The organism is Eubacterium callanderi, assembly GCF_900142645.1.
Lineage (GTDB): Bacteria > Bacillota > Clostridia > Eubacteriales > Eubacteriaceae > Eubacterium > Eubacterium callanderi.
In genome coordinates this window covers 230,687-327,006 of the sequence record NZ_FRBP01000005.1, presented here as the reverse complement: position 1 = coordinate 327,006, position 96,320 = coordinate 230,687, and the positions used below count along the sequence as shown (strand labels likewise).

Annotated in this window: 85 protein-coding genes (1 of these 85 cut by a window edge); 23 read left to right on the top strand and 62 right to left on the bottom strand. The window is 47.6% G+C overall.

Annotated features, from left to right (window positions below; translation table 11 throughout):
- Window positions 1–113: 113 nt before the first annotated feature.
- The 6 genes from BUC22_RS08600 to BUC22_RS08585 all read right to left on the bottom strand — a co-directional run bounded on the left by BUC22_RS08600 (window position 114) and on the right by BUC22_RS08585 (window position 2,446).
- The gene (locus BUC22_RS08600) at window positions 114–785 is read right to left on the bottom strand and encodes a phosphoadenosine phosphosulfate reductase (protein ID WP_073382714.1); all 672 of its coding nucleotides are present in this window, start codon (window positions 783–785) and stop codon (window positions 114–116) included.
- Window positions 782–931 (bottom strand): hypothetical protein, encoded by a 150-nt coding sequence (locus BUC22_RS22205; RefSeq protein ID WP_187367902.1) that lies wholly within the window; start codon window positions 929–931, stop codon window positions 782–784. The genes BUC22_RS08600 and BUC22_RS22205 overlap by 4 nt, the downstream gene beginning before the upstream one ends.
- A gap of 93 nt (window positions 932–1,024) precedes the next feature.
- Window positions 1,025–1,246 (bottom strand): hypothetical protein, encoded by a 222-nt coding sequence (locus tag BUC22_RS08595; protein WP_073382711.1) that lies wholly within the window; start codon window positions 1,244–1,246, stop codon window positions 1,025–1,027.
- Window positions 1,243–1,410, bottom strand: coding sequence for a hypothetical protein (locus BUC22_RS21800; protein WP_158577871.1), 168 nt, complete (start codon window positions 1,408–1,410; stop codon window positions 1,243–1,245). Before BUC22_RS21800 ends, BUC22_RS08595 begins: the two co-directional genes overlap by 4 nt.
- A 12-nt stretch (window positions 1,411–1,422) precedes the next feature.
- A complete protein-coding gene (locus BUC22_RS08590) occupies window positions 1,423–2,229 on the bottom strand; it encodes an antA/AntB antirepressor family protein (protein WP_073382708.1) in 807 nt (268 codons plus the stop codon).
- Window positions 2,207–2,446, bottom strand: coding sequence for a hypothetical protein (locus BUC22_RS08585; RefSeq protein ID WP_073382706.1), 240 nt, complete (start codon window positions 2,444–2,446; stop codon window positions 2,207–2,209). Before BUC22_RS08585 ends, BUC22_RS08590 begins: the two co-directional genes overlap by 23 nt.
- Window positions 2,447–2,545: 99 nt before the next feature.
- On the opposite strand from BUC22_RS08585, the gene BUC22_RS22620 reads away from it, so the two are divergent.
- Window positions 2,546–2,821 (top strand): helix-turn-helix domain-containing protein, encoded by a 276-nt coding sequence (locus BUC22_RS22620; protein WP_073382704.1) that lies wholly within the window; start codon window positions 2,546–2,548, stop codon window positions 2,819–2,821.
- Here BUC22_RS22620 and BUC22_RS08575 read toward each other — a convergent pair.
- The 4 genes from BUC22_RS08575 to BUC22_RS08565 all read right to left on the bottom strand — a co-directional run bounded on the left by BUC22_RS08575 (window position 2,712) and on the right by BUC22_RS08565 (window position 3,820).
- Window positions 2,712–2,936, bottom strand: a complete 225-nt coding sequence (locus tag BUC22_RS08575; protein WP_073382702.1) for a helix-turn-helix domain-containing protein — start codon at window positions 2,934–2,936, stop codon at window positions 2,712–2,714. The two genes, BUC22_RS22620 and BUC22_RS08575, sit on opposite strands and share 110 nt — an antisense overlap.
- A gap of 89 nt (window positions 2,937–3,025) precedes the next feature.
- Window positions 3,026–3,169: a hypothetical protein gene (locus BUC22_RS22070; RefSeq protein WP_187367892.1), complete on the bottom strand. Its 144-nt coding sequence runs from the start codon at window positions 3,167–3,169 to the stop codon at window positions 3,026–3,028.
- 85 nt (window positions 3,170–3,254) lie between these two features.
- Window positions 3,255–3,473, bottom strand: coding sequence for a hypothetical protein (locus tag BUC22_RS08570; RefSeq protein ID WP_073382699.1), 219 nt, complete (start codon window positions 3,471–3,473; stop codon window positions 3,255–3,257).
- A gap of 158 nt (window positions 3,474–3,631) precedes the next feature.
- The gene (locus tag BUC22_RS08565) at window positions 3,632–3,820 is read right to left on the bottom strand and encodes a helix-turn-helix domain-containing protein (RefSeq protein WP_038350805.1); all 189 of its coding nucleotides are present in this window, start codon (window positions 3,818–3,820) and stop codon (window positions 3,632–3,634) included.
- Between the two features lie 231 nt (window positions 3,821–4,051).
- On the opposite strand from BUC22_RS08565, the gene BUC22_RS22530 reads away from it, so the two are divergent.
- From BUC22_RS22530 to BUC22_RS08535, 5 genes are all read left to right on the top strand, one after another.
- Complete coding sequence (locus BUC22_RS22530; protein WP_317985600.1) at window positions 4,052–4,663, top strand: helix-turn-helix transcriptional regulator; 612 nt, start codon at window positions 4,052–4,054, stop codon at window positions 4,661–4,663.
- Complete coding sequence (locus tag BUC22_RS08550) at window positions 4,656–5,366, top strand: ImmA/IrrE family metallo-endopeptidase (protein ID WP_073382697.1); 711 nt, start codon at window positions 4,656–4,658, stop codon at window positions 5,364–5,366. Before BUC22_RS22530 ends, BUC22_RS08550 begins: the two co-directional genes overlap by 8 nt.
- Window positions 5,367–5,506: 140 nt before the next feature.
- Window positions 5,507–6,130, top strand: a complete 624-nt coding sequence (locus BUC22_RS22290) for an Ltp family lipoprotein (RefSeq protein WP_073382694.1) — start codon at window positions 5,507–5,509, stop codon at window positions 6,128–6,130.
- A gap of 86 nt (window positions 6,131–6,216) precedes the next feature.
- Window positions 6,217–6,708 carry a PH domain-containing protein gene (locus BUC22_RS08540; protein WP_227929786.1) on the top strand — a complete coding sequence of 164 codons (492 nt, stop codon included), beginning with the start codon at window positions 6,217–6,219 and terminating at the stop codon, window positions 6,706–6,708.
- A 167-nt stretch (window positions 6,709–6,875) separates the two neighbouring features.
- A complete protein-coding gene (locus BUC22_RS08535; protein WP_073382692.1) occupies window positions 6,876–7,922 on the top strand; it encodes a tyrosine-type recombinase/integrase in 1,047 nt (348 codons plus the stop codon).
- 152 nt (window positions 7,923–8,074) lie between these two features.
- On the opposite strand, the gene BUC22_RS08530 is transcribed toward BUC22_RS08535, so the two are convergent.
- Together BUC22_RS08530 and trhA are read right to left on the bottom strand one after the other, a co-directional pair.
- Complete coding sequence (locus BUC22_RS08530; RefSeq protein ID WP_013379080.1) at window positions 8,075–8,674, bottom strand: zinc dependent phospholipase C family protein; 600 nt, start codon at window positions 8,672–8,674, stop codon at window positions 8,075–8,077.
- Between the two features lie 485 nt (window positions 8,675–9,159).
- A complete protein-coding gene (gene trhA, locus BUC22_RS08525) occupies window positions 9,160–9,816 on the bottom strand; it encodes a PAQR family membrane homeostasis protein TrhA (RefSeq protein ID WP_013379078.1) in 657 nt (218 codons plus the stop codon).
- A 147-nt stretch (window positions 9,817–9,963) separates the two neighbouring features.
- Here trhA and BUC22_RS08520 point away from each other — a divergent pair, with 147 nt between their 5' ends.
- Window positions 9,964–10,536 carry a DUF1836 domain-containing protein gene (locus BUC22_RS08520; protein ID WP_013379077.1) on the top strand — a complete coding sequence of 191 codons (573 nt, stop codon included), beginning with the start codon at window positions 9,964–9,966 and terminating at the stop codon, window positions 10,534–10,536.
- Here BUC22_RS08520 and BUC22_RS08515 read toward each other — a convergent pair whose 3' ends face one another.
- The 3 genes from BUC22_RS08515 to BUC22_RS08505 all read right to left on the bottom strand — a co-directional run bounded on the left by BUC22_RS08515 (window position 10,537) and on the right by BUC22_RS08505 (window position 13,516).
- On the bottom strand, window positions 10,537–11,670 hold the full coding sequence (locus tag BUC22_RS08515; protein WP_013379076.1) for a murein hydrolase activator EnvC family protein: 1,134 nt from the start codon (window positions 11,668–11,670) through the stop codon (window positions 10,537–10,539).
- 49 nt (window positions 11,671–11,719) lie between these two features.
- Complete coding sequence (gene ftsX / locus BUC22_RS08510; RefSeq protein ID WP_123876033.1) at window positions 11,720–12,649, bottom strand: permease-like cell division protein FtsX; 930 nt, start codon at window positions 12,647–12,649, stop codon at window positions 11,720–11,722.
- 186 nt (window positions 12,650–12,835) lie between these two features.
- Window positions 12,836–13,516: a DUF1638 domain-containing protein gene (locus BUC22_RS08505; protein ID WP_013379074.1), complete on the bottom strand. Its 681-nt coding sequence runs from the start codon at window positions 13,514–13,516 to the stop codon at window positions 12,836–12,838.
- 164 nt (window positions 13,517–13,680) lie between these two features.
- Here BUC22_RS08505 and BUC22_RS08500 point away from each other — a divergent pair, with 164 nt between their 5' ends.
- Both BUC22_RS08500 and BUC22_RS08495 read left to right on the top strand, forming a co-directional pair.
- Complete coding sequence (locus BUC22_RS08500; protein WP_013379073.1) at window positions 13,681–14,244, top strand: 5-formyltetrahydrofolate cyclo-ligase; 564 nt, start codon at window positions 13,681–13,683, stop codon at window positions 14,242–14,244.
- A 21-nt stretch (window positions 14,245–14,265) separates the two neighbouring features.
- Entirely contained in the window at window positions 14,266–15,582 is a 1,317-nt protein-coding gene (locus BUC22_RS08495) for a bifunctional folylpolyglutamate synthase/dihydrofolate synthase (protein WP_013379072.1), read from the top strand.
- A gap of 46 nt (window positions 15,583–15,628) precedes the next feature.
- On the opposite strand, the gene BUC22_RS08490 is transcribed toward BUC22_RS08495, so the two are convergent.
- From BUC22_RS08490 to cdaA, 9 genes are all read right to left on the bottom strand, one after another.
- Complete coding sequence (locus tag BUC22_RS08490; protein ID WP_013379071.1) at window positions 15,629–17,317, bottom strand: putative ABC transporter permease subunit; 1,689 nt, start codon at window positions 17,315–17,317, stop codon at window positions 15,629–15,631.
- Window positions 17,314–18,039, bottom strand: coding sequence for an ABC transporter ATP-binding protein (locus BUC22_RS08485; protein ID WP_013379070.1), 726 nt, complete (start codon window positions 18,037–18,039; stop codon window positions 17,314–17,316). Before BUC22_RS08485 ends, BUC22_RS08490 begins: the two co-directional genes overlap by 4 nt.
- A 133-nt stretch (window positions 18,040–18,172) precedes the next feature.
- Complete coding sequence (locus BUC22_RS08480) at window positions 18,173–19,546, bottom strand: uracil-xanthine permease family protein (protein ID WP_013379069.1); 1,374 nt, start codon at window positions 19,544–19,546, stop codon at window positions 18,173–18,175.
- Between the two features lie 143 nt (window positions 19,547–19,689).
- Window positions 19,690–20,895 carry a dicarboxylate/amino acid:cation symporter gene (locus BUC22_RS08475; protein ID WP_013379068.1) on the bottom strand — a complete coding sequence of 402 codons (1,206 nt, stop codon included), beginning with the start codon at window positions 20,893–20,895 and terminating at the stop codon, window positions 19,690–19,692.
- 30 nt (window positions 20,896–20,925) lie between these two features.
- Window positions 20,926–22,167: a DUF1015 domain-containing protein gene (locus BUC22_RS08470; protein WP_013379067.1), complete on the bottom strand. Its 1,242-nt coding sequence runs from the start codon at window positions 22,165–22,167 to the stop codon at window positions 20,926–20,928.
- An 18-nt stretch (window positions 22,168–22,185) separates the two neighbouring features.
- Complete coding sequence (locus tag BUC22_RS08465; RefSeq protein WP_013379066.1) at window positions 22,186–23,355, bottom strand: phosphoglycerate dehydrogenase; 1,170 nt, start codon at window positions 23,353–23,355, stop codon at window positions 22,186–22,188.
- 136 nt (window positions 23,356–23,491) lie between these two features.
- Entirely contained in the window at window positions 23,492–24,580 is a 1,089-nt protein-coding gene (gene serC, locus BUC22_RS08460) for a 3-phosphoserine/phosphohydroxythreonine transaminase (RefSeq protein WP_013379065.1), read from the bottom strand.
- 204 nt (window positions 24,581–24,784) lie between these two features.
- A complete protein-coding gene (locus tag BUC22_RS08455) occupies window positions 24,785–26,008 on the bottom strand; it encodes a CdaR family protein (RefSeq protein ID WP_227929787.1) in 1,224 nt (407 codons plus the stop codon).
- Window positions 25,968–26,849, bottom strand: a complete 882-nt coding sequence (cdaA, locus tag BUC22_RS08450) for a diadenylate cyclase CdaA (RefSeq protein ID WP_013379062.1) — start codon at window positions 26,847–26,849, stop codon at window positions 25,968–25,970. The genes BUC22_RS08455 and cdaA overlap by 41 nt, the downstream gene beginning before the upstream one ends.
- 441 nt (window positions 26,850–27,290) lie before the next feature.
- Here cdaA and BUC22_RS08445 point away from each other — a divergent pair, with 441 nt between their 5' ends.
- Complete coding sequence (locus BUC22_RS08445; protein WP_013379060.1) at window positions 27,291–27,719, top strand: CBS domain-containing protein; 429 nt, start codon at window positions 27,291–27,293, stop codon at window positions 27,717–27,719.
- A 47-nt stretch (window positions 27,720–27,766) separates the two neighbouring features.
- Here BUC22_RS08445 and BUC22_RS08440 read toward each other — a convergent pair whose 3' ends face one another.
- The 5 genes from BUC22_RS08440 to aroB all read right to left on the bottom strand — a co-directional run bounded on the left by BUC22_RS08440 (window position 27,767) and on the right by aroB (window position 35,104).
- Window positions 27,767–31,195: a pyruvate carboxylase gene (locus tag BUC22_RS08440; protein WP_013379059.1), complete on the bottom strand. Its 3,429-nt coding sequence runs from the start codon at window positions 31,193–31,195 to the stop codon at window positions 27,767–27,769.
- A gap of 173 nt (window positions 31,196–31,368) precedes the next feature.
- Complete coding sequence (locus BUC22_RS08435; RefSeq protein WP_013379057.1) at window positions 31,369–31,662, bottom strand: chorismate mutase; 294 nt, start codon at window positions 31,660–31,662, stop codon at window positions 31,369–31,371.
- Between the two features lie 10 nt (window positions 31,663–31,672).
- The gene (gene aroC, locus BUC22_RS08430; RefSeq protein ID WP_013379056.1) at window positions 31,673–32,746 is read right to left on the bottom strand and encodes a chorismate synthase; all 1,074 of its coding nucleotides are present in this window, start codon (window positions 32,744–32,746) and stop codon (window positions 31,673–31,675) included.
- A complete protein-coding gene (aroA, locus tag BUC22_RS08425; RefSeq protein ID WP_070081130.1) occupies window positions 32,724–34,025 on the bottom strand; it encodes a 3-phosphoshikimate 1-carboxyvinyltransferase in 1,302 nt (433 codons plus the stop codon). The genes aroC and aroA overlap by 23 nt, the downstream gene beginning before the upstream one ends.
- An 11-nt stretch (window positions 34,026–34,036) precedes the next feature.
- A complete protein-coding gene (aroB, locus tag BUC22_RS08420; protein WP_013379054.1) occupies window positions 34,037–35,104 on the bottom strand; it encodes a 3-dehydroquinate synthase in 1,068 nt (355 codons plus the stop codon).
- A 313-nt stretch (window positions 35,105–35,417) separates the two neighbouring features.
- Between aroB and BUC22_RS08415 the strand changes: the two genes are divergently transcribed.
- The 4 genes from BUC22_RS08415 (at window position 35,418) to BUC22_RS08400 (ending at window position 37,979) form a co-directional block, all read left to right on the top strand.
- Complete coding sequence (locus BUC22_RS08415) at window positions 35,418–36,011, top strand: HdeD family acid-resistance protein (protein WP_013379053.1); 594 nt, start codon at window positions 35,418–35,420, stop codon at window positions 36,009–36,011.
- 72 nt (window positions 36,012–36,083) lie between these two features.
- On the top strand, window positions 36,084–36,683 hold the full coding sequence (locus BUC22_RS08410) for a MarR family winged helix-turn-helix transcriptional regulator (protein ID WP_013379052.1): 600 nt from the start codon (window positions 36,084–36,086) through the stop codon (window positions 36,681–36,683).
- Window positions 36,684–36,867: 184 nt separating this feature from the next.
- On the top strand, window positions 36,868–37,401 hold the full coding sequence (locus BUC22_RS08405) for a hypothetical protein (protein WP_013379051.1): 534 nt from the start codon (window positions 36,868–36,870) through the stop codon (window positions 37,399–37,401).
- A 101-nt stretch (window positions 37,402–37,502) separates the two neighbouring features.
- The gene (locus BUC22_RS08400; protein WP_013379050.1) at window positions 37,503–37,979 is read left to right on the top strand and encodes a hypothetical protein; all 477 of its coding nucleotides are present in this window, start codon (window positions 37,503–37,505) and stop codon (window positions 37,977–37,979) included.
- Between the two features lie 40 nt (window positions 37,980–38,019).
- Here BUC22_RS08400 and BUC22_RS08395 read toward each other — a convergent pair whose 3' ends face one another.
- The 3 genes from BUC22_RS08395 to BUC22_RS08385 are packed head-to-tail and all read right to left on the bottom strand — an operon-like array spanning window position 38,020 to window position 42,101.
- On the bottom strand, window positions 38,020–39,345 hold the full coding sequence (locus tag BUC22_RS08395; RefSeq protein WP_013379049.1) for a uroporphyrinogen decarboxylase family protein: 1,326 nt from the start codon (window positions 39,343–39,345) through the stop codon (window positions 38,020–38,022).
- Window positions 39,346–39,364: 19 nt separating this feature from the next.
- A complete protein-coding gene (locus BUC22_RS08390) occupies window positions 39,365–40,741 on the bottom strand; it encodes an SLC13 family permease (protein WP_073382686.1) in 1,377 nt (458 codons plus the stop codon).
- Between the two features lie 22 nt (window positions 40,742–40,763).
- Complete coding sequence (locus BUC22_RS08385) at window positions 40,764–42,101, bottom strand: uroporphyrinogen decarboxylase/cobalamine-independent methonine synthase family protein (protein ID WP_013379047.1); 1,338 nt, start codon at window positions 42,099–42,101, stop codon at window positions 40,764–40,766.
- A gap of 259 nt (window positions 42,102–42,360) precedes the next feature.
- Here BUC22_RS08385 and BUC22_RS08380 point away from each other — a divergent pair, with 259 nt between their 5' ends.
- Together BUC22_RS08380 and BUC22_RS08375 are read left to right on the top strand one after the other, a co-directional pair.
- Complete coding sequence (locus tag BUC22_RS08380; protein ID WP_013379045.1) at window positions 42,361–43,797, top strand: hypothetical protein; 1,437 nt, start codon at window positions 42,361–42,363, stop codon at window positions 43,795–43,797.
- Between the two features lie 102 nt (window positions 43,798–43,899).
- A complete protein-coding gene (locus BUC22_RS08375) occupies window positions 43,900–44,352 on the top strand; it encodes a hypothetical protein (protein ID WP_013379044.1) in 453 nt (150 codons plus the stop codon).
- A gap of 54 nt (window positions 44,353–44,406) precedes the next feature.
- On the opposite strand, the gene BUC22_RS08370 is transcribed toward BUC22_RS08375, so the two are convergent.
- From BUC22_RS08370 to BUC22_RS08355, 4 genes are all read right to left on the bottom strand, one after another.
- Window positions 44,407–45,759 (bottom strand): HdeD family acid-resistance protein, encoded by a 1,353-nt coding sequence (locus BUC22_RS08370; RefSeq protein WP_013379043.1) that lies wholly within the window; start codon window positions 45,757–45,759, stop codon window positions 44,407–44,409.
- Window positions 45,760–45,870: 111 nt separating this feature from the next.
- On the bottom strand, window positions 45,871–46,464 hold the full coding sequence (gene rbr / locus BUC22_RS08365; RefSeq protein ID WP_013379042.1) for a rubrerythrin: 594 nt from the start codon (window positions 46,462–46,464) through the stop codon (window positions 45,871–45,873).
- Between the two features lie 104 nt (window positions 46,465–46,568).
- Complete coding sequence (locus BUC22_RS08360) at window positions 46,569–48,338, bottom strand: hypothetical protein (RefSeq protein WP_013379041.1); 1,770 nt, start codon at window positions 48,336–48,338, stop codon at window positions 46,569–46,571.
- Window positions 48,339–48,355: 17 nt separating this feature from the next.
- Window positions 48,356–49,018, bottom strand: a complete 663-nt coding sequence (locus tag BUC22_RS08355; protein ID WP_013379040.1) for an HAD family hydrolase — start codon at window positions 49,016–49,018, stop codon at window positions 48,356–48,358.
- A 256-nt stretch (window positions 49,019–49,274) separates the two neighbouring features.
- Between BUC22_RS08355 and BUC22_RS08350 the strand changes: the two genes are divergently transcribed.
- The 4 genes from BUC22_RS08350 to BUC22_RS08335 all read left to right on the top strand — a co-directional run bounded on the left by BUC22_RS08350 (window position 49,275) and on the right by BUC22_RS08335 (window position 54,899).
- The gene (locus tag BUC22_RS08350) at window positions 49,275–50,177 is read left to right on the top strand and encodes a PLP-dependent cysteine synthase family protein (RefSeq protein WP_013379038.1); all 903 of its coding nucleotides are present in this window, start codon (window positions 49,275–49,277) and stop codon (window positions 50,175–50,177) included.
- Between the two features lie 72 nt (window positions 50,178–50,249).
- Window positions 50,250–50,804, top strand: coding sequence for a LemA family protein (locus tag BUC22_RS08345; RefSeq protein ID WP_013379037.1), 555 nt, complete (start codon window positions 50,250–50,252; stop codon window positions 50,802–50,804).
- Window positions 50,805–50,900: 96 nt separating this feature from the next.
- A complete protein-coding gene (locus BUC22_RS08340; protein WP_013379036.1) occupies window positions 50,901–52,805 on the top strand; it encodes a DUF2207 domain-containing protein in 1,905 nt (634 codons plus the stop codon).
- Between the two features lie 183 nt (window positions 52,806–52,988).
- A complete protein-coding gene (locus BUC22_RS08335) occupies window positions 52,989–54,899 on the top strand; it encodes a bifunctional metallophosphatase/5'-nucleotidase (protein ID WP_013379035.1) in 1,911 nt (636 codons plus the stop codon).
- A 55-nt stretch (window positions 54,900–54,954) separates the two neighbouring features.
- Here BUC22_RS08335 and BUC22_RS08330 read toward each other — a convergent pair whose 3' ends face one another.
- From BUC22_RS08330 to BUC22_RS21795, 5 genes are all read right to left on the bottom strand, one after another.
- The gene (locus tag BUC22_RS08330) at window positions 54,955–55,995 is read right to left on the bottom strand and encodes a DUF2804 domain-containing protein (protein WP_013379034.1); all 1,041 of its coding nucleotides are present in this window, start codon (window positions 55,993–55,995) and stop codon (window positions 54,955–54,957) included.
- Between the two features lie 135 nt (window positions 55,996–56,130).
- Window positions 56,131–58,152: a hypothetical protein gene (locus tag BUC22_RS08325; RefSeq protein ID WP_013379033.1), complete on the bottom strand. Its 2,022-nt coding sequence runs from the start codon at window positions 58,150–58,152 to the stop codon at window positions 56,131–56,133.
- Window positions 58,153–58,267: 115 nt separating this feature from the next.
- Entirely contained in the window at window positions 58,268–60,370 is a 2,103-nt protein-coding gene (locus tag BUC22_RS08320) for a hypothetical protein (protein WP_013379032.1), read from the bottom strand.
- Between the two features lie 526 nt (window positions 60,371–60,896).
- Window positions 60,897–66,626, bottom strand: a complete 5,730-nt coding sequence (locus BUC22_RS08315) for an InlB B-repeat-containing protein (protein WP_013379030.1) — start codon at window positions 66,624–66,626, stop codon at window positions 60,897–60,899.
- Window positions 66,627–66,754: 128 nt separating this feature from the next.
- The gene (locus BUC22_RS21795; protein WP_013379029.1) at window positions 66,755–66,904 is read right to left on the bottom strand and encodes a hypothetical protein; all 150 of its coding nucleotides are present in this window, start codon (window positions 66,902–66,904) and stop codon (window positions 66,755–66,757) included.
- Window positions 66,905–67,206: 302 nt separating this feature from the next.
- Here BUC22_RS21795 and BUC22_RS08310 point away from each other — a divergent pair, with 302 nt between their 5' ends.
- Complete coding sequence (locus BUC22_RS08310; RefSeq protein ID WP_013379028.1) at window positions 67,207–68,031, top strand: response regulator; 825 nt, start codon at window positions 67,207–67,209, stop codon at window positions 68,029–68,031.
- A 47-nt stretch (window positions 68,032–68,078) separates the two neighbouring features.
- Here the strand turns inward: BUC22_RS08310 and BUC22_RS08305 are convergent, their stop codons facing one another.
- Both BUC22_RS08305 and BUC22_RS08300 read right to left on the bottom strand, forming a co-directional pair.
- Window positions 68,079–68,453 carry a PepSY domain-containing protein gene (locus BUC22_RS08305; RefSeq protein ID WP_073382684.1) on the bottom strand — a complete coding sequence of 125 codons (375 nt, stop codon included), beginning with the start codon at window positions 68,451–68,453 and terminating at the stop codon, window positions 68,079–68,081.
- 95 nt (window positions 68,454–68,548) lie between these two features.
- Entirely contained in the window at window positions 68,549–68,731 is a 183-nt protein-coding gene (locus tag BUC22_RS08300; protein ID WP_013379026.1) for a hypothetical protein, read from the bottom strand.
- A 348-nt stretch (window positions 68,732–69,079) separates the two neighbouring features.
- On the opposite strand from BUC22_RS08300, the gene BUC22_RS08295 reads away from it, so the two are divergent.
- A complete protein-coding gene (locus BUC22_RS08295; protein ID WP_013379024.1) occupies window positions 69,080–69,922 on the top strand; it encodes a response regulator in 843 nt (280 codons plus the stop codon).
- Window positions 69,923–70,151: 229 nt separating this feature from the next.
- Here BUC22_RS08295 and BUC22_RS08290 read toward each other — a convergent pair whose 3' ends face one another.
- Window positions 70,152–70,790, bottom strand: a complete 639-nt coding sequence (locus tag BUC22_RS08290; RefSeq protein WP_013379021.1) for a hypothetical protein — start codon at window positions 70,788–70,790, stop codon at window positions 70,152–70,154.
- Between the two features lie 1,001 nt (window positions 70,791–71,791).
- Here BUC22_RS08290 and BUC22_RS08280 point away from each other — a divergent pair.
- Window positions 71,792–72,628 carry a response regulator gene (locus tag BUC22_RS08280; RefSeq protein ID WP_013379017.1) on the top strand — a complete coding sequence of 279 codons (837 nt, stop codon included), beginning with the start codon at window positions 71,792–71,794 and terminating at the stop codon, window positions 72,626–72,628.
- A gap of 42 nt (window positions 72,629–72,670) precedes the next feature.
- On the opposite strand, the gene BUC22_RS08275 is transcribed toward BUC22_RS08280, so the two are convergent.
- From BUC22_RS08275 to gap, 18 genes are all read right to left on the bottom strand, one after another.
- A complete protein-coding gene (locus tag BUC22_RS08275; RefSeq protein WP_013379016.1) occupies window positions 72,671–73,246 on the bottom strand; it encodes a hypothetical protein in 576 nt (191 codons plus the stop codon).
- 29 nt (window positions 73,247–73,275) lie between these two features.
- Window positions 73,276–75,150 (bottom strand): glycerophosphodiester phosphodiesterase, encoded by a 1,875-nt coding sequence (locus BUC22_RS08270; protein ID WP_013379015.1) that lies wholly within the window; start codon window positions 75,148–75,150, stop codon window positions 73,276–73,278.
- Between the two features lie 18 nt (window positions 75,151–75,168).
- Window positions 75,169–76,098 (bottom strand): polysaccharide deacetylase family protein, encoded by a 930-nt coding sequence (locus BUC22_RS08265; RefSeq protein ID WP_013379014.1) that lies wholly within the window; start codon window positions 76,096–76,098, stop codon window positions 75,169–75,171.
- A 41-nt stretch (window positions 76,099–76,139) separates the two neighbouring features.
- Window positions 76,140–76,637, bottom strand: coding sequence for a hypothetical protein (locus tag BUC22_RS08260; RefSeq protein ID WP_013379013.1), 498 nt, complete (start codon window positions 76,635–76,637; stop codon window positions 76,140–76,142).
- Between the two features lie 13 nt (window positions 76,638–76,650).
- Window positions 76,651–77,934 carry a hypothetical protein gene (locus BUC22_RS08255; protein WP_013379012.1) on the bottom strand — a complete coding sequence of 428 codons (1,284 nt, stop codon included), beginning with the start codon at window positions 77,932–77,934 and terminating at the stop codon, window positions 76,651–76,653.
- 195 nt (window positions 77,935–78,129) lie between these two features.
- The gene (locus tag BUC22_RS22285; RefSeq protein WP_013379010.1) at window positions 78,130–81,282 is read right to left on the bottom strand and encodes an Ig-like domain-containing protein; all 3,153 of its coding nucleotides are present in this window, start codon (window positions 81,280–81,282) and stop codon (window positions 78,130–78,132) included.
- Between the two features lie 159 nt (window positions 81,283–81,441).
- Window positions 81,442–82,248, bottom strand: a complete 807-nt coding sequence (locus BUC22_RS08245; RefSeq protein ID WP_013379009.1) for an alpha/beta hydrolase — start codon at window positions 82,246–82,248, stop codon at window positions 81,442–81,444.
- A 176-nt stretch (window positions 82,249–82,424) separates the two neighbouring features.
- On the bottom strand, window positions 82,425–82,577 hold the full coding sequence (locus tag BUC22_RS21285) for a sodium:alanine symporter family protein (RefSeq protein WP_013379008.1): 153 nt from the start codon (window positions 82,575–82,577) through the stop codon (window positions 82,425–82,427).
- 185 nt (window positions 82,578–82,762) lie between these two features.
- Window positions 82,763–84,085 carry a D-serine ammonia-lyase gene (locus BUC22_RS08240; protein WP_013379007.1) on the bottom strand — a complete coding sequence of 441 codons (1,323 nt, stop codon included), beginning with the start codon at window positions 84,083–84,085 and terminating at the stop codon, window positions 82,763–82,765.
- Between the two features lie 148 nt (window positions 84,086–84,233).
- Window positions 84,234–86,528, bottom strand: a complete 2,295-nt coding sequence (locus BUC22_RS08235) for a sensor histidine kinase (RefSeq protein ID WP_013379006.1) — start codon at window positions 86,526–86,528, stop codon at window positions 84,234–84,236.
- A complete protein-coding gene (locus BUC22_RS08230; protein WP_013379005.1) occupies window positions 86,494–87,189 on the bottom strand; it encodes a response regulator transcription factor in 696 nt (231 codons plus the stop codon). Before BUC22_RS08230 ends, BUC22_RS08235 begins: the two co-directional genes overlap by 35 nt.
- Window positions 87,190–87,558: 369 nt before the next feature.
- Entirely contained in the window at window positions 87,559–88,953 is a 1,395-nt protein-coding gene (locus BUC22_RS08225) for a serine hydrolase domain-containing protein (protein ID WP_013379003.1), read from the bottom strand.
- 126 nt (window positions 88,954–89,079) lie between these two features.
- Window positions 89,080–91,050 carry a sodium-translocating pyrophosphatase gene (locus tag BUC22_RS08220; protein ID WP_013379002.1) on the bottom strand — a complete coding sequence of 657 codons (1,971 nt, stop codon included), beginning with the start codon at window positions 91,048–91,050 and terminating at the stop codon, window positions 89,080–89,082.
- Between the two features lie 40 nt (window positions 91,051–91,090).
- Window positions 91,091–91,321 (bottom strand): preprotein translocase subunit SecG, encoded by a 231-nt coding sequence (gene secG, locus BUC22_RS08215; protein ID WP_013379001.1) that lies wholly within the window; start codon window positions 91,319–91,321, stop codon window positions 91,091–91,093.
- A 132-nt stretch (window positions 91,322–91,453) separates the two neighbouring features.
- Window positions 91,454–92,986, bottom strand: coding sequence for a 2,3-bisphosphoglycerate-independent phosphoglycerate mutase (gpmI, locus tag BUC22_RS08210; RefSeq protein WP_013379000.1), 1,533 nt, complete (start codon window positions 92,984–92,986; stop codon window positions 91,454–91,456).
- A 142-nt stretch (window positions 92,987–93,128) separates the two neighbouring features.
- Complete coding sequence (tpiA, locus tag BUC22_RS08205) at window positions 93,129–93,869, bottom strand: triose-phosphate isomerase (protein WP_013378999.1); 741 nt, start codon at window positions 93,867–93,869, stop codon at window positions 93,129–93,131.
- 213 nt (window positions 93,870–94,082) lie between these two features.
- Window positions 94,083–95,270, bottom strand: coding sequence for a phosphoglycerate kinase (locus BUC22_RS08200; RefSeq protein WP_013378998.1), 1,188 nt, complete (start codon window positions 95,268–95,270; stop codon window positions 94,083–94,085).
- Window positions 95,271–95,395: 125 nt separating this feature from the next.
- On the bottom strand, window positions 95,396–96,320 hold the 3' portion of the coding sequence (gene gap, locus BUC22_RS08195) for a type I glyceraldehyde-3-phosphate dehydrogenase (protein WP_013378997.1). The gene runs 89 nt beyond the window's last position; the window shows 925 of its 1,014 coding nt (coding positions 90–1,014); its start codon lies off the right edge, out of view — the gene reads right to left on this strand; its stop codon occupies window positions 95,396–95,398.

The following is a 96,320-nucleotide window of genomic DNA, read 5'->3' as shown; positions in this document are numbered from 1 at the left end:
TTATGGCGGAACGCCCCTGTATTGGATCATTGTTTTTTCTCCATTCCTGTGGTACAATAACCACGTAACATATTGTCTGGTCCCTAATGCGTGGCTTCGCTTTGGGACCTTTTTTATTGTTCTAAAATTGGTTTAGGTTTTCTGCCCCGGTTCGGGGAAAGTTCGTCTAAAAAACAATTCTTTATGCAACTGTGCCCGATCTCCCGTTCTAATTTTGCCATCCGTTCAAACGCTTCCGGAAAATCCTTGCGGATCATGTTCCAGTAACCCATGCCGCCCTTTACACAGCCGATACAATTATTGTTCGGATAGCCCATGTCGTACATCTTCGGCCGCTTTAAACCGAGTTTTTTCGAAAGCTTGTGGCAGTCTTCTTTGGTCATGTTGGCATCGATGAGCGGGAATTCGTGAGTTATATCTGGTTCGGATTCTTGTAAACGATCTGCCCGGTGTTTTTCGGTGCAGTCATAGCCCCAAACATAGGTAAGCGGTTCATCCTGTTTCTTCTCCCACTCTTTCCGCACCTGTTTTTTAAGCATATTCGTACATTTTGCCCCATACGGAGAGTTTAAGAACCGGTACTTTTCCACAACCTTCTCGACGCTTTGGTGTTCGGATTGGAGAATTTCGATCTTCTTTCTAAAAAATCCCTCGCAGTCCGATAGAAAACGCAGACTATCGGGATGCTGATTCTCGATGTGGCAGTAAATCAGCCGATCCACATCTTTCGCGAGATGCGCCGCAATAAAACTACTCACGCCGCAGCTATACCATGCCACTTTCATTTCCTACTCACTTCCTCCTTTGCGACTAATATCGCCAATCCAACAACCGTGCCAATTCCAATCCCGATTAACCCAAGTGCAAAACCGTAAATCTGTGCTCCTGTCTGGCATAGTGAGATCAGAATTTCTAACATTAATCCTTCCATAGCCACCCCTTCCGAACTGCAAGGCAGATGCCGCCGTAGACAGCGATGCCGAGGAGGACGAAGGGGAGGCCGGCAATACTTAAATTCATTCTTCTACCTCGCCTGATTCAATACATGCATCAGCATTTCCGCTTGTTCCTCGGTCCGGACATCTTCAATCTCCGCGCATCTGCCAACTTCAAACAGCCCATCAAGTGGACATTGTTCGCAGTGAAATCCGGGCAAACAGTCTAATTTTGCAAGCCTCTCCACCTCGGTTTGAATGCGCATCGCGGCCCATAAGTCTTTCCCTGTAATTTTCACACCGTCGTTCATGAGGCGGCCTCCTGGTCGGGAACTGCAAACGGACTTTTCCCCGTTTCTTGTTCGTAATCTTTGATCCAGTCCTCATTTTCATTCATCAGTCGAAGCGCCATATTGACAAACATTTCGATGAATTCTTGTGGAAATGGATCGTCTATTGCTTTGATTTTTGACATTGTCTTTCCTCCTCAACATGCTTCCGGCAAATATTTATACTTTACCGTGCAGGCCTTACCATTGCTGCGTTCAATTCGTTCTGGGTAACCGTGCGAGACAATCCAATCTTTAATGGTTTCAACAACACGCTGACTGTACTTCCAACTTGTTCCGGAGTGTCCATTGTTCGTAAAAGGGGCAATCACTTTATCTATCTCCGGAACTTCAAGCTTTTCAATGATTGCTCCAATGGCATTGGCATGCGGATTGCCCGTTTTCGAATAAATCCCTAGCTCCTTTGCGATCTCGCCTTGATCATAAAAACGCGTCCCCATCTCAAGCGGCGGTTCGAGATCCATTCCGGCTTTTTCTTTATAAACCTTGCTCACAGCCAAAGCCGTAAAGTTCGGATCAACCCCGGCCTGTCCATAGACCTCTTTGATGATTTTAGCCATCATATTCACAGAACCGAGCGGCGGCTGTTTCGGCGATGGAATCTTTCCGGCGGCCACTTCCTTTTCCAGGTCAATGAGTTTTTGACGGATTGCCTTCCCGATTTCAGAGCGCTGGATCATGGCGATGTGTTTGGCCATGTCGAATTTGAGATAATGATTGATCTGCGGTCTACCTTTACCGCATGACATTTTATCCGAAAAATCTGATAAAATGTAATCTTCTATTTCTTTAAAACCAAAGCTGCACATACGCTTAAACCAATCGGCATAGGCTTCTTTGATTCCTAATTTTTCATGCAATTCCCGACCGATCACAATCTTCTCTCCGGTATCAGTCGTGTATACCGGAATGACATCTTGGTTAAAAATTTTTAATGCATTCATCTTTTTTTCCTTCCAAAGTTTTCTCTATTGGGTAATACACACTCACGTTCGCCGCTTCCCGATAATGCTTACATCGGTTCCCCGGCCTCGTCGTACACTGGCGCATTCCGCAGAATCCGCAGTCAATTGGGTCAAATCCCCCGTTCCATGTGTGGGTGTAATACTGGGTGTATTTATTGCAGTTGATGCAACGGCTTCCGGTAATTTCGATTTTCATGAGTTCCTCCTGATATATTACGCCAATAATTGGCGTATACTCTTTCTTTATATTACGCCATAATTGGACGTAAGTCAAGAATTTTTTAGGAGGTTTTTTATGTTTAACGATAGACTGCGAGCCACTCGCATGTTCAGAGGTATCACGCAGCAGAAAACTGCTGATGCAATGGGCGTTTCTCTCAGGCATTATCAAAAATACGAAAGCGGAGAAGTTGAACCCGACTTTATGGGACTATCCGAAGTTGCAGATTTTCTTGATGTACCTACAGATTTTCTATTGGGACGGGATGACTATCTGAAATCTCTCGGAGTTTCCGTTGATGTATCCCTAGAATGTCCTCCAAGGCGTCCCAAATCTCGAAAGAACCAGTAATTTCTCCATATTCTATTTTTTGATAGTGTCTCAGATTCAAGTCCAACTTATCCGCCATCTTTTGTTGCGTCATGCCCGCATCCTTGCGGGCTTTTTTCAGTGTTTCTCGGCTCATTGACTTTTACTCCTCTCCGTGCTATACTTTACATATTAGTTTCTCTTAGCCCCACACATATCACTCCTCTCTGTTCTTGTGGGGCCTTTTTATTGTCCAAATTCTTTGATCATCCATGCCAGAAGAGCGATAAACGCAAGGGTATAAACACCGATGGTGGCTAATGCCATTCCATAAATATGGGCGCCTGTCTGGCATAACGAGATCAGAATCTCTAACATCAATCCTTCCATAGCCACCCCTTCCGAACTGCCAGGCAGATACCGCTGTAAACAGCGATGCCGAGGAGGACGAAGGGCAGGCCGGCGATACTAAGGTTCATGAGGCGGCCTCCTGATTAAAAGTTCCATGATGCCCGATATATTCCTCCAACAGCTTTGGTGAAATATGGTACGTGTATTTTCCTCCTGGGTTCTGCACAAAAGAGCCAATATTCAAGGTTCCCTGCCGCATTGCTCGTCTTACATAGTCTTCAGTAGCACATAAGCGTTCAGCCGCCTCTTTCACCGAAAGGCGTTTTTCCGGATCATATCTCATTCTGTTTTCCTTTCCCCCACCGGTACGATTAACAGGGCCGCGTTATGGTAAAAGTCTGTTAGCGTGTGTTTAACCAAGGCAAGCTTGATACGTTCTATATTTTGAGGAGGATTTAACGAGGGTTGCGACCCTGTTAATGCTACCGGCGGGTTTTTGATTTAATCTTCTAAAAAATACTCAATCGGAACACCAAAGTAATCGGCGAGAATTTTTAGTTTGTCGATCTTTGGAACACTTCTCCCCGTTTTCCAATCTGAAAGTGTTGCTGTGGAAATTCCCGTTTCTTTTGCTACCTTATATGATGTAATCTTATACTTTTCTAGCAACATTTCGTATTTTCTATACACTCCTTTCCCCCCTTTCTACAAAATAGCTTGCAAGTATTACGGAAATGTGATATATTTTAGTTGCGAAACAAAAACAAATATCACATTTATCCGTGACACTCGACTATCTTTTATATACCTCGGTTTTCCTTGGTATGCTGTAACTATATCACGCATTTCTTAGATAGTCAAGATGTTTTATCACGCATTTCTTTGATATTGTTAATTTAATATGATACGGAGAGATAAATTATGTATGAACGCTTTGCGCTTTTATTAGCTGAAAATAACGTTACCCCATACAGAGTGTCAAAGGATACGGGTATAGCCACTGCAACCTTATCCGATTGGAAAAACGGCAGAAGCACTCCTAAGAATGACAAGCTTCAAAAAATTGCCGACTATTTCAATGTCTCATTAGATTGGCTTACTGGAAATTCAGATTACAGAAATGTGCAAGATTTAATTAAATCTGAGTCAAATGACAACGGATACCTTGCTTTTTCGAAACTTTTAAATGAGAGGGGCGTAACAGCCTATAAAGTATCAAAAGAAACGGGGGTTACCCAATCTACTTTAAGTGACTGGAAGAGAGGGCGCAGTACCCCAAAAACAGATAATATGAAAAAAATCGCTGACTATTTTGGTGTCTCAATCGATTATCTTATGACCGGAAAAGAATCCAACGACGAGAATACCTCTACCGAAAAAGACTACGCCAAAAATGAAACCGAAAGAAAATTGCTGGTTCTTTGCAGAAAAGCAAACGACGTTTCAGAGGAAGAACGCGAAGATATCATTAATCTCTTTGAGAATACAATTGATTTATACTTAAAAGCCAAAGGAATCAAAGGTGATGAATAACGGTTATGCGAAAAAGCCGGACTTTGACAAGTGTATCGAGGCCGCCACAGACCTGCTCTACCGACAGGATGACCTTTTCACATTTCATCTTGACATAAGAAAATTAAAGTATGACCGAACCATATATTTTGATTCTGTTCAAGGTTATTGTGTACGGGTTGGTGTTCCGATCCGGCGGGTAATGTTTGGGAAAAACAGACTTCTTAAAGAAGGATGTACCGTTAAAGGCGATGATTTTTATCTTGTACTCTATAATGAAGACCGTCGTTCCTTTGAGCGGCAGCAATGGACCATGGCGCACGAAATTGGCCACATTTATTTAGAGCACGAAAAAGACGAAGATAAAGAAGAAGCAGAGGCGCATTGCTTCACCGGACAGTTGTTTATGCCCGACTACAGCCTATACCGGATCGTCAAGGATTTTAATGGCGCCTGTGCTGATATAGCCGAGATATTCCGAGTCTCAAATGCCGCCGCCCAAAGAAGATGGAACACCTTTTTCAGAAAAAGAACCGTCCATGCCGGAAAAAAAGATCAGGCCATCTGGGAAATGCAGAGAGAAAAAGTAGAACTGTATTTTTACTGTAAACAAAACGGGCTTGCCTTTAATCGCGAATTTTTTAAATATGGAAAGAAACGGGACCTTCTAAAAACAGCAGATGTGATCAGCTCATTTTCAGAACTTTCAAATCTTTTTGTTTAACAAAAAACTCTTCCATTCTGCCGACATTGAGATAGTGATATGATACTAGGACAAAACTTTAGTAAAATGCTAGAAAACATTTTCATCTATCCTCTATTAGTGTATAATGATAATATCTATATTTTTAGGAGGAAAAAGAAATGAATGAAGAAATGAACAACGGCGGTAGTGTTGAAAAAACACCTTTTTACAAGAAGAATTGGTTTGTAATTTTACTGATCATCTTTATACCACCCGCTGGGCTCATTATGATGTGGGTTAATAAGCAATTTGGAAAAACAGCAAGAATTGTATTAACAATAGTTCTTGCTATTTATTCGATCATTTGGTTGACCACATTGTTCACTCCCAAGCCAACACAAACAACACAGCCAGAACCAACCACACAAAGTCAAGCGCAGCCAAGTGCTAACGTGTCCGCAACCGCAGCACCGACACCTGAACCAACACCTGATGTTCCAACAGAGTATAAATCGGCTCTAAAAAAAGCTAAATCTTACAGTGACACCATGTACATGTCAAAACAGGGTCTTTATGATCAACTCACATCGGAGTACGGAGAAAAATTTTCAGCTGAAGCTGCACAATATGCGGTTGACAATTTAGATGCGGACTATAATTACAATGCCCTGCAAAAAGCTAAATCATACCAAGAAACCATGGCCATGTCCCCAGAAGCAATCAGGGATCAATTAACGTCTGAATACGGTGAAAAGTTCACCCAAGAAGAAGCGGATTACGCAATTGCTAATCTTCCGCAATAAGTAAAATCGTCCCTGTGTTTTGATGAACAGGGACGATCACTCAATTTCTACAAAAGCTACTAAAAAAGAATAATCAGGAGGAAATGATGGCTTTAAAAGATTTAATGGACAAAACCAGCAATCTGATGGAAAAAACATCAAAATCAGCAGGCGGCGGAATCGCTCAAGGTTTAATGGGAAACGCCCAGGAAATGAACAAGGAAAAGGTACAGTCTGAATACGGTATGTATTTAATGTCTGGTGAAACGGTAAAAATCGGGTATCAACTACTGAGAGACGTTTTTGTTGTTACTGATCGCCGGATCATTGATTTTGACAAGCAAGGCGCTACAGGTAAAAAAATGAGCATCAAGTCGATTTATCTTGATTCAATCGTAGGCGTTGAAGCTGAGACCGCTGGCGCTGGTATTGATGATAGTGAAATCACTATTCGCTATATTACGACCCCGTACCATAAAGCGCACTCATTAAGCATGGACTCTCGCAAATTCGAATTTCCAAAAAAATATGATATAACCAATCTGTATAATCATTTACAGCAGATTGCTTATGATAATTACGTTCGTATAAACCAGTAAATAAAAATAACGCCCCCTACCCTGCAAGGTAAGAGGCGATAACATAGATTCCCGGGATAGGACCGGTACAATCTACCCTAAGCAAGTTAATTGTACCACATTATCCCGGTATTTTCCAATATACCGGGCATTTTTATGCCCAAAAAAAGAAAAAGGAGTGATATTTTATGCGATTACCAAACGGCTATGGGGGCGTTTCAAAGCTTCCTGGCAACCGGCGAAATCCTTGGCGGGCAAGGGTTACGATCGGCTGCGAGTTACTTCCAACCGGAAAAACAAAGCAACTTTACAAATCAATTGGGTACTATCCCACCAGAAAGGCAGCACTAGAAGCCCTCGCTGATTACAACAAAAATCCTTATGATCTTGCACAAGATCAATTAACATTTAAAGAAGTATATGAAAAGTGGTCTGAGGAACATTTTGAGGCCATTGTCCCGAGCGCGGTTCGTACCTGGAAAAGCGCGTATCGTTATTGCGAACCGCTTTATAACATGAAAATGAAAGCGATCCGCGTAAATCATCTCGAGCAAACAATTAAAAATGCAAAGGTAGGCGATTCCACAAAGGGACGCATAAAGTCCCTCTTTAATCTCATGTACAAATATGCTATGAAACATGAAATAATCGATAAGAATTACGCTGAGCTTTGTGATAGCGTCAAGGCGCCAAAGCCTAAAATTAAAAGGACCGTTTTCACGGATAAAGAGCTTCAAGTCTTATGGGATAATCTCGAATTTCCATTCGTTAAAATGGTACTTATAGGAATCTATTCAGGGTGGCGCCCTCAAGAGTTGGCATCTTTAAAAACTGAAGATATCAATCTGGAGGAACGCACAATGTTCGGAGGGCTCAAAACAGATGCTGGAAAAAACCGTTGCGTCCCCATTCATTCGAAGATATTTCCTCTTATTTCATCGATATATGATAAAAGGAATAAATACCTTTTTAATGATGAAAATGGACAGCAAGGGACGTACATGACATATGAAAAATATCGTGGTCGCTTTAAAAAGATTAATGCCAAATTTGGCTTTGATCACAAACCACATGACACAAGACACTCTTTTGTAACTTTCGCCAAAGAGGCAAATATGGATGAATATATTCTCAAATTAATCGTAGGGCATGCGATCGAAGATGTTACCGAGAAAGTCTATACACACCGTACAATGGAACAGCTAAAAAGCGAAATTGAAAAGATCAATAAGTAACAATAAACTTAAATAAAAAAAGGTCTATAATACTCACTTAAGACACAAAATATCACTTGAACCCGCATAAAACTGTCATTCCTGCTTCCATCGAGGAAGCCATGAAATAATCCCAATAAACAAAAAACCTGCGATTCATCTCGCAGGTTTTTTTAATGGACTAAAAAGCCCGGTTCCACATTAAAAGCGGCGTAGTAGCGCGTGGTCATGATGGTGCCAACGGTCTGGAGGCAGGCGGACAGGGCGCCTTCTGCCTGGGCTCTGCAGGAGGGTTTTCCGGCAAGATAGGCGTCATTCATTTCCTCAATCTTCCGGAAGATGTCACCGGTTCCGGAAACGGAAAAGCTTCTGGGCTGCGGCATGGTCTCGCCCAGTGCCTTCTCGTTGTGCGCGCAGTAGCGGTACAGGCTTTTCTCAAACATAATATGTTCCTTCAGGTTTCCTTCATAGCGCTCGGTGTGGGCCTCGCAGAAAAAATCGGCGCAATAGTGACAGATGCTGCCAAGGCGTTCTGCCAGAAAGAACCCGGCGTCGAAGTCCATAATATCGCCAGCCTTTATGGCTGCGTCGATGGCAGCTCTCAGATGCTCAGAGGCATATTTCCTTTCATGGGGATGAAGGACAAAGCTAAAAGTGAGGTCCGGCGCGATATTTCCCAGCAGAAAGCCGGCACGGTTCAATGTAATTCCATAGTTTTCGTCAAGGTATTTCCAGATAATTTCTCCAAATATCAGGTGTGTCGGTTTGTTCATTAAGTGTTCAGCTCCCCTGTATTAAACTTGATTTACCTTTATAATACACCATAAAAGTTAAGAAAATACAATCCAAATTATGAAGATTTTCCTAAGATTTTACATGGCATTTATTATTTTAACACAAACCCGATAAGTTATTTACCCTTAACAAGTAAATTTATTCCAGAAAACCTTTTCTAAAATATGAAAACCACAATGCCTTCAAACAAGACATTGCGGTTTCATCAACAGCAGCAAAAATCATTTCCATAAACCAGTCCATAACAACGCATAACGACTAACATCTGAGGGTAATACTTCAAAACCGGCATACTCTTTAACCTCTGGTAGGCATTTTTGAATAAATATTTATTTTTATTCAACTATGTTTATATAAAATATTCTTTACCGCTAAAGAATTCCTTTATCTCTGCGAAGTTAGTGGTTATGCGTTGTTATGGAAATTTCTGGCGTCCAAAATTCTATATGAACAATGCCACAATTCAGGCCGGCATCAAAATATAGCGGAAAACAGCGTAATAGTGGCACAGGCTCCCAAGCATGACAAAGACATGGAACACCTCATGAAAACCGAACTCTGGCCATATATTGGGCTTTTTAAGGCCATACATAACCCCACCCACCGTATACATAATGCCGCCGAGCAGTAAAAACACAAAGCCGCCGGTGGGCAGCGCGTCGTAGAGGGGCTTGAGGGCAAAAAGGGCAAACCAGCCCATGAAAATATAGAGGCCTGTGTTCAACCACCGGGGCATATTAATCCAGAAAACCATCATCAGCACGCCAATCACCGCAACCGCCCAGATTGCACTCATCAGCGCCACCCGGGTCACACCTGTCAGGCACAGGAGGCAGAAGGGTGTATAAGAGCCGGCGATCAGCAGGAAAATCATGGAATGGTCGGTTTTTTTCATGCGCATGATTTTTTCAGGTGAACCGTGGACGGCATGGTAGGTAAAGCTGGTCGTATACAGAGCGATCAGGCCAAGTCCAAAAGCCAGCACCGAGGTCAGTGTCAGGGCATTGACTTCTTTTTCCACAGTGATAAGGACCAGCATGGCGATGGTGCCGATTACGGATAAGACGGCTCCGATCAAGTGGGTCAGCGCACTCATCGGGTCTCTGAATTTTTCAATCATTTTGTGTCACTCCTTATGTAGTTTTTAAAACTATGTATTGCGTTCTTTAAAATATATCACAATCTGTATACAATGTCAAATGCGTTTTTGATATTGTCTTTTTTGTGGCGTTAGCGTAAAATAAATAGAAATAACAAGGAGGTCTCCATGACAGAAGAACAAATTTTTGACTTGATTGACAGCCTGCAGCTTGACAGCCAGATCACCATACAGGACATCCCGGATCTGGACCTTTACATGGACCAGCTCATCACACTTTTTGAAAAGCATCTGGCGCCCACAAAGCGCAGGCCTGAGGACAAGCTGCTGACTAAGACCATGATTAACAACTATACTAAAAACAAGCTTTTAATCCCGGCCCAGAAGAAAAAGTACACAGTGGACCATGTGCTCCTCATGCTTCTGATCTACCAGCTGAAGCAGGTAACCTCCATGGAGGATATCAAAACACTTTTTGGCTTTCTCAGGGATGGAGAGTCGGTGGATCACGAAAAGCTTCAGTTTGTATACCAAAAATTCCTGGACAGCCAGGCCGGACAGCTCGGCGCACTGAAGGACGACGCGCGCCGCGTCGTCAAAAATGCCAAAGAAAAAACCGCCGAGTCCAATATGGAATCGACGGATTCAATGCTGATGTGTCTGCTGCTGTTTCAGCAGAGCCTTAATTACAAACGCCTCGCTGAAAAGCTTCTGGATGAAATGGCCCCGGATGCGGAATAACTATTCTACGTAGTTCCAGTTTTGTCCCGGATAATAAGCCAATGGATCGACAAAATTATCATTGACCATCCAGCCAAAGTGAAGATGGGGGCCGGTGGAATTACCAGTGCTGCCCACATAGCCGATGATGTCGCCTTTGGAGACAGTCGCACCCACTGAGGTAGCGATTGAAGACATATGGCCGTACAGCGTGGCCAGCTTATTACCGCTGCCATCTGTCCCCATGTTGATGACCACGCAGTTGCCATAACCGCCGTTATCCCCGGCGATGGAAACCGTACCGTCGCCAGCTGCCAGAATAGGGGTGCCGTAGCTCACAGCTACGTCAACGCCCTGATGGTTGGACCATTCGCCCGTAATCGGGTGGATACGTCCGGCAAAGGGACTGCTGATATTAAAGGCCTGAGAGTTATCCGGTGAGATGGGCCAGTAATACTCACCTGTCTGGATAAAATCACTCGCCTTTTCTCCGCCCATCTGCTTGGCAATGCTGTCCGCCGCTGCCTGTTCAGCCGCGATACCGGCCTTGTATTCCTCAATCAGTGCCTGGTTTTTTGCCAGCAGCTGATTCTGCTGTTCTTTCGCTTCATTTTGAACCGCTTTAGCCTGTTCTGCCGCTGCTTTATCCGCTTCCAGTCCAGCATTTTTTTCTTCCAGCTCTTTTTTCGTGTTTTCAAGGGCGGTTACCGCGTCCTTATCGGCCTGCATGACATTTTTCATCATATCGGCCCGGGCGATAAAATCCGTGAAATTATTAGAGGAGAACAGCACCTGGAGGTAACCGTCATTCCCGTACATGTACATGACACGGAGACGCTCTTCCAGTTCCTTTTCCTGTTTGTCCTGCTGTTCCTGCAGCACGGCGATCTGAGCCTTACGGTCTGCCATACGGGCATCCAGATCCGCAATTTGGCTGTTGATGGCGTCGATGGCCGCATTTGACTCGTTGACCTGTTTTTCAATTTCAGCCATACTGGTTTTAGTCGCCTCCATCTGAGACGACATATCTTTAATTCTCTGCGCACTCTCTTTCAGCTTTGCCATCAAATCGTCATTCCCCTCCGCAAAAACAGGGGTGCAGATCATCAGAAAACATAATAATCCTGCCAGAAAACCACACATTTTTTTCTTCATAGACCTTACTTATCTCTCCTTCTTTGTACTAACAATTACACATTTATCTCTAAGCATTTAAAAATTTCCTGATTGAGAACAAACTGCCAAAGGCGCCGATAATAATACCGTACACCAGACAGAACACAAAAATCGGCCCCATAATCAGCGCCGGAGATACCAGGTCGCTGTTCATAGGCATATTGACCGCGTTGGTGACATAGGCAATGGCATAGTAGTAACCTGTGCGTATAATCAGCATAGCCACCAGCGCCCCGAGACATCCGAGAAAGGTCCCTTCCAGTATAAAGGGCAGCCGGATATACCAGTCCGTTGCGCCAACATACTTCATGACCCCTATTTCCCTTCTTCTGGCAAAGCAGGTCAGCTTGATGGTGTTATAAATAATGAAGACCGAAATGACGGAAAGCACTGCCAGTATGACAATACACAGCGTATTGCTGAACTTACTGAAGCTTACCAGCGCATTGACGTATTCCTCACCATATTTGACATAATCGACCCCCTGGGACGCCAGCCCTTCGGCAAAGCTTTTGACGCTCCCCAGGTCCTCCGGATTCTGCACCTGGACAATAAACGATGCGGCCATCGGGTTATTGCTGCTGTCGTATCCTTTTAAAAGGCCTGAATAATCATCAAGGCTTGAAGAGAATTTTTCCAGGGCTTCGTCCTTGCTCTCAAAGGAGATGCCTGTCACCTGGCTGTTACCGCGAAGCGCTGTCTCAACCGAGGTTTTCTGATCCTCTGTGTATTCTGTTTTCATAAAAACACGCAGCTCCATGGCTGATTCCACATTTTCTGTAATGTGCTGGAGATTCACGGTGAAGATCACAAAAATCCCCAGAATGATCAGAGCCGCGACAACAGAAAGAATGGAGGCAATACTCATCAGATTATTCCGCTCAATGCTTTGAGCCGTATCCCTGAAAATACTTTTCAGCATCGAAAAAAAATGATGCTCCTTTTTTCTTTTTCCCATTAACATTCTCCCTCTCATCTGCACCCGCCTGGATGCAAATTATTACACAGCCCTCATAAAAATTTACAAATTATTTATTTCTGCTGTCTTATTATAGGTCATTTTACTTATAAAAAACTTTAAAAAACGTCGAAATCTGAAAGCATTGTAACAGATATATTTAAATTGTAACAAAAAAAACAAGTTTTAGCAAGGTAAACGTAAGCTCGCGCCGTCAAAATCATGATAGGTAGTCTCACGCCCCGGTGGGATCACGCAGAAGTGTTCCTCATCCCAGTTACCCATCAGCAGTTTTTCGATGGGGCTGATGTCCCCCTGCTTAACAACCGGTTCCAGCTTAATGGTCTCAGCGATCTTATCCACCCTTGGCTTCGCCTGGTTAAGATCATAGGCGCCGGTGTCAATGAGCATCAGATATTTGTAGTGCCGGTAGATCATGTCCATGATTTTCCGGGCCCGCTTTTCGCCAAAGCGTTTGTAATTGTAGTCGATCTCCCACTCCAGGCTCTGCTTGCCGTCCAGCCAGCCCCTTGTCAGAAAATAGGTGGTGGTCCGCACCCGTTCCAGATTTTCAAGGTTCGACAAAAACATGTCAATACAGTCCCCATATTTGGGAATGATCATGGTTGCGCTGCTGCTTTTTAACCCCACCAGGCCATTGCCGCAGTTGCCGTAAGCAAACAACAGCTCCTCGGCCTCCGGCTCTGCCTTGTCAATCTCTGCCTGAAGAGCGTCCCTCAGGTTTTCAGGGTAAGCGTGCAGTGTGTTATCCATCCAGACAGTTTCAATGTCGACGCCGCATTTTTCCTTAATGAGCTCGACTTCATCCTTAATCGTCTCACAGGCCAATAATTTTCTTCTTTTCATTTTGCAATCCCCTCATTACTTTTTCAAGTCCCGTTTTTCATTTTCCTCATTCATAGATAAGTATAGCGCATTTAACCCCGCGATGCAAAAATTTTTCTCTATCAACCGTGTAAAAGAGATGATATAATGGGAGAAAATGCAGGTATAATCACAAAGGAGAAATTATGGATAAAAAAGCTTTTCGTCAGGAAACCTTAAAGAAACGTTCTGACATTTACTCAAAGGAAATCGACGCACAGATCATTGACAATTTCATTCACTCCGACGCATACAAAGACGCGGACTGGATGATGCTCTACGTGAGCTTCGGCACCGAAATCCACACCCACGCCCTGATTGAGAGGGCACTGGCCGAGGGCAAGCATGTGGTCGTGCCGATCTGCAACACCGCGGACCATACCATCATCCTGTCTGAGATTCTAAACTTCCCGGGTGATCTGGAGGAAGGGCATTATGGCATCCTGGAGGTTAAAAACGACTGCCGCCGCGTGGTCGCGCCCGAAAAGCTGGATCTGGTGCTGGTACCCGGTATGGCTTTTACCGAAGCGGGCAACCGCATGGGCTTTGGCGGAGGCTATTACGACCGTTTTCTTGAAACCATCCGGCCCGACTGCAAAACCGTCGCGCTGATCCGTGAAGATTTTATTTATGATGAAATCCCCATGGAACCCCATGACAAGAGTGTGGACATCATCATTACCGAAGACCGGGTCAAGGCCTGCCGGTAACCAAGGAGAAAAAACAGAAAAATGAATGTACAGGAAACCATTGACTTTATCGAATCCAACGGGAAGTTTGGTATCCGGCTGGGCCTTGAAAGCATCGGCCTGCTGCTCAGTGAACTGGGCAACCCGCAGGACAAGCTGAAATGTATCCACGTGGCTGGTACCAACGGCAAAGGCTCGGTGAGCACCATGCTCTCCACCATTCTCAAAACCGCCGGGTACACCACAGGTCTCTACACCTCCCCGGCCCTCGAAACCTTTAACGAGCGGGTTCAGCTGAACAATGTCCCCATTCCGGATGACGACCTGATGCAGGTAACCAAAAAAGTTCAGGCCGCCTGCGACACGCTGGTGGCAAAGGGTGAGCCGCACCCCACTGGCTTCGAGATCGAAACCGCCCTGGCCTTTGAATATTTTTATGAAAAAGGAGCCGATCTCTGCGTGGTTGAGGTTGGCATGGGTGGCCGGCTGGACGCCACCAACATCATTCCCTCTCCCGAGGCCGTTGTCATTATGAGCATCAGCCTGGACCACACCGATTACCTTGGCGACACCATCGGAAAAATTGCCGGTGAGAAAGCCGCGATTATTAAGGAAGGGACGAGCGTCGTCATCTACCCTCAGGAAAAGGAAGCTGAGGACGTCATCGTAAGCTATGCTCAATCCATGAAAGCGCCCTTCACAATCGTCAACCCTGACAATATCTGCCGGGTTTCCGAAAGCCTTGACGGGCAGGTCCTGAAATATAAAAAGCCCGGCGGTATTGCCGGACTGGATACGTTCAGGCTGAAGCTTCTGGGTGAGCACCAGATTTTAAATTGTCTGACCGTGCTCAACACCCTGGAAATCCTGTTGAAAAAGGGTTATGCCATTCCCACATCGGCCATTACCGCCGGTCTTTCAGACGTCACCTTTCACGGACGCTTTGAGATCCTTCACCACGACCCCATTATTCTGATTGACGGCGCCCACAACCCGAACGGCATCGAGTATTTTGTCAAAAACATCAAGACCTATTTCCCGGGAAATAAGATTAACCTTTATTTTGGCATGCTGGCCGACAAGGACATCGACCTGGCCCTTAAATACCTCATGCCTGTGACCGGCGACGTTCATGCCCTGACACCCGAAAACGACCGCGCCCTTCCAGCCGATAAGATGGCTGAGCTGATTCACCGTGAGTACGGCAAAAATGTCAATTTCTACGACACCATCGAAGCCGCAGTGGACAGCATCGACCTGAGCGCAGAAGACCGGATCAACGTGTTTGTCGGCTCCCTTTATATGATCGGAGTCGCCCGCACTGCCATTGTAAAAAGATTAAAAACCAAAGAAGCATAAGCAAAAAGCGCCTGACAGCCGTCAGGCGCTTTTTTAATGCCGGTTGTTATTCCACATCCATCATCTGCATCCGTTCTTCCAGATGCTTTTTAACCACCATCAGCAGCAAAACGCTGATGACAATGGAGACAACAGCGAAAAAGCTGTACCCGAAGACCGGCGCGATGAAAAATCCTGTGGCAGCGGAAATCCCCACTACCAGAAGCATGTAGACCCAGCCCACCATCATGGCAATCATGACATTCATGTTGTTCTTGACCGCTTTCTGCGGATTATCCCAGTTGAGCAGCGGGCGCATCATATCCACAATCAGGCCAAAGGCCAGCAGCGGGAAGGAGCCGATGGTACCAAGCACCAGCGAAACAACCACTGTCCCAAGGGTCAGCGGCGTAATGAACGCCAGCAGAATGAGCGTAAAAACAATGCCCAGCAACTGAATACACAAAGCGCTCAGGCCACGCCCGATCATCTGGTCCAGCGGACGCACTGGCACGATGCAGGTCAGCCAGATGTTTTTGCCTTCCCGGGAGAAGGTGGTAGCTGTGGTACAGGCTATACTTCCGAAAAACATGAATACAACGATCAGAATCAGGTTCATGGCATCGGGCGCCGCCTTATAAAAATCTGACACAAGGGTCATAATGTCCATTCCGCCGGATTTTCCGAAGAACATAGACATCAAAAATACTAAGGGCACTACCACCACAATCGATACATTGTTAAAAAAGTAAATCGGCGTCCTCAGCAGGAGGCGCATATCCATTTTAAACACTGCCAGCGCCGGAGCGGACCGGTGCGACAGGGCTTTTTGCAGCTTCGTAACGGACAGGGCCTTTTTGCCCCTGCCACTTTCCTTGCCAGAGATCAGCCCTTTTACATAGACCCTTTCTCCCACAAAAACCATCAGGGCAAAGGCCGCCGCGGTGAGAATAAACAGCCCCAGCAGGCTGAGCATCCCTGTCAAAGTAATGCTGTTGAGACTCTGGGCCACCAGCAGGCTGACCGGATACATCCGGGTAATCGTCTTAAGCAGATAGCCGTTGTCGGCAAGCATGCTGTTGACCATTGTCATAGGGTCATCGCTGCCGCCGGCCATGCTCGACAGGTACATCTGCAGGCCCAGGAAAAACGCCAGCACCGCAAACAGGGCAACAATCTGGAAAACATCCTTCTTTCCCTTAAAGCTGTTGCTGCGCATCAGCAGCATAATCAGCAGCGTTTCAAGCGCCAGAGGCAGCACTGGCAATATGACAATGACGATCAGCGCCATCATGTAATAGAGGATTCCCATTCCCTGCCCCATGCCGTAAATAACAGCCGGAGGCAGCATAAGCGCCGCGGACAGCAGTACCTCCATAAAAATAATGCTGCCAAATTTACCGATGATAATATTCCTCGGCTTAATGGGCAGAGGCAAAAGCATTTCGACGCTGCCCGAAAAGTAAAACTCTGCCATAATATAGGCAAGGCCAAAGAAAATGATCACCACTGAAATCACAGTATAGGCCATAGGCAGAAGCACAGACACCTGACCGATGGCTGCCATGCCTGTGTACATCATAGCCATATATGCCACATACAGGCCATAGAGCGGCAGCATCGCCACCAGCACCAGGACAGGCAGCCCAACCTGCTTTAAAAAGGCCTTTTTATTGTTTTTACGGTTATACTGGATCAGAGACAATCCCAGGTTAGTATTGATAAAAAGCTTGGTCAAGCTGATAATTTCTTTCATTTTTCCGTCAACTCCAGGAAGATATTTTCTAAGGATTCCTTACTGCCTACCTTTGCCCGGATTTCATCCATGGTGCCAATCTCGATAATCTGTCCTTTGTTGATAATGGCGATCCGGTCGCAGAGCTTTTCGGCGACATCCAGCACATGGGTGGAAAAAAACACTGATTTTCCACGGTCGCACATTTCCCGCATAATTTTCTTCAGCTCAAAGGAGGCTTTAGGGTCCAGGCCCACCATAGGCTCATCGAGCACAAAAAGATTCGGGTCGTGGATTAAAGCGCCGATCAGGGCAATTTTCTGCTTCATCCCATGAGAATAAGAGCTGATGGGATCCCCCACTGCCTTGTCAAGCTCAAAGATTTTCAGATACTTTTCCGCACGCGCTGCCCGGTCCGCCTCCGGCACCTCATAAACGTCGGCCATAAAGTTCAAGTACTCGATCCCCTTGATCTTTTCAAAAAGCTCAGGATTATCCGGCACATAGCTGAACTGCTGCTTGGCGCCCATGATATTCTGGCTGTTGTCCACACCGCCAATAAATATCTGTCCGCTGTCTGGCTTAAGCAGGGTAACAATCATTTTAATGGTCGTGGTCTTGCCCGCGCCGTTTGGTCCCACAAATCCGAAAATCTCACCTGGCCGCACCTCAAAGTGAATATCGTCAACGGCCTTTACTTTTTTGTCGCCGTAGGTTTTTGAAACATTTTTTATCTTTAACATTCAGGTCACTCCCTTTGATTTGTTAGCCCTATTATAACCGCTACCCTTTTGGTTAGCTTTTATAAAGTTTAAAGAAATGATAAAGATTAAAAAAACCTCTGCCTGATCTCAGACAGAGGGGTTCTCAGTTTTTCTATTCCGCAACCGCTTCGGGATTTTCTTCGCTTTTTTCCGCTGCTGGCGCTTTGACCTCCATATCCTTTGGCAGCACCAGATTCAGGATAATGGCTACTACAAAGACAATGGCCACACAATTATTCGCAAAAACCTGCTGAACCATCTGAGGGAAGATCGTGAAAATCTCTGGGACCTCGGTAAAACCGATCCCCACGCTCAGTGAAAGGGCCACAATGATGGTGTTGCGCTGGTTGAAGCCACAGCGGGTGATCATCTGGATACCGCTGACAACAATGGTGCCAAACATCATGATGGTGCAGCCTCCCAGCACCGCTTCAGGCAGCGTTGCGAAAAGCTTTCCGACCACTGGCACAAGCCCGGCCAGAATCATGACACAGGCGCCGGTCATAATGGTAAAACGGTTGACCACCCTTGTCATGGCAATAAGGCCGACATTCTGGCTGAAAGAAGTAATGGGCATACAGCCAAACAGAGAGGAGATAGAACTCATATAACCATCGCAGGCCAGCGAGCCTGAGATTTCCCGGTCCGTCACATCTCTGCCCAGGCCTGTCACAGTCATGGCAGAAGTATCCCCGATCGTCTCAGTGGCTGAGACCAGAAAGATCAGGGTCACAGCGATGATGGCGCCCAGATTAAACTCTGGAACAAAGGGCATGAACTGCGGCAGGGCGATCACCCCCACACTGTTCATATCTGAAAAATCCACAGCTCCCATAAAAATCGCGAGAATATACCCGACCACCAGACCAAACAGCACAGAGAGCTGCTTCCAGTAGGATTTCGCAAAAATATTGAACAGCAGGCAGCACACCAGTGTCACGCTTCCCAGAATCAGATTCTGGGCTGAGCCAAAGGTTTCACTGCCGCTGCCGCCCCCAAAGGAGGTTGCGCCCACAATCAACAGTGAAAATCCGATAGAGGTGACCACACAGGCTGCCACAATGGGCGAGATAATCCTCCGCCAGTATTTGGCGAAAAGTCCCAGCGTCCCCTCGATGAGCCCGCCGACAAGCACCGCGCCCATGGCGGCCGCGTAGCCGTAGGTGGCAGAGACATAGCTCAAAATCGTGACAAAGGTAAAGCTGATCCCCATGACAATGGGCAGTCGGGCTCCCAGCTTCCACAGGGGATAAAGCTGTACCAGCGTCCCAATCCCGGCGATAAACATGGCGTTCTGCACCAGCATGGCCTTCTGATCCTCACTGAGTCCGGCGACATTGGCCACGATAAGGATCGGGGCAATATTAGCCACAAACATGGCCAGCACATGCTGCACACCAAAAGGAATGGCCTTTGAGACCGGTACACGGCCGTCAAGCTTGAAAATATTGCTGACGCTGGCCGTTATGTTTTCTTTTTCCTTCATTTCATTTCTCCTTGTAATTTCTCGGTAACTTAGTAAGTATATCCGATATGGCTGTCTGTTTCAAGAAAATATTAACGCGGCTTTTCCAAATATTTTTAAAACCCCGCGGGATCGCAAACAGCGAACCCACGGGGTTTTGCTTATCAGGCTTCTGTCTGCCTTTCACTGTGCTTCTGGTCCACAGCGTCCACCACAAAGGCAATAGTCTGGTCACCCATAATATTCGTTGCCGTCCCAAAGCTGTCCTGGGAAAAGTGCAGCGAAATAATGAGAGACTGCATGCTTTCGGTAAAGCCAAGCATGGAGCCGATAATACCAAGAGCTGCCATAACACCGCCGCCCGGAACTCCCGGGGCTGCGACCATCGTGACGCCCAGCATCAGGATAAACGGCAGGTAAAGGCCGAAATCCGGCGACATCCCGCTTGCCAGCATAATGCCCATGGTTCCAAGCACCAGACAGACCGTATCGCCGGCCAGATGAATGGTCGCACACAGAGGGATGCAGAAATCTGCCACGTCCTTCGTGATCTTATTCTTATAGGCACATTCCAGATTAACCGGAATGGTTGCCGCTGACGACTGAGTCCCCAGCGCGGTAAAATAAGCCGGAATAATATTTTTGATCTTCCTGAACTGATTTTCTCTTGTTAAAAGCGATGCGACGCCAAACTGAACAAGGAGATAAACCCACTGAAAAACAAGGATCATGACAAAGAGCATGATGAACATCTTAATGGTTGAAAAAAGCTCTCCCGACGCGGCAATACCGGCAAACTGCGTAGCGATATAAACCGGGATCAGCGGGATAATGATCTTTTTCAGCGTGAGTGTAATAATCTGCTGTAAATCCTTCAGACAGCCCAGCAGACGCTCTCCCTTAATATTTGCAAGGCCGATCCCCAGCACAAAGGCCAGGATCAAAGCCGTCATAACGCCAAATACCGGATCGACGCTGATGGTAAACAGCGGTGAAAACTCTGTTCCGCTGGTATTCATACTGCTGATGGGGCTGATCCACTGCGGGAGTACAGCGTATCCAAAAAAATACGCCAGAAGGCCTGCAAGCACCGTAGAGCAATAAGCCAAAAGCAGCGTAACAAGAAAAAGTTTATTGGCCTTCTGGCCAAGATCTGCCAAACCGACTGCCACAAAGGAGACGATTAAAAGCGGGATCAAAAATTGTAAAAAAGTGCTGAACAGCGAGGTGAACGTCGCTGAGATTTCGATGACCAGGCGAAAAGCCGGGGCATCGCTTACGTTAAAAAGATTGCCGAGGGACCCGACCAGTATCCCGATCAAAATCCCCAGCAAGAGCTTCGGCAATATGCCTAAATTGATTTTCCCCATAATGGCCTTGAACCTCCTCAAGCGCTTCGCTTAATCCAGGTTATGGATAAAAAGCCCGCTTCGGAGTTTGGGTTCAAACCAGGTGGATTTCGGCGGCATGAGCAGATCAGCGTCTGCGATGGCCATCAGCTCGGAAATCGCGGTGGGATACATTGAAAAAGCCACCTTCATGTCCTCGCCGACACGGCGTTCAAGCTCACCAAGGCCCCGGATACCGCCGACAAAGTCAATGCGCTTATCGGTGCGGATATCCTCAATGCCTAAAATAGGTATCAGAATATTATTCTGCAGGATCGCCACATCCAGGCTGCCCACCGGATCGTCGGCAGCATAGGTGCCTTCCTTGGCCGTCAGCAGATACCATTTGCCCTCCAGGAACATCCCAAAGGTGCCCTTTGCAGGCGGATGGACAGGCTCTGTACCTTTTTCTTCCACGTCAAACTGTTTTTCCAGCGCTTCGATGAACGCATCTGCAGTCAAGCCGTTCAGATCCTTTACCACACGGTTATAGTCCATGATGGCAAGCTGTTCATCCGGGAACAGTACAGACAGGAAGTAATTGAATTCTTCATCTCCGGTATAATCCGGGCGCTCCTCGCGGCGCATGAGACCTACCTTAACGGCAGACGCGCAGCGGTGATGTCCGTCGGCAATATAGAAATTACCGACTTTTTTGAAATCCTCGACCAGACGGCCGATGGTTTCTTCATTGTCGATGACCCAGACACGGTGGATAACACCATCGTCGGCTGTAAAGTCAACTACCGGTTTGTTTTTCATGGTTTCGGCAATAATGCCGTTGATATCCTCCTGTCCGCGGTAGGTCAGAAAGATCGGGCCCGTGTTGGCGTTGCAGGCATCCACATGCTTAATACGGTCCTGCTCTTTATCCTCACGGGTAAGCTCGTGTTTTTTAATGGTGTTGTCCAGATATTCGTCAATGGCCGTACAGGCAACCAGGCCTACCTGGCTTCTGCCGTCCATAACAAGCTCATAAAGATAAAGGCTCGGCGTTTCATCCTGAGCGATGACCCTGCGGTCATACAGCTTCTGAAGGTTCTTGGCTGCCTGCTCATACACAAAGGGATCGTACATATTCATGCGGTGATCCAGGGTGCTTTCCGGACGGTCAACTCTCAGAAAAGAGTCATACTTGCCGTAAACGGCAGCAGCCGCTTCCTCACGATTATAGACATCGTAAGGAAGTGCTGCCACATCAGCGGCTTTTTCCGGAACAGGACGAACGGCTTTAAAGGGTCTGATTGTTGCCATATCGCGTTCTCCTTATCCTTATTTTAAAACACGGACGCGGGTGACGCCTTCAATGGTCTTTAACGCTTCTTTCACATTATCGCCCACTTCGCTGTCGACGTCGATCATGGTATACGCCCATTCACCTCGGTTTTTGTTGGTCATGTCAGAGATATTGATGTTGTGTCCCGCGAGCACAGCAGTGATCTGACCGATCATGTTCGGAATGTTTCGGTGATTGACGGTGATGCGGTGTACGCTGTTGCATACACCCATGCTGCAGTTTGGATAGTTTACAGAGTTTACAATGTTACCATTTTCGAGGTATTCGCGCAGTTCTTCTACAGCCATAACCGCGCAGTTTTCTTCGCTCTCCGGTGTGGAGGCGCCGAGATGGGGAATGTTGATCACATTCGGCATCTTTAAGGTTTCTTCATTAGGGAAATCCAGAACATATGCGGCAACGGTTCCGTCTTCAAGAGCCGTCTTGATGGCTGCATCGTCGACCAGACCGCCGCGGGCAAAGTTCATGAGACGCAGGCCCTTTTTCGTTTCCTTTAAAATGTCTGCATCCACAAAGTTTTTGGTTTCTTCCATGAAGGGTATATGTAAGGAGATATAGTCGCAATTTTTAAAGATTGCTTCCTTGCTTGTGGACCGTTTTACTTTTCTGCTTAATCCCCAAGCATGTTCAATGGATAAATAGGGGTCGAAGCCGTAGACCTTCATACCAAAATCTACTGCCATGTTCGCTACCAGTACCCCGATAGCCCCAAGGCCGACAACGCCCATTTTTTTACCGTACAATTCCGGCCCGACAAAGGCCTTCTTTCCCTTTTCTACAGCTGCTCCGACATCGCCGGTTTCAGAAAGCAGTGTTTTCGTCCATTCGACGCCGTCCACTACCTTACGGGAGGACATCAGCATCCCCAGCGCCACGAGCTCTTTAACAGCGTTGGCGTTGGCTCCCGGAGAGTTACAGACCACAATCCCCAGTTCAGAGCATTTATCGATTGGAATATTGTTTACGCCCGCGCCTGCGCGGCCAATAAACTTAACGCTCTCGGGAATATCCATATCGTGCATTTTTGCACTTCTCACGAGAATGGCATCCGGTGCTTCTACAGCATCTGCAACAGTGTAGTTTTCATCTAATAACTTAAGACCTCTTTTAGAGATATTATTGAGGGTTTGTACTTCAAAATTCATTTGTAATTACCTTTCAATTCAGCTGCAGCAAATCCTGGCCTACTTCGACACTACCCAGGCTTTACTACACGCAGTATTTGGTGCGCCTGCAATACGGGCGCCGGTGCTTAACGTGCTGTCAATGAATGTTTTTTATTTATTTGTTTTCTGTTTCAAACTTCTTCATGAAGTCGATGAGTGCATCTACGCCTGCCATTGGCATTGCGTTGTAAATGCTGGCGCGCATACCGCCGACAGTGCGGTGGCCCTTCAGGTTTTCAAGGCCTGCTGATTTGGCTTCCTTAACAAATTTCGCATCCAGCTCTTCGTTTCCGGTTACAAAAGGCACGTTCATTAAAGAGCGGTCTTCTGGAACAACGGTTCCCTTGAACATGGCGCTGTTGTCCAGGAAATCATACAATTTCGCAGATTTTTCTTTGTTAAAGGCTTCCATGGCTGCAACACCACCCTGTGCTTTTACCCAGTCGTAAACAAGTTTGCAGATATAAATGCCATAGCACGGCGGGGTATTGTAGCAGGAGTCTGCATCCACATGTGTCTGATAATTCAGCATGGTCGGTGTCATGTCCATAGCATGTCCAACGAGGTCTTTACGGATAATGACCGCAACCACGCCGGCCGGTCCCATGTTTTTCTGAGCGCCAGCGAAGATCAGTCCGAACTTGGACACATCATATACTTCAGACAAAATATTGGAAGACATGTCTGCGATCAGCGGCACATCGCCTGTTTCCGGCAGATTGTCTGGTCTGAAGCGTGTTCCGTAAATGGTGTTATTGACACAGATATAGAAGTAATCCGCATCTTTTCTGAAGGTTGCAGCATCCAGCCTGGGGATGTAAGAAAATGTCTTATCCGCAGAGGATGCAACGGCCTGAGCGTCACCATAACGTCCGGCTTCCTGGAAAGCTTTTTTAGCCCAGTTACCAGTGATCACAAAGTCAGCCTTACCGGTGTTTGTCATCAGGTTTAACGGGATCATGGCGAACTGTGTAGAACCGCCGCCCTGTAAGAACAGGATGTCGTAATTGTCCGGCACGCCCATCAATTCCTTATACAACGCCTTAGCGTCAGCCAAAATTTCAGCAAATGCAGCAGAACGGTGGCTCATTTCCATGACAGACATTCCGGTTCCACCATAGTTGAGCATTTCTGCTGCGGCTTTTTCAAGCACTTCTACCGGCAAAGCAGATGGACCGGCAGAAAAATTGTAAACTCTTTCCACTATAAATTCCTCCTAAAAAATTGGTATGATTTCTGCATCATTTTAGGTGCATTGTATAATTATAAATTAACCGCTCTCCTTTTTCAAGATAAAGTAAGCAATATTCCTGTTAAATCAGCATTAAAACCTTTGCAGTTTTTCCGGATTAATCCTCTGTTAAACACAAAAGCCCGGCGCAGTTCTGCGCTGGGCTTTTTACTTTCTTTATTCAATGGTCACCGTTGTCCTGGCGGGTGTGATACTCTTAATCTGGTCAGATGGAAGGGATATCTGGATCGCGACCTCCTGGTCACCCTTTCCGAGACCATTCAGGTCAACGAAAGCCTTGATGTTATCCGCTGTCAGCTTGTTAAGCTCGGTGGCTGTACCGCTCAGCTTCACAACTACCGAAGAATCCTTTACCTTGGCGGCGGTGAGCCCCTGACCCACATTTCGGGTCTCGATACTGCTGATCGTAAAGCTCTTTTCAATAATCGGTTCAATATTGACAGTGACAGTGGCTTTATTCCCATTATCCAGGAAAGAAGCCCCATCCGGCAGCTTCAGGGTAACCTCCTTTGTCACCGCTTTATTGGCCCCTGAAACATCCACCGGATCAATCTGAATGTTCTGAATAGTGTCCAGAACCTCCTGCTTGGCGCCGACCATTTTCTGGGTCGGGTCAACGGTCACGCTGGTCACCTTGTAGCCAGACTGGGGGTCACCCGTCGTTGCCGGCGGGGTGATGTTAACCGTTTTGGTCTTACCCACCTCAATATTAACGCGGACAACATCCGGCTCGCACTCAACGCCGCTGACAATATTTCCATCTTTATCGTAGGGTGTCACTTCCAGCATTCTGGAGGTATCCTCGGTCAGGCCATTTACATTGGCTGTGACCGCAATTTTATCAATGGCCGCAATGCGGTCTTCCGCGCCGGTTACCTGAACCTTTTCTGTGCTGGTGGCTGAGATCACAGCATTATCATTGCCAGGCTTACCCTGCGTAATGACCTCTACATTCTTTTCGGACTCAATAACGTTGTCCACTACCAGATGCAGTGTGCTTGGATTAACCTCTTTCAGAATAACGGAGTTGGACAGCCCCTTGATGACAATCTCAGGGTTATACTCGCCCTTTTTATCGATATCTTTCATATCCACTTCTGCGGTGATCTCATTGGTATTGATCTCCTGGAGACTCCGGTCTGTCCCCTGCACACGCAGGTTAACATAATAATTACGGTTATCCTCAAGCACCAAATGCTTTTCCTGCAGGGTTTCCATATTTGTAAAGGTGACTGGAATGGCGTTGATATCCTGGGGAACAATATCATTGCTGTTCCCATTGATGAACAGCCAAAGGATAATGGCCAGGACCGCTGAACTCAGCAGCCTTATGGTTTTTTCATTGATTGATATCTGTTTCTTTTTCTTCTTCGTTGCCATCTTTTTTTCCTCGGAATTTAAAGAATCCTTTTTCACTGTCATTTTCGTCATCCTTTGCCATAAAACGGTCTGTTAAGAGCTGCTCAACCATCGCCGGCGTCATGTTCCGGGTCAGTGTGCCCTTTTCCGTATATGAAATGGTACCCGTTTCCTCTGAAACGATGATGGTAATGGCGTCAGATTTTTCCGAGATTCCCAGGCCTGCCCGGTGTCTGGTTCCCAGCTCACTGCCCAGATAACGGTTGTCGGATAAAGGCAGCAGGCAGCCCGCCGCCCGGATCTGGTTTGTCCAGAGCTTCACCACCATTGCGCCGTCATGGAGCGGCCTGTTTGGTGTGAAAATATTTTCAATCAGCTCCTGACTGATGTCTGAGTCCAGCTCAATACCCGTATCCACAATGTTGTTTAGCCCGGTGTTCATCTCGCAGACAATCAGCGCGCCGATATGCTCCTTTGAAAGGTTCCCCACAGCCCGGCTGATCTCCCCGATATCGTTCAGCATCCTCGCCCTGTCACGGTTGCTTTTCCTAAAAACCTGTTTAAAGGCTCTGTTATTTCCCAGCTGCTCAAGGGCAGAGCGCAGTTCGGGCTGGAACACCACCACAAAAATGATGAACGCGAAGGTAAACATGCTGTTGATTAAGTAGTTCAACGTTGTAAAACCCAACCAGTTGCTGAGTGGCGATAGAATCAGTAAAATAATGATCCCTTTTGCCACCTGCTCTGCTTGGGTACCGCGTATCCACATCAAAACCTTGTATATTAAAAAAGTAATAATGATAACTTCGATGACGCTGCTGACTGTTATTCTTGATTGTATATATAAACGTAGTTCTTCCATACCGTTGTTATCCCCATATGTAGTATGCATTTATTATACACTATTTTTTCTTAAGTTATAACCAGATTTGAACAAGTTTTTTTCATTTTACAATTTTGATACACTTCTTTACAAAAATAACGTTTACAAATCCAGAAAAGGTGGTATAATAATATCATAATCAATTACAAAGAAGATTACTTTAAGTGTTTCTACAGCATTGTAGCAAACGTCAAATAAAAGAATTAGAAGCCACAATCTCGCAGCCGAGGTATACTGGTAAGTTCATCATATTTTATTTGAAAAAGAATCTATCCGAGTGAATTGATAAAATTTACAGGAAAGGGGTGAGACCACCAAAAATGCAAACTGAACCAAAGAATTAAAACCGGTTCCATCGTACAAAGGTACAGAAATATGGAGCCGGTTTTAATTTTTTGATTGATGCAAAGGAGCACTTCTATGAAAAATCATCTTTTTTACCTGATCCCCAAAAGTGACGTCATTTTCTTATATAACCATCAATCCTTCGAGGAGGCCTATGACCTGTTCCTGAAAAGCGGCTACACAGCCATGCCGGTTATTAATAAACGCGGGCAGTATGTTGGCACGATTTCAGAGGGCGACCTCCTGCGCACGCTGGCCCTGAGCATGGAGCATCCCGAGATCGCCTTAAAGGACTTTGCTGTCAAGGATATTGATTTTAAAACAAAGGCCGAGGCTGGCCGTGTCGACGATTCCTTCGAGACCATCCTGGAGATGGCCACCCACCAGAACTTCGTCCCACTGGTCGATGACCAGAATGTATTCATCGGCATCCTGCGCAGACAGGAGCTGATTAAAGAGCTGCTGAATTACCTCAAAGAAATCGACGCGCCCATCGAGGGGTAAGTAAAAACCCGCATTGTCATTTTTACGGCAACGCGGGTTTTTTATTCTTATTCCATTGTGAGAATCAGTTCGCCGGACTGGACGCTCTGTCCTTCGGACACATAAATTTCTTTAATTTTTCCTGCGGCGTGGGCCACAATTTCTGTTTCCATCTTCATGGCTTCAACGATGATCAGCGGCTGGTTTTCAGCCACTTCGTCACCCTCATTCACCAATACCTTCAAGACAGTACCAGGGATGCCAGACCCAATTTCTTTTGGATTGTTTTTGTCTGCCTTGAGCATGGTGCTTTTCTCTTTGGAGAACAGGCTTCGCTTATCTTCGATATAAATTTCACGGCGGAAACCATCGACCTCAAAGAGGACAGGACGGTAGCCTTCTTCGTTGGGCTGCCCCATCTTAACCATACGGATAATAAAGCGTTTCCCCTTATCCACCTCAACCTCAGCGGTTTCACCTTCCTTGAGTCCATAGAAGAAAGCGTGCGTATCCATACGCATGAAATCGCCGTAATCCTGATAAAATTTCACATAATTTTTAAAGACCTTGGGGTACAGCGCCGCACTCGTGACCTCGCGTTCTGCCAGCTCAATGCCAAACTCATCGCGGTATTCTGCACGGATCGCCTCAAAATCTTCCGGCGGGAGCAGGGTGCCCGGACGGACGGTGATGGGTTCAATGCCTTTCAAAACAATTTCCTGAAGCTTCGGATCAAAACCGCCCTCAGGCTGGCCAATCATCCCCCTGAAATAATCCACAACTGAATTTGGGTAAGCGAGATCCTTTCCCTTGTCGTAGATATTATCCTTGTCCAGACCATTTTGTACCATAAAGATCGCCATATCCCCAACCACCTTGGAGGATGGGGTAACCTTGACAATATCACCTAAAAGGACGTTGGCTTCCATATATTTCTGCTTAACTTCTTTGAACTTATGGCCGAGACCAAAGCTTTCGACCTGGCTTTTCAGATTAGAATACTGACCGCCTGGAATTTCCAGCTTGTAAATTTCCGCACTTCCGGATTTCAAGCCAGATTCAAACTTACCGTAAACCTGACGGGTTGTCTCCCAGTAATCGGAAATCAGCTGGAGATCGTCCTCGCTCATGCCCGTATCACGCGGGGTATTGGCCAGAGCCGCAACCACAGAGTTTAAGGACGGCTGGCTGGTCAGGCCGCTCATGCTGCTGAAAGCCGCATCGGCGATATCTACACCTGCCATGGTGGCCATAAGAATGGCCGCGACGCCGTTGCCCGCAGTATCGTGCGTGTGCAGGCGAACCGGGATCTTCACTTCTTCCTTCAGGGTTTTGATCAGCTTGAATGCTGCTGCCGGTTTTAACAGGGCAGACATATCTTTAATGGCCAGGATGTGCGCACCGGTTGCCTCAATTTCATGAGCCATGCGCACATAGTAGTCCAGATCGTATTTTATTTTTTTAGGGTCCAGAATATCGCCAGTGTAGCACATAGCGACTTCGCAGACCTTGTCGGTTTTCAGGACTTCCTCGATGGAGACCTTCATCCCCTCCATCCAGTTGAGGGAGTCAAAAATACGGAAGACGTCAATCCCGCCCTCGGCGGATTCTTTGATAAACTTACGCAATACATTGTCCGGATAGTTTTTATAACCGACCGCGTTGGCCCCGCGCAGCAGCATCTGGAACAGGATGTTTGGAATACGCTTGCGCAACTCGTCCAGTCTTCTCCATGGAGATTCCTTCAGGAAATTATAAGCTACGTCAAAGGTAGCGCCGCCCCACATTTCCAGTGCAAAAATATCCTGTCCAAGATAGGCGGTTTCCTTGGCGATCTTGATCATATCGCGGCTGCGGACACGGGTGGCAAACAGAGACTGGTGCGCGTCGCGCAGTGTGGTGTCGCCCAGAAGCAGCTTGTCCTGGCTCTGAATCCATTTAACCAGGCCATCCGGACCCTGTTCATTCAAAATCTGCTTGGTACCGCGAAGCTCGATGCCTCTCGGAATTTCTGGGATTTCCGGTTCATCAAAATCCGGTTTGTTACCAAAGGTTTCATTGACAGCCATTTCGCCAAAGTAACGGATCACGTCGTAGGCCTGGCTCTTTTCTGCCTGAATATTGAACAGCTCAGGGTGATCGTCAATGAATTTGGTATCACAGTTGCCGCTCTTAAACATATCGTGTTCCAGAACGTTGATCAGGAAGTCCTTGTTGGTCTGAACACCCTCGATCTGCATTTCCTTAAGGGCACGAAGCGCCTTGCGGCGAGTATCCTCAAAGGTTCTGGAATAAGAGGTGGATTTCATTAAGAGGCTGTCATAGTAAGGGGTGATCTCGCCGCCGGTAAAGCCGTTGCCGGTATCGAGACGGATACCCGCACCACTGGCGGTACGGTAAACGTCCAGACGGCCCGTATCCGGCATAAAATGGTTTTTGGGGTCCTCGGTGGTAACACGGCACTGGATAGCATAGCCGCGGCTTCTGACGCCTTCCTGGCTCTTGATGTTAATCTCATCCGAATCCAGTGGATAGCCCTCAGCGATCATGATCTGGGACTGAACCAGGTCGATACCTGTGACCAGTTCGGTAACAGTGTGCTCTACCTGGATTCTCGGGTTCATTTCAATAAAGTAATGATCGCCTTTTTTATCCACCAAAAACTCAATGGTACCGGCGTTGCGGTAATTGACCGCCTTAGCCAGCTTCAAAGCATCGGCGCAGATGGCCTGACGCTGTTCCTCGCTGATGCTGAGCGACGGCGTAAACTCGATAATTTTCTGATGGCGTCTCTGGATCGAGCAGTCACGTTCAAAAAGATGGACTACATTGCCATAAGCGTCGCCCAGAATCTGGACTTCAATATGCTTTGGCTCTTCCAGATATTTTTCAACAAAGATGGTGCCGTCGCCAAAGGCCTTGGTAGCCTCACTCATAGCCGAATGGTATTCCTTTAACAGGTCCTTTTCATCGCGAACGATACGCATACCGCGTCCGCCGCCGCCGGCTGCAGCCTTAAGCATGATCGGATAACCCGCCACCTTTGCAAATTCCGCCGCCTCTCTGTCTGAGGTAATGGGCTTTTCGACACCCGGAATGGTGGGCACATTAACGGATTTAGCCACAATTTTAGACTGGATTTTATCGCCCATCTGTTCCATCATGGTGTGGGTCGGTCCGATAAAGGCAATCCCTTCCTCTTCACAGCGTCTGGCAAACTCAGGATTTTCGGACAGGAAGCCATAACCTGGATGGATGGCGTCCACTTCCTTTTTCTTGGCCAGGGAGATGATCTTGTCCATATTCAGGTAGGCTTCGACCGGACCGGTAGTACCGGTAATCAGGTAAGCCTCATCCGCCTTGGAACGGAACAGAGACATCTTGTCCTCCTGGGCATAGATGGCAACTGTCTGGATACCAAGCTCCTGGCAGGCACGAATAATACGAATGGCGATTTCGCCGCGGTTAGCAATCAATACCTTGTTAAATTTTTTCATTTGCAACTCTCACTTCACTATAAAATTACAGCCTGCCGCGCTTGGTTAAGCGTGACAGACCAGTGCATAAATATTTATTGTTACTCTATTATATATAAACCTTCAGCCAATGAAAAGAAAAATTTTTGTTATTTAAGATAAAAACAAGTGTTTTTATTTGAAAAACACCATTTTTAAACCATCTTCGTATCCTGTTCATCAATATATGCCTGCTGAACCCTCTTGCTCTGGTCCATAACGGCATGGATAAACTCCGTATAATATTTTTTATAATCCGCGTTTTCTAATTTTTCTGTGTGCTTTTTTACGACCTCTGCCTCCCGTTTGGGATCGAATATTTCTCCATGATTTGTGAATTTATATTCAGCTACCTGGTAAACAAGATCGAGCCGTTCCTCAAAAAGAGCGCGCATTTCCGCGTCTACTTCATCAATACGCACCCGGATTTCTTCAATTGATTTCGCCATATTTACTCCTCTATACTAAAAAATCCAGCATACAAAGCGCTGTGACCGCCTCCACTACCGGACAGGCCCTCAGGACAATGCAGGGGTCATGCCTGCCCTGTATCTCAATTTCAGCGTCCTTTTTAGCGGCCATGTCAATGGTCTTCTGGGGTTTTGCGATGGAAGCCGTAGGCTTAAAGGCTGCCCGATACACGATGGGCATGCCGTTTGTAATTCCGCCGTTAATTCCGCCGTTGTTGTTTGTTGTTGTCTTAACTCTTTCACCATCCATATAAAAAGGATCATTGGCCGCAGAGCCACGAAGACTGGTGATATCAAAGCCCAGTCCAAATTCAACACCTTTTACCGCAGGCACCGAAAACAGCAGTGCGGACAACCGGCTTTCAACGGAATCAAACAGCGGGTCACCCACTCCGGCCGGCATACCTGTTATGTAGCCCTCGATCACACCGCCCACAGAGTCCTGATCCTTAATGGCCTCAAGGATTTCATCCTTCATCGTCTCCTCCAGTGTCTTTGTATACAGTGGAAACAGCGGGTTTTCATAACAGAGCGACGCGTATTCCTCAGGCTTCAGATCTCTTTTATCCTGAACGCTGCCGATGGATAAAATCCGGCTGCCGATTTTAACCCCGGGAGCGATCTGAGAAAGCGCCTCCCTGGCGACAGCACCGGCAAAAACGATGGGCGCCGTAAGACGTCCTGAAAAATGGCCGCCTCCCCTGTAATCCTGAAAACCGCCGTAGCGCATCCAACCGCTGTAATCGGCGTGCCCCGGGCGCATGAGATCCTTTGTCCGGGCATAGTCCTTTGAACGGGTATTGCCGTTTCGGATAATCCCGGTAAGCGGAGTGCCTGTGGTTTTTCCTTCAAAAAAGCCACTGACAATTTCCACCTCATCCGCCTCCTTACGCGGGGTAGCCAGGCGGCTGCTTGCGGCGGCTCGGCGTTTCATTTCCGCTGCAACTTTCTCCAGGTCCACTTTCACGCCAGAAGGAAGACCATCAATGGTTGCTCCAATGGCAGTTCCGTGGGATTCCCCAAATACTGAAACTTTGATCTTATTCCCCCAGATCGAACTCATGGATAACACCTCCCATTTTCTTAAAATCTTCCCAGAAATCCGGATAAGATTTTCGTACACTCTCGGCGCCTGTTATCGTGAGCTTATCCTCACAGGCGAAGCTGGCAATGGCGGCCGCCATTGCAATACGGTGGTCGTTGTGACTGTCCACCACACCCCCTGTAAAATGTTCAACGCCTTCAATAGTCATCCCCTCAGGATGTTCCGTAAGTTTTGCCCCCAGAGTGGTCAGCACTTCATTCATGGCAGCCAGCCGGTCCGACTCCTTAAAACGCAGGCGGGCCGCGCCGACGATCTCTGTCGTCCCCTGGCTCAGGGCTGCCAGCACAGTGAGCACCGGTACCAGATCCGGACATTGTGAAACATTCACCACAGCACCGTGAGTGCTCCCCGGTTTGGTCACATAGCCTTTTTCAGTCTGGGCTACATTCCCCCCCATAGCCTGAATGATCTCAATAATGGCCTTATCGCCCTGGGATGAAGCGGACTGCAAATCCTCACAATCCGTTTTTTTGCCCAGGATACCGCCTACCAGCCAGAAAGCGCCCTGGGAAAAATCACCCTCTACCCGGTAATCCCGGGCCATATACCGCTGGTTGCCAGCAATGCGGAACAAGTGGTAATCCTCATTGACCACGGCAATACCGAACTTTTCCATAACATCTAGTGTAATGTCAATATAAGGCCTGGATTCCAGCGGCGTAGTGATTTCGATGACCGAGTCTCCGTCAAGCAGCGGCAGCGCAAACAGCAGGCCTGTAATAAACTGCGAAGAAATGCTGCCGTTCAGGCGGTAAGCGCCCGGCTTTAAAGTGCCCGTAAAGCATAGAGGCAGTTCCTGGCCTTCGGTCTCTTTCTGATAGGTAATGTCCTGTTCCTCAAAAATATCGTAATAAGGCTGCATAGGCCGCTCCACCAGTCGTCCGCGGCCAATAACCCTGGAATTTCTGGCTTTTAATGCCAGCAGCGGAATGATAAAACGCAGAGTGGAGCCAGACTCAATACAGTCAATGGTCTTGCCCTCTGTGTCCGGATGGCTCACACCGGTGATCGTCAGGGTAAAGCGCTTCTCCTCATTCTCTTCATATTTGATCTCTGCTCCCAGGATTTCCATAGCCTTACAGGTCGCGGTGATATCATCGGACAAAAGAATGTTGGTGATCACGCTGGTCCCCTGTGACAGAGCCGCGCACATAACCGCCCGGTGGCTGACGCTTTTGGACGGAGGAATACAGATCGTACCGCCCAGCTTTTTAGGTGTAATTTCGACTTTTTTCATGCTGTCCCTTTCTACTGAAATAACTGAATGGCCTGATCCTTATGGATTTTTACGATCTCTGCCTTGCCAATTTTAGTGATGATGCACATATTTAAAACGTCATTCTCAAATTTTTTATCCGAATACAAAATTTCCTTAACACGGTTCATATCCATTTCCGGCATTTCGTAGGGAAGACCGTAGGTTTCCAGAATCAGCTGAAGGTTTCCAAGGGTCTCTGGCGTGGTAATCCCCTCCCGCACGCTCATTTTAGTGATCTGGTACATGCCGATGGCTACCGCCTCACCGTGTGAATATTCCTTGAACTCAAAGTAGGATTCAATGACATGGCCGATGGTATGGCCGAAATTGAGAACACGGCGCAGGCCTTTTTCCTTTTCATCACTTTCGACCACATTGCGTTTGATTTGGACACACTTGGCAATAATTTCTTCCATATCCTCCAGCAGGTCCTCCTGGTACTCAAAACCCATAAGTCGGACAAAAAGCTTCGCAGAGCTGATGCAGCCGTATTTGATCACCTCGCCCATACCGTCCGTCAGGTAATGGTCCTCAAGCGTATCCAGAAACTGCGGATCAATGATTACTGCTTTGGGCTGATGGAACGCGCCCACCAGGTTCTTGCCAAAGCCCAGGTCTACCCCTACCTTTCCGCCCACACTGCTGTCCACCTGGGCCAGCAGGGAAGTTGGAATCTGGACGAAATCAATGCCGCGCATAAAGGTAGCCGCGCAGAAGCCTGCCAGGTCTCCGACCACGCCGCCGCCCAGGGCTACGATGGCATCGGAACGCGTTATGCCCATATCCATGAGCTGATAGTAAATGTCCTCCACCTGAGCCAGACTTTTAGATTCCTCTCCTGCCGGAATCACAATGGTATATACAGACACACCCAGGCTTTTGATCTGCTTTTTCACATTGCTCAGATACAGCTTGGCGACATTTTTATCGCTGATAATGACAATGCTACGGTAGCCGCCAAAAATTTCATCCATCTCAAACAGATGCTCCTTCAGGCCATTGCCGATCATAATTTTGTACTGATGCTTGTTTTCAGTCGTACAGGTTAATTCCTTCATGATTTCGCTCCTTTATCTATAAAATACTGTATGCAATTTCGCTGATTTGAATAATTATTATATCATACTTTTACTAAAGTGCGTGGAGAACCTTACCGTAAAGCATTTCAAACTTCTGTTTATTGCCTGAAATTTTTATTACAATTATCAAGAAAGCTTCAAATTAAGAAAACTTCGTTGCATTTTACGGCATAATCCGGTATGATAAACATATAAGCAACCAGGTTGACTATAATGTTATTTACCATTTACCGCGGGTATATAAAATAAAACAATGATAACAAGTAATTTACCATAGAAAGGAGTCTTTACTATGTATGAAGAACCTAAAGGACCAATCGAAACTCTGGAAGAGGATCTGGAAAAAACCATCAAACACTGGTGGATGTTTTTAATTCTCGGTATTCTTGCCATCGGCGTGGGCATCTGGCTGTTTTTCACTCCCATGCAGGGGTATGCGGCACTGACGGTATTCTTTGCCTTAACCTTTTTAATCTCAGGTCTTGCCTCTATTTTTGTCACCATCTTTAACCGTAAGGCCATTCCGGCCTGGGGCTGGAATCTGGTATCCGGTATTCTCATGCTGGTGCTTGGGATTATTCTGGTGGCAAACCTGAATCTTTCCGCTGATGTGCTGGCATTTTACGTTGCCTTTGCGGTAATGTTCGGCGGCTTTAATACCATCGGCTATGCCTTTACCACAAAATCCCTAGGCGACAGCGGCTGGGGCTGGAACCTGGCATTGGGTATTCTGGTTGTCATCCTGTCCATCGTCCTCCTGCTGCACCCAGTATTCACAGCACTGACCATCACCATCTGGACTGGTATTGCCTTTGTGAGCCTGGGCGTTTCATTCTGCATGCTCGCATACCGGTTATCCAAAACCAACAGCCTGCTGAAAAAATAAACGGTTATAAAACCCCGGAACGAATGTCCCATTGGTTCCGGTCTTTATCATCGTTTAAGTAAGAGAGGTGTTATGATGAAAAAGGAAAAAAAGAGTAAGAAACCGGCTAAAAAGAAGAATTCAAAGAAAAAGAACGGCAAGAAAAAAGAAATTCTGAAAACAGGGAATTCGCATAAGGTTAAGCCTGCTGCTGATTCCAAGTCCAGGAAAGATCTGAAGCAGGCTCTGGCTGAAATCACAGCCCAGTACCAGCTCATCGAAGATCTTCCTCGTTTCTACGGTGGGGAGATCCCCCTTTATATTTCCGAAACCAGCGCGCTCCGTGTCATCGGCGGCACGCCCGGCCTTAATCTGACCGCCATCGCCACAGCACTGGGCGTCTCTAAAAGCGCAGTCTCCAAAAGCACCGGCAAACTTATGGAAAAAGGGCTGATCACCAAAGAACGCGCCCTTCGCGAGGTCATCTTTAATCTGAGTGGTGAAGGGCAAATACTTTACGACCGGATGAATCATGATGAAAAGCTGCTTTTTAAAGGCCTTGATACCTATCTGAAAACTTTGAGCCCGGATGACGAAAAGGCTGTATCTGACTTCTTAGACCACATCCACCTGGAGCTTAAAAAAGCAGTCAACAAGCTCAGGGAACCTCTTGAGGATATCGACGAAAAATAAAACCATGTTTTGTTGGGATCGGTGCAGATTTGCGCCGGTCTTTTTTTGTTTTTAAGAATTCACATCATTTTTTCTTAATTTTATTTCATTTGTGGCACTTTTGTGGTTCCCCATCATTTATACTGTAATCAAAAAAAAGAATCAGCCGCTGCTGGTTCGAAAACACAGAAAAAGGAGAAAGAATATGCGTATTAAAAAATTATTGGTTACCATGAGTTTAGGACTCGTGCTGCTGACTTCCGCCGGAGTGCCGGCATTAGCGAAAGATCTTGATGAGAACACTCAGGAGGGCTCCTCTGAAATCTTCGGAAGCATTGCGTCAAGGTATACCGTAGAAATACCTGCCGAGATTGAGATGGGGACAATGCAGAGAAACAGGGATTCCCAGGCTCCCTTTTCTATTACTGCCAGAAATGTTGCCCTGCCAAGTGATGTAAAGCTGCAGGTCCGCGTTAATGGCGACGGTATAAATGACGAATTTATACTTAAAAGCTCAGACAGCAAAATTTCTTACAGGCTTTTTAAAAGTGCTGAACCAAATGATATAGAAATTGCAACACATGATATTTTTGCCGAATTCTCAGGTACTATTGGTCAGGATGGCGACACCCAAAGCGGATTGGTTCAGGTAACACCTCAAGATACAGTAAACTCTGGAATCTATGCTGGAAATCTGAACTTTACCTGTGCCATCAACTTTCCCACAGTAACACCTTAACAGCGCCCATCCTGTCACTCTAATCAGCATTAAAAATAAAAGTCTGAAAATTTCACGGCTCACTGCAGCATACATTTTTAAACTCAAAAGGAATCCTCACAATGGAAAACAAGAAAACAAACATGACCCATATCTGGCCCATCCTGCTCATGCTGGTCATACTCCTCGCAGGAGGTGTCATCTTTTACCTTTTAAGCCAAAAGGCACAGCCTGTAGAAATGGAACAGACCGTAGTCGCCCTGACACCTACATCCCAAAAGCCCGCCCCCTCTAACATCGCCATCCCGGGCTATCCTGAACTCACCCTCATCAGCGACACAGGCGTCATTCCCGCAGTTTTTGAAAATCCTGAGGGTAATCCCTGCTATTTCAAGCTGGATCTAATACTCTCCGATACCGGACAAACCATATGGTCCTCAGAAAACTTCAAACCCGGCACCGGTATACAAAGTCCTACAGCTGCTTTTATTCCCGAATCTGGCGTTTACAATGCCGAGCTCCGTTATACGACCACCAGTCTCGACGACCTAAGACCCCTGAACACTGCTGTTACAAAGGCGCGGTTAACTGTTCAGTAATAAAAGGCCTGTGATTCATTTTGATCACAGGCCTTTTAAATCATAACAGTTTAGTCATAAATGCCCATATATTATCTTGATATTTCGTCAAAATCGGAGCTATCACATTTTCCAGTCCTTCCGGTACCGAGCAACCGATATTCCGGTATTTTGTCTCAGCCAAGGCAAGCACTCTCCTTGTTTCACTATGCGTCTCTGCAGGTCTTGATCTTTCTCCGGCATTCGCATAATTTGAGTTTTGAGCAACATACTCTAATACTGCTTTATAATTGTCCAAATTAACATCCGACATAACAAAAGGATTCTTGTCAAAGTTAAAGATGTAATTCCCCCCCGGAGCCATAATATCAATGAGTTCCTTTGCTTTATCAACACATTCCTGTTTTGTTGCCGTTTTGAGATAAGTAACCGGATACAGGCCTGAGAGTATATGTTTTTTTCCGAGTTTATCCTTAATTGTATGCGGATCGCCGTATTCAAAGCAAAAACGTGTTCCCTCAGGCAATTCCCAGAGATAATCCAGATAACGTGTCCAGTCTGCTTCGCAAAAGATATAGCAGGGCTGTCCAGCATCATGAAGCGCTTCAACAAGTCTGTGAAAGGATGGCCAGTAAAACTTATCAAATTCTTTGTTCCTCAGATATGTCGCCATGTGAAGCGGCATAAAGGTTTGACCGTATTTATGTGGATTGGCCGGAAGGCCTTTTTCAAACAGAAACGGCAGTACTGCATCACAGGCTTCAGCGATCTTTTCGGGACAGCGTTTAATATCTTTTGTGATTCCTGTAAAGCCGCGTAAAAAATCAGCAAGATAATCAAAAGGCGCTGTAACACCCCCAAGCGAGCCAATCGGCGGTGTATAAAAAGTATATTTTTCTCTCAGTTTTTTTACAATTGCAGCATGTTTGTTCTGGTAATCATTATGAGCCAGCAATGCCCCGGCAAAGGAGAGAGCCCTGCTTACACTGTCCTTTTCCCAGTTTGTAAAAAGCTTTGGAAAAATAGTTTCAATAATAAAATCCCTCGGACTTTTTATAAAATCATCATAATCCTCTGGTTCCATGCCCATCACCTCGGGATGCTGCATAAAGCCACTGTCACCCATAACATAAGTTTTAGCGCCCAAAAGCGTAAGATAAGCAGGGTAGCGTGGCGTTCCCAACGGAGCAGACTCTAATGGCAGTTCACCGCAAAGCCTGTCTGTGGCTTCATAAACACCATCAAGTGTCCACTGCGTTTTTCCAAGATCCAGACCACCGTATTGAATACAAAATTCCAAAGGCAAAACCGCGCCTATCGGAACGCGTTTTGGAATAACACCATCATAAACATCCGTAAAATTTTTTTGGATTGCATCTGTTTTCATTTTTTACCTCTCTTATCTTTTAAACCAGGCCGATTAACAGCCAGTATGGTACAACGACCACCATCATAAACACCATTGACATTGCCATTTTAATGCCGCATATTTTCATGAAATCTTTTGTGGCAATTAAGCCAAAGGACACGTAGAAGAGTGGAAGCGCCCATTCATAGGGGAAAATGACTTCCGCACCTGCCGCCTGAATGGTATAAAACACCGCAAACGGGTTAATCCCAAGCGTCATACCAATTTGAGTAAAGGCAAGGGTAAAAGTGGCATATATGGCCATTGGTGTTAGTGCAAAATTAGAAATAACACAGATAATCCAGATAACTGCTATCATGACAAAAATGTTAGTACCAGATATCATCGGTAAAACCAAATCCGCGATGATCTTGCCAAATCCCATGGCGTTAGCAACCGCACCAATACTCAGACAGGTGGCTGTAAAGAAAATCATGGAAAAATCAATTTTTTGAATATCTTCTTTAGTGCCTACGTTAAATCCTGGAAGATACATAATACAGCCCGCCAGTAAAAATCCCCACGAAATGTCCAGATTATGTAAGCCTGAGGTCAGCATATAAACCAGTAAGCAGAGACTGATAACAACGCCCTTCTTTTCATCTCTGGTCATTTTCCCCATTGCTTTCAGCTCTTCAGATACAAACTCCATCTGGTAAACCGTATCCTTTGGCTTACAAAACCGTCCAATCGTAAACACAACAATCGGAATCCAGAGGACAAATGGAATATTGTGAACAAAATAATCTAGGAAGGAAATGGATGGATTGGTAATAGAAGCCGCCATATTCGGAATAACCGCGAAAGATGGATTGTAAATAAACTGTAATGGAATATAGGCTGAGAAAAAGCCTGCCATCATAATACCGGCTGATTCTTTTGATTTCCCTAGGTTAAGAGCTTTACAAATACCAAACGTTAAACCTGCAAGGGGTAAAATCGCTTTACCTGGCGCCAATAAGTTTATTGCTAAACCGGAAAGCATAATACCAATCAGCAAACCGTAATAGGATTTACCGGTTTTTTCAATGATCCAGTAAGCAACACGCTTTAACAGCCCAATACGAATCAAAATATTCGCAAACAGAAATCCACCGATAAACATCCAGGGAATAGTACCAAACCACGGTGAAAAAACCACATTAGCCGGCGCTAAATTGGCCAGAATATAAAATACTGGAAGTATCATGGCCGGAATCAAATTTGGAAGTACTTCAAAAGCAAACATCAAAATTGTACAAAATGTTGCCGCACTAAAAAGCCTTATCTGCCATGTGAAAACATCGTTAACTGGTATTAACAGGATAATAACAGGTATCAAAATAATGATAGCCCATTTGACCACTTTTGCATTTACCTGTAATTTACTTTTCATTATATTCTCCTTATTTTTGAGATTACAAGCTCCTTAAGAGCATATTCATCAGGACTGTATCATATTTTCTCAACTGCCGGCTCATCACCTCATCTATGTCGGTGGTGTCCCTTTCGGAAAAATCATTTTCCAGATATTTGGTTTTTAACTCAGGAATTTCCGGGCAGGCTACAGTTCCATATCTTTTCCTGTCAATGGCAAGCTCTCCTGCATTTGTATACCATGTGTTTTCGGCTACATAGTCAATTACGGCAATATAGTTTTCAAGGTTAATACTGTTCAGGCTCAAAGGATTTTTATCGAAACTGAATATGTAGTTTCCCCCTGGAGCCAGAATATCAATATACTCCTTGGCTTTATCAATGCACTTCTGCTTTGTTGCGGTTTTCAGATATGTCAGGGGATATAAACCGCTGATAATATGTTTTTTCCCCAATGTATCTTTAATTTTCTGCGCATCCCCATATTCAAATATAAACCGCGTTCCTGGAGGCAGCTCATAAAGATAATCCAAATAACGCATCCAGTCATTCTCGCAGAACAACTGGCAAACCTGCCCATGACAGTACAAATATTCAATAAACTTCTTAAGAGATGGCCAATAAATATTCTCAAAATCTTTTGGACGGATATACCCTGCAAAATGCAATGGAATGAAGGTAGACCCCAGAACCGATACATTTTGCGGCAGCCCCCTGAAAATCTGAAATGGCAGCAGTGCGTCACATGCCATTCCGATTTTTTCAGGTATCCTCCTTAAATCTGATGAGATGCCTTTAAAACCTCTTAAAAAATCACCGAGTAAATCAAAAGGGGCCCGAACCACTGCTGAAGAACCTGCAGGCGGTGTGAAAAAGCCATACTTCTTTCCCAGTTTCTGAGTCAGCTGTCCAACCTGTACGGCTCTCTCATTAAAGGCAGTCGAAGCCTTCGCCAAAATAAATGAACGCTGAGCCGCATCACAGTCGAGCCCTTTAAACATGCGCGGCAAAACCTTTTCCATAAAAAAATCCATTGGATTTTCAATAAAGCGATCATATTCTTCTGAAAACAGCGTGACACAATCCGAATGCTGAATACTTCCAGAGGACGTCACCTGGTATCCCTGTGAATCCAATATTTTAAAAACAGCTGGATTCTTTTCCTCCCCGCCAACGGGCATGGCGTCCGTATGAATCTTTCTGCAGAGAATATCATAAGCATCCTCTGCCCCTTCGAATGTCCATTGTGCTTTTACCGTTGACAAGCCCGCGTAATCAATGCAGGCCTCAAAGGGCAGTTTGGCAGAAATTGGGACCCTTTCTGGAATGCGCCCCTCATAAATACTTTTAAAAAGTTCTGTTTTGGAATTTATCATCATTTTTTACCACTCCTTTTGATTTTATGAATAAAACAATTAATTACGATATGCCGTGCATTACAATCTTTTTATCCCGGGTTTTCTATGAAATTTCATTCTTTTTCTGAATTATACTTGGCCCAGAGGGCAAAAGCAATGGTTTACACACACTTGTCAATCGAGGAATTTGACAAAAAAATTGACAGCAGATATAATAAAAAGCAAATAATTAATCTGAAAGGCCACTTATAATTAACCTCCGAAGTGGTATGGTCTTTATATGAATAACTATCCGCCTTCGCATTTGTTTTTATTGATGGAATGCTTCCGTACGCGTATAAAAGATCTCGCGGAGGTCCTTCATGTTAACGATTCTCTTGTCAGTAAATGGCGCAATCACAAACGTCTTATTAACCCCAAATCAGCTTATGCAGACTTAATATGCCAGTACTATCTTAGTCTTGACCGGAAGAATAATTTCCATATTATAAAAACACTTTTATCGGACGATTATGAACAGATCGATAAAGCTGAAGAAAATGTCCTTCCACATCTCTTAAAAAACTGGCTTACAGAAGTTCCAGACCAGCTTGACGATTCAAAGATCACTCTGGACTCTAACAGCTATACCACCCAAATTTCTGTTTACCACTACGATAGCGGCCGTGAAAAAGCTGTCTTAAGAATGCTGGAAACCCTGAAAAATCTACCCCCAAATCAGGAGTTTCTGATTTTTGACTGCGAAGAAAACTCATGGCGGCAGGAGGATTCCAGCTTTTTAAAGAAAAGAAAAAAATTATTATACGAAGTCATCAATCGGCATCACCTTCAAATTATTCATACTTTTAATGCAAAGTATACGGCTTTAAAAAATCTTTTCTTGCGGGATATCAGCTTAAACTTAAACCATAAGGTTGACACCTGTTATATTCCCTTGCAGTTAGTCCCTAATTTTTTATCAGACATGCTCATTATAAAAGATAAGGCTGCATTAATTTGCCAGTTCAATGAGAGGTTTACCATACAGCGTTATGCCGAATATCATTCAGATATTCGAACGATCCGTTATTATCAACAATTCTATAATGATCTTAAATCGAAAAGCATCCCCATTTACACACAATACCACCTTGATCACTATGAAGACATCATTAACTTTTTAAAAAGCAAGGTCTGTATCGAGGGCTGTTTATACTATATTTCTCCCCTGCCATTTCCATTTAATACCGATGTTAAAAGTCTTTTGAGGTATACGTTTAATGCTCAGGATACCCTCCACCTCTGGGAAACTGCATTAAAGCAAGGGCCGGTCAGGCATATTTACTGTATAAAAGATATTGAAAATTTTGTAAAAATCATACAAAAAAGCCCCGAACCAGAGGCTCAGGACTTACTCAAAATTTTTCTTAAACAAATTAGCGATCTTATGCATCTTGTTGGCAAATCTTCTGAATTTGAAATTGCTCTTCTTCAGGAATTACCCAAAACAGAAGGAGCCAGCCCCATATTTCTGATTAAAGATAACCGCTATGCCCTCGGCTATAAATATGAAGCACTTTCAGGTCGTTTCCACGCCCTTATCTCAGAGGATTCTACCGCTGTGTTTATATTGTTCCAATACTACGATGAATTCTGGACAAACATCCCCTCAATTCAAAAAAACAAGGATTGGATTATCAATAAATTAAAAGCTGTTTTCGAGCTTTCAAAGGAATAAAAATCCGCGGAAATACAATAACAAATTTATTTTATTTTTGTCACAATTTTGCCATAATCACATTCTATAATAAAGACAAGAAAAAAATAAGGAGTGTTCCAAATGAAAATGAACAAAAAAGTAATCGCTGGCTTTGTGGTTGGGGCGGTGCTGCTCACAGGCACTACAGCGCTGGCAGCCGGAAACGGCGGACGTTTTATGCAGGAGTATGGCACACTGCACACCGCAGCTGTATGTGATACAGATGGCGACGGCCTTTGTGATGTAACAGGCAATCCAATAGGTTCTGGCAACTGCTCTGGCATTGGCAATTGTACTGCTGCTCCGGCAGCGGAGACGACCCAGGTTCCTGCTGAAAGCGCTGGAATGCCGGATACATCTGTACTATCTACAGCAGGCCATCATGCCTACGGTGACAGCGACGGCGATGGAATCTGTGATGTCACTGGCAATCCTGTCGGCACAGGCTGTCAGAATGGCAGCGGTAACGGCCCCCGTGACAGCAGCGGCCATCATGGCGGGAACGGACGCGGCGGCGGACGTTATTGCCAGTAAACCGGCCAACGTATTAAAAAAGCATGGCGCCCCATTGTACGGCGCCATGCTTTTTTATTTTCCAGTTTCAAGTTCTTTATTGTAAGTCAGCGTTTCCTTTGAATAAACGTGCCGCTCATAGACTTTAGTGCCGGGCTTTTCAAGCTCACGCATCAAAAACTGATAATAGGCCCCTGGGGTTACGATTCCAGGGATGGCCGGCTTGTCAAAATTGGTGTTCTCAAACAGAGAATCCGCTACCTTGACACAGTTGGTATCCACAGCAAAATAGGTTTTCAAGGTTCCCTTTTTGAATTTATAAAAGGTCGCATCGTTTCCCTTATAGATCTGGTCGGCGATGTCGCTATAGTCCTTTTCAGGCAGAAGTCCCTGCTCCATGAGCTGGGTATCACAGTACCATTCCTCCATATTTTCCCGCATGGTGTCAAAATTCTTTTTTATCTGGAGAAGCTCCTCCTTCTCAAAGGCCACCTTAAAGGCAATGAGCACCTTATCATCATGATAGACGGACTGCCTAAGATAGCGTTCCCGGTTGCATTTAAACAGCACCCCGTCACTGATCACCCCAAACAGACGGTAGCTGTGGCTGTCAAAATTACCGTAGGCCACGGCTTCATCCCCCAAGATCAGATCCACATGGCCAAAGGACTCCATGAATTTTTTGGACAGATGCACCAGTATTTCCACATTGAAGGGCGCAAGACCCGCTGCCTTTTCGGGGATGGACACGTTTTGTTTATGGAGATAGGCGTTGGCGTCTTCGGAGGCCACTTTCGCGTCATATTCCTTGAGCAGCTTGCGGGGCAGAAGGCCACCGATAACTGGCGGAATGGCAAAGCGCAGCTTTCTCTGCATCTTTTTAGCCGTGGCCGACATTTTCTGCTGGGTTGATTCTTCATTAAAGGTGTCGAAAATCATGGTAAAACCGTACCAAAGCACATATATGCCTGCCACCAGCCCAAAACCAATGGCGTTGAGACGGTTATTAACCAGCATGAGAACCCCTGCCACCAGTGTGATCACTCCGTTCACAAAATAGGCACCGTAGTTTGGCGCGCCGTCTTTAAAATAAGTAACCGCAGATACAAAACGAATGACAGAGTTCAGAATGATCCACCCGGCAAAAATATCAGGAATCCAGCGTACCACCTTAAACCGAAAGATAAAAAAGGCAATGGCAAAGCCAAGGTTGACCACAGCTTCCAGCACCTCACCCTGTCCTTTTATCTTCTTCTTATAGAGTACTGCCACTAAATTCATGAACGCAATGATCAGAAGAACCGCAGCGATGAGCACCACCAGATCAGTGAGCGAGGTCTTTGGCCTCAGAATTAAAAATATCCCGGCCCCTATTACAAACAGACCCGCCAGAAGGCCGATAAGCTTTTGAACAACCGTTTTTTCCATCACATTTCCCCTTTTTTCGTATTACCTCTATTTTACCGCCTTTTGAAAGTTCCCGCAACTAAAAAACCCGCAGCGCCGTATTTTACGGCACCACGGGTTTTGTTATTAATTTTAGTAGGTTTCAACAAACAGCTGGAAGTAAGAGCGGTCATGCTTGCAGGCAGGACATACCTGAGGCGCGTCGTTGCCTTCATAGATATAGCCGCAGTTGCCGCATTTCCATCTGACATCACCAAAGCGTTTGAATACTTTGCCCTGTTCAATGTTGGCAGCTAATTTCTTATAGCGGGTTTCATGCGCTTTTTCAGCCACACAGATCTGGGTAAAGGATTCTGCAATATCATCAAAGCCTTCTTTTTTAGCGGTTGCTGCGAAAGCTGGGTATAAGTCTGCCCATTCTTCCTTTTCGCCGGCTGCTGCGTTTAACAGATTGCTTTTAGTATCGCCTAATGCCACCGGATAGTCTGCGTTAACATTCAGCATCATGGCTTCGCCGCCTTCTAATTCGGCCGCCATATATTTATAGAAAACTTCAGCGTGTTCTTTTTCGTTTGCTGCAGTTTCCAGGAAAATTTCCTGAATCTGTACATACCCTTCTTTTTTAGCCTTTGAGGCAAAAAATGTATAGCGGTTACGCGCCTGGCTTTCACCTGCAAATGCCTTCATCAAATTTGACAGGGTTTCCGTACCTTTTAATCTTCCCATTGGTAAATTCCTCCTTGATTTTGATATTGTTCGTTTCTTTATTATAACGCGATCTCAAAAAAATTTCAAATTATTTCACCGGCTAATTTAGAATAATTTTATTTTTACTTAATATGCTTAATAAAATCTACCAGGGATTCGGCGGCGACAAAAGGACCATCCTGTTCAAAGCCCGGGATTCCCAATTGTGTACGGATAACGCCAATCTTAATGCCTTTTTCCTTCATGCGTTTGAAGTAGTTTTCCGCGATCTTTTCGTGTTCGCTTTTTAATTGTACCGCGCCGAAGGGGTTCGCGAAATAGGTGGTCGTGATGCCCACCTCACCGGTGGTTCCCTTCGCCATACGCTTGCCCTCTGAGAATACCGCCAGAGCGGTATCCAGGTCATCAAACATTTCGATGGGTGCGTGTGCATCGTCAATTTTTTCATAATTATTAATGTAGAAAATATAATCGACCGGAGTGGAAGCCGAAATTTCTTCATAGGTCATCTGCGGTACGATCACCCGGGCGTTGACGATGTTAGGGTTCATGAAAATCGAGCGGTCCATGGTGCTGTAGGCGTAGCCTGGCTGGAGGTCATCCAGACGGACAAATGCCCCGATTTCTGTTCCCACAGCCATGAGCTCGTCTTCCTTGTTAAAATGCAGGGAGCCCATATCGTCGATAAGAATATCCACGTCGCAGCCCAGCTCTTTGGGCAGCTTGTGAATGGCCTCCAGGGTTTCGGACTTGCCGGCGCCGCTGTCCCCAACCAGCATGATGTTTACTGGTTTTTCACCGGCCAGGCGTATTTTGGCGAAAGCGCCGTGGATGGGCAGCCAGAAGTTTTTGATCTGGATAATGTTGTGCAGGGTCAGAATCATTTTCTTCATGTATCCAAAGTAGTCAATTTCCGGATCGTTTGGCAGCATGCCGTAGTAGACGCCGTCCTCCTTAACCACAAAGCCGCGCATCTCGTCTTCTTCAAAAAGGCTCTTGTCCAGGCCGAAGAAAACCGCGCCGTCTGGCTTTTTGTGCAGGAATTCCTCTGGTGTGGCCAGCTCGAAAAGATTGAACAGGCCAGCGCCCAGCTCCAGAAAATCTTTATGGCAGTACGCGATGATCAGCAGACGTCCCGCCTTCACCGGGATGGCGTACCAGGATTCAGAATCCATATAAAAGCGTTCCAGAATCTTTTTGTCCTTCTTGATGGGGAACACGCCGTTTCGCTTGCTGGACTGGGTATAGAAAATGACCGGCGGCTCGAAAATAGCTTCCCATACATAGGGCACGCGGTACAGCGAATCGTTTTTACTCTTGATGTCATTTGGGAAGTCAAAGTGGTCGACCAGAAAAGACACCTGGGCGCCCGAGGGCAGCTGACGGTAAATGCTCAGGCTCTTGCCGGTGACGTTGTACAGGATGTTGCGGTATAAATCCAGCACCAGCTTTTTCAATGAATCATTGTTGGAGGCCAGCGAGTGAGCCTTGGAGCGTTTTGCGCCGTCGTCCGGATTATAGGTTTCGTTCTTGACCATAAAGCGCTGGATATTGCGCCAGTAGTTGTAAAAGCCTTCTAGAAAATCCAGCATGATGGCAGTGTACTCATCCACACCGTACTGAATATCAAAATAGCCGCTGCGCATCACGTCTTTTAAAGACTTCATATTGAGCAGGGTCACAAAATCCCGGAATTTTTCCAAATCAAAGGATTTGTTTTCATCACGAAAAGGGATGACCGCCTTCAATTTTCTTGAATGTCGGATTTCCAGCTCATTTACAAAAGTGGTAATCATTTTTCCAAAGGTTTTAGACTGTAAAACCCGGCTGACATTCGTAAACTTCAAATCGCCATTGATCACAATACTGCGATGTACATTCATATTTTCCATAAATAACTTCCTTTCTCCTATCCTTTTACGATCTCAACCAGCTCCATCATGTGGTCCACCACAGCGATGGCGCCAGCATTCAGCAGCTCTTCACGGGTGCCGTTGCCAAAGGCCACGCCTGCCGCGTCAATTCCGCAGGCCTGGGCGCCTTCAATATCATAATAGCGGTCCCCCACCATAAGCACACCGGCTTTTTTCTCAGGCGTATGATAACCGTAATCCTCTAAAAAGGCGTTGATGATCTCAATCTTATTGGTCCGCGTGCCGGCCGTATCGGGGCCGTATACATGATCCTCATCAATATTGACCCCAGATTTTCCCACGATCTTCCGGGCTGTGGGCTCGCCCTTATTGGTGCAGATGCCGACGGTGCAGCCCAAGCTCCGCAGCGCTTCTACGGTTTCGGCGGCTCCGTCAAAGAAAGGGTCCTTATACATACGTCCATGGGTCACGTATTCCTCCTGGTAAAAATCGTGTCCCCGCCAGCCATCTTCCTTGCTGTAGCCGTAATATTTCGTAAAGACCTGCTCGATTGGCGGCCCGATAAGGGGCTCAATGTCCTCAATTTTAGGCTCGGGATACCCCAGCTTTTCCAACGCATACTCAAAGGAACGCCAGACCCCCTCCTTGGAATTCAGCAATGTGCCGTCCAGGTCAAACAATACGCAATGATATTTCATGAACACCCTCCTTCAACTATCCCATTGGGATGGAAATAATCCCATCCGGGTTCTACTTCTCAATTATGATTGTCTTTCATTATAATACAAATGTCTCTCAAATAAAAGCTTTTCTTGGCTGCAAAAGGTTTTCAGCTTTGTTTTTTCTCAAATTACCCGTGCAGTCCATTGCTTTTTGTACTATAATGTTATGCAGGAATGAATCCATTTTCACCATTTATGCCATAAAGCCAAGGATACAGAAAGGAAGCACAACATGCAGCAGATTTACGACAATATTTTAGAGACCATCGGACGCACCCCCATGGTGCGCCTCAACCATTTAAGCCCAAACCCAGGAGTAGAAATCGTCGCCAAGGTAGAGGGGTTCAACCCCACAGGCAGCATCAAGGACCGCATTGCCCTCAAGATGATTGAGCAGGCCGAGGAGGAAGGAACGCTGACAAAGGATAAAACCATCATCGAACCCACCTCTGGCAACACCGGTATCGGCCTGGCCATGATCGGGGCTGTCAAGGGCTATGATGTGGAAATCGTGATGAGCGAGGCCGTTTCCATCGAGCGGCGCAAGATGATTCAGGCTTTTGGAGCCAAGGTCACCCTGACCGCCCCGGACAAAGGTACTGACGGCGCGATCTGCCGGGTAAGGGAGCTGCTCGCGGAAAATCCAGACAAATATTTTAACCCGAACCAGTTCAGCAACGAATACAACAAGCTGGCACACTACACTACCACCGCCGAAGAAATTTGGGAACAGACCGACGGAAAGGTCACCCACATGGTTTCATCGCTGGGAACCTCAGGTACCATCATGGGCATCGGCATGGGCCTTAAAAGCCATAACCCGGATGTTCAGATCGTGGAGGCCCACCCCGTAAAGGGCCATTACATCCAAGGGCTTAAAAACATGGAAGAAGCCATTGTTCCCGCCATTTATGACCCGGATAAAATCGACACCCACATCATGGTTGAGTCTGAGATCGCCTTTGATTACGCCAGACAAATTGTGATGAAGGAAGGCATCTTCGTGGGCATGAGCAGCGGCGCGGCCCTGTACGCGGCCTGCGAAGTCGCAAAGACGCTCGATTCAGGGCTGATTGTCGTCATCTTCCCGGACCGGGGAGAAAAATACTTAAGTACGGATTTATTTAAGCTGTAAGCCGTCTGATTTTCTTTTAGGCTCAGCCGAAATGTGGTATAATAATAAGAAACTAAACGCAGGAGGTTTACAATGATCGCAATCATTATAGTCATTGCCATTATCGTCATTCTTGCCCTTGTTGTAATGGGCAGCTACAATGGCCTTGTCAAAACAAAAAACCAGGCGGAGGAAGCATTTTCCACCATGGACGTGTATATGAAAAAACGGTACGACCTGATCCCCAATCTGGTGGAAACCGTCAAAGGTTACGCAAGCCATGAATCCCAGACACTGGAAAAGGTAACTGCGGCCCGCAACGCAGCCATGACCGCTTCATCCATTGATGAAAAGCTGAAAAACGAAAACGCACTGACCGGCACCTTGAAAAGTCTGTTCGCCGTTGCTGAATCCTATCCGGATCTCAAGGCCAACACCAACTTCATGGACCTGCAGCGTCAGCTTCAGACCATTGAAGAAGACATTGCCAATTCACGGAAATATTACAACGCTTCCGTGAAAAACCTGAACAACAAAATTGAAATGTTCCCGAGCAGCATCATTGCAGGCATGTTCCATTTTGAAAAGAAACCTTATTTTGAAGTGTCTTCTCAGGAAGAGCGCGAAAACGTGAAAGTACAATTTTAAATCTACGGACAATTAAGCTTGGAGAATTGAGAATTAAAAGAACAAAAGCTTTAATTCTCCATTCTCCTTTTTACATTCTTTTAAGGAGGTGCACCTATGAAAAAGAAACTGCCTGTACTGGCGGCGCTTCTTCTGCTGCTGGCGCTTGTGTTCCCAGGAGCTAGTCTGGCCAGAGAATACTTTACCATAGACAGCTATGATGTGACCATGAACGTACAGGAAAACCACGCCTACGATGTCAACGAGAAAATCAACGTTACCTTCAGCCAGCCACGGCACGGGCTCTACCGCTATATTCCCTACAGCGGAAGCTATTACCGTGATATCGACGGCAAACCGACTGAGACATCTTACAACGCCCGAGTCTCTGATATCAAGGTTCCAGGCTACAACTTTGACATCGATTCCGAAAACGGCAGCAAAGTTATTAAAATCGGCGATGAAGATGAATATGTGGATGGCAGCCAGACCTATGATATTTCTTATACCTGGGACCCTGGGGATGACCATATTAGCCAGTTTGACGATGTTTACTTCAATATCATTCCTGCAAAATGGGATACCATCATTGACAGCGCAAGCTTTACTGTTAATATGCCCAAGGAATTCGACCCCTCAAACCTTGAGTTCATTGTGGGTGGCTATGGCAGCACTGATACTAACGCGGTAACCTACACCGTTGATGGCAATACCATTCACGGCACCCTTAATCGTCCACTGCAGGCCAATGAGGGCGTTACTCTCAATATCCGCCTGCCTCAGGGGTATTTTGTAGGTGCGCGTACTGGTAACGAATGGAATCCCATTGTCTATATTGTCTCCGGCTTGTGCCTGGCGCTCGCAGTTGTCCTATGGTTCCGTTTTGGCCGTGACCAGAAGCCACTGGAGCCCGTCATGTTCTACGCACCGGATAAGCTCACACCAGCCCAGGTTGGAACCATCATTGACGGCAAAACCGGCAATGAGGAAATCCTTTCCATGATCATGTATCTGGCGGATAAGGGCTATCTGACCATTGAGCAGACCAGCAAAAAGAACTTTAAATTTGAGAAGGTTCAGGAACTCCCGGCTGACGCTCTGAATTTTGAACGCACGGTTATGCGCGCCCTTTTTCCGAGCGGGCGTACTGTCTCCAGCATGAAGGATCTGGAGGATACCTTTTACGAGGATATGCAGGTGGCCAAAGCGGAGGTCGGCGGCTTTTTCGCGGAGCCCCAGAATAAGCTGTTCACTCCTGGCTCCAAGACAGCCCAGGCCTTTATTCACCTGGCCTGTTTCCTTCCTCTGTTCATTTTTGGCTGTATTACCGGCTATCGGACCGAGGGCTACTTTGATGTGTTCATGGTGCTGATCATGGGCTGTCTGTTCGGGATTCTTCCCTTTGCGGGACTCAGCTTCCTGGCCCACACCATCGAAACCCGGCAGGGCATGACCACAGGCTCCTTTACCGGACGTGTGATCGCGGGCACCCTGATCTCCGCCGCCCTCCTGGTCATTGTGCTGGCCACAGGCACGGTCACCTTTGGCACGATTCTGATGCCGCTGGTGCCAGTGGCGGTATCTGTTATCACGGCGTTTCTGGGCGCCTTTGCCACCAAGCGGACACCACAGGGCAATAAATGGCTTGGCGAAACCCTTGGCTTTAAAAACTTTATCCAGACCGCAGAGCTGGACCGCATCAAAACCCTGGTGGATGAAAACCCCAACTATTTCTTTGATGTGCTCCCCTATGCCTATGTGCTGGGCGTCACGGACAAATGGGCCAAACGGTTTGAAAGCCTGGCCATCGAACCGCCGCATTGGTACAGAACCTATGATTCCTACAGTATGTTCAACACAATTTATTTCACCAACGCCCTCATGCACAGCATGAACGCTATCTCAACCAACATTACCGTTCCCCCGAACTCCGGTTCTGGCGGCTTCGGCGGCGGCGGTTTCACTGGCGGCGGCGGCTTCTCCGGCGGCGGCGGCGGTGGTGGTGGCGGCGGAAGCTGGTAAGAACCTTCTCCGCTCTCCAAAGGTTAAAAAACCCCCTGTGTCATTGTGTTTGCGCAGCGTCACGGGGGTTTTCTTAATTTGAGAAAATTTCCATCTTCCTGCTGCTCTTTTGATGTCAATAAAGGTGTATAATAAAGACACCAACACAAGGGGGAAGCAATCCATAATAAGGGGGATTTTACGATGAAAATCAAACGGATAGCCACAGTTTTTCTGCTTTTTACTTTCTGCCTGTTTTGGCTGGCAACCGCCGCGCTGGCGGCAGGAACAGAAAATGGAGAGGAGCAGGAGCTCCGGGTGCTCTTTACTCATGACCTCCACTCTTATATCCTGCCTTACGACGTGGCGGATGGAGCTGACGGCCGCACCACCATGGGCGGATACGCCCGGCTGGCAACCCTGATTAAGGAAAACCGGACCGATAACACTGTTGTGCTGGACGCGGGTGATTTTTCCATGGGCACTCTGTTCAACAGTATTTTTAAAACCCACGCGCCGGATTTATACCTGATGGGCGAGATGGGCTTTGACGCTACTACTATCGGGAACCATGAATTTGACTACGGTGCCGAGGGGCTGGCCGCCGCACTCCGCTCAGCCTCTAAAGCGCAGAAACGGCCAGCCATGCTCAATTCAAACATGGTCTTTGGCAATGATCCCGAATCAAAGGAGATCAAGAACGCCTTTGATGCCTATGGCAGCAGCGCCACAAAAATCATCGAGCGCGGCGGCCTGAAAATCGGGGTCTTTGGCATGCTCAGCCAGGTCGCCCAGGATTACACGGTCAATTACGCCCCTCTGAGCTTTGCCGATACTGCCGAAACCGCCCGGGACTGTGTGGACAGCCTGAAAGCACAGAACGCGGATGTCATTATCTGCCTGTCCCACGGCGGCACCAATCCGGATATTGAAAAGTCTGAAGACCAGCAGCTCGCAAAAGCCGTGCCCGATATTGATGTCATTGTCAGCGGACACACGCACACCACGCTGGATACGCCAATTACCGAGGGCAGCACCACCATTGTGGGCTGTGGCTGGCGCGGCGAGCACCTGGGGCTTCTGGACCTGAAACTTGAAGCTGACAACACCGTGAAGGTGGACAGCTACCAGCTGATTGAAAACAGCCGGGACGTGACCATGGATCCGGACATCGCAGCGTCCATCAACACCTGCAAGGATGTTGTTCAGCAGGAATTTTTAACACCGCTCGGCAAGAGCTTTGACGCCACCGCGGCCGTCTCCGACCATAATTTCGCCACTGTGGATGATCTGCTCGGGCACTTTGACAACTCCGACCTCGGCGATATTATCACCGACGCCTACCGCTACGGCGCTGCCCAGAACGGTGTGGACGCAGATATTTCCCTTGTCAACGCCGGCCTTGTCCGAGACACCATCTATAAAGGAAACCTGAGCGAATCAGGCGTTTATAATATCCTTTCGCTGGGCTCAGGCTCTGACGGGAGCGTCGGCTATTCACTGGTGGATTTTTATCTCTACGGCTCAGAGCTTAAGACATTGTGCCAGATTGACGTCTCCATGTATCCCATGATGCAGGAGGTTCAGTTCTCTTTTTCCGGTCTGCGCTACACCTACAATGACAGCCGTCTCCCGCTGGATAAGGTGACAGGGGTAGAAACCCAAAACGCTGACGGCGCCTGGACCCCCTTGGATGAGGACCGGCTGTACCGCGTGACCACCAGTCAGTATCTTGCCAACATGACCGGGCTCATTACTAAGATGTCCCACGGCATCATCACGCTGGCGCCCAGGGATAAGGATGGCAATCCGGTCTCAGACACCAATACACTGATTATCCATACACCAACCGGCACAGAAGCCAAGGAGTGGATCGCCCTGTCCGATTACATCCACTCCTTCCCGGTGGGCGAGAGCGGACTGCGGACCATTCCTGCCAGCTACAATATTGCCCGGGAAGTCAAAACGCCAGTGGATAACACCCTCGTCACCTTCTTCGCAAACCCATCCTCCATCGCCCTGGCGGTTTACGGTATCATCGCCAGCCTTATTCTGTTGCTGATTGTCATTATTCTCCTTATACGCCGCCATCATATTAGAAAACACAGAGTCTGAGATTAAAAACGGAGAATTTTCAACCCGTATCGCGGCGATACGGGTTCTTTTTTCATCAGTACATATTGTGGATCACCTCGACAGCGCAGAGGAAATCTCTGATGTCGAGGACGGTGCCGTCGTCCAGAGTCACCTTTCCGCTGAAGCAGCCAAACACCTGGTGCTGCACACTTCTGACGGCCAACAGGTTGATGTTGGCCTGACGGTCCATTCTGGGAGTAAAGCTTCCCACGAAACGGCCATCATTTGAGGTCAGATACCAAGGCTCCATAAAAGCATAGCCGCCCTCATCGTTCCTGGGAATCATAAAGGTGACCTCGTCCAGCTTGTGGGCACGGTTGCGGTAAAAGACCATATTCTCGCTGGCACTGCTGCGGTCCGAAAAGCCATAGCCCAGGTTAAAGCCAAAGGGCTCGCCATCATGCCACCCGCTGCCCGTTCCCCAGTACCAGGTATTGTCATAGGTCCAGACGCCTCTTCCCCAGTCCAGCACACCCATGGCGCTGTCCGGCGTAAAACGGTGTTTTTCTTCTCCAAGCTTTACCCAGCCGCAGGCGGGCATACAGTTGATCTTCTGATTATAATAAAAGGCCGTTGGCTTTTCAGCCCAGGGCGTCGCAATGCACATGGTATCCATATCCGGCTCGTAGAGCACAATATCCGCCTCCAATGCTTTTCCCTCCAAAAATTCAGGGAAACGGCAGTATATACGGCGTTTATTCTTCTCTGCCGTGTAGGACAACCGGATTTTGGGGTGCGTAACACCGCAGCTCCCTCTTCCCGAGCAGCAGCCTAACCCGTACTTTCCTCTTGGCAGCGGTTCCACAATGGTTTCGGTATGCTCTGTCCAATCCATATAATTCAGGAACGATACGCTGGCCATGCCCGCGTAGCCCAGATCCGACAGAGTAAAGGCCACGCCGGTCTGACCGTCACCGACCAGATAGTAATCCCATTCCTTGCGCCTGTACCAGGGCGCCGCAATACAATCACGGTTATAGTCCCACACCAGCTGCTTTGCCCAGCCCGGCTCTCCTATCCGCCCATTTGCGTTTAGCAAGGGCTGCTTCCTTGTCACTTCATGCTGTGTCCCCATGCCTGTCACCTCTTTTCTTGTAATCGACTTAATGATACACCACAAAACTTAAAGCCAGGTTTTATCGCCCTGGCCGGCGTCGCTTAATCAAACTAAAAGATCGGCGCAAAGTTGCGCCGATCTTTTGATCTGTTTTTAATCTTTTTTTCGCTTTATCCCATAAATGACAGCGATGGCGGCCACTGCCAGACACAATCCTGACGCCATCATGACTGCGCGGTCCGGGCCGTTTTTCAAAAGCCCTGTCGACGGGCCATTTTTAACAGACGGTTGTGGTGTCGGGCCAGGTGTCGGGCCAGGCTTCGGGGTCGGGGTCGGGGACGGCGTTTCCACACCGATAACGACCGTCTTGGCCGGAGCGCTTGTATCCGCTTTGCTGTAAGGGGTTTCAAAAACCTGGTGCAGCTCCTTATTTACCTCGTCCGCTGCTCTTACCAGCAAACTGCCAGTGCTTAAGACCGTGTCCGCCGGCGTCCGGAATACAGCCTTGCCCGTAAGGCTGATCCGGTTTGCCTGATAAGTCTTATCAAAACCAACAGCCACTTCAGAATCTCTCAGATACTGGCCCAATGCCAGCCCCTGGGTGGTGGTGGCGTTCACCTTGTTATCCGGGCCTGTCAGGTTAACCTTGAGGTGCTGAGCTCCAAGAGCAAAAGAGAAACTGTCCTTCTTCAACGAGTCGATGCTCGTATTGATGCTGGCGTCATCAACCGTCATAGTGTCATAGGCTATAACCCCCATGACGCTGCCATCCGCCCGCACATTCGCAGTCATATCTGAGCCATTTTTTAATGCCAGATTAGATGCTGTGTTGTAAGCCAGAGCGTCAAGGCCATCCGGCATATTTATCTGAATATCCAACGCCGTATTGTCAAAAATATCAATTCCTTTTTTGTTGGTGCTGTTAATGCCCGAAATACTTCCCAGAGCCGTGCGGTCCGGGTTATCCCCCTTAGATGTCAGATTAATTTTAAGGCTGCTCCCAGCCGCGTACAGATGTTCCTGGCTTTCCTCACAGTTACCGGCTATTTCCAGCGCTGTGAGCGGCGCTAACCGCGTAGAGTCTTTCCCTACGTTGACTGTAATCTCCATGGCAGCTTGATTCATGAATAAGCCTCCCTGTATCCTCACCGCGGTAACCGAAGCAAAGCCAGATCCCTCATCCTTTGGCGTAAGCTGCGCGATCAGGCTGCTGCCAGGCTCTAAAGACACGCTTCCCCCTACGTTTAGGGCGCTGTTGGTTCGATTGATATTCAGGGTTTTACCTGTTTTTAAGGTGAAATCATGGCACCGGATGCCCGTGCTCCACTCATCCGACGCTGTTCCCAATTCCATATTTGCGTCCATAATCAGATTACAGTTGGTTCCTCCGGTGCGGCCGCCCACATTAAAGCCAATTTCACCGCCCTTCAGGATCAGAGTATCACCCGTTACAGTGACGTCCGGCATATTATCCGAGGCAAAGTAAAGCATCATGTTGACGCCATTGCCAACATCATCACTGTAATTAGTGGTCAGCGTATTTTTTCCAATGACTTTAATCGTCAAAGGTTTTGGCGTTTCTTCAAGATTGGTATAATTGAGACATCCCTGAAGATCTCCTACCAAAACAGGAACCTCCCGCTCTGCCAGATCGACATTATCCAGCGTAATAATAGTGCCATCCTCAGATAAGGACATGGCTCCACCGCCAAAATTCCTTGTCTGTCCCGGCGCTATGCCCTGCCCCGCTGCAATGACATAGTTTTTAATTTCCTCTACGTTATCTAAAGTCAGTGTTGCTTTATCGGATTCGTATATCTTTTCAGGATCGCTTTTATCCTTTACTAAACAGCGCACCTCCTGAGTGTTCATTGTAATGTTTGTGGCTGAGAATTTTAACACAGGTACTTTAGCGCCTTCACCCATATAATCACGCCAAAAACCTTCTCCATCCTGAAAATACTGCCATTGGTAGGTGTAATTTTCCGGATGGTCAACCCCTACTTCAAAAACGGCCTCATTTGGGATAGAAACCGAGATATCTGCCGGTTGCTTAATAATTGGCGAAGCAGCAGCGCTTTCCTCCGCGAAAACACCGGACGGCAGGGCCAGCAGCACGGCAAATATCAGGCCGAGAACCAAAAGCAATGGATTTTTAAAAATCAGCTTTTTCATTTTTTACTCCCTTCTGCTACAATATATTTACATATCATTATAACGAACCCGTATCCCAAAAAAGGACAACAAACAAACCGCAAAATCTAAAATTAAGTTTTTATTCCCCAGTCCCCTACTGGCGCCTTTTTCTTACATAAACCACCACACCGATGATGATAGCCGCCGCGACGATCAGTCCTGCCGTCCAGTACAGTCCATTTCCGGCGCTCTGCAGGCCGGTGTTGGTGTTGTTATTGTGCGGGGTAGGTGTGGGGCCTGGGGTTGGGGCAGGCTTCACGGTAGGCGTTGGTGTTGGCTCTGGAGTTTCTGCTTTTTCGACGACAACTTCTGCCGCGGCTATGGTCTGTCCCTTGGGCAGAATGGTGCTGCCAGCCCAGGGTTCGGTAATACGTCCGACAACGCCACCGGCCGGGGTGGTGACTGCGTTTCCCTTTCCAATATTCAGAGTACTGTTTTCAAAGGCCAGCACAGCAATGCCGTCTTCTCCGGTGGTTGCAGCATGAACACGGCTGTCTCTGCTCAACGGGCTTATGTTGATATCATAGTAGCTGTAAATACCCAGGTCATTGGCTGTGGCGTTGACAGTGGCATCGCCGATGTTCAGGGTTCCGTTGGCGTATATGCTGCCCGCGTAAGCCTTTGGTGCTCGGGATTTATCCACACTGACGGCTTTGGCATTGACAATGCAGCTGTCCCCAATGGTGACCGCACCAAATTCGGGCCGCCCCTCTTGGCCGGCGCTAAACAGTCCGTCTGCGTTAAGTCTGGCTTTCGGGTCAATGCTGAAACCGCTTCCCACCTGGACGTGGCTGTTTAGATCAAGTTGGTTGGCGCCGGAAAAGGCGGCGCTGCCTGTTGTAAACAAAGCGGTGCTGGCCTGCGGGGTATCATTTTCATCTGGCTCAGGAATATCCGCGTTGATCAATGCTCCAGCCCCGATGTCCAGCTGGCTCTTATTTTCAACGGTGAGGCCTGTCACCAGCTCATTATAAAACGGATTTTGCAATACCGCCATTCCAATAGCATCCGCATACGGTTGGAGGCACTCTGCCTGAGCGTCAATACTCACGTCCGCTGCCCCTGTCTTCCCAATACTGGCATAAAAGGTATTGATCCCCTGGGCCAGCAGGCCTGTTTTTACCTTAATATCAAGACTGGCGCCTTTGTCGATATAACAGTCTGCCTGAGGCTTTTGCGCCATATAGCCTGAAGCCATAAGACCCACACCCAGCCGGCATCCGCTGATGTCCAGCTTCAGGCTGGCGTCGCTCAGATTTAAAGCCGGCGACTGAAGGCCCACCAGGTAGCATAAAGCATCCTCATTATCTTTTTCTACCGGGTTAGAGGCTCTAACCGTAACATCCGCGTTATTGACAATGCTGATCACGCCGTCGGCATGGGTGCTGTTAACCTGGGGGACCCCCTGGAGACTTTTATCGAGATGGGCGCCGCCGCGCGTTCCATTGATCTGCTCGATGAGCGCCGCATCACCGCCGGTCTCTGGCGGACTGTGGGGATTTGCCCGGTCAAGGTAAACGGCAGCGTTGTCAATAGTCAGATCGCCGCCGACAGTGACGCACTGGTTGTTTCCATACACACTCAAGCTGCCTCCGTCCACAGTGCAGCTGCCGTATATGACGGCCAGGCCGACGCCGGCCCGTTTTTCATCACTTCCGATGGTAACCTGTCCGCTGTGCTGTGTGTAGCCATTGTGGCATTGCATTGCATAGGATTCATTGGGAGATTTTGCAGATGCGCTGGGCACAAGGGTCAGCGCGCCGGTCCCGTTCATGACCAGGGAGTCTGTGTCGATGATCTGCGCGTTCTCCTTGGTGGTATCTGCCTGAGCCATGAGGCTTCCCTCTCCGGTGAGGGTCAGCGCGCCGCCGCAGTAGATGGCTTTTTTATCGTCTCTGTCAGGAACCAGTCTGTTTTCCCCAGTCAGTTTAACGGTAAGCGCCTTATCGGACAGAATGACGGCTACGATGCTGTCATCCCCGGTTACTGTAAGGTTAGCACCGCTCAAGGTAAGAACATTGGCAGCCTTGTCATAGCTCCAGCCCTCTCCCGAGGGCGTCTCATTGGCATTGACCCCTCCCACATACAATCGGCTTTCCTCGGCCCGGGCGCTGTGGGGCGCCCACATTCCCATAAAAAGCAATAGGGACAGAACCATCATAAATGTGATTCCCATCTGAATTTTCTGTGTTTTCATATACACTCCTTTCAACCGCTTTTACCGCGGTTCACTCACTGTTTCACGAGGTCACCGAGCTTCCGACGAAGCTCCGGGTGTTTTCTTTCATAAGAAACCTCCTGTTAGAATGATTATACCGGACAAAGAACAACAAAAGGACAACAAGCACGTCCTATAGGTAAAAAATAATGACATTCTGGTTTAAAACGTAATTCTCGCAAAAATACATTTCTGAAAATTTAAGGCTTTTAAAAAATGCTTCACTCTATTGCCCATGGCTTTCTCTGGTACCTGCCATCAAACCAGTCCCCGGATTTGTAGCTTATTTGGACGGCTTTACGGGTTTTACCGGCTCAGCCTTGGCCATAATTTTATAAGGGATCTGCACAGACTGTACTGATCCTTTTTTAAATCTTTTTCTTAATCGTCAATATCAGTATTCTGTTATTAATAAGACTATGTCTTAAAGAAAAAACTGGCTCTAATCAGACGACTTTTTAATTGTCTGAGACCGGCACAATATTGTGCCGGTCTCTTTGTTTCATTAAATTTTGCGTTTTTTCTTCAGATAGACCGCCAGTCCAAAGGCTGCCATAAGCACCAAAAGAATGCTTGTAAGCACAGCCCAGTTCTGGGTGGTAAGACCTGTTCCCGGCCCGTCTGGTTTTTGAGGATCTGGTTTTTGAGGGTCTGTCTTTTTCTGAAACTGCACTTCCACGGTGTGGTTTCTGTCCACCTTATTAAAGGTGTAGCTGTCTGCCGTACTGCCCGTGTCCTGCCCGTCTACTTTCCAGTTTTTGACCACATACCCCTCTTTGGGAACCGCCTTAAAGGCCATATCGCTGCCTGGAGTTACATTTATTTTTCCTGCCGGTTCGATACTGCCGCCGTTCCCCGCGCTGGCCTCAATGGTAAACTGCGTATCCGGCAAGGCCGTATACCTGGCGTAAAGAGTATAATCCGTCTGGAATACCGTTTCGGGCGTTACCTGGCTGCCTTCTTCGATATTATCAAACCAGCCGTCAAAACGGTAGCCTGTCTTTTCGGCTGTTGGCAGCTCGCCGGTTATTTTTCCGCCCTCATCCGTCTGGAGGGTGGCCGTACCACAGTCTCCGCCTCTGGCGTCAAGCCACAGAGTATGACCCACATCCGGTACAAAGACTGCCATGAGCCGGATTTCCCGATCCACCGCAAAGGTATAGGAAGCCTCTCCGCTCAGAGCGGCTCCGGTCGTGCCTTCTGTGTCCAGCTCGACCCACTCCTTAAAGCGATAACCCGGATAAGCCGTGGCCTCAACGGTGATTTCCTGTCCATGACGGGCCGTATAGCTTTTCTTTAAGAGCGCATCGATATCGTTGGCGCCCGAGGAGTCCACCAGCCCTTTATCGGCTCCGTCGGCTTCTCGATCTGGAATCAGCACAACCTTATGAATACTGCCGATCTCCTCAAAGACCGCCGTCAGGCTCACACCCTCATCGCCAACCTTAAAGCTGTAGGAAGCCGCATCGCTCACGGTATTACCCGCTTCATCGGTCCATTTAACAAAGCGATAGCCCTCCCTGGCCTCTGCCTTCACCGTTGCGGTTTCTCCCGCAATGTAATAGCCGTCGCCTTCAAGGCTACCATAGGTCTCGTCATTGGCTCTGGTGGCAACCATCATGGGCACCGGAAAGCTAGGATTTTCTATCTTGATTTCTGTCACAAAGGGGCCGATGTCTTCCATATTGGCTGCAGTGATCTCAATAAGAATCTCCTGGGTTTCATCCATTTTCCAGCACTCATCCAGCGGTATCTGGAAGTTATAACTACATTCTGTATAATCCTCACCATAAGCCTCGCTGAGCTCACCGATATTATAAGTGTAATCCGGCTTTTTCTCCTGTTTCTGGCCGCTTTTCAGTTTATAAACATTAACTTTGGCGTCCTCAACGGGCACCATGGACTCATTGCTGATATTGATGGCCCCATAGTACCTGCCATCGATTATGACCGGCGCGGCCTCAATGAGAACAGCAGGCTTGTCATATGGCCCGGTCGAGGCAATATCACCCTCAGCCACTGGGTTGTCCAGTATCGTACCGCTTTCCAGTTCCGTTATCTCACCGTTTTCTGCCACCGCGGACATAGGGTGAACACTGATCTTCGTTACCTTGGCAAACAGGGTCTCACTGCCTGGCTGCCAGCTTTGGTGCGGCTTAAAAGTCATCTTTACACTGTTGCCTTCGCCAGGATAAAGTCTCTTCTCAACCTTTTGTTCACAAAGAACATTATTCTGTTTGTCTGTAATCTGTACCGTCACATCATCCAAAACGCGCACGCCGTTGTTTTCATACTTCACCGTTGCCGTCAGACTGCCCTGGGATTTCTTGATATAAGGCTCATCCGTACCGATGGCCGTGGCCTTGGCCGATGCGCTGAGTCCTTCATTCCAGCGGTACAGCGTGCAGGCCTCTATCACTTCGCCCGGCTCGTAAGAACCATCATTTCTCATAGTTCCTTCTTTAATCACCTTGCTCTCAGTATCCGCCGTGTATAAAAGCCGCAGTCCGGAATTGGGAGCGTCTGGATGATCTTTGTGATAGTAGTACATCCCGGTCACGTTGGCAATGTTCCGATTTGCTAGACGGGTGGTTCTGGGGCCATGGATTTTGACATGATGACCAATGCTGTCATCCGGCGCCAGATCATACACATGAATGAGACTGTCCGTAACATCTTTGCCGTTTTCGGTTCGGATTTCCTTGGTGACTGTGACCAGCTTAGCCACATCTAGGCTGTTATTCAAATAAATATCATAAACCTGCGTATTCTTAGGCAGTTGGAAAGGATTATTCCCGGTATCCTCTACCGGATACACCTGGCCATACTGGTTAATCACTTTAAGCATCCCGTCTACATTTACATAGGTTCCGCCTTTCACCACATTGCCCAGTGAAGGCCCCACAAATATATTGGTGATACTCTGACCCGAGAAATATTGCTTTTCAGGCTTTTGTGATCTATGATTGGCCATAGAGTACACATCGTATGGCGCGCCATTCCCATCGGTTTTACGCTCCACAAAGCTCATGTTCAAAGAAACCTCATTATACCAGTCTTGCAGGCTTTTATTCTCGGTCCCAAGCTGGAGACTGATATAGTTTCGTCTGCCCGGATAAGGCGTCACCGTAAGCTTGCCGTTACCCGCCATATAATTGTCTGCTGTATACAGCGCGATATTCTTGTGCTGCTGGGCGTCCTCCATGCTGTCGGCCTCTAGCCAGCCTGCTATCAGCCTGTTTTCATAGCTGTAGACCGTAGGGCTGTGCTTGTAAGTGCCGTTTTTATCGTCACGCACAACTTCGTTCATGAGTATCTTATTATTGGTCAGATCCAGCTGAACAACTCGGCTGATCGTATGCTTTGCACAGTCCTTATCGCTGTAACCATAACCCCGGTAGCCGCTGATAATGTTAAGGGCCGTCAAGTGCTTGCCACTGCCTTCCTGCTGATGCGTGTAGGCCGCGAAGTCATAGTCATAATAGTAATTGCCAAAATAAGGGATCTGATAAAACTGATTCTCAAACCCATTGCCGTCTTCTTTTTCTTTCTGGTAAACCAACGCCGGATACGTGTAGCCCAAAAAGCTGTACTTAACCAGCACAATACGGAAAGCATAGGTTTTTCCATCCTGGTCAATATACGCCAGGCGGGAGTTTCCGCTGGTGGCATCGGCGGCTTTAAAGCCCGTGCCGTCCGCGCCATCGCTAAGGCCGTTAATGTTTTCCGGTGTAGCGTCTTCTTCAGACACCTGCTTATCGGCCTTGATCTCCGTTGGTGACAAGGTGCCGTCGGCCGATGCCGCGGGCAGGTTGTCGGCAACAGCTTCCTCCTGGCCTTCAAATTTAATCTGGTAAACCCGGGTCGTCTCCTCCATGGCTTTTTCGAGGGCGGTTTCCTTATCCTTGAGGTGCCAGCTGTCATAAACCGTCCAGGTTTTTCCCAGAAAGTCCTTATGGTACTTAAAGAACAGCGCCACCGCCGTCACCCCTACATTATAGCCCAGATCCACCGTTGCCCTGGGGTACATCTTATTCTTGGGGCGGTCGGTTTCATTTAACCTGAAATCCAGTGTTCCTTTGGCTAGTATGCCACCATCGGCCTCAATACAGAACAGACCATGGAGGCCAACGCCGGCGTATACCCCCAGCCCCAGCGCCAGATCAATGGTATCGAGGAGACCAGCGTTACTCATAGTCGCCGTATTGATAAAATCCTTAGGCTTAAAGCGGATGCCCACACCGCCGCTGGCCGACAGACTGGCCGAGGCGTTAAAGCCCGCATAAACCGATGGCGGGATAATGGCATAGAAGGTCATGCCGTATTTTCCTTCCAGTGCCACCATCATGGAAGTACTCAGAGTAATATAACCCGTTTTCCAGTCATAGCTTCCGCTGCCCATGGCCATAAAGTTGACCTTGACGCTGTGGGATCCGTCGATGGGGAACCTCGATTCGCTGTCCCCGGTCATTAACCCCTTGCCCTCGCTGAAAGCTTTCATCTTGGCATTAAAGGCGTTCTGAACCTTATCCCGGATCGTTTTCGCCTTTTCCTGTTTACGCGGGATAAAATCACTGGTAAGAAATTCTTTTTGATCAATAATCGTCTCAATATCTGCTTTATAGCTGAAAATGGCCGTTCCGTCAAGACCGATGATCAGCGTTATAGGCAGTTTTAAAAAGTCGACGTCCAGTTTAGAATTCCCAATAGCAGGGACACTTTTAGGAATGGTAAAGCTTCCTCCAGCGCCCACAATACTAAATTTAATATTATTCCAGGTAGCCTTCTCAACAACCGCATCCTTGACCTTCATATTAATTTCCACTGGTTTGATTGTTGCATGCGTTTCCTCAATTGTCAATACGTCCTTAGCCTTAAGCACCGTATCAGGATCTAAAAGTTTTTCCGCCCAACGTTTGGTGTAAGTAAACTGAATGGTTTTTTCACCTAGCTCCGTCTTGCTGCTTTCCTTAAACTCCCGATCACCGCTGGACGGGTTTTTGGCTTTAATGCGTAAATCTTGCATCCGAAGATGATTCATACTGCCGCCGGATAAAAGCACTGTCAGGTTTAAATCTCTGGTTGTGTTAGGCGTCAGCGAAATGGTGTTGGGTTTGTTTATCAGATCGGAGCCTTCCAGATCCGCGCAGCGGACATACACATCCTTTGCATTGGTGGGCGTAAGCTTATGTATGAGGATACTGCCTCCGTCCAGATCTGCGTCCAGCTGTGTCAGTACCCGATAGCCGTCCTTTTCAATATTTAAAAAGCCCGACCGGGTACCCGCCATATCCGTAATAATGGCAAAGCCATCCTTTCCGTTAGATGTTCCCGTCACTGCGTTTTTGGTAACATCCCGGTTATCCTTATCCTTAAATTTAAGGGTGACGGCCGCGCCGTTAATGCCCTTGCCATTCTGGTCCGTTACACGTATTACCACTGTGCGGTCATCGACGATGATAATATCCTGGGAGGGATCTCCCGTTGGCGATTCCGACACCATTTTAAACAGCCCGGTAGGCGTGTCCACCCCCAGCTTCGCAAGCTCTTCGGGGTTTTTCAGCTTCTCGGCCACCGTCCGGCTGAACCCATCGGCTTCATTCACAGCAGCTGTGAGAGCATCGCCGGCAATAACGTCGGTTTCATAGTAACGCTTAAGCGACTCTGTTTTGTCCTCTTCCATAATGGAGGTAAAAGGAGTCGCGTCGCTTCGGGGCGTGATCTTGTAAGCGGAGAGATCTGTGCCGTCAAAGGTACCCTTGTACTCCATATTTTCGTTGCCCTCAGCGGCTGCTGCCGCTTCGGCGTCATAACGAATGTTCGGCTCCGGAAGGTCGGGCGTAACCGTGATGTCGTTTCCATTTTCAGTTACTTCCACATCCATAGTCTCGCCGCCCATAAGATCCACCGGCTGGTTTTTATCCTCCTCCGCCTTATCCTGATCCGGGCCCACTTCCTGATTCGGGCTTTCCCCATTGTTTAAGATTGTCGCCTGACCGTTTTGCCCTATTGTAATGGTATCCCCCTGAGTAATGTCTGCCAGCCCATTCTTAGTATCCAACTGAATGGACTGGGGCAAAATCGTTCCGGGGCTGCCCAGAGCTGATTGGCTGGCTTTCAATGGTGGACCACTGTCCATCGCCTGAGCAAAAACTTGCGCGCAGGTACCAAATGGCATCAAAAAAGCCAGGAACATACACAACAGTCTTCCTAAAATCTTATTTTTATTTTTCATCTTTCCTCTCCTTACAATTTTCCTTAGTCTATATGATAACATTCGCAGTTCCTCAAAAGAACCACAAATCAAGACTCTGATTCCATGTTTTACTAATTTTTTTAATACATAAAAACAGCGCCCCTGGTTCAAATATGAACCAGGGGCTTCGCTTCGACGGACTGGTTTTTATATTCCAAGCGCAGGGTATAGCTTCCGACATTCAGTCTATCCAGATAACTTACCTTTAATTTCAGTAAGGCACTCCCGGATTTCAGGCTGTAGTTGAACGGATCCACAAGCTTGCCATCTATAACAATGACAGAGCAAACCGATATTGGGATGTCTTTAAACCTGGCCCGACGATAATGTCACGATCTGGCATTTCAAAAGTAGTTACTGCTTTGGCGACGTCGGCAAAGGTCGTATCGATTCCATCGCGCAATCGCCTGTAAATTTTTTTGGTGTAATCTGACTATTATAACAGGACGACCTCAAAGCATGGATATTTTGACATTTTTTTGAATGAAATTTTTTATTCGGTTTTGAGTGAAAAACATGGTATAATCAATGTAAATAAATTACGAGGAGGTTCTTTGCCATGCACATACTGGCCACAGACGATGAAGCTTTATCGCTGGACAGCCTGACCGTTACTTTACAGAAAGCTTTCCCCCACGCCGAGGTGCACAGCTTTCAGCAACCTCGAAAGGCCCTTGATTTTGTACGATTCCTTTGCCAGCGCCAAAACACCTCCCTTGATTTCGCCTTTCTGGATGTGGAAATGCCTGGGATGACGGGCATTGAGCTGGCCGCCGAGCTCAAAAAGCTCTGTCCTGATGTGGGGATCTTTTTTGTGACTGGTTTTGCCGATTACGCCTACGAGGCTTACCGCGTCCATGCCAGGGGTTATATCCTGAAACCGGTCACAGGGGAGCTTATCGAGGAGGAAATGGCTCATCTTGCCACCACGCCGCCCCCTGATCCGTTCCATACCCGCCGGGTCCGTCTTCGGACCTTTGGCACCTTCGACGCCTTCATGGGGGCGAAGCCCATCGCCTTTTCCCGCACTCGGGCCAAAGAGCTCCTGGCCTATCTGGCAGACCGCCAGGGCAGTGGCGTTACCCTGGCCGATATCTGCTCGGCGCTCTTTGAAGATGAGAGCGGCAGCAAGACCAGTAAAAAATACGTTCAGAACCTCATCTCAAGCCTGAAGCAGGGGCTGGAAGCCGTGGGCGCCGGGGATATCCTTATTAAAAAATGGAACTACCTGGCCCTGGATACCCAAAAGGTGGACTGCGACTATTACCGGTTTCTGGAAGGCGACATTGACGCCATCAACGCTTTTCACGGTGAGTATATGTCGAATTACAGCTGGGCAGAATTTACCGTCGGCTACCTGAACCGGGCGAAAAGCAAAAAATAAAAGACCGGCACAAAACCATGCCGGTCTTTTTTGTTCTAAATCATCTTTTAATCGTCAATATCAATGTCCTGTTTTACAATTTCTCCGGTGGCGGCGTCAATGTCGTAATCATATTCTTTTCCGCCATATTTAAAATTGACTTCGTAGACATGCCGGCCGTTCTCGGTTCCCTGCTCTACCTTTAACGCCCAGGCATCGGCTTCGGCAATGCCTGCCTGCTGTAAAGCGATGGCCTTGGCCTGTTCGGGTGAAATGGCCGCCGCGTTATTATTGGGGGCTGGCGTCTGAGTGGTTGCGGTTGGGGTGGCAGTCGGGGCGGCGGTCGGGGTAGCGGTTGGGGCGGGAGAAGCGGTTCCTCCGCAGCCTGCCAGGAACATTACGGTCATTCCCAGCATCAGTGTGAATACAATTGTTTTTTTCATTGGTTGCTCCCTTCTTTCTTTACTTGTTATGTGTATTATATCACCTCATGTTCCACAAATCATCCTCAAACCTCCATCAAAAATTAAGGTTTTCATCAGACTTCCACATGCGCTTTCAGCACTTTGCCGTTTTTCACGATTACCCCAGTGATAGCCGCGGTCCCATCGGTGGTGACGCCGCCGATGGTCTTTAATTTTTTCTTGATCTTGCCGCCGACTTCGCCGTAGTTCAGGTTCATCTTAAGCTCGTTTTTAATCGCGGTTCGTTCATAAGCCATCTGTATCTCTCCTTTCGTTTTGATGTTCTCAGTATAGTATCATAAAACCGTCCTTTATAAGGACAGTACAAAATGCCTGGTTTGACCGGTGCGTTTCGGGCCCAAGCCGTCCATGCAGGCAGTGATCCGCTCCCGGGTATAGGGGCTCGCGTCTTTCCGTGGAAGCACTCGGATAGGCTTCAGGCCTGGCACAAAGAGGGTGAGGGCATCTCGCTATAAACTGCCTTAAAGGCCCAACGTTTACCGGGGTTTTGGGAGAATTTTTATCTTATGTCTGCATTTGTTGGTCTTTTGTGGATCTCCGTCCTGTAAAATAGTATTATACTAAGTAAACAAAGGATAAAGCATATGTATGTACTAGCAACAGATGATGAGCAGCAGTCGCTGGAACGGCTGATACACATCTTAAAGGAGTTTCTCCCAACGGCAGATATCCATGGGTTTAAAAGTTCTAAAGAAGCTTTGAGCTTTGCGGAAAAATGGATCTGGGAATCGGGCAAACGGCTGGACCTGGCTTTTATGGCGATTAAAATGTCGGCCATCTCTGGCCTTGAGCTGGCCTCAAAACTAAAAAAACTCTGTCCCGAGGTGCGTATTGTCTTCGTAACCCATTACCGGGATTACGCTTATGATGCTTTCCAGATCCATGCCCAGGGTTATCTCTTAAAGCCTGTAACCCGACAGGCCATCGAAAATGAGCTTTTACATCTCCATGTTCTTCCTTTAAGCCAGAAGTCTGATCCTTTTAAAAAACGTGTCACCCTTCACACTTTTGGTACCTTTGACGCTTTTGTGGATCAGAAGCCCCTTGTTTTTTCGCGTACCCGGGCTAAAGAGCTGCTCGCCTATCTGGCGGACCGCCAGGGAAATGGGGTGACCATTTCGGATATATGCGCTGTTCTCTTTGAGGACCGGTCAGGTACCAAGTCCAATAAAAAGCATGTCCAGAACATTATCGCGAGCCTGAGAGCTGCCCTTGAGAAGGCCGGCGTCGATGATATTCTCATCAAACGCTGGAACTATCTTGCTCTGGATACCCAAAAGGTGGACTGTGACTATTACCGTTTTCTGGAGGGAGACCTTGACGCCATCAAGTCCTTCCAGGGGGAGTATATGAGCAATTTTAGCTGGGCTGAGTTTACTTCTGCCTTTTTAAACCAACAGAGTGGCATAAAAAAGAAAGGTTCCTGAAATTATAAAAGCCCATGACGTCATCACACATCATGGACTTTTTTATTATTTATTTCTGGGAGTGGTATCTCAAAAATAATGCCTTTTTCGGGATACTGCCAGCGCGCCAGTTCCTCGGCGCCAATGGCGTTCAGCCGATTCAAATCAATGGCTTTAACCAACTAAGTAAATAAAAACAGTAAAAATATGTTCCTGATATCTGATTTCTTGTTCTTTATTCAGAAAAGCACTATTCCTCTTCTCCATTTTCTTGCTCCTTATTCTGCCGTTTTAAAATATAGCTTTTCAACTCGACTTGCTTCAGCCGAATATTCTGAAAGTAATCCCCCATCAAAATTCCTGCAACCAGAAATACGCCACAAGTCACCATATCCCCAATCAAAAGCGCGCTGGACTTCACCAAAATATCAAACACCATATTAATGAGATAACAGGCAGCTGTAAAAATCAAAATCCTCCAGGACTCATCCATAATGGTCAGAGGGATGAGCAGGAAAACACCAATAATGGCTGTAGCGGGCAGCAGCGGTGATTTTACAATATTGAGATAAATACAACCAATTACCATTACACTCCAGAACAGGTACATACCGAGCAATACATTCCGCCTTTTTCCGAAGATAAAATAAATCATGCCTCCCGTCAGATACCAGACCACATAAACAGGTAAAAGCTTTCGAAATTCATCGGAAACCAGGCATATTACCAAAAGGAGACCAAAAACTGCCTGGGCTATGATTACGAGTCTTGTAAACATATTCCGGTTCACAAGGGTTATTGCCTTTTTATTCCCAGACAGCGTTTTATTCCGCCACCTCTGCTCATTCTGCCATCTGCCCATTTTTTCTTTTGCTATTTTGTTAATCATTTCTCATCCTTTCCAGACGGGTTTATTTATCTTTTGCTTATTGCAGGCAAAAATGACCTGATCTAATGTATTTTGAAGAAAAGACTCCCGGGATGTTTTTGGTCAGCCACGGCCAGAAACATCAGGGCTGTCGCCTTGTTTTGGTTGTAGTTATCGCTGCCTTTATAAGTCACAATAACCTTTTAGCTGCCCGGGATTCGATTGTAGCTGAGAACAGTATCGGCTGCTGTCCGTTAAAAGGCAGCAAATTATTTCTTGTAAAACGATTATACACCTCAAGTACCACAAAATTCTCACAAGCTTAAACATTTTATTTGAAATTTTATTACTTAGCCTATACGGCTTAAAAATAGCCACAGGTGCATCTGGGCCAGATAATGAGCTCTGTCATCCGGAATCGCTCAGTACACATACCACAATGGTGGGTTCACATATCCAAAGCTCATTTTCATTTACTGGAGGAAAGCTGTCTGAATTATGATATAAAAACCCCTCTTTTCTATTTTTCACAAAAAGAGGGGAATAGGACTTTCTCAGTATGGTTGATTCATATGGATGCTGGGACCATTATTTCATTTTTATCAGATGGCTGCTGCTGCCCTTATTTCTTTTTACTTTGAGGATAGAAGAAATGACGGGCAGGATGATGCCCAGCCTCCTGGCCCATATTTCCCGGAGGCAGTTTATGCGTAAAGCCTTTGTATGGATGAGGTTGTTTAGAAGGCCTTATCTGACTGACAGCAGCAGCCGTGAAACAGATATTGCAAAGGCAGCCTTTATGTTCTCATACCTTTGCTGAATCAGCTTCTTCTGATCACTTTAATTATAACAAGGCAAGCTCCACAAAAGCGCCACAAATATCTAATTTTCTTAAAAAATTTTTAAATATTGCAGTGAGACAAACATGCCGAACTTTTCTCTCTTCTACTATACTTTTGGTGTCCTTTTGTTGTTGTTCATCCTGTAAAATAATACTATCATATTGATAGAAGGTGAAATTTATGCATGTATTAGCAATTGACGATGAAAGACTAGCGCTTGAAAACCTTATTTTTTCGTTAAAAGAGGCCCTGCCCGATGCCACAATTCATAGTTTTATAACGCCCGAAAGCGCTCTTGAATTTACTCAAAATTTATATAAGGAATCAAACCAGTCGTTGGATTTCGCCTTTCTGGATGTTGTCATGTCCACCATGTCTGGTCTGGAGGTTGCTGTCAGTATCAAAAAGCTTTTTCCAGAGGTGCGCATTATCTTTGTGACTGGATACTCCGACTACGCTTATGATGCTTACCGACTACATGCCAAGGGCTATATCCTTAAGCCTGTAAGCAAAGCGCTAATTCAGGAGGAGCTCGACCACCTGGACATTCCCCAAAAGGTCAAAGGGCCTCAGAAACGGGTACAGATCCATACCTTTGGCACCTTTGACGTTTTTGTAGATCAACAGCCACTACGCTTTTCCCGCAGCCGTGCCAAGGAGCTTCTGGCCTATCTGGTGGACCGCCAGGGCAACGGTGTTACACTTTCCAATATCTGTGCGGTTCTGTTCGAGGACTCCTCTGGCTCCACCGGAAATAAAAAACACGCTCAAAATGTTATCTCAAGCCTGAGACGCGCCCTCGAAAGTGCTGGAGTGGAGGACATCCTTATTAAAAAATGGAACTACCTGGCATTAGATACCAAAAAGGTGGACTGCGATTACTACCGTTTTTTAAAGGGAGACATTGACGCCATTAATACCTTTCATGGGGAGTATATGAGCAACTACAGCTGGGCAGAACTTACCACCGCTTTTCTACACCAGCAAAGCAACTATGAAAAAATCAAACAAAATTGAAAAATCCCGCAGGAGTCGCAAAAACGACGCCACGGGATTTTTTTAGCGGGCACCGAGCTTATCCTGGCGTATAAACCAGTGCCATAGGATTATCAAAAGCACCAGCACTAAAAGCATGCCCGCAGCCAGCAGGACCGATCCCTCATCCGCCAGGGCAGCGCCAGTAATCAACCCTGCCGGCCCGGCACTGGAATCGGTCATGCTCAGGACGATCCTTGTCTCAGAGCCTGAGTAACCGTCCTCTGCAGCCCGGTATCGGGCGATAAGGGTATAAGTCCCTGCCCTGGCAGGATAAAAGCTGCTTCCCGGTTTTAAACTCGATTTTGCCACACTCTCCTGTACTGCGGCTACCCCCACAAGCCTTTCGGTGTCGCTGTCATCGTCGATCAGGTAAAAGTCTACACGGCCGCTCTCTACCACTGCCAGGGACTGGGCGCGTATTTCCGCGTTCAAAAAAAGGGCCTGTCCAAGTTCTGCTGTTCCGGGGCAAACGCTGACACGGACGGATGTCTCTACCGGGTTATCCATATCCGCCGCCCATACCGCGGGCATGCCCCATAAAAACATTAATGCTGTCAGCAATACTGGTATTTTTTCCATAAAGTAATGTCTTTTCATTGGCCTACCTCTCGCAGCCATTTTTTATTTTACAGCCCGAAAATGACCTGCTGTATGGTATTGTTCAGCATTTCCTCCCGGGTAGGGTGATTTTCATCCGTCACTCTCATGGCAGTGCGTACATCATCAGTAATGATGTTGTCTACACCGCAGTCGATCATTCTCTGCATGCTGTCCGCATCGTTGACGGTCCAGGCATGCACATCCTTGTTTTTTTGATGGACGCGCTCCACCAGCGCTTTATTGATAAAAGTTTCCTCAATACTAAAGGCATCCACGTTTAAATTTTCGATGTCTCCATAGGCAATGGGCGTAATATACAGGGTCTTGATTTCTGTTGTCAAACCCTTTACTTCCTCAAGGATTCCGTAGTTTAAGGACGCCAGATAGCACTGGCTCTCAAACTCGTGCCGGCTGATGCTGTCCACAGCCTTCCGGGCAAAACCCTGGTCATAGGGCGTAGGCTTAAGCTCAATGTTCATACGGATTCGGCCCTTGCACATCTCTATGGCTTCATCCAGGGTCATAAGCCGCTCATCCTTATATTCGGGAGAAAAAAAGCTGCCAATGTCCAGATTTTTGATCTCCTCGTAGGTGGACTGCCAAATATAGACATTCCTGCCTGTGGTCCGCTTCAGGTTATTGTCATGAGACACGACCAGCACCCCATCCTTGGTTTCAGCCACATCGATTTCCACATAATCCGCACCAAGCTCAATGGCTTTTTCAAGCGCCGCCCGCGAGTTTTCCGGCGCGTCGGAAGAATTTCCCCGATGGCCACTGACCTGCGCACCGTGCAGCAGGGTATCGAAATCATCTGCATCAAAGGCGGTCACAATGCGTCCGGTTTTAACACCTACAGCAGCCAGCACCATCACCAGGGACAGCACCATGAGCTGTCGTTTCTTTAAAAAGGGAAAGGCTGTTTCGGGCACACTGCACACCAGCGTATTTTCCTCTCCTCTCTCTTCCCGGTAGGTTTCATAAAACCGTGATATAAAAGCATAATTCATCATGGTTCCCAGACAGGTTTGAATAATGTTAAAGGACGAAACCGAAACAGCCAGAACCCCGATGAGAATCATCAGCCCCAGAGATGGGCCTCCTCCACCTGCGAGACGCCCGGTTATTGTGCCAATGACGGTTCCTGAAACCAGGGACAGGGCCCCGAGAAACAGCACGATACCAGCAAAGACCAGCAGCAGCAAAAGCGTCCAGAGTAAAAAACTGCCCACGGTTTTAAAGAAATACCCTTTTAGAAGATGGACACTCTTCCGGCAGGCTGGTACAAAATTCTTGCCCTCCACGGCAAAGACGTTAAAAGCGAACAGGGTCAGCGCCATGACCAGCAGCAGGATAACGCCCAGTCCAATGTAGGCCGCGTAAAGAGCAGGATTGCCTTTGATGTACTCCAGAATAAAGCCTGGCACCGAAAGCTCTGCGATCAGATCAGAGGAAATACCGATGTGAAGCACAGGCATAATAAGCACGAAAAACAGAACTGCCAGATAGTTTCTGGGGTTAAAAATGCGGACAGCCTGCCGGAAAGCGGCGGCCGCCAGAGGGATCAGCTGTACCTTCCGACGGTTCCTGCTCTCGTGGAAACACAAAACCAGCACTGCGATCTCAAAAAGACAGTAGAACGCCAGCAACAGCAGCAAAATAAAAACAGATAAGAGCACTAACGGATTTTTTAGCGCTGCTGCCACACTGTCTCCCGAAATAACAGGAAAGCCCTCAAAAGCCAGAAGCCTGCGCAGCCCAAAGTTTAACAGAGGCAGCACCACAAGGGTACCGCCTAATTTATAAACCAGCTCAAACACCGCCAGTGTCCAAAAATTAAAACGCAGGAGCGCCAGAGATTCTCTGATAAAGGCGCCCCTGCCAGTCTTCCAGGGTTTCATTTTCTTTTCTCCCTTCTCCTACAGTTGTCTTGGCAGTTCCATGTCGTATTCCATGGGCAAAAAAGTGTAGCCTTCCTTCAGCAAGGTTTTAAATGTTTTTTCCAGTGCCTTGCGGGTATTTTCCTTCTGCTCGGCATGGCAGAGCACGGTTGAAACATTGTGCTTATGGACACCGTCGATAAAATTCTGCGTCAGCTGATCCACGCTCAGGCTGTTGCTGGTGCCGTCGCCGCACACCACGTTCCAGTCCACATAGTTGTAGCCCCGGTTCACAATTCCCTGAGTACAGGTAGTATTGGCATTTGCAGAACCGCCCGGAAAACGAAACAAATGGGAGGTCTGCTTGAGCCCTGTGACCTGTTTCTGATAAGCATCCAGCTTTTCCACATCGGCGTAAAAGGCGTCCGGGCTGTTATAAAGGCTGTACTGATGGCTCCAGGTATGGTTGGCCAGCGTATGCCCTTCCTTCACAATACGCTGGTAGGCTTCCTCCATAACTTTTCCCTCTCGACCATTGGTAAAGAAGGTGGCCTTGATATTGTACTTTTTAAGCAGGTCCAATATCTCTCCTGTATGCTCGCTGGGTCCATCGTCAAAAGTGAAAAAGACGACCTTCAGATCAGCGGTGTCATCCGCTGCCAGCTTGGCCTTAACTTCATCCATCTTTGCCCTCAGCTCAGCGTCTACCTTTGGCCCTCCAGCCTTTTTCTGCTCATTGACCGCCATCTGCATTACACCGGCCGCAGACGGCACCTGAAAACCGCTGCTGAACCCGGACATTTTATCGGTGAGCTCAGACTGGGCTGTCGCTTCCTTTTCAGTATTATGTCTTCCGATCACTACAGAAGACACCGCGACGCAGACCAGCACCACTGCTGCCAAAATGATAAAAAACTGCGGTCTTAAATGAATTTTTCTTTTACTTCTGTAATAATGTCCTTGTCCCATCCTATCTGTCCTTTCCTGGATGTCTTGGCCTTTTAAGGCCTCTATTGATTATTAACCGTGTCGATCACTGCTGCAAATTCGCTCTTAAAGGTATCCTTATCCAGCCCAATCGCGGACATGGAGTAGGTCATGTCTCCCTTCGTAAAATACGCAATAAGATCCTTACCTTCAGCGTTTTCAGCCATGTTATAGGTAATGCCGTTATAGGTTTCCGGGCTGTAGGTCAGCTGCTGATAACCACTGATGTCACCCCCGGCATTCTTCTGGCTGCGGACTGTCGCTTCCGCTCCACCTGTTTTCTGGTATCTCAGATCCACCAGCTCATCGCCGATAATATACATCTCTTTTAACTCAAAGCCAGAGTAGGCCGGCAGAATCGCCGGTGAATACCCAACTTTTTTCTCAATCTGATCGATTGTATCATAACGCACCATGGGATTCGGAATTTCTTCCTGCTTCTGTCCGGCATTTGAGCAGGCGGTAACCACCAGCACCGCAAATACCAGAACGCTTAAACATAACGCTGCTTTACGTTTCATTTTGCTTCCTCCTTTATGAATACTTTTTTCTATGGCGGACAATCGCCACAATCACAATAGCAGCGATGGCCAGTACAAGAATACCTGCCCCAATGCCCATCCAGGTATAAATGGTCTGAACCGACGGCCCGATATGCACCGTGGCCTCTGCTGTGCAGGGCTGGTAATCGTCGCTGCCGGCAAAGCTCACCTTTACCGTCTGATCTCCCTCGGCATGATTGTAGTCGAGTTTCAGCTCATCGCTTCTATACTTGATGGGTTGATTGTTATGGTCCACCAGGCTCAGCTTAAGGCTTTCCAGCACTGCGGTGTCCAGCTTCGCACTGTTCTTATCATAGGGCACGCTGTGCGGGTTCTGGGTGAGCACCACTGCGCAGGGGGCGGCATCAATAATCTTGACATTGGCGGTGACCGTGGCGGGCTGGTAGTTGCTGTTGCCCAGATATTTCACAGTGACATCCTGTTTTCCCGCTGTATGGTTATAGCTGAGCTGTAGCTCACTCAGTGCAAAACTGACATTCTTTTTAGCATTGTCAGTAATGGTAATCTTGAGCGCGTCGGCTATGGCTTTATCCATTCCTGCCTTGTCATCGTGATAGGCAACCTTCGGCGTTTCTCTGGACAGGGTAATGGTAACCTTTTGAGGATTTTCCACCGTAACCTTTGCCTCGGCCACCGATGCTGCGTACTCGGTATTCCCCTTGTACTTCACTGTAACCAGCTGTGTACCCTCATCGCGGTTATAGCTGAGATCCAGCTCATCTGTATTGTACTTGATATTTTCTCCGTGGCTGTTTACCACCCGCACCTCCAGCGCTTTGATAATCGCGCTGTCCATGCCAGCCTTATCTGCAAACAGCTTGACCGAGGGCACGCTGCCCACCAACAGAACGCTCGTGCCCTCCAGGCTGTTAATCTTAATCATGGAGGTTGCTTCGCTTTCGGCATATTTCTCATTGCCTTTATAGGTTACTGTTACTTTCTGATTCCCCGGGCTCCGGTTATAGCTGAGTACGATGTCCTCCCGGCTGCTGTTGATCTTCTGGCTTTTTTCATCCATGACATTGATGGCCAGGCTGTCGTAAACCATTTTGTCCAGGGTTTCCGGGTTCGCGCTGTAATTTACCACCGCACCGGAGGCTTTCAGATTAATATAGGTCGACTGCGGCGGCAGCACGCTGGGCATGGGCTCATTGCCCGCAGCAAAAGCCGGGCTGCTCCCCCAGAGCATAAACATTGTCAAAAATACTGCCAGCAGGCACCTCAGACCTTGCTGTCTCAAAATTGAGCACTTCATTTTCCTCTCCTTTTCCGGAATAAATTGAATATTCCACTTTAATTAAAATTTTATTTCTAAAAGGATTATACATGATGAAGTTCCACAAAAGATCCCCAATCAGCGCTCTGGGAGCCCCTGCCCTTCTAGTTTCTTTCAGATTAATGCTAGCACCTGCAACACCTCAGAAACACAACTCACAAATCCGGACGCCTCCTATCTTCTCCGGGCTGCCACAGCTGTGAGCGCTGTAAAACCGGCCAGCAGAATCAAGGCTGCCGGTACAGAAGTCTGCTCGGAAAGAATACCCGTATGCGGACCATCCCCGCCGGCCTTTTTCACTGTGATGACCGCACTGGCGGTTTTTCCGCCATCCTCAGTGGTGACAGTAATGGTGGCCTTTCCAACGGCTATGCCTGTGACCTTACCCTGATTGTCTACCTTGGCGATCTTAGAATCTGAGGATTTCCAGCTTATCTTTTTATTGGTGGCATTGGCCGGTTCGATGGCAGCTGTCAAAGTCAGGCTTTTTCCCTGAGTCAGCTCAGCGCTGGTCTTATCAAGCCTGACACCTGTCACATGCACCACTGGCTCTGGTTTATCCGAGACCAGCACTGCCCCAAAGGTCCGTAACCTGTTCTGAGCTTCCAACTCCCTGACAGTACCGCTATAAGACGCCGCAGTGGTCGCAATCACTGCTTTCTGTCCTTCCGGCTCTGGAAGGTAGAGGTACAGGTTTGCAGCATCATCGGTCAACGCATCCTTGAGGTTCAGTGTCTTTTCGCCTACCTTACCCTCCAGGCTGCCTGTATTGGCTGCTGTTCCCACAGTCAGTGTGGTTTTATAGGCCCGCGCTCCTGCAGCGTCTACCGGTTCAGGTGCAACAGTATTGTGCACTGCGTTCAGACTGCCGCCATCTACTGTGATAATGTGTTCTCCCGCTGCTGCTCTTTCCAAAGTCTTACCGGTTGACGGCAGCGCCCTTTCCTGGATGGCGGTTTCTGCCAGAATGTCATTGGTATTTCCAGATACCCAGGTGGTACCCCCATTTACATGAATGCTGCCATTGGCGTACAGTCCGTATACATACTGGTTATTGTCGTTTTCCGCTAACAGATGGTGTGTACCGCCGCTGATGGTAATATTTCCATTTGCGCCGACTGCGTAGCTGCCGCTTTTCACATCCACACTGCCGCCGTTAAAGCTAATATCGCCCTTGCTGCCGACAACCAGGGTTTCTGTATCACCCTCATCTGTGCCGGTCACCTTACCACCATTGATGGTAATATTGTTTCCATACAGCCCAAAGGATCCCTTCACATTCACATCTCCCCCATTGACGGTAATACTGTCCTCAGGATTTTGCGATTCAGAAAAAATAGCCGTGCTGGATGCGCTGTGAGCTGTAATGGTTCCGCTGTTGACCACAATGTTCCGCATGCTTATGATAGCCCCATACCGCTTGTCCGGCGCCACCTCGCAGCTCAGTCTTCCGCTGCCGCTAAAGGCCAGTGTATCAATATCACCGCTGTCTGAAATGAATCCCGCGAAAATAGCGTGATCATCGTCCGATACAATGCTGTTGTCACCTCTGGCGATAAGCTCAGTGTTATGGTTGTTGACCTGGATTCCGATATTCTCGGAGTGTATCTTAATATTGTCAAGGGTCAGACGGTAATAATCCGCAGTAATATCATCCGGCGGCGCTATATATGTCTTGCCGACCATGATTTTTTCATCGGTTTCGTTCTGACCTTCTCTCATGGACGCAGTGCTGTTTCCCGGCTCCAGAATGTAATGGGTTTTAAAATAAAAGGGTGTGTGGCCGTTCTCAGAGGTAACTGCCATTTCCGGAATTGATTCTTCCATCTTGGCTTCATATCCATTGCTTCCTTTTACTGCCACTCCCTCATAGTCTGTCCCGTTTATTGTCACACCAAAGGGACTTCGTTCAAGCAGCGAAGCATAAACACACAGCTGTCCCTTGTCGTTGGTATCCATATCACGAATACCATATACGCCGTTTTCCGGGTCTGCCTTGTCCTCGCCAAAGTAGCCGACCTTGAAAAAAAGGAATACGCTGCTGTCAGCCGGCAGGCCGCTCATGACCACCCGCTCTACTTTGATCTCAGCACCACTATCCTCATCGACATAGCTGATGGGCTCCGGTTTGATTTTATTACTGCCAGTAAAGATACTGCCACCCTTCAGATAAACCCGGGTAGGTATCTCGACGCTACCAAAATCGCCGCCATAAATATCATACTTATCACCAAGGGCGTAGACGGTTCCTCCGGTAATGGTCACGTTATCTTTTTCCTTGTCTTTGGCACAGGCTCCGCCGTGAATACCGACCTGAGCTCCTGAGGCATTGACTTGACCGCCGTTGATGGCCAGTATATTGGTAGCGTCCAGTCCGACATATCCATTCTTGGCTGTTACGCTGCCGCCGTTGATGGTGATGTTTCCAATAACAGAAATGCCAGAAGTACCGTAGGACACGCCCCTTTCAACCGCGTCTCCAATAACCGTACCGCCGTTGATCACACAGGCACCGCCCTTGCCTTCACCGTCTCCGGTGGAAATACCAGCGCCGGGAGCCTTTCCTGAAAGGGTGCCGCCGTTGACCTCCAGGCCATTATAGCAGTAAACCGCCCCAGCGTAAATCGGTGTCTCACCGTTATCTACCTCCGCGGTAAGACTGCCGCCGTTCATAGTCAGCTTTTCGGCAAAGTGTGCACTGATGGCATATACCTCTTTAGCGCCGGCCTGGATGGCTATAGCCTTTATACCCTGGCCATCCACAATGGCGTTGGAGGCGTGAATCTGGCCGCCCTCCATAAAAGTTCCGCCCAGCCCTAAATTTTCAAAGGCAAAGCTGCTGCCTGAGCGCAGCGTCAGTGTGCCGCTGCCGGCCACAGTCAGCTTTGACGCGTTGGTACCGCCGCCCTCATCACCGATGAACAGGGCTGAGGTCTTCTCTGATTTCAGATTGCTGCTCCCTGCCAGCGTGAGGCTGAGGTCACCCTGCTGTACATACAGGGGCATTCCCTGCTGTCCCTCGCTGTCTGTGGCAATCTGCACACTGTTCAGGGTAAGCGCAAAATTCCCATCGCCCTTAACCATAATCACATCTGTGGTCACCGGGGTATCCGGCGCCATACTGACAGTATAGCTCCCTCCCTTGATAAAGCACAGAGTGCCTTTCTCGTAGGTGTAGCCCTCCGGGCTTCCTTCGACCACCAAACCCTTCCCGGCCTGGATGGCGGATGACGCGGCGGCTTCCTCCGCCTTTACCATAATGCTGCCTCCTGCTGTAAGCAGCAGGAATGCGAGAATTGTGGTAAGAAAAACATGAATCTTTTTCATTTTAGTTGCTCCCTTCTTTTTGCATCTTTATACTGTTTCTTATCCTATCTTACACCCCAGAGTACAACAAAAGAACAACAAAACCCGGCTTTATTCCATTTTAGAGCAAATAAAAATCCGCGGCGGCGTATTTCGCGGCACCGCGGGATTCTGTACGTGTTATCCCAGGCGGTATTCTATCCATGCCAGAGCGTCCTCGATGACCTCGTCACGGATATACTCGTTAAAAATTTCATGACAGGCATTGCCATAGATCTTCATCTGCTTATCCTCAGAGCGAATATCCGCAAAGAAATCCTGCGTGTCCTTCGGTGACACCAGAGCGTCTTTTTCACCGTGCAGCAAAAGAACCGGATAGCTGAAGGTTTTATTATCCATAAGCCAGCGCAGGCCCTCAGCGATGCTCTGGCAGAGACCAACAGTAAAGAACTTGCCGTTCAGGGGGTCCTTTCCATAAGCCTCTACCACGGCCGGGTCGCTGCACACGCCGTCGCCAAGCTCATTGGGGAACTCCGTCTTCGGATCAAGCCCCATATCCACATTGATGATGAGCCCGGTGTTGTCGCGGGTCAGCCCGCCGGACAGCACGATGCCGTCCACTACATCTGGATACCTGGTGCCGAATGCCGCCGCCGCGAAGCCGCCCATGCTGTGCCCGATGACATAGACTGGCAGCCCTGGATTTTCTTCTTTGGCCAGCTCAACAATAAAGTTGGTGTCATCGATGATTTCATCCTTATTCGTGTAGAAATAGCGGTCCCCGGACGATTTTCCATGGCCTCTGTGGTCAAAACGATACACCTTAAAATCACGGGCAGTAAATTTGCCGGTAATGTAGTCGTACCGGCCCTGATGCTCGCAGAGCCCGTGTACGAAGACCACGACCGCTTTGCATACCTCTGGGGTATCTACGGTCATTACCAGCTCCATGCCGTCAAAGGACGCAACGGTTAATTCTTTTCTCATGATATTCCTCCTTAAGGATTGAGTGACGTTTGCATTTAATTTTATTGTAATGGGGAATTGCCTCCATGTCAACACTTTCAGATTTAGCCTTAAGAAAACCCACAGGGGGAAAAAGACCATCGCAAAGGCCTGGAATGGTGTAATTCCATCTTTGCCGCCCTTCTCCTGGTGGACATTCAGGCAGACCATATCCTTAAAATAAAATGACGAATTTGAGGAAAGCCCAGCCATATTGAAAAAACAAGTCCCGCGATCAGGCACAGTACCACCAGCGGTGTGCTCCATACCACACTGCTGACAACATTGATCATATTATTAAAAGTTTCCAAAAGTTACCCTCCTAATTTACAAATGGAGAATGCAGAATGGCAGGTACAAATTTGATTGTAATGCGGCCATAGGCCGCCTCCCAATCGTTTTTGCGCCAGCAAAAGCGTTCATTTCGCCCCTGTCCGTCGCAGTAAAAAAAGCTGCTCCTCTGTTAAACTCAGAGAAGCAGCCTTTTATTCCTTCACTATTCTTGCATCAGCTGGCAGCCTTTTTGGTAATAGGCCTCCATTTCCTCCTCAGGCACCATATTGCCGCCGGTAGCCCAGACCAAATGCACCGCGTTTTTCATCCGCTCCTCTGCCAAGCCTTTTTTCTCAAGATAAGCGGCGTCGCTCAGCACGCGGGGCGGCCCAGGGAACCCCGCACAGCCTGAGGGTTCAATGGTCAGCTGCTCTGTGTCCATGACCAGCCCCAGCAGCCGGTACATTTCCTCATCCTCTACGGTAAACGCGCCGTCGATCAGGGTTCTCATCACCCGCCCAACCAGACGGGAGGGACGGCTGACTGCCAGACCATCAGCGGCGGTTTTGCCATCCAATCCAATATCTGAAACACTGATACCATCGTTCAGTCCGGTCATCATCCCCAGGAGCATGCAGGGCGCATGGGTTGGCTCTGCAAAAAAACAGTGGGCATTTTCGCCAAAGACGGTTTTAATACCAAAGGTTACACCGCCGGGCCCGCCGCCTACGCCGCAGGGCAGGTACACAAACAGGGGATGCTCCGTGTCTATGGCAATTTTCAGCGCGTCAAGCTGCTTTTTCAGGCGCGCCGCCGCTGTGGAATACCCCAGAAACAGGTCGGCTGAGCCCTCATCATCCACAAAGTGGCAGGTGGGGTCACCCTCTGCCTGTCTTCTCCCTTCAGCCACAGCCTTCTGATAATCCTCAGGGTACTCGATGACGTGCACGCCCTTTGACCGCAGCATGTCCTTTTTCCAAGGTCTGGCATCTGCTGACATATGCACTGTGACGTCAAAGCCCAGCTTTGCGCTGATAATGCCTATACTCAGCCCCAGATTGCCCGTGGAACCAACAGCTACCCTGTAACCGGAAAACAGGTCTTTAAAGCGTTTTTCGGTCAATATGGCATAATTATCCCCAGCACTCAGCATCCCTCTCTCAGCAGCAATGGTTTCTGCCAGCTTCAATACCTCGTAAATGCCCCCCCGGGCTTTGATGGAGCCTGAGACAGGCAGATGGCTGTCGCATTTAATCAGCAGTTTTCCTGGGATCGCTCGTCCGTACCGTTTTTCAAGGGCGGCCTGCATATCCGGCGCTTGCTTTAACGGTGATTCTATAATGCCGCCGGCCTCTTTGGTTTCGGGAAAGCTGGCTTCGATATAAGGTGCAAATCGCCGTAGTCTTGCCTCCGCGTCGGCTGTGTTCTCCTGCGTAAAGGGCAGTTCACCGGTCTCGCCTGAGTCCGGATTAAACCAGATAACCTCCTCACCCCGCTGCATACGCCGGGTCAGTGGATAATCCTCATATAACTGATTCACGTCCATTTTGTTTCCTCCATGATCTCATAGTTACTTTAAAGTATACCGTTTTCCAGAAAAAATTCCATTCTATATTCTGCCAAATTTTATACCAATCTTGACAAAAAATGAAAAGCCGGGGCTCTGTAAATCGAGCCCCTGGCTTTCGCTTTGTCTATTCGCCCTTTTCTTCAGCTTCTGCTTCGCCGGCTTCCTCCGCCATTACCGAATCGTCATCCGCAACCAGCTCCAGATAAACGGTCGCCTTGAACAGGTCGCCGTCGATGGTCAGATCAAACTGGCCGTTCTGCAGCTCGGTCAGGTCCTTGGCAATGGCAAGCCCCAGTCCGCTTCCCTCGCTGTGACGGGTATCGTCGCCGCGCTTAAAGCGCTCCAGCAGTTCTTCAGCCGGAATGTTCAGCGGATCGGCTGAGATATTCTTAATGATAAAAACCCCACGGTCTGTAAACAGGTCCCGGTCAATGGTCATATAGACCCGGGAGCCGGGCAGTGCGTATTTGAGCACATTGGACAGCAGGTTTTCAATGACCCGCCAGAGCAGGCGGCCATCCGCATGTACCATCACTTTTTCCTGGGGCCGGCTGACAATGAACTGAAGACCGGAATCCTCAATCTTGTCCTCAAGCTCTCCCATCCCCTGGTTTACCAGCGCTTCCACGTTTACGGTATCCCAGTGCACCTCCATATTGCCTGTCGAGGCCTTGGCGGCCTCAAAGAGGTCATCGGTCAGCGCTTTCAGACGCGCAGCCTTCTGTTCCAGCACCCCAATGTAACGCTCCCTGGATTCCTCGTCGATGTCCTCCTTTTTCAACAGGTCGATATAGGTGATGATGGATGTCAGCGGGGTACGGATATCATGGGAAACATTGGTGATCAGCTCAGTTTTCAGCCGCTCACTTTTCAACTCTTTTTCCACCGCGTCTCTGACCGCTGTCGACAAACCCTCGTTAATATTATTGATGTTTTTTGCCATTTCCTCCACCGGTCCATGCCCTTCAACCTCAATCTTATAGCCTGTATCGCCCTCATAGATGCGTTCCACACCCTTGATGGTCTGATCCAGAGATTTCGCCCGCTTTGCGCCAAACCACAGAGCCACACCCAGCAGAATAATGCCAATGGGCGGCAGCGCGATGATGAGCATGCCCACAATGGCGATGATGATAATGGCTGCGCACAGCAGCATCACCAGGGAGCGGCCCTTGATCACATTCCGGTAAAAATCCCGGATGCTCCGGCAGAAGCGTTTGATCAGGCGTCCGCACTTTTTACACAGCACAACCGTGCCAAACCGGTCCATAAAGCGGTGTGCCTTGACAACACGCACAAGGCTCAGCACATAGTTGTAAGCGAGAGCTACTGCGAAGATCAGCAGGATCGCGGACATGTAGGCAGGCAGTCTGTACATAATGCAGGCCACCCCTGCCGCAATGAGCATCCCCTCAACCCATGTCAAAATAATCAAATGCAGATCCCAGTACATGCGGTCAATGGCCAGCAGATGAATGTCGTTGTCTGTCTCGCGGCGTCCGGCACCAATACAGGCCACCACCAGACAGATCAATGATAACAATCCGCAGACGAAGAAAACCTGAACGGCCAGTACTGCGTCTGCGCGGTCCTGGCTGTAAATCTGAGCCATCGTGTCGATCTTCTGATCATCAAAGGCCATAACAATGCGGTTGTCCGTATTGCCGTTTCCGCCGTAGTCATAATTCCTTACTTCCTGGGAAGCGTTGATCTTCCCCTTGTTATTTTCGAGGTAAACCTTGGACTGCATCAGGGCCTCAGGCGTCACGCCTTCGCCGCTGGTCTTTTTCTGCCCGTCCCGCTCAATATACCATTTCAGGCCAAAGTTTTTCTGAGCGTTTTCCAGATTATTAAGCGTGTTCGCATAGTTCTGGAGCTGCTTCTGTATCTGATCCTCCCGGTACTTCTCAATTTCCTTGCCGTGTCTTTCCATAAAAGCATCAGAGTTGATGACATCAATGACTGTTTTGGGCACCGTGCTGTCGGAACGCTCGCTGTAGTAATAGCTGTTGACATCGCCGAGTTCTTCCTCCCACAGACCGAAACGGCTCCGGTCTTCTGAAAGAAGCGAAAGCTTGTACTCCTCAATAACAGCGTCCTCATCGAGAAGGGCCCCGCTTCGGATATAATCCTCGGAGCGGTAGGTATCGGCCAGTGCAAACAGGTCATGGTAAACACTGTAGACCTCTGAGCGCAATGAGCTGCTCTTCAGATAGTCCTGTTCATCCCAGGTTTCTGAAATACCAAAGCCCTCCATCTTGGTTGTGGCTGTCTGCTCCAGCACAAAGATGCCGGTGCTCAGAAGCAGCACCGCCAGGATGAATGCAATGAGCTTTACGCCTGTATTGCGGAGCAGATGCTCACTTTTTATCACGATCACTCCGCTATTGCGGAGGGTATTTTTCGACTTTGTATCCAATTCCCCACACCACCTTTAAGTATTTGGGCTCCTTCGGATTGATCTCAATCTTTTCGCGAATGCGCCGCACATGGACGGCAACAGTGTTGTCCGCGTTGTACGAAGGCTCCTCCCAGACATTTTCATAAATCTGCTCAATGGAAAAAACCTTTCCCATCTCCCGCATCAAAAATTTCAAAATTTTATATTCCACCGGGGTCAGCTTAACCTCTTCCCCGTCAACTGTCACTTTTTTATAGGCGTCGTCCAACTCCAGTCCGCCTGTTTTGTACACATCTGTCCGTTTCACATAGCTGCCAAGGGTCGTGTAGCGCCGCAGCTGGGACTTCACACGGGCGATCACCTCCAGCGGATTAAAAGGCTTTGTGATATAATCGTCTCCGCCGACAGTCAGTCCCATAATTTTATCATTGTCCTCGGCCTTTGCCGACAGGAAAATAATCGGAATGTTCGCGGTCTCACGGATTTTCAGGGTTGCGTGAATCCCATCCATTTCGGGCATCATAATGTCCATCAGTATGAGATGAATGGTATTTTCAGAGACAATCTCCAGTGCTTCTTTTCCGGAATAGGCCTTAAAAATATCATACCCCTCGTTTTTCAGGTAAAGCTCTAAAGCGTCGACGATTTCCCGCTCGTCATCACATATTAATATGTTCATTTCTTACTCCTTCTGTCCTTCAGTATCGATCTGATGGTATTATAATACCATAACATTCTTACAAAGAAAGTGCCCATTTTATTAAGAATTTATGAAGCAAAAAAAGATCGGCACAAAAATGTGCCGATCTTCAGGCTTTCAAAAAAACCGAGAGACGAAGCCTTTTACCTAAGGAAGGAAAAGCGTCCTGCGGGCTCTGTCCTCTCACCTGTATCTTCTTCATTAACGTTGGCGCTTAATCTATCCAGTGTCCGGCTGTTCCGCTAATACGGCTCGATTCCTGGCCGTTATCCACAGCGCCTGGACCTTTTTTCTTATCTGGATAAAAGGCGTAGTCTCGGATCGCGCCACTTGTTTTATCGTCCTTTTCTACGCCTTACTTCTCGGCAGAATCCTGGAGCCATAGCGCATGCCGAAAATGCCCCGGCGATCATCCGCGATCATCTGAATAAAGGTATCGCCATACTCTCCGGCGATCATCCCATGTCCGGGCTCGATCATCGTAACCGCAGAAACCTTATCACCGTTTTTCAGCAGCGCTTCTCCGGCTTCACCTATAAAAAGTTCTACCTTTGTGCCTTCATCGGAAGCGTAAACGCCGCAGGCTTCTTTGAGGGTTTGGGTATCCCATGGCTTGTTTTCATAATGATGACGGATTCTTTCTGCCTTGAAGCCCATGCCCATGCTCAGGGCTGCTTCCGCCACACCGCTGACTGGCACATCCTCTGTATTGCACAGCACAATAACGCCCATGCCCCTTTCACGGCACCACAGCAGATGTGATGAAACGCCGGGCAAACTTCCTCCATGTCCTGCTACCTGTAAGCCGTTCAGCTCCTTGATGTCAAGCCCATAGCCATAATCTGTCACATAGGAGTCCATCTGGTGCTTTGTCGTCATGGCTGTGATGGTCTCTGGCTTTGCGATGGCCGTTCCGTCAAGGCCTGTCCCGTCATTCAGGTACATGGCAATGTATTTCTTCAAATCTTTTAAGGTGGATTTCATGGCGCCGCCGCCGTTTAATACAAAGGCGTTGTCATGATAATCCCTGACCTTTGTCAGCTCACCTGCGATAACGGCGTAAAGCGCCGCATGATTTTCATCCTTCAGCGGACGCACAAAATCGCAGAAGCTTCGCTCCATTCCCAGAGGCTTCAAAATATGTTCAAGCAGATAGTCCGCATAGGAGGCGGAACCACCGTGATGGTAAATAATATCGGACAGCAGTCCATAGCCGTCATTGCAATAGCTGAAATATTCGCCTGGCCGGCCGATAAATTCTTTCTGGGCATCCAGCCTTCCTGCCACCTGACGGCATCCTTCCTGAGCCAGCTCTGCATTGTAAGCCAGGTCACCCACGACGGCTTCATCAAGCCCCAGCTCCGCCGCCACTGTGTCCACCACAATGCGTGACTGTGGAAAGTATCCGCCGCTGTGAAACATCAGGTGTTTGATCAAAACCGGTTCTCCCTGGTTCATTCCCTTAAATTCCGGAATATAATCACTCACCGGGTCCTCAATGCTCAGAATATTATCCTCCTGCATTTTTAAAATGGCCAGGCAGGTAAAGGATTTTGTCAGGGACGCGAGGCCAAAAATCGTTTCTTCGTCAATGCGCTTTCCGGTTTCCTGATCCCGTTCCCCGAAAAAGTGCTCATATTTTGTCACGCCCTGCGCATCCACAATGGCTATAGCCATCCCCACAGCCTGGTGGTCTTCCATGCATTTTTCCACACTGATTTCAAATTTTTCTTGCTCTGTCATCTTCGTTCTTTTCTCCTTTAAGGCTTTTGTCTTTCCATAGTATACAGCTTATCTGTCAATAAATAAAGCCCTGAATAAAAAAATCCCGCAGTGCCAAAGGACGGCGCCGCGGGATATGTTTTCTTCTTAGAGACCCATAAAGATTGGTGCGAATACCAATGCAACGATGGTCATTAATTTGATTAAAATATTGATGGATGGTCCGGAAGTATCCTTGAACGGGTCACCAACGGTATCCCCAACAACAGCAGCTTTATGCGCTTCAGAGCCTTTACCGCCATGTACACCGGATTCGATGTACTTTTTAGCGTTATCCCAGGCACCACCGGCGTTTGACATCATGATTGCCATGAGGACACCAGAAGCCAGGGCACCAGCCAGTAAACCACCAAGCGCTTCCGCGCCTAACAAGATACCCATTAAAAGCGGCGCAACGATGGCCAGAAGGCCAGGAGCGATCATTTTCTTTAAAGCAGCAGCGGTTGAGATATCAACACATTTTGCATAGTCCGGTTTGCTGGTACCAGCCATAATGCCGGAATCCGCTCTGAACTGACGGCGAACTTCTTCGATCATATCGTTAGCAGCATCGCCTACAGCTTCCATGGTTAAAGCGGAGAATAAGAATGGCAGCATTGCGCCGAGCAATAAACCGATGATAACCATTGGGTCCAGTAAGCTGATCTGGCTTAAGCCAACTGTTTCAGCATAGGAAGCGAACAGGCCGAGAGCGGTCAGCGCTGCAGAACCAATAGCGAAGCCTTTACCGATGGCAGCAGTGGTGTTACCAACAGCATCCAACTGATCCGTAATGCTGCGGACATCTTCCGGAAGTTCAGACATTTCTGCAATCCCGCCGGCGTTATCAGCGATAGGGCCATAAGCGTCAACGGCGATGGTCATACCACAGGTGGATAACATACCAACAGCTGCTAAGGCAATACCGAACAGGCCAGCTGCCCAGTAAGCCAGGAAGATCGCAATCGCGATCGCGATCAATGGCAGAGCGGTGGATTTCATACCAACAGCCAGACCGGAAATAACAGTGGTTGCAGAACCTGTTTCAGACTGCTGAGCAATATGCTGTACTGGCTTGTATTTTTCAGAGGTATAGTATTCAGTCAGCTGACCGATGGCAATACCAACGATTAAACCAGAGATAATTGCAATGAATGGATAGAAACTGCCTAACATATAGGTAGACAGAAAATAGGAAGCGATGATTACCAGAATACCAGATACATAAGTACCCATATTTAAGGATTTCTGCGGGCTTCCGCCTTCTTTGCCGCGCACGAAGAAAGTACCGATGATTGAAGCGACGATACCGATAGCGGCTAATAATAATGGGAATAAAATACCGACAACGCTCTGGGTAACGACAACACCCAGGGTCATTGCTGAGATTAAAGAACCAACATAAGATTCAAATAAGTCAGAACCCATACCGGCAACGTCACCAACGTTGTCACCAACGTTATCGGCGATAACTGCAGGGTTTCTCGGGTCATCTTCAGGGATACCGGCTTCTACCTTACCAACAAGGTCAGCCCCAACATCAGCAGCTTTTGTATAGATACCACCGCCAACACGGCCGAATAAAGCCATAGAGGAAGCACCCAGACCAAAGCCAGTTACAATGGCTGTATCCTGGAAAATAATGTAAAGTACGCTAACACCGATTAAGCCTAAGCCTACAACACACATACCCATAACGGCACCGCCTGAAAAAGCTGTGCTCAGGGCTTTGTTCATGCCTTCTTCCTTAGCGGCATTCGCAGTTCTTACGTTTGCTTTGGTAGCAACGTTCATGCCGAAGAAACCAGCCAGAACTGAGAAAAGTGCACCGATTAAGAAGCAAACAGCTGTCTGCCATCCGAGGCCAGGTGTCACACACAAGATAATAAATAAAACAACAATAAAGACGGCCATCATTTTGTACTCTCTGGTCAGGAAAGCCATGGCGCCTTCATGAATGTAAGAAGCGATTTCCTTCATACGGTCTGTGCCTTCAGCGACTTTATTGACACGGGCAGTATAGAAAACTGCAACTAACAATGCGATTACCCCAATAATAGGAGCGATCCATAATTCCATTTTGCAAATTCCCCCTTCGTGAAATTTTCAGATTTTTCGATTAAGCTAAAAGTGAATAAATGAAAGCAGATAACATAAATACAATAGCGGAACCAATCGTGATCTTTTCAAGAATGGCTTCAAGACCTCTGGCTTTCTTACGGCCGAATAAGGTTTCAGCGCCGCCTTCAATCGCGCCACCCATACCTGCAACCTTTGCCGGTGACAGCAGAATGCTGATAATCAGTGCAAAACTTGCAATCACTAAAAGAACGATTAAGAATGTTTTCATTGTATCACCTCCGTTTTAATCGTAAGATAAATCTTATCATAACCTTAAGATTTTTTCAATAATAAAATAGGCCCTGAAAAGGAATTTCAGGGCTTTTTTTGCATGTAATCGGTTTTCAACCGCAAATTTTTCTTATTTCTTAATAAGTGATGTCCCGGTCATTTCCGCGGGAACGTCCATGTCCAGCAGGTCCAAAATCGTCGGTGAGATGTCTGCCAGACGTCCGTCGTCTCTCAGCTCAACCTCACCCGCGCCGGCGATCACACATTCCACCGGATTCGTAGTGTGGGCCGTCCATGGCTTCTTGGTATCATAGTCGATCATCTTTTCCGCATTGCCGTGGTCAGCGGTCAGGATCACATTGCCGCCCTTGGCTAAAATGGCGTCGATCACCTTTTTAGAGCATTCATCCACGGCCATGACTGCTTTTTCAGCTGCTTCCATCACACCAGTATGCCCAACCATATCGGTATTGGCGTAGTTGAGGATAATGACCTTGTATTTATCCGAATCAATGGCTTCCAGAACCTTTTCAGTTACCTCGTAAGCGCTCATTTCCGGCTGCAGGTCATAGGTTGCCACCTTTGGCGACGGCACCAGAATACGATCCTCACCTTCATACTGTTTTTCAAGGCCGCCGTTAAAGAAATAGGTGACATGGGCATATTTTTCTGTTTCGGCAATACGCAGCTGCGGCACGCCGTTGGCGCTCAGGTATTCACCCAGGGTATTGGTGACTGTTTCCGGCTTAAAGGCAATCTCAACGCCTTCAAAACTGGCGTCATACTGGGTCATGGAGATGTAATGTACAGGAATATAGCCGCGTTCACGGTTAAACTCAGCAAAATCCGGTTCGATAAATGTCCGTGACAGCTCACGGGCACGGTCCGGGCGGAAATTGAAGAAAATAATGGTATCATTGGCCTGGACACGCTTATCCACTTCCGGCTTAATGACAGTCGGGATAACGAATTCGTCATTAACGTCTTCCTTATAGCTCAACTCCATGGCTTCTACAGCCGAGTCTGCCACATTGCCTTTGCCCAAAGCAATGGCATCGTAAGCTTTTTCAACACGTTCCCATCGGTTGTCACGGTCCATGGCATAATAACGGCCTTCAACTGTTGCGATTTCGCCCACGCCGATCTCAGCCATCTTTGCTTCCAGTTCCCTGATAAATCCAAGGCCACTGGTCGGAGCGGTATCACGGCCATCCATGAAACAGTGGACATAGACCTTCTCAACGCCTTCCTTCTTAGCAAGCTCCAGCAGACCATACAGGTGTTTCAAGTGGCTGTGGACGCCCCCGTCAGACACCAGGCCCATCACATGCAGGGCGGTGCCGTTTTCCTTGACGTTTTTAATGCCATCCATAAACACTGGATTTTCAAAGAAATCCCCGTCCTCAATGGATTTCGTGATGCGTGTCAGTTCCTGATAAACGACGCGGCCTGCTCCCAGATTCAGGTGGCCGACCTCAGAGTTTCCCATCTGCCCTTCAGGCAGCCCAACGCCTAAGCCGCTGGCTACAATGTGGGTGTGGGGGTATTTTTCATAAAAAGCATCCAGGTTTGGAGACGGCGCTTCAAGTACAGCGTTTCCCTCCGCAATGGGCGTATAACCATATCCGTCCAGGATAATTAACGCAGTTAAATTTCCTCTCATAAATATCAATCCTTTCTTTGTATCTCTCAATGTCAAAGCAATAACGGGAGCTCGGAGCTGTTATCTTTCTCCTCGTCTCCCGTTATCTGTATTATACCTCTAAAGGAGGTGATTTACAATTTATTTTAGAATTATTCTAATCCTAGAATTTAACAATTTTAGCGAAATCAGCCGTCAGGCTCGCACCGCCGACCAGAGCGCCGTCGATGTTCGGCATTGCCATCAGCTCTGCGACATTGGCAGGCTTCACGCTTCCGCCGTACTGTACACGGACAGCTTCAGCTGCGTCTTTGCCATACATTTCTTCAATGGTCTTGCGCACCCAGCCGCAGGCTTCGTCTGCTTCTTCCTTAGAAGCGGTTTTTCCGGTTCCGATGGCCCAGATTGGTTCATAGGCAATGACGACCTTGGAAATATCATCAATATTTTTGCAGCCTTCCTTGATCTGTCCAACGACCTTGGCTTCTGCTTTTCCGCCTTCGCGTTCTTCAAGGGTTTCACCGCAGCACACGATTGGGGTTAAGCCCAGTTCAAGAGCCTTGACGGCTTTTTTATTAACAGCCTCATCTGTTTCGTTGTAGTATTCACGGCGTTCGGAGTGGCCGATTACCACATATTTCACGCCGATGGCTGTCAGCATTTCGCCGGCAATTTCGCCTGTGAACGCGCCGCTTGTTTCATAGTGCATATTCTGAGCGCCGATACCAATATTGGTGCCTTCGGTCAGTTTAACAGCTTCTACTAAATCAACATAGGGCGGACAGAAAACAACTTCTGCTTCAGCTCCTTCTACTAAAGGTTTTAATTCATTTATTAAAGTGGCAGCTTCGTTAATATCCTTGTTCATTTTCCAGTTGCCGGCAATGATTGGTCTTCTTGACATAATAATCTCCTCTATATTTGTATACTATAATTATAGAAACGGCAGTTTGTTTTTTGTATAGTCATCCAATGACCCCATCGTCTTTATTTGAAAAGCCCCTGATCTTCCTTACGGAAGGGCTTTTCAAACAAGACGTTCGCTTCGTGCGCTCATTCACTCGCTGCCGCTCGTTTCCTATTCGCTGTCCGTTTTTTTACAAAACCGGACTCAGCATTACTTGTTTTCTAAAACGTCGATACCTGGTAATACTTTGCCTTCCATAAATTCTAAGGAAGCGCCGCCGCCAGTAGAAATATGGCTCATGCCGTCTTCAAATCCAAGCTGTTTAACAGCTGCTGCGGAATCCCCGCCGCCAATGATGGTCACTGCGTCCGATTCAGCCATCGCTTTGGCAACCGCAACGGTTCCTTTGGCGAATTCAGGGAATTCAAAGACCCCCATCGGTCCGTTCCAGATAACGGTTTTAGCGCCCTTAATGGTGTCTGCAAAAAGCTTCTGAGTTTCAACACCGATATCCAGCCCCATCTGGTCTGCCGGAATCGCGTCAACCTTCACGTTGGTAGCCGGAGCATCTGCCTTGAATTCAGGCGCTACAACCACGTCGATAGGTAATAACAGCTTAACACCCTTTGCTTCAGCCTTTGCCAGTAATTCCTTTGCGAGGTCAATCTTATCTTCTTCCAGTAAAGAAGTACCGATTTCATAGCCCTGCGCTTTTAAGAAAGTAAAGGCCATACCGCCGCCGACAATTAACGAATCAACCTTTTCGAGCAGATTGTTGATAACACCGATTTTGTCCGAAACCTTGGAGCCGCCCAAAATCGCAACAAAAGGTCTCTTGGGATCTTCTAAGGCACCGCCGATGAAATCCAGCTCCTTCTGAATCAGGAAGCCTGAAACAGCTGGCAGGTAATCTGCAACGCCGGCTGTGGAGGCATGAGCGCGGTGGCTGGAGCCAAAAGCGTCTTCAACAAAAACATCACCCAGGCTTGCCAGTTCTTTGGCAAAGGATGGTTCGTTTTTCTTTTCTTCCGGTCTGAAACGGGTATTCTGCAGCAACAGAATCTGGCCCGGTTTAAGTGCTGCCGCTGCGTCCTTGGTTACCTGGCCAACAACCTCGCCGTCATCGTTAAACACCACTTCGGTACCCAGCACTTCGGACAATCTCTTCGCAACTGGCAGTAAAGAGAACTTCGGGTCGGGTTCATTCTTCGGACGTCCAAGATGTGACATTAAGATAAGAGAAGCCCCCTGATCCAAAATGTACTTGATGGTCGGCAGAGCCGCCTGGATTCTGGTATCATCTGTGATAACGCCGTCTTCATTAAGCGGAACATTGAAGTCCGCGCGCATCAATACCTTTTTGCCTTTTAAATCGATATCTTTTACTGTTTTTTTCATAAGTTTCCTCAACCTCGTTTCAAATTTCATTAAAAAAGGGGGTCGCGTGACCCCCCGTTTTAAAATCTACCGGTAGGGGCAGATTTAGTACTTGTTATTATGTAGTTTTTTATAAATAAATCGAATTAAGCAAGTTCAGAGAAGTATTTGATTGTTCTTACCATCTGGCTTGTGTAAGAGTTTTCATTGTCATACCAGGAAACAACTTTTACTAAGGTTTCGTTGTTGCCCATGTCCATAACAGTGGTCTGAGTAGCATCGAATAAAGAACCATAGGTAATACCAATGATATCAGAAGATACTAATTCTTCTTCAGTGTAACCAAAGGACTGGTCAGCAGCTTTTTTCATTGCTTCGTTAACCTGTTCAGCTGTTACAGCACCTTCAACAACAGCAACTAACTGTGTTAAAGAACCTGTCGGAACTGGAACACGCTGTGCGCCACCGTCTAAAACACCCTTTAATTCTGGGATAACCAGACCGATTGCTTTAGCAGCACCGGTAGAGTTTGGAACGATGTTTACAGCTGCAGCACGAGCTCTTCTTAAATCACCTTTTCTCTGAGGTCCGTCTAAGGTCATCTGGTCGCCGGTGTAAGCGTGAACGGTGGTCATGTAGCCTTTTCTGATCTTAGCTAATTTATTTAAGGTATCCGCCATTGGAGCTAAGCAGTTTGTTGTACAAGATGCAGCAGAAATAACCTGATCATCTTTCGTTAATGTTCCTTCATTAACACCGAAAACGATGGTTGGAAGATCGTTGCCTGCCGGAGCGGAGATAACAACTTTCTTGGCGCCTGCATTTACATGAGCCATCGCTTTGTCTTTAGAAGCGAAGAAACCAGTACATTCCAGAACAACGTCTACACCGATTTCGCCCCATGGTAATTTTGCAGGATCTGCTTCTGCATAGATTTTGATTTCTTTACCATCAACAACGATAGAATCTTCCTTAGCTTCTACCTTATCAGCTAAAGCATAGGTACCCTGAGCTGAGTCATATTTTAATAAATGAGCTAACATTCTTGGGCTTGTTAAGTCGTTGATAGCT

What these genes read in the sequence shown, in the direction of transcription:
- BUC22_RS08600 (WP_073382714.1), bottom strand. Translation starts at nt 785, where the DNA reads ATGAAAGTGGCATGGTATAGCTGCGGCGTGAGTAGTTTTATTGCGGCG.
- BUC22_RS22205 (WP_187367902.1), bottom strand. Translation starts at nt 931, where the DNA reads ATGGAAGGATTAATGTTAGAAATTCTGATCTCACTATGCCAGACAGGA.
- BUC22_RS08595 (WP_073382711.1), bottom strand. Translation starts at nt 1,246, where the DNA reads ATGAACGACGGTGTGAAAATTACAGGGAAAGACTTATGGGCCGCGATG.
- BUC22_RS21800 (WP_158577871.1), bottom strand. Translation starts at nt 1,410, where the DNA reads ATGTCAAAAATCAAAGCAATAGACGATCCATTTCCACAAGAATTCATC.
- BUC22_RS08590 (WP_073382708.1), bottom strand. Translation starts at nt 2,229, where the DNA reads ATGAATGCATTAAAAATTTTTAACCAAGATGTCATTCCGGTATACACG.
- BUC22_RS08585 (WP_073382706.1), bottom strand. Translation starts at nt 2,446, where the DNA reads ATGAAAATCGAAATTACCGGAAGCCGTTGCATCAACTGCAATAAATAC.
- BUC22_RS22620 (WP_073382704.1), top strand. Translation starts at nt 2,546, where the DNA reads ATGTTTAACGATAGACTGCGAGCCACTCGCATGTTCAGAGGTATCACG.
- BUC22_RS08575 (WP_073382702.1), bottom strand. Translation starts at nt 2,936, where the DNA reads ATGAGCCGAGAAACACTGAAAAAAGCCCGCAAGGATGCGGGCATGACG.
- BUC22_RS22070 (WP_187367892.1), bottom strand. Translation starts at nt 3,169, where the DNA reads ATGGAAGGATTGATGTTAGAGATTCTGATCTCGTTATGCCAGACAGGC.
- BUC22_RS08570 (WP_073382699.1), bottom strand. Translation starts at nt 3,473, where the DNA reads ATGAGATATGATCCGGAAAAACGCCTTTCGGTGAAAGAGGCGGCTGAA.
- BUC22_RS22530 (WP_317985600.1), top strand. Translation starts at nt 4,052, where the DNA reads ATGTATGAACGCTTTGCGCTTTTATTAGCTGAAAATAACGTTACCCCA.
- BUC22_RS08550 (WP_073382697.1), top strand. Translation starts at nt 4,656, where the DNA reads ATGAATAACGGTTATGCGAAAAAGCCGGACTTTGACAAGTGTATCGAG.
- BUC22_RS22290 (WP_073382694.1), top strand. Translation starts at nt 5,507, where the DNA reads ATGAATGAAGAAATGAACAACGGCGGTAGTGTTGAAAAAACACCTTTT.
- BUC22_RS08540 (WP_227929786.1), top strand. Translation starts at nt 6,217, where the DNA reads ATGGCTTTAAAAGATTTAATGGACAAAACCAGCAATCTGATGGAAAAA.
- BUC22_RS08535 (WP_073382692.1), top strand. Translation starts at nt 6,876, where the DNA reads ATGCGATTACCAAACGGCTATGGGGGCGTTTCAAAGCTTCCTGGCAAC.
- BUC22_RS08530 (WP_013379080.1), bottom strand. Translation starts at nt 8,674, where the DNA reads ATGAACAAACCGACACACCTGATATTTGGAGAAATTATCTGGAAATAC.
- trhA (WP_013379078.1), bottom strand. Translation starts at nt 9,816, where the DNA reads ATGATTGAAAAATTCAGAGACCCGATGAGTGCGCTGACCCACTTGATC.
- BUC22_RS08520 (WP_013379077.1), top strand. Translation starts at nt 9,964, where the DNA reads ATGACAGAAGAACAAATTTTTGACTTGATTGACAGCCTGCAGCTTGAC.
- BUC22_RS08515 (WP_013379076.1), bottom strand. Translation starts at nt 11,670, where the DNA reads ATGAAGAAAAAAATGTGTGGTTTTCTGGCAGGATTATTATGTTTTCTG.
- ftsX (WP_123876033.1), bottom strand. Translation starts at nt 12,649, where the DNA reads ATGGGAAAAAGAAAAAAGGAGCATCATTTTTTTTCGATGCTGAAAAGT.
- BUC22_RS08505 (WP_013379074.1), bottom strand. Translation starts at nt 13,516, where the DNA reads ATGAAAAGAAGAAAATTATTGGCCTGTGAGACGATTAAGGATGAAGTC.
- BUC22_RS08500 (WP_013379073.1), top strand. Translation starts at nt 13,681, where the DNA reads ATGGATAAAAAAGCTTTTCGTCAGGAAACCTTAAAGAAACGTTCTGAC.
- BUC22_RS08495 (WP_013379072.1), top strand. Translation starts at nt 14,266, where the DNA reads ATGAATGTACAGGAAACCATTGACTTTATCGAATCCAACGGGAAGTTT.
- BUC22_RS08490 (WP_013379071.1), bottom strand. Translation starts at nt 17,317, where the DNA reads ATGAAAGAAATTATCAGCTTGACCAAGCTTTTTATCAATACTAACCTG.
- BUC22_RS08485 (WP_013379070.1), bottom strand. Translation starts at nt 18,039, where the DNA reads ATGTTAAAGATAAAAAATGTTTCAAAAACCTACGGCGACAAAAAAGTA.
- BUC22_RS08480 (WP_013379069.1), bottom strand. Translation starts at nt 19,546, where the DNA reads ATGAAGGAAAAAGAAAACATAACGGCCAGCGTCAGCAATATTTTCAAG.
- BUC22_RS08475 (WP_013379068.1), bottom strand. Translation starts at nt 20,895, where the DNA reads ATGGGGAAAATCAATTTAGGCATATTGCCGAAGCTCTTGCTGGGGATT.
- BUC22_RS08470 (WP_013379067.1), bottom strand. Translation starts at nt 22,167, where the DNA reads ATGGCAACAATCAGACCCTTTAAAGCCGTTCGTCCTGTTCCGGAAAAA.
- BUC22_RS08465 (WP_013379066.1), bottom strand. Translation starts at nt 23,355, where the DNA reads ATGAATTTTGAAGTACAAACCCTCAATAATATCTCTAAAAGAGGTCTT.
- BUC22_RS08455 (WP_227929787.1), bottom strand. Translation starts at nt 26,008, where the DNA reads ATGGCAACGAAGAAGAAAAAGAAACAGATATCAATCAATGAAAAAACC.
- cdaA (WP_013379062.1), bottom strand. Translation starts at nt 26,849, where the DNA reads ATGGAAGAACTACGTTTATATATACAATCAAGAATAACAGTCAGCAGC.
- BUC22_RS08445 (WP_013379060.1), top strand. Translation starts at nt 27,291, where the DNA reads ATGAAAAATCATCTTTTTTACCTGATCCCCAAAAGTGACGTCATTTTC.
- BUC22_RS08440 (WP_013379059.1), bottom strand. Translation starts at nt 31,195, where the DNA reads ATGAAAAAATTTAACAAGGTATTGATTGCTAACCGCGGCGAAATCGCC.
- BUC22_RS08435 (WP_013379057.1), bottom strand. Translation starts at nt 31,662, where the DNA reads ATGGCGAAATCAATTGAAGAAATCCGGGTGCGTATTGATGAAGTAGAC.
- aroC (WP_013379056.1), bottom strand. Translation starts at nt 32,746, where the DNA reads ATGAGTTCGATCTGGGGGAATAAGATCAAAGTTTCAGTATTTGGGGAA.
- aroA (WP_070081130.1), bottom strand. Translation starts at nt 34,025, where the DNA reads ATGAAAAAAGTCGAAATTACACCTAAAAAGCTGGGCGGTACGATCTGT.
- aroB (WP_013379054.1), bottom strand. Translation starts at nt 35,104, where the DNA reads ATGAAGGAATTAACCTGTACGACTGAAAACAAGCATCAGTACAAAATT.
- BUC22_RS08415 (WP_013379053.1), top strand. Translation starts at nt 35,418, where the DNA reads ATGTATGAAGAACCTAAAGGACCAATCGAAACTCTGGAAGAGGATCTG.
- BUC22_RS08410 (WP_013379052.1), top strand. Translation starts at nt 36,084, where the DNA reads ATGATGAAAAAGGAAAAAAAGAGTAAGAAACCGGCTAAAAAGAAGAAT.
- BUC22_RS08405 (WP_013379051.1), top strand. Translation starts at nt 36,868, where the DNA reads ATGCGTATTAAAAAATTATTGGTTACCATGAGTTTAGGACTCGTGCTG.
- BUC22_RS08400 (WP_013379050.1), top strand. Translation starts at nt 37,503, where the DNA reads ATGGAAAACAAGAAAACAAACATGACCCATATCTGGCCCATCCTGCTC.
- BUC22_RS08395 (WP_013379049.1), bottom strand. Translation starts at nt 39,345, where the DNA reads ATGAAAACAGATGCAATCCAAAAAAATTTTACGGATGTTTATGATGGT.
- BUC22_RS08390 (WP_073382686.1), bottom strand. Translation starts at nt 40,741, where the DNA reads ATGAAAAGTAAATTACAGGTAAATGCAAAAGTGGTCAAATGGGCTATC.
- BUC22_RS08385 (WP_013379047.1), bottom strand. Translation starts at nt 42,101, where the DNA reads ATGATGATAAATTCCAAAACAGAACTTTTTAAAAGTATTTATGAGGGG.
- BUC22_RS08380 (WP_013379045.1), top strand. Translation starts at nt 42,361, where the DNA reads ATGAATAACTATCCGCCTTCGCATTTGTTTTTATTGATGGAATGCTTC.
- BUC22_RS08375 (WP_013379044.1), top strand. Translation starts at nt 43,900, where the DNA reads ATGAAAATGAACAAAAAAGTAATCGCTGGCTTTGTGGTTGGGGCGGTG.
- BUC22_RS08370 (WP_013379043.1), bottom strand. Translation starts at nt 45,759, where the DNA reads ATGGAAAAAACGGTTGTTCAAAAGCTTATCGGCCTTCTGGCGGGTCTG.
- rbr (WP_013379042.1), bottom strand. Translation starts at nt 46,464, where the DNA reads ATGGGAAGATTAAAAGGTACGGAAACCCTGTCAAATTTGATGAAGGCA.
- BUC22_RS08360 (WP_013379041.1), bottom strand. Translation starts at nt 48,338, where the DNA reads ATGGAAAATATGAATGTACATCGCAGTATTGTGATCAATGGCGATTTG.
- BUC22_RS08355 (WP_013379040.1), bottom strand. Translation starts at nt 49,018, where the DNA reads ATGAAATATCATTGCGTATTGTTTGACCTGGACGGCACATTGCTGAAT.
- BUC22_RS08350 (WP_013379038.1), top strand. Translation starts at nt 49,275, where the DNA reads ATGCAGCAGATTTACGACAATATTTTAGAGACCATCGGACGCACCCCC.
- BUC22_RS08345 (WP_013379037.1), top strand. Translation starts at nt 50,250, where the DNA reads ATGATCGCAATCATTATAGTCATTGCCATTATCGTCATTCTTGCCCTT.
- BUC22_RS08340 (WP_013379036.1), top strand. Translation starts at nt 50,901, where the DNA reads ATGAAAAAGAAACTGCCTGTACTGGCGGCGCTTCTTCTGCTGCTGGCG.
- BUC22_RS08335 (WP_013379035.1), top strand. Translation starts at nt 52,989, where the DNA reads ATGAAAATCAAACGGATAGCCACAGTTTTTCTGCTTTTTACTTTCTGC.
- BUC22_RS08330 (WP_013379034.1), bottom strand. Translation starts at nt 55,995, where the DNA reads ATGGGGACACAGCATGAAGTGACAAGGAAGCAGCCCTTGCTAAACGCA.
- BUC22_RS08325 (WP_013379033.1), bottom strand. Translation starts at nt 58,152, where the DNA reads ATGAAAAAGCTGATTTTTAAAAATCCATTGCTTTTGGTTCTCGGCCTG.
- BUC22_RS08320 (WP_013379032.1), bottom strand. Translation starts at nt 60,370, where the DNA reads ATGAAAACACAGAAAATTCAGATGGGAATCACATTTATGATGGTTCTG.
- BUC22_RS08315 (WP_013379030.1), bottom strand. Translation starts at nt 66,626, where the DNA reads ATGAAAAATAAAAATAAGATTTTAGGAAGACTGTTGTGTATGTTCCTG.
- BUC22_RS08310 (WP_013379028.1), top strand. Translation starts at nt 67,207, where the DNA reads ATGCACATACTGGCCACAGACGATGAAGCTTTATCGCTGGACAGCCTG.
- BUC22_RS08305 (WP_073382684.1), bottom strand. Translation starts at nt 68,453, where the DNA reads ATGAAAAAAACAATTGTATTCACACTGATGCTGGGAATGACCGTAATG.
- BUC22_RS08300 (WP_013379026.1), bottom strand. Translation starts at nt 68,731, where the DNA reads ATGGCTTATGAACGAACCGCGATTAAAAACGAGCTTAAGATGAACCTG.
- BUC22_RS08295 (WP_013379024.1), top strand. Translation starts at nt 69,080, where the DNA reads ATGTATGTACTAGCAACAGATGATGAGCAGCAGTCGCTGGAACGGCTG.
- BUC22_RS08290 (WP_013379021.1), bottom strand. Translation starts at nt 70,790, where the DNA reads ATGATTAACAAAATAGCAAAAGAAAAAATGGGCAGATGGCAGAATGAG.
- BUC22_RS08280 (WP_013379017.1), top strand. Translation starts at nt 71,792, where the DNA reads ATGCATGTATTAGCAATTGACGATGAAAGACTAGCGCTTGAAAACCTT.
- BUC22_RS08275 (WP_013379016.1), bottom strand. Translation starts at nt 73,246, where the DNA reads ATGAAAAGACATTACTTTATGGAAAAAATACCAGTATTGCTGACAGCA.
- BUC22_RS08270 (WP_013379015.1), bottom strand. Translation starts at nt 75,150, where the DNA reads ATGAAACCCTGGAAGACTGGCAGGGGCGCCTTTATCAGAGAATCTCTG.
- BUC22_RS08265 (WP_013379014.1), bottom strand. Translation starts at nt 76,098, where the DNA reads ATGGGACAAGGACATTATTACAGAAGTAAAAGAAAAATTCATTTAAGA.
- BUC22_RS08260 (WP_013379013.1), bottom strand. Translation starts at nt 76,637, where the DNA reads ATGAAACGTAAAGCAGCGTTATGTTTAAGCGTTCTGGTATTTGCGGTG.
- BUC22_RS08255 (WP_013379012.1), bottom strand. Translation starts at nt 77,934, where the DNA reads ATGAAGTGCTCAATTTTGAGACAGCAAGGTCTGAGGTGCCTGCTGGCA.
- BUC22_RS22285 (WP_013379010.1), bottom strand. Translation starts at nt 81,282, where the DNA reads ATGAAAAAGATTCATGTTTTTCTTACCACAATTCTCGCATTCCTGCTG.
- BUC22_RS08245 (WP_013379009.1), bottom strand. Translation starts at nt 82,248, where the DNA reads ATGAGAAAAGAATTAACCGTTGCGTCCTTTGACGGCATGGAGCTGGTA.
- BUC22_RS08240 (WP_013379007.1), bottom strand. Translation starts at nt 84,085, where the DNA reads ATGGACGTGAATCAGTTATATGAGGATTATCCACTGACCCGGCGTATG.
- BUC22_RS08230 (WP_013379005.1), bottom strand. Translation starts at nt 87,189, where the DNA reads ATGAACATATTAATATGTGATGACGAGCGGGAAATCGTCGACGCTTTA.
- BUC22_RS08225 (WP_013379003.1), bottom strand. Translation starts at nt 88,953, where the DNA reads ATGACAGAGCAAGAAAAATTTGAAATCAGTGTGGAAAAATGCATGGAA.
- BUC22_RS08220 (WP_013379002.1), bottom strand. Translation starts at nt 91,050, where the DNA reads ATGGAATTATGGATCGCTCCTATTATTGGGGTAATCGCATTGTTAGTT.
- secG (WP_013379001.1), bottom strand. Translation starts at nt 91,321, where the DNA reads ATGAAAACATTCTTAATCGTTCTTTTAGTGATTGCAAGTTTTGCACTG.
- gpmI (WP_013379000.1), bottom strand. Translation starts at nt 92,986, where the DNA reads ATGAGAGGAAATTTAACTGCGTTAATTATCCTGGACGGATATGGTTAT.
- tpiA (WP_013378999.1), bottom strand. Translation starts at nt 93,869, where the DNA reads ATGTCAAGAAGACCAATCATTGCCGGCAACTGGAAAATGAACAAGGAT.
- BUC22_RS08200 (WP_013378998.1), bottom strand. Translation starts at nt 95,270, where the DNA reads ATGAAAAAAACAGTAAAAGATATCGATTTAAAAGGCAAAAAGGTATTG.